The 114,216-nt window shown below is 59.2% G+C and carries 109 protein-coding genes, 2 tRNA genes, 2 rRNA genes and 1 pseudogene (1 of these 114 only partly in view); 52 read left to right on the top strand and 62 right to left on the bottom strand.

Annotated elements, in window-relative coordinates; all coding sequences use genetic code 11:
- From PspS34_RS00575 to PspS34_RS00545, 6 genes are all read right to left on the bottom strand, one after another.
- A 23S ribosomal RNA gene (locus tag PspS34_RS00575) occupies positions 1–2,650 on the bottom strand; it reaches 244 nt to the left of the window's first position.
- A 247-nt stretch (positions 2,651–2,897) separates the two neighbouring features.
- Positions 2,898–2,973: transfer RNA gene (locus PspS34_RS00570), tRNA-Ala, on the bottom strand.
- A gap of 30 nt (positions 2,974–3,003) precedes the next feature.
- Positions 3,004–3,080 (bottom strand) — tRNA-Ile (locus PspS34_RS00565).
- A gap of 82 nt (positions 3,081–3,162) precedes the next feature.
- Positions 3,163–4,699: ribosomal RNA gene (locus tag PspS34_RS00560) — 16S ribosomal RNA — on the bottom strand.
- Together the 16S and 23S rRNA genes with 2 tRNA genes alongside form the textbook arrangement of a ribosomal RNA operon.
- Positions 4,700–5,282: 583 nt before the next feature.
- Positions 5,283–6,503, bottom strand: a complete 1,221-nt coding sequence (locus PspS34_RS00550) for a CaiB/BaiF CoA-transferase family protein (RefSeq protein WP_159389490.1) — start codon at positions 6,501–6,503, stop codon at positions 5,283–5,285.
- 11 nt (positions 6,504–6,514) lie between these two features.
- Positions 6,515–7,696: an acyl-CoA dehydrogenase gene (locus PspS34_RS00545; RefSeq protein ID WP_008053124.1), complete on the bottom strand. Its 1,182-nt coding sequence runs from the start codon at positions 7,694–7,696 to the stop codon at positions 6,515–6,517.
- Between the two features lie 157 nt (positions 7,697–7,853).
- Here PspS34_RS00545 and PspS34_RS00540 point away from each other — a divergent pair, with 157 nt between their 5' ends.
- The 11 genes from PspS34_RS00540 (at position 7,854) to PspS34_RS00490 (ending at position 18,014) form a co-directional block, all read left to right on the top strand.
- The gene (locus tag PspS34_RS00540) at positions 7,854–8,753 is read left to right on the top strand and encodes a LysR family transcriptional regulator (RefSeq protein WP_057712567.1); all 900 of its coding nucleotides are present in this window, start codon (positions 7,854–7,856) and stop codon (positions 8,751–8,753) included.
- Between the two features lie 435 nt (positions 8,754–9,188).
- The gene (locus tag PspS34_RS00535) at positions 9,189–10,310 is read left to right on the top strand and encodes a Re/Si-specific NAD(P)(+) transhydrogenase subunit alpha (RefSeq protein WP_102685615.1); all 1,122 of its coding nucleotides are present in this window, start codon (positions 9,189–9,191) and stop codon (positions 10,308–10,310) included.
- An 11-nt stretch (positions 10,311–10,321) separates the two neighbouring features.
- Complete coding sequence (locus PspS34_RS00530) at positions 10,322–10,675, top strand: NAD(P) transhydrogenase subunit alpha (protein ID WP_057712569.1); 354 nt, start codon at positions 10,322–10,324, stop codon at positions 10,673–10,675.
- Positions 10,672–12,108 (top strand): NAD(P)(+) transhydrogenase (Re/Si-specific) subunit beta, encoded by a 1,437-nt coding sequence (locus PspS34_RS00525; protein ID WP_159389489.1) that lies wholly within the window; start codon positions 10,672–10,674, stop codon positions 12,106–12,108. Before PspS34_RS00530 ends, PspS34_RS00525 begins: the two co-directional genes overlap by 4 nt.
- A 213-nt stretch (positions 12,109–12,321) precedes the next feature.
- Positions 12,322–13,815 carry an acetyl-CoA hydrolase/transferase family protein gene (locus PspS34_RS00520; RefSeq protein ID WP_154860821.1) on the top strand — a complete coding sequence of 498 codons (1,494 nt, stop codon included), beginning with the start codon at positions 12,322–12,324 and terminating at the stop codon, positions 13,813–13,815.
- Positions 13,816–14,134: 319 nt separating this feature from the next.
- Entirely contained in the window at positions 14,135–14,350 is a 216-nt protein-coding gene (locus tag PspS34_RS00515; protein ID WP_008018491.1) for a DUF1127 domain-containing protein, read from the top strand.
- 257 nt (positions 14,351–14,607) lie between these two features.
- Positions 14,608–14,817 (top strand): DUF1127 domain-containing protein, encoded by a 210-nt coding sequence (locus PspS34_RS00510; RefSeq protein ID WP_150812630.1) that lies wholly within the window; start codon positions 14,608–14,610, stop codon positions 14,815–14,817.
- 142 nt (positions 14,818–14,959) lie between these two features.
- The gene (locus tag PspS34_RS00505) at positions 14,960–15,280 is read left to right on the top strand and encodes a DUF2388 domain-containing protein (RefSeq protein WP_057712572.1); all 321 of its coding nucleotides are present in this window, start codon (positions 14,960–14,962) and stop codon (positions 15,278–15,280) included.
- Between the two features lie 109 nt (positions 15,281–15,389).
- Positions 15,390–15,707, top strand: coding sequence for a DUF2388 domain-containing protein (locus PspS34_RS00500; protein ID WP_154860822.1), 318 nt, complete (start codon positions 15,390–15,392; stop codon positions 15,705–15,707).
- Between the two features lie 28 nt (positions 15,708–15,735).
- The gene (locus tag PspS34_RS00495; RefSeq protein ID WP_057712574.1) at positions 15,736–16,056 is read left to right on the top strand and encodes a DUF2388 domain-containing protein; all 321 of its coding nucleotides are present in this window, start codon (positions 15,736–15,738) and stop codon (positions 16,054–16,056) included.
- Positions 16,053–18,014 carry a DUF4105 domain-containing protein gene (locus PspS34_RS00490; RefSeq protein WP_154860823.1) on the top strand — a complete coding sequence of 654 codons (1,962 nt, stop codon included), beginning with the start codon at positions 16,053–16,055 and terminating at the stop codon, positions 18,012–18,014. Before PspS34_RS00495 ends, PspS34_RS00490 begins: the two co-directional genes overlap by 4 nt.
- A 152-nt stretch (positions 18,015–18,166) precedes the next feature.
- On the opposite strand, the gene trpA is transcribed toward PspS34_RS00490, so the two are convergent.
- Complete coding sequence (gene trpA, locus PspS34_RS00485) at positions 18,167–18,979, bottom strand: tryptophan synthase subunit alpha (RefSeq protein WP_015092933.1); 813 nt, start codon at positions 18,977–18,979, stop codon at positions 18,167–18,169.
- Complete coding sequence (gene trpB / locus PspS34_RS00480; protein WP_008002146.1) at positions 18,979–20,199, bottom strand: tryptophan synthase subunit beta; 1,221 nt, start codon at positions 20,197–20,199, stop codon at positions 18,979–18,981. The genes trpA and trpB overlap by 1 nt, the downstream gene beginning before the upstream one ends.
- Before the next feature lie 124 nt (positions 20,200–20,323).
- Between trpB and PspS34_RS00475 the strand changes: the two genes are divergently transcribed.
- Entirely contained in the window at positions 20,324–21,217 is an 894-nt protein-coding gene (locus PspS34_RS00475) for a LysR family transcriptional regulator (RefSeq protein ID WP_102669545.1), read from the top strand.
- Here PspS34_RS00475 and PspS34_RS00470 read toward each other — a convergent pair.
- Complete coding sequence (locus PspS34_RS00470; RefSeq protein WP_057712578.1) at positions 21,214–21,537, bottom strand: DUF883 family protein; 324 nt, start codon at positions 21,535–21,537, stop codon at positions 21,214–21,216. The two genes, PspS34_RS00475 and PspS34_RS00470, sit on opposite strands and share 4 nt — an antisense overlap.
- A gap of 157 nt (positions 21,538–21,694) precedes the next feature.
- Here PspS34_RS00470 and PspS34_RS00465 point away from each other — a divergent pair, with 157 nt between their 5' ends.
- Complete coding sequence (locus tag PspS34_RS00465; protein WP_057712579.1) at positions 21,695–21,910, top strand: dodecin; 216 nt, start codon at positions 21,695–21,697, stop codon at positions 21,908–21,910.
- 121 nt (positions 21,911–22,031) lie between these two features.
- Complete coding sequence (locus PspS34_RS00460; RefSeq protein ID WP_008045869.1) at positions 22,032–22,253, top strand: DUF1161 domain-containing protein; 222 nt, start codon at positions 22,032–22,034, stop codon at positions 22,251–22,253.
- Positions 22,254–22,319: 66 nt separating this feature from the next.
- Here PspS34_RS00460 and PspS34_RS00455 read toward each other — a convergent pair whose 3' ends face one another.
- Positions 22,320–23,321 carry an LLM class flavin-dependent oxidoreductase gene (locus PspS34_RS00455; protein ID WP_150812635.1) on the bottom strand — a complete coding sequence of 334 codons (1,002 nt, stop codon included), beginning with the start codon at positions 23,319–23,321 and terminating at the stop codon, positions 22,320–22,322.
- A 239-nt stretch (positions 23,322–23,560) separates the two neighbouring features.
- Here PspS34_RS00455 and PspS34_RS00450 point away from each other — a divergent pair, with 239 nt between their 5' ends.
- Both PspS34_RS00450 and PspS34_RS00445 read left to right on the top strand, forming a co-directional pair.
- On the top strand, positions 23,561–23,992 hold the full coding sequence (locus tag PspS34_RS00450; RefSeq protein WP_090452349.1) for an OsmC family protein: 432 nt from the start codon (positions 23,561–23,563) through the stop codon (positions 23,990–23,992).
- A gap of 179 nt (positions 23,993–24,171) precedes the next feature.
- Positions 24,172–24,405 (top strand): DUF1161 domain-containing protein, encoded by a 234-nt coding sequence (locus PspS34_RS00445; RefSeq protein WP_057712581.1) that lies wholly within the window; start codon positions 24,172–24,174, stop codon positions 24,403–24,405.
- A 4-nt stretch (positions 24,406–24,409) separates the two neighbouring features.
- On the opposite strand, the gene PspS34_RS00440 is transcribed toward PspS34_RS00445, so the two are convergent.
- On the bottom strand, positions 24,410–24,829 hold the full coding sequence (locus PspS34_RS00440) for a hypothetical protein (protein WP_057712582.1): 420 nt from the start codon (positions 24,827–24,829) through the stop codon (positions 24,410–24,412).
- A 40-nt stretch (positions 24,830–24,869) separates the two neighbouring features.
- Positions 24,870–25,292 (bottom strand): hypothetical protein, encoded by a 423-nt coding sequence (locus PspS34_RS00435; protein WP_090452343.1) that lies wholly within the window; start codon positions 25,290–25,292, stop codon positions 24,870–24,872.
- Between the two features lie 59 nt (positions 25,293–25,351).
- On the opposite strand from PspS34_RS00435, the gene PspS34_RS00430 reads away from it, so the two are divergent.
- On the top strand, positions 25,352–26,449 hold the full coding sequence (locus PspS34_RS00430; RefSeq protein ID WP_150812636.1) for an aminopeptidase: 1,098 nt from the start codon (positions 25,352–25,354) through the stop codon (positions 26,447–26,449).
- Here PspS34_RS00430 and PspS34_RS00425 read toward each other — a convergent pair.
- From PspS34_RS00425 to PspS34_RS00410, 4 genes are all read right to left on the bottom strand, one after another.
- Positions 26,431–27,660 carry a spore maturation protein gene (locus PspS34_RS00425; RefSeq protein ID WP_057712585.1) on the bottom strand — a complete coding sequence of 410 codons (1,230 nt, stop codon included), beginning with the start codon at positions 27,658–27,660 and terminating at the stop codon, positions 26,431–26,433. The two genes, PspS34_RS00430 and PspS34_RS00425, sit on opposite strands and share 19 nt — an antisense overlap.
- A 189-nt stretch (positions 27,661–27,849) precedes the next feature.
- The gene (gltP, locus tag PspS34_RS00420; RefSeq protein ID WP_154860824.1) at positions 27,850–29,181 is read right to left on the bottom strand and encodes a glutamate/aspartate:proton symporter GltP; all 1,332 of its coding nucleotides are present in this window, start codon (positions 29,179–29,181) and stop codon (positions 27,850–27,852) included.
- Positions 29,182–30,017: 836 nt separating this feature from the next.
- A complete protein-coding gene (locus tag PspS34_RS00415) occupies positions 30,018–30,182 on the bottom strand; it encodes a DUF1328 domain-containing protein (RefSeq protein WP_003177151.1) in 165 nt (54 codons plus the stop codon).
- A gap of 72 nt (positions 30,183–30,254) precedes the next feature.
- Positions 30,255–30,542, bottom strand: a complete 288-nt coding sequence (locus PspS34_RS00410) for a hypothetical protein (protein WP_102669537.1) — start codon at positions 30,540–30,542, stop codon at positions 30,255–30,257.
- A 438-nt stretch (positions 30,543–30,980) separates the two neighbouring features.
- Between PspS34_RS00410 and algB the strand changes: the two genes are divergently transcribed.
- Both algB and PspS34_RS00400 read left to right on the top strand, forming a co-directional pair.
- Entirely contained in the window at positions 30,981–32,327 is a 1,347-nt protein-coding gene (gene algB, locus PspS34_RS00405) for a sigma-54-dependent response regulator transcription factor AlgB (RefSeq protein WP_057712588.1), read from the top strand.
- 10 nt (positions 32,328–32,337) lie between these two features.
- Positions 32,338–34,128: a KinB sensor domain-containing domain gene (locus PspS34_RS00400; RefSeq protein WP_154860825.1), complete on the top strand. Its 1,791-nt coding sequence runs from the start codon at positions 32,338–32,340 to the stop codon at positions 34,126–34,128.
- Positions 34,129–34,135: 7 nt separating this feature from the next.
- Here PspS34_RS00400 and PspS34_RS00395 read toward each other — a convergent pair whose 3' ends face one another.
- The 7 genes from PspS34_RS00395 to PspS34_RS00365 form a co-directional block, all read right to left on the bottom strand.
- Positions 34,136–35,749: an EAL domain-containing protein gene (locus PspS34_RS00395; protein WP_057712590.1), complete on the bottom strand. Its 1,614-nt coding sequence runs from the start codon at positions 35,747–35,749 to the stop codon at positions 34,136–34,138.
- A gap of 76 nt (positions 35,750–35,825) precedes the next feature.
- Positions 35,826–36,605, bottom strand: coding sequence for an N-acetylmuramoyl-L-alanine amidase (locus tag PspS34_RS00390; RefSeq protein ID WP_057716533.1), 780 nt, complete (start codon positions 36,603–36,605; stop codon positions 35,826–35,828).
- A gap of 103 nt (positions 36,606–36,708) precedes the next feature.
- Entirely contained in the window at positions 36,709–38,667 is a 1,959-nt protein-coding gene (locus PspS34_RS00385; protein ID WP_159389488.1) for a GGDEF domain-containing protein, read from the bottom strand.
- A complete protein-coding gene (locus tag PspS34_RS00380; protein ID WP_057712592.1) occupies positions 38,664–39,542 on the bottom strand; it encodes an endonuclease/exonuclease/phosphatase family protein in 879 nt (292 codons plus the stop codon). Before PspS34_RS00380 ends, PspS34_RS00385 begins: the two co-directional genes overlap by 4 nt.
- A gap of 14 nt (positions 39,543–39,556) precedes the next feature.
- A complete protein-coding gene (dsbA, locus tag PspS34_RS00375) occupies positions 39,557–40,198 on the bottom strand; it encodes a thiol:disulfide interchange protein DsbA (protein WP_090452332.1) in 642 nt (213 codons plus the stop codon).
- 199 nt (positions 40,199–40,397) lie between these two features.
- Positions 40,398–41,027, bottom strand: coding sequence for a cytochrome c4 (locus tag PspS34_RS00370; RefSeq protein WP_056726709.1), 630 nt, complete (start codon positions 41,025–41,027; stop codon positions 40,398–40,400).
- Positions 41,028–41,072: 45 nt separating this feature from the next.
- Complete coding sequence (locus PspS34_RS00365) at positions 41,073–41,363, bottom strand: c-type cytochrome (RefSeq protein ID WP_008002190.1); 291 nt, start codon at positions 41,361–41,363, stop codon at positions 41,073–41,075.
- 191 nt (positions 41,364–41,554) lie between these two features.
- Here PspS34_RS00365 and yihA point away from each other — a divergent pair, with 191 nt between their 5' ends.
- Positions 41,555–42,199 carry a ribosome biogenesis GTP-binding protein YihA/YsxC gene (gene yihA, locus PspS34_RS00360; protein ID WP_057712595.1) on the top strand — a complete coding sequence of 215 codons (645 nt, stop codon included), beginning with the start codon at positions 41,555–41,557 and terminating at the stop codon, positions 42,197–42,199.
- Between the two features lie 502 nt (positions 42,200–42,701).
- Here yihA and polA read toward each other — a convergent pair.
- On the bottom strand, positions 42,702–45,506 hold the full coding sequence (gene polA / locus PspS34_RS00355; RefSeq protein ID WP_154860827.1) for a DNA polymerase I: 2,805 nt from the start codon (positions 45,504–45,506) through the stop codon (positions 42,702–42,704).
- A gap of 74 nt (positions 45,507–45,580) precedes the next feature.
- Here polA and PspS34_RS00350 point away from each other — a divergent pair, with 74 nt between their 5' ends.
- Both PspS34_RS00350 and PspS34_RS00345 read left to right on the top strand, forming a co-directional pair.
- Positions 45,581–45,868 (top strand): DUF2782 domain-containing protein, encoded by a 288-nt coding sequence (locus PspS34_RS00350; RefSeq protein ID WP_057712597.1) that lies wholly within the window; start codon positions 45,581–45,583, stop codon positions 45,866–45,868.
- 60 nt (positions 45,869–45,928) lie between these two features.
- Positions 45,929–46,879, top strand: a complete 951-nt coding sequence (locus PspS34_RS00345; protein WP_154860828.1) for a homoserine kinase — start codon at positions 45,929–45,931, stop codon at positions 46,877–46,879.
- Positions 46,880–46,988: 109 nt separating this feature from the next.
- Here PspS34_RS00345 and znuA read toward each other — a convergent pair whose 3' ends face one another.
- Entirely contained in the window at positions 46,989–47,909 is a 921-nt protein-coding gene (znuA, locus tag PspS34_RS00340) for a zinc ABC transporter substrate-binding protein ZnuA (protein WP_174245497.1), read from the bottom strand.
- Between the two features lie 66 nt (positions 47,910–47,975).
- On the opposite strand from znuA, the gene zur reads away from it, so the two are divergent.
- From zur to PspS34_RS00305, 7 genes are all read left to right on the top strand, one after another.
- Positions 47,976–48,458, top strand: a complete 483-nt coding sequence (gene zur, locus PspS34_RS00335; protein WP_008045818.1) for a zinc uptake transcriptional repressor Zur — start codon at positions 47,976–47,978, stop codon at positions 48,456–48,458.
- Positions 48,458–49,243 (top strand): zinc ABC transporter ATP-binding protein ZnuC, encoded by a 786-nt coding sequence (gene znuC, locus PspS34_RS00330; RefSeq protein ID WP_154860830.1) that lies wholly within the window; start codon positions 48,458–48,460, stop codon positions 49,241–49,243. The genes zur and znuC overlap by 1 nt, the downstream gene beginning before the upstream one ends.
- Entirely contained in the window at positions 49,236–50,024 is a 789-nt protein-coding gene (gene znuB / locus PspS34_RS00325) for a zinc ABC transporter permease subunit ZnuB (RefSeq protein ID WP_057712600.1), read from the top strand. Before znuC ends, znuB begins: the two co-directional genes overlap by 8 nt.
- A gap of 37 nt (positions 50,025–50,061) precedes the next feature.
- Positions 50,062–50,778: a PA5502 family lipoprotein gene (locus tag PspS34_RS00320; protein ID WP_057712601.1), complete on the top strand. Its 717-nt coding sequence runs from the start codon at positions 50,062–50,064 to the stop codon at positions 50,776–50,778.
- A 367-nt stretch (positions 50,779–51,145) separates the two neighbouring features.
- Positions 51,146–52,153, top strand: coding sequence for a methionine ABC transporter ATP-binding protein (locus PspS34_RS00315; RefSeq protein WP_057712602.1), 1,008 nt, complete (start codon positions 51,146–51,148; stop codon positions 52,151–52,153).
- Positions 52,153–52,827, top strand: coding sequence for a methionine ABC transporter permease (locus PspS34_RS00310; RefSeq protein ID WP_057712603.1), 675 nt, complete (start codon positions 52,153–52,155; stop codon positions 52,825–52,827). The genes PspS34_RS00315 and PspS34_RS00310 overlap by 1 nt, the downstream gene beginning before the upstream one ends.
- A 60-nt stretch (positions 52,828–52,887) precedes the next feature.
- Positions 52,888–53,658, top strand: a complete 771-nt coding sequence (locus PspS34_RS00305; protein WP_102669524.1) for a MetQ/NlpA family ABC transporter substrate-binding protein — start codon at positions 52,888–52,890, stop codon at positions 53,656–53,658.
- A gap of 174 nt (positions 53,659–53,832) precedes the next feature.
- Here PspS34_RS00305 and PspS34_RS00300 read toward each other — a convergent pair whose 3' ends face one another.
- The 5 genes from PspS34_RS00300 to PspS34_RS00280 are packed head-to-tail and all read right to left on the bottom strand — an operon-like array spanning position 53,833 to position 57,732.
- Entirely contained in the window at positions 53,833–54,468 is a 636-nt protein-coding gene (locus tag PspS34_RS00300) for an SCO family protein (RefSeq protein WP_057712605.1), read from the bottom strand.
- On the bottom strand, positions 54,465–55,364 hold the full coding sequence (gene cyoE / locus PspS34_RS00295) for a heme o synthase (RefSeq protein WP_008045805.1): 900 nt from the start codon (positions 55,362–55,364) through the stop codon (positions 54,465–54,467). Before cyoE ends, PspS34_RS00300 begins: the two co-directional genes overlap by 4 nt.
- Complete coding sequence (locus tag PspS34_RS00290) at positions 55,352–56,422, bottom strand: COX15/CtaA family protein (RefSeq protein ID WP_150812643.1); 1,071 nt, start codon at positions 56,420–56,422, stop codon at positions 55,352–55,354. The genes cyoE and PspS34_RS00290 overlap by 13 nt, the downstream gene beginning before the upstream one ends.
- A 10-nt stretch (positions 56,423–56,432) precedes the next feature.
- Positions 56,433–57,026, bottom strand: a complete 594-nt coding sequence (locus PspS34_RS00285; protein WP_154860831.1) for a hypothetical protein — start codon at positions 57,024–57,026, stop codon at positions 56,433–56,435.
- Positions 56,992–57,732: an SURF1 family protein gene (locus PspS34_RS00280; protein ID WP_150812644.1), complete on the bottom strand. Its 741-nt coding sequence runs from the start codon at positions 57,730–57,732 to the stop codon at positions 56,992–56,994. The genes PspS34_RS00285 and PspS34_RS00280 overlap by 35 nt, the downstream gene beginning before the upstream one ends.
- Before the next feature lie 71 nt (positions 57,733–57,803).
- On the opposite strand from PspS34_RS00280, the gene PspS34_RS00275 reads away from it, so the two are divergent.
- Positions 57,804–58,007, top strand: a complete 204-nt coding sequence (locus PspS34_RS00275) for a twin transmembrane helix small protein (protein ID WP_057712609.1) — start codon at positions 57,804–57,806, stop codon at positions 58,005–58,007.
- 19 nt (positions 58,008–58,026) lie between these two features.
- Here the strand turns inward: PspS34_RS00275 and PspS34_RS00270 are convergent, their stop codons facing one another.
- The 4 genes from PspS34_RS00270 to coxB all read right to left on the bottom strand — a co-directional run bounded on the left by PspS34_RS00270 (position 58,027) and on the right by coxB (position 62,423).
- Positions 58,027–58,914, bottom strand: coding sequence for a cytochrome c oxidase subunit 3 (locus PspS34_RS00270; protein ID WP_090452324.1), 888 nt, complete (start codon positions 58,912–58,914; stop codon positions 58,027–58,029).
- A gap of 25 nt (positions 58,915–58,939) precedes the next feature.
- On the bottom strand, positions 58,940–59,491 hold the full coding sequence (locus PspS34_RS00265) for a cytochrome c oxidase assembly protein (protein ID WP_056726726.1): 552 nt from the start codon (positions 59,489–59,491) through the stop codon (positions 58,940–58,942).
- 129 nt (positions 59,492–59,620) lie between these two features.
- A complete protein-coding gene (gene ctaD, locus PspS34_RS00260; protein WP_057712611.1) occupies positions 59,621–61,213 on the bottom strand; it encodes a cytochrome c oxidase subunit I in 1,593 nt (530 codons plus the stop codon).
- Positions 61,214–61,295: 82 nt separating this feature from the next.
- A complete protein-coding gene (gene coxB / locus PspS34_RS00255) occupies positions 61,296–62,423 on the bottom strand; it encodes a cytochrome c oxidase subunit II (protein ID WP_090452322.1) in 1,128 nt (375 codons plus the stop codon).
- Between the two features lie 369 nt (positions 62,424–62,792).
- Between coxB and PspS34_RS00250 the strand changes: the two genes are divergently transcribed.
- On the top strand, positions 62,793–63,443 hold the full coding sequence (locus tag PspS34_RS00250; RefSeq protein WP_057712613.1) for a hypothetical protein: 651 nt from the start codon (positions 62,793–62,795) through the stop codon (positions 63,441–63,443).
- A gap of 119 nt (positions 63,444–63,562) precedes the next feature.
- On the opposite strand, the gene PspS34_RS00245 is transcribed toward PspS34_RS00250, so the two are convergent.
- The 3 genes from PspS34_RS00245 to PspS34_RS00235 all read right to left on the bottom strand — a co-directional run bounded on the left by PspS34_RS00245 (position 63,563) and on the right by PspS34_RS00235 (position 67,215).
- Entirely contained in the window at positions 63,563–65,089 is a 1,527-nt protein-coding gene (locus PspS34_RS00245; protein WP_150812645.1) for a SulP family inorganic anion transporter, read from the bottom strand.
- A 91-nt stretch (positions 65,090–65,180) separates the two neighbouring features.
- Entirely contained in the window at positions 65,181–65,912 is a 732-nt protein-coding gene (locus PspS34_RS00240; protein ID WP_008045785.1) for a carbonic anhydrase, read from the bottom strand.
- A 244-nt stretch (positions 65,913–66,156) separates the two neighbouring features.
- A complete protein-coding gene (locus PspS34_RS00235) occupies positions 66,157–67,215 on the bottom strand; it encodes a PA0069 family radical SAM protein (RefSeq protein WP_150812646.1) in 1,059 nt (352 codons plus the stop codon).
- 224 nt (positions 67,216–67,439) lie between these two features.
- Between PspS34_RS00235 and PspS34_RS00230 the strand changes: the two genes are divergently transcribed.
- From PspS34_RS00230 to PspS34_RS00220, 3 genes are all read left to right on the top strand, one after another.
- The gene (locus PspS34_RS00230) at positions 67,440–67,742 is read left to right on the top strand and encodes a hypothetical protein (protein WP_150812647.1); all 303 of its coding nucleotides are present in this window, start codon (positions 67,440–67,442) and stop codon (positions 67,740–67,742) included.
- Positions 67,743–67,827: 85 nt separating this feature from the next.
- Positions 67,828–68,376 (top strand): hypothetical protein, encoded by a 549-nt coding sequence (locus PspS34_RS00225; protein ID WP_150812648.1) that lies wholly within the window; start codon positions 67,828–67,830, stop codon positions 68,374–68,376.
- A gap of 109 nt (positions 68,377–68,485) precedes the next feature.
- Positions 68,486–69,130, top strand: coding sequence for a tyrosine-protein phosphatase (locus tag PspS34_RS00220; protein WP_202982165.1), 645 nt, complete (start codon positions 68,486–68,488; stop codon positions 69,128–69,130).
- A gap of 41 nt (positions 69,131–69,171) precedes the next feature.
- Here the strand turns inward: PspS34_RS00220 and PspS34_RS00215 are convergent, their stop codons facing one another.
- Positions 69,172–69,459, bottom strand: a complete 288-nt coding sequence (locus PspS34_RS00215) for a YheV family putative zinc ribbon protein (RefSeq protein WP_057712619.1) — start codon at positions 69,457–69,459, stop codon at positions 69,172–69,174.
- A complete protein-coding gene (gene prlC, locus PspS34_RS00210) occupies positions 69,456–71,507 on the bottom strand; it encodes an oligopeptidase A (RefSeq protein ID WP_150812650.1) in 2,052 nt (683 codons plus the stop codon). The genes PspS34_RS00215 and prlC overlap by 4 nt, the downstream gene beginning before the upstream one ends.
- 88 nt (positions 71,508–71,595) lie before the next feature.
- Here prlC and PspS34_RS00205 point away from each other — a divergent pair, with 88 nt between their 5' ends.
- Both PspS34_RS00205 and PspS34_RS00200 read left to right on the top strand, forming a co-directional pair.
- On the top strand, positions 71,596–72,141 hold the full coding sequence (locus tag PspS34_RS00205) for a gamma carbonic anhydrase family protein (RefSeq protein ID WP_150812651.1): 546 nt from the start codon (positions 71,596–71,598) through the stop codon (positions 72,139–72,141).
- A 25-nt stretch (positions 72,142–72,166) separates the two neighbouring features.
- A complete protein-coding gene (locus PspS34_RS00200; RefSeq protein WP_150812652.1) occupies positions 72,167–72,817 on the top strand; it encodes an HAD family hydrolase in 651 nt (216 codons plus the stop codon).
- Positions 72,818–72,944: 127 nt separating this feature from the next.
- Here the strand turns inward: PspS34_RS00200 and PspS34_RS00195 are convergent, their stop codons facing one another.
- From PspS34_RS00195 to PspS34_RS00155, 9 genes are all read right to left on the bottom strand, one after another.
- Positions 72,945–73,568, bottom strand: a complete 624-nt coding sequence (locus tag PspS34_RS00195) for an ABC-type transport auxiliary lipoprotein family protein (protein WP_154860833.1) — start codon at positions 73,566–73,568, stop codon at positions 72,945–72,947.
- On the bottom strand, positions 73,565–74,503 hold the full coding sequence (locus PspS34_RS00190) for an MlaD family protein (RefSeq protein ID WP_090452304.1): 939 nt from the start codon (positions 74,501–74,503) through the stop codon (positions 73,565–73,567). Before PspS34_RS00190 ends, PspS34_RS00195 begins: the two co-directional genes overlap by 4 nt.
- A gap of 1 nt (position 74,504) precedes the next feature.
- Positions 74,505–75,308, bottom strand: coding sequence for an ATP-binding cassette domain-containing protein (locus tag PspS34_RS00185; protein WP_057712625.1), 804 nt, complete (start codon positions 75,306–75,308; stop codon positions 74,505–74,507).
- Positions 75,305–76,453, bottom strand: a complete 1,149-nt coding sequence (locus PspS34_RS00180; protein WP_150812654.1) for an ABC transporter permease — start codon at positions 76,451–76,453, stop codon at positions 75,305–75,307. The genes PspS34_RS00185 and PspS34_RS00180 overlap by 4 nt, the downstream gene beginning before the upstream one ends.
- 54 nt (positions 76,454–76,507) lie before the next feature.
- Positions 76,508–77,536: a DUF5924 family protein gene (locus PspS34_RS00175; RefSeq protein ID WP_102669507.1), complete on the bottom strand. Its 1,029-nt coding sequence runs from the start codon at positions 77,534–77,536 to the stop codon at positions 76,508–76,510.
- A 186-nt stretch (positions 77,537–77,722) separates the two neighbouring features.
- Complete coding sequence (locus PspS34_RS00170; RefSeq protein WP_154860834.1) at positions 77,723–79,099, bottom strand: insulinase family protein; 1,377 nt, start codon at positions 79,097–79,099, stop codon at positions 77,723–77,725.
- 56 nt (positions 79,100–79,155) lie between these two features.
- Positions 79,156–80,814, bottom strand: coding sequence for a Na/Pi cotransporter family protein (locus tag PspS34_RS00165; RefSeq protein WP_150812656.1), 1,659 nt, complete (start codon positions 80,812–80,814; stop codon positions 79,156–79,158).
- Between the two features lie 286 nt (positions 80,815–81,100).
- Positions 81,101–81,868 carry a TerC family protein gene (locus PspS34_RS00160; RefSeq protein ID WP_150812657.1) on the bottom strand — a complete coding sequence of 256 codons (768 nt, stop codon included), beginning with the start codon at positions 81,866–81,868 and terminating at the stop codon, positions 81,101–81,103.
- Positions 81,869–81,953: 85 nt separating this feature from the next.
- Positions 81,954–83,261 carry a CitMHS family transporter gene (locus PspS34_RS00155; RefSeq protein WP_008045759.1) on the bottom strand — a complete coding sequence of 436 codons (1,308 nt, stop codon included), beginning with the start codon at positions 83,259–83,261 and terminating at the stop codon, positions 81,954–81,956.
- A gap of 418 nt (positions 83,262–83,679) precedes the next feature.
- Between PspS34_RS00155 and PspS34_RS00150 the strand changes: the two genes are divergently transcribed.
- Positions 83,680–84,081, top strand: coding sequence for a GFA family protein (locus PspS34_RS00150; RefSeq protein ID WP_150812658.1), 402 nt, complete (start codon positions 83,680–83,682; stop codon positions 84,079–84,081).
- On the opposite strand, the gene PspS34_RS00145 is transcribed toward PspS34_RS00150, so the two are convergent.
- Entirely contained in the window at positions 84,082–84,408 is a 327-nt protein-coding gene (locus tag PspS34_RS00145) for a DOPA 4,5-dioxygenase family protein (protein WP_154860835.1), read from the bottom strand.
- Positions 84,409–84,494: 86 nt separating this feature from the next.
- On the opposite strand from PspS34_RS00145, the gene PspS34_RS00140 reads away from it, so the two are divergent.
- Positions 84,495–85,157 carry an NAD(P)H-binding protein gene (locus PspS34_RS00140; RefSeq protein WP_154860836.1) on the top strand — a complete coding sequence of 221 codons (663 nt, stop codon included), beginning with the start codon at positions 84,495–84,497 and terminating at the stop codon, positions 85,155–85,157.
- On the opposite strand, the gene PspS34_RS00135 is transcribed toward PspS34_RS00140, so the two are convergent.
- Positions 85,154–86,104 (bottom strand): LysR family transcriptional regulator, encoded by a 951-nt coding sequence (locus tag PspS34_RS00135; RefSeq protein WP_150812660.1) that lies wholly within the window; start codon positions 86,102–86,104, stop codon positions 85,154–85,156. The genes PspS34_RS00140 and PspS34_RS00135 overlap by 4 nt on opposite strands.
- A 114-nt stretch (positions 86,105–86,218) precedes the next feature.
- On the opposite strand from PspS34_RS00135, the gene betC reads away from it, so the two are divergent.
- From betC to PspS34_RS00120, 3 genes are all read left to right on the top strand, one after another.
- Positions 86,219–87,733: a choline-sulfatase gene (gene betC, locus PspS34_RS00130; protein ID WP_057712635.1), complete on the top strand. Its 1,515-nt coding sequence runs from the start codon at positions 86,219–86,221 to the stop codon at positions 87,731–87,733.
- A gap of 16 nt (positions 87,734–87,749) precedes the next feature.
- Positions 87,750–88,670 carry a choline ABC transporter substrate-binding protein gene (gene choX, locus PspS34_RS00125; RefSeq protein WP_154860837.1) on the top strand — a complete coding sequence of 307 codons (921 nt, stop codon included), beginning with the start codon at positions 87,750–87,752 and terminating at the stop codon, positions 88,668–88,670.
- A gap of 220 nt (positions 88,671–88,890) precedes the next feature.
- Positions 88,891–90,459 (top strand): SulP family inorganic anion transporter, encoded by a 1,569-nt coding sequence (locus PspS34_RS00120; protein ID WP_057712637.1) that lies wholly within the window; start codon positions 88,891–88,893, stop codon positions 90,457–90,459.
- 107 nt (positions 90,460–90,566) lie between these two features.
- On the opposite strand, the gene aroE is transcribed toward PspS34_RS00120, so the two are convergent.
- Positions 90,567–91,388 (bottom strand): shikimate dehydrogenase, encoded by an 822-nt coding sequence (gene aroE / locus PspS34_RS00115; RefSeq protein WP_090452288.1) that lies wholly within the window; start codon positions 91,386–91,388, stop codon positions 90,567–90,569.
- Between the two features lie 13 nt (positions 91,389–91,401).
- The gene (gene hemF / locus PspS34_RS00110; RefSeq protein WP_057716534.1) at positions 91,402–92,316 is read right to left on the bottom strand and encodes an oxygen-dependent coproporphyrinogen oxidase; all 915 of its coding nucleotides are present in this window, start codon (positions 92,314–92,316) and stop codon (positions 91,402–91,404) included.
- A 163-nt stretch (positions 92,317–92,479) separates the two neighbouring features.
- Here hemF and PspS34_RS00105 point away from each other — a divergent pair, with 163 nt between their 5' ends.
- The gene (locus PspS34_RS00105; RefSeq protein ID WP_154860838.1) at positions 92,480–93,457 is read left to right on the top strand and encodes an NADPH:quinone reductase; all 978 of its coding nucleotides are present in this window, start codon (positions 92,480–92,482) and stop codon (positions 93,455–93,457) included.
- A 98-nt stretch (positions 93,458–93,555) separates the two neighbouring features.
- Here PspS34_RS00105 and PspS34_RS00100 read toward each other — a convergent pair whose 3' ends face one another.
- The 3 genes from PspS34_RS00100 to PspS34_RS00090 all read right to left on the bottom strand — a co-directional run bounded on the left by PspS34_RS00100 (position 93,556) and on the right by PspS34_RS00090 (position 96,180).
- Complete coding sequence (locus tag PspS34_RS00100; RefSeq protein WP_057712640.1) at positions 93,556–94,113, bottom strand: L-threonylcarbamoyladenylate synthase; 558 nt, start codon at positions 94,111–94,113, stop codon at positions 93,556–93,558.
- A 54-nt stretch (positions 94,114–94,167) separates the two neighbouring features.
- On the bottom strand, positions 94,168–95,274 hold the full coding sequence (gene dprA, locus PspS34_RS00095; RefSeq protein WP_154860839.1) for a DNA-processing protein DprA: 1,107 nt from the start codon (positions 95,272–95,274) through the stop codon (positions 94,168–94,170).
- Positions 95,275–95,355: 81 nt separating this feature from the next.
- Entirely contained in the window at positions 95,356–96,180 is an 825-nt protein-coding gene (locus tag PspS34_RS00090) for a peptidoglycan-binding protein (protein ID WP_150812664.1), read from the bottom strand.
- Between the two features lie 170 nt (positions 96,181–96,350).
- Between PspS34_RS00090 and def the strand changes: the two genes are divergently transcribed.
- From def to PspS34_RS00065, 5 genes are all read left to right on the top strand, one after another.
- Positions 96,351–96,857 carry a peptide deformylase gene (gene def / locus PspS34_RS00085; RefSeq protein ID WP_150812665.1) on the top strand — a complete coding sequence of 169 codons (507 nt, stop codon included), beginning with the start codon at positions 96,351–96,353 and terminating at the stop codon, positions 96,855–96,857.
- Positions 96,858–96,926: 69 nt separating this feature from the next.
- Positions 96,927–97,886, top strand: a complete 960-nt coding sequence (gene fmt / locus PspS34_RS00080) for a methionyl-tRNA formyltransferase (RefSeq protein WP_154860840.1) — start codon at positions 96,927–96,929, stop codon at positions 97,884–97,886.
- Positions 97,883–99,193, top strand: coding sequence for a 16S rRNA (cytosine(967)-C(5))-methyltransferase RsmB (gene rsmB, locus PspS34_RS00075; RefSeq protein WP_090452281.1), 1,311 nt, complete (start codon positions 97,883–97,885; stop codon positions 99,191–99,193). Before fmt ends, rsmB begins: the two co-directional genes overlap by 4 nt.
- A gap of 22 nt (positions 99,194–99,215) precedes the next feature.
- Complete coding sequence (gene trkA / locus PspS34_RS00070; RefSeq protein ID WP_057712646.1) at positions 99,216–100,592, top strand: Trk system potassium transporter TrkA; 1,377 nt, start codon at positions 99,216–99,218, stop codon at positions 100,590–100,592.
- 157 nt (positions 100,593–100,749) lie between these two features.
- Entirely contained in the window at positions 100,750–101,064 is a 315-nt protein-coding gene (locus tag PspS34_RS00065; protein WP_154860841.1) for a tetratricopeptide repeat protein, read from the top strand.
- Between the two features lies 1 nt (position 101,065).
- Here PspS34_RS00065 and PspS34_RS00060 read toward each other — a convergent pair whose 3' ends face one another.
- From PspS34_RS00060 to tag, 3 genes are all read right to left on the bottom strand, one after another.
- Complete coding sequence (locus PspS34_RS00060; protein WP_154860842.1) at positions 101,066–101,305, bottom strand: PilZ domain-containing protein; 240 nt, start codon at positions 101,303–101,305, stop codon at positions 101,066–101,068.
- Between the two features lie 161 nt (positions 101,306–101,466).
- A complete protein-coding gene (locus PspS34_RS00055; protein ID WP_057712648.1) occupies positions 101,467–102,354 on the bottom strand; it encodes a lysophospholipid acyltransferase in 888 nt (295 codons plus the stop codon).
- Positions 102,355–102,394: 40 nt separating this feature from the next.
- Positions 102,395–102,952 (bottom strand): DNA-3-methyladenine glycosylase I, encoded by a 558-nt coding sequence (gene tag, locus PspS34_RS00050; RefSeq protein ID WP_057712649.1) that lies wholly within the window; start codon positions 102,950–102,952, stop codon positions 102,395–102,397.
- Between the two features lie 81 nt (positions 102,953–103,033).
- On the opposite strand from tag, the gene glyQ reads away from it, so the two are divergent.
- From glyQ to PspS34_RS00025, 5 genes and pseudogenes are all read left to right on the top strand, one after another.
- Positions 103,034–103,987, top strand: coding sequence for a glycine--tRNA ligase subunit alpha (gene glyQ / locus PspS34_RS00045; protein ID WP_003187265.1), 954 nt, complete (start codon positions 103,034–103,036; stop codon positions 103,985–103,987).
- Positions 103,984–106,038 carry a glycine--tRNA ligase subunit beta gene (glyS, locus tag PspS34_RS00040; RefSeq protein ID WP_057712650.1) on the top strand — a complete coding sequence of 685 codons (2,055 nt, stop codon included), beginning with the start codon at positions 103,984–103,986 and terminating at the stop codon, positions 106,036–106,038. Before glyQ ends, glyS begins: the two co-directional genes overlap by 4 nt.
- A 4-nt stretch (positions 106,039–106,042) precedes the next feature.
- Entirely contained in the window at positions 106,043–106,582 is a 540-nt protein-coding gene (gmhB, locus tag PspS34_RS00035) for a D-glycero-beta-D-manno-heptose 1,7-bisphosphate 7-phosphatase (protein ID WP_167362881.1), read from the top strand.
- An 83-nt stretch (positions 106,583–106,665) separates the two neighbouring features.
- On the top strand, positions 106,666–107,445 hold the full coding sequence (locus tag PspS34_RS00030) for a lysophospholipid acyltransferase family protein (protein WP_057712652.1): 780 nt from the start codon (positions 106,666–106,668) through the stop codon (positions 107,443–107,445).
- 258 nt (positions 107,446–107,703) lie between these two features.
- A pseudogene (locus tag PspS34_RS00025) lies at positions 107,704–107,945 on the top strand (helix-turn-helix domain-containing protein); the annotation flags it as partial.
- Between the two features lie 60 nt (positions 107,946–108,005).
- Here the strand turns inward: PspS34_RS00025 and gyrB are convergent.
- Genes gyrB through dnaA form a run of 4 tightly spaced genes read right to left on the bottom strand, consistent with a single transcriptional unit; the run spans position 108,006 to position 114,216 of the window.
- Positions 108,006–110,423, bottom strand: coding sequence for a DNA topoisomerase (ATP-hydrolyzing) subunit B (gene gyrB / locus PspS34_RS00020; protein WP_102669486.1), 2,418 nt, complete (start codon positions 110,421–110,423; stop codon positions 108,006–108,008).
- Positions 110,424–110,428: 5 nt separating this feature from the next.
- Positions 110,429–111,532 (bottom strand): DNA replication/repair protein RecF, encoded by a 1,104-nt coding sequence (gene recF, locus PspS34_RS00015; protein WP_007969883.1) that lies wholly within the window; start codon positions 111,530–111,532, stop codon positions 110,429–110,431.
- Positions 111,533–111,552: 20 nt separating this feature from the next.
- A complete protein-coding gene (gene dnaN, locus PspS34_RS00010) occupies positions 111,553–112,656 on the bottom strand; it encodes a DNA polymerase III subunit beta (protein WP_154860843.1) in 1,104 nt (367 codons plus the stop codon).
- A gap of 39 nt (positions 112,657–112,695) precedes the next feature.
- The gene (gene dnaA, locus PspS34_RS00005; RefSeq protein ID WP_057712654.1) at positions 112,696–114,216 is read right to left on the bottom strand and encodes a chromosomal replication initiator protein DnaA; all 1,521 of its coding nucleotides are present in this window, start codon (positions 114,214–114,216) and stop codon (positions 112,696–112,698) included.

Here is a 114,216-nt window from a genome sequence, read left to right as displayed (position 1 = left end):
TCGTACTAGGAGCAGCCCCTCTCAAATCTCAAACGTCCACGGCAGATAGGGACCGAACTGTCTCACGACGTTCTAAACCCAGCTCGCGTACCACTTTAAATGGCGAACAGCCATACCCTTGGGACCGGCTTCAGCCCCAGGATGTGATGAGCCGACATCGAGGTGCCAAACACCGCCGTCGATATGAACTCTTGGGCGGTATCAGCCTGTTATCCCCGGAGTACCTTTTATCCGTTGAGCGATGGCCCTTCCATACAGAACCACCGGATCACTAAGACCTACTTTCGTACCTGCTCGACGTGTCTGTCTCGCAGTCAAGCGCGCTTTTGCCTTTATACTCTACGACCGATTTCCGACCGGTCTGAGCGCACCTTCGTACTCCTCCGTTACTCTTTAGGAGGAGACCGCCCCAGTCAAACTACCCACCATACACTGTCCTCGATCCGGATAACGGACCTGAGTTAGAACCTCAAAGTTGCCAGGGTGGTATTTCAAGGATGGCTCCACGCGAACTGGCGTCCACGCTTCAAAGCCTCCCACCTATCCTACACAAGCAAATTCAAAGTCCAGTGCAAAGCTATAGTAAAGGTTCACGGGGTCTTTCCGTCTAGCCGCGGATACACTGCATCTTCACAGCGATTTCAATTTCACTGAGTCTCGGGTGGAGACAGCGCCGCCATCGTTACGCCATTCGTGCAGGTCGGAACTTACCCGACAAGGAATTTCGCTACCTTAGGACCGTTATAGTTACGGCCGCCGTTTACCGGGGCTTCGATCAAGAGCTTCGCGTTAGCTAACCCCATCAATTAACCTTCCGGCACCGGGCAGGCGTCACACCCTATACGTCCACTTTCGTGTTTGCAGAGTGCTGTGTTTTTAATAAACAGTCGCAGCGGCCTGGTATCTTCGACCGGCGTGGGCTTACGCAGTAAATGCTTCACCCTCACCGGCGCACCTTCTCCCGAAGTTACGGTGCCATTTTGCCTAGTTCCTTCACCCGAGTTCTCTCAAGCGCCTTGGTATTCTCTACCCAACCACCTGTGTCGGTTTGGGGTACGGTTCCTGGTTACCTGAAGCTTAGAAGCTTTTCTTGGAAGCATGGCATCAACCACTTCGTGTTCTAAAAGAACACTCGTCATCAGCTCTCGGCCTTAGAATCCCGGATTTACCTAAGATTCCAGCCTACCACCTTAAACTTGGACAACCAACGCCAAGCTGGCCTAGCCTTCTCCGTCCCTCCATCGCAATAACCAGAAGTACAGGAATATTAACCTGTTTTCCATCGACTACGCTTTTCAGCCTCGCCTTAGGGACCGACTAACCCTGCGTCGATTAACGTTGCGCAGGAAACCTTGGTCTTTCGGCGTGGGTGTTTTTCACACCCATTGTCGTTACTCATGTCAGCATTCGCACTTCTGATACCTCCAGCAAGCTTCTCAACTCACCTTCACAGGCTTACAGAACGCTCCTCTACCGCATCATCCGAAGATGATACCCGTAGCTTCGGTGTATGGTTTGAGCCCCGTTACATCTTCCGCGCAGGCCGACTCGACTAGTGAGCTATTACGCTTTCTTTAAAGGGTGGCTGCTTCTAAGCCAACCTCCTAGCTGTCTAAGCCTTCCCACATCGTTTCCCACTTAACCATAACTTTGGGACCTTAGCTGACGGTCTGGGTTGTTTCCCTTTTCACGACGGACGTTAGCACCCGCCGTGTGTCTCCCATGCTCGGCACTTGTAGGTATTCGGAGTTTGCATCGGTTTGGTAAGTCGGGATGACCCCCTAGCCGAAACAGTGCTCTACCCCCTACAGTGATACATGAGGCGCTACCTAAATAGCTTTCGAGGAGAACCAGCTATCTCCGAGCTTGATTAGCCTTTCACTCCGATCCACAGGTCATCCGCTAACTTTTCAACGGTAGTCGGTTCGGTCCTCCAGTCAGTGTTACCTAACCTTCAACCTGCCCATGGATAGATCGCCCGGTTTCGGGTCTATTCCCAGCGACTAGACGCCCTATTAAGACTCGCTTTCGCTACGCCTCCCCTACTCGGTTAAGCTCGCCACTGAAAATAAGTCGCTGACCCATTATACAAAAGGTACGCAGTCACCCAACAAAGTGGGCTCCCACTGCTTGTACGCATACGGTTTCAGGATCTATTTCACTCCCCTCTCCGGGGTTCTTTTCGCCTTTCCCTCACGGTACTAGTTCACTATCGGTCAGTCAGTAGTATTTAGCCTTGGAGGATGGTCCCCCCATATTCAGACAAAGTTTCTCGTGCTCCGTCCTACTCGATTTCATGACTAAGAGATTTTCGCGTACAGGGCTATCACCCACTATGGCCGCACTTTCCAGAGCGTTCCGCTAATCTCAAAGCCACTTAAGGGCTAGTCCCCGTTCGCTCGCCACTACTAAGGGAATCTCGGTTGATTTCTTTTCCTCAGGGTACTTAGATGTTTCAGTTCCCCTGGTTCGCCTCTTGCACCTATGTATTCAGTACAAGATAACCATCTTATGATGGCTGGGTTCCCCCATTCAGACATCTCCGGATCAAAGTCTGTTTGCCGACTCCCCGAAGCTTTTCGCAGGCTACCACGTCTTTCATCGCCTCTGACTGCCAAGGCATCCACCGTATGCGCTTCTTCACTTGACCATATAACCCCAAGCAATCTGGTTATACTATGAAGACGACATTCGCCGAAAATTCGAATTTCTCAACTAAGAGAACTCACAAATTTTACCTTAGCCTGATCCGTTACCAGTGAAAGTAACGTTCAGTCTATCTTTCTATCACATACCCAAATTTTTAAAGAACGAACTAGTCAAAGACTAGAAATCAACATTCACCATCGAACCGATGGAATGCTCATTTCTAAGCTTTATACAATCAGAAGCAGTAGTGGTGGAGCCAAACGGGATCGAACCGTTGACCTCCTGCGTGCAAGGCAGGCGCTCTCCCAGCTGAGCTATGGCCCCGTATTTCTACAGGCGTTTCCCACACAAAATTGGTGGGTCTGGGCAGATTCGAACTGCCGACCTCACCCTTATCAGGGGTGCGCTCTAACCAACTGAGCTACAGACCCAATTTCGGGCTGCTTCTATATCGTCTTCTTCAATGAATCAAGCAATTCGTGTGGGAACTTATGGAGCAGCTGAGTCGTCGATTAAGGAGGTGATCCAGCCGCAGGTTCCCCTACGGCTACCTTGTTACGACTTCACCCCAGTCATGAATCACACCGTGGTAACCGTCCTCCCGAAGGTTAGACTAGCTACTTCTGGTGCAACCCACTCCCATGGTGTGACGGGCGGTGTGTACAAGGCCCGGGAACGTATTCACCGCGACATTCTGATTCGCGATTACTAGCGATTCCGACTTCACGCAGTCGAGTTGCAGACTGCGATCCGGACTACGATCGGTTTTGTGGGATTAGCTCCACCTCGCGGCTTGGCAACCCTCTGTACCGACCATTGTAGCACGTGTGTAGCCCAGGCCGTAAGGGCCATGATGACTTGACGTCATCCCCACCTTCCTCCGGTTTGTCACCGGCAGTCTCCTTAGAGTGCCCACCATTACGTGCTGGTAACTAAGGACAAGGGTTGCGCTCGTTACGGGACTTAACCCAACATCTCACGACACGAGCTGACGACAGCCATGCAGCACCTGTCTCAATGTTCCCGAAGGCACCAATCCATCTCTGGAAAGTTCATTGGATGTCAAGGCCTGGTAAGGTTCTTCGCGTTGCTTCGAATTAAACCACATGCTCCACCGCTTGTGCGGGCCCCCGTCAATTCATTTGAGTTTTAACCTTGCGGCCGTACTCCCCAGGCGGTCAACTTAATGCGTTAGCTGCGCCACTAAGAGCTCAAGGCTCCCAACGGCTAGTTGACATCGTTTACGGCGTGGACTACCAGGGTATCTAATCCTGTTTGCTCCCCACGCTTTCGCACCTCAGTGTCAGTATCAGTCCAGGTGGTCGCCTTCGCCACTGGTGTTCCTTCCTATATCTACGCATTTCACCGCTACACAGGAAATTCCACCACCCTCTACCATACTCTAGCTTGTCAGTTTTGAATGCAGTTCCCAGGTTGAGCCCGGGGCTTTCACATCCAACTTAACAAACCACCTACGCGCGCTTTACGCCCAGTAATTCCGATTAACGCTTGCACCCTCTGTATTACCGCGGCTGCTGGCACAGAGTTAGCCGGTGCTTATTCTGTCGGTAACGTCAAAACAGCAACGTATTAAGTTACTGCCCTTCCTCCCAACTTAAAGTGCTTTACAATCCGAAGACCTTCTTCACACACGCGGCATGGCTGGATCAGGCTTTCGCCCATTGTCCAATATTCCCCACTGCTGCCTCCCGTAGGAGTCTGGACCGTGTCTCAGTTCCAGTGTGACTGATCATCCTCTCAGACCAGTTACGGATCGTCGCCTTGGTGAGCCATTACCTCACCAACTAGCTAATCCGACCTAGGCTCATCTGATAGCGCAAGGCCCGAAGGTCCCCTGCTTTCTCCCGTAGGACGTATGCGGTATTAGCGTTCCTTTCGAAACGTTGTCCCCCACTACCAGGCAGATTCCTAGGCATTACTCACCCGTCCGCCGCTGAATTCAGGAGCAAGCTCCTGTCATCCGCTCGACTTGCATGTGTTAGGCCTGCCGCCAGCGTTCAATCTGAGCCATGATCAAACTCTTCAGTTCAAACATCTTTGGGTTTTGAGAAAACCCTAAACTTGGCTCAGCAATCGTTGGTTACATCTTTGATTTCTCGCGAAGTAACTTGCGATGCTGATAATCTGTTGACTAGCAGTCTGACTCCACAAGCACCCACACGAATTGCTTGATTCAGTTGTTAAAGAGCGGTTGGCTAAGATCTTTCGTCTCAACCGAGGCGCGCATTCTACAGCAGCCTCATTTGCTGTCAAGTGATTATTTTCAGAAGCTTTCAAAGTTTCCTTTGTAACTTCAACCACTTGCGCTTCAGATCTCTCGTCAGCGGGAGGCGAATTCTACAGCGTTACACGCTGCTGTCAACACCTCTTTTTCAACTCCCTTTCGGCTTCGATGAACTGAAGCAACCTGCTGTCGAAAACTGCGTAACTCTTTGTTTACCAAGGAGTTTTCCGTTTCGACTGCGCCGGAAGTGGGGCGAATTATAGACACCTGGAATCTGCCGTCAAGCACTGATTTAGGTTTTCTATCAATAAGCTGCGGAAAGCAGCAAAACACCCCAAAGGGTGCCTATATAGAGGAGCCGAAACTCCCTCTATATAGAAGAGACCTATCAGAGAACGCCAGAAGCCTTGAATGCGGACACCGCTCCGGCATCCAGACCCAACACACGCTGCAAAACTTCAAGCGTGTGCTCACCCAGCAGAGGAGGTGCAAAACGATACTCAACCGGCGTCTCCGACAATCGAATCGGGCTCGCCACTTGAGGCACCATCCCGGCCAGCGCATGCGGCAGTTCGATAGCCAACCCACGCGCCTTGACCTGAGGATCGGCAAACATCTGGGCCACGTCATTGATAGGCCCGCATGGCACGCCAGCCTGTTCCAGTTGCGCCACCCATTCAGCGGTAGTCTTGAACACCGTCGCCTGGCGGATCAGCGGAATCAGTATTGCCCTGTTTGCCACCCGCAGCTTGTTAGTGGCAAAACGCGGATCGTCCGCCCACTGCGGCTGCCCGGCCACTTCCGCAAACTTGCGGAACTGACCATCGTTCCCGACGGTAAGGATGAAATCGCCATCCGCCGTAGGAAAATCCTGATAAGGCACGATGTTCGGGTGAGCATTACCCAAGCGCTTAGGCGCGTTGCCTGTAGTCAGGTAGTTCATTGCCTGATTGGCCAGACAAGCCACCTGTACGTCCAACAGTGCCATATCGATATGCTGACCACCGCCGTCGTGATCCCGATGCACAAGCGCAGCCAGGATCGCGACAGTCGAATACAGCCCGGTGAGGATGTCCGTCAGCGCCACGCCAACCTTCACTGGCCCCGCACCCTCTTCGCCCTCAGGTCGCCCCGTCAGACTCATGAGGCCGCCGAGCCCCTGGATCATGAAGTCATAACCCGCACGCTTGGCATAAGGACCAGTCTGGCCGAACCCGGTGATCGAGCAATAGATCAGATCCGGATTGATCGTCTTCAGCGTTTCATAGTCCAGGCCATAAGCCGCCAGACCGCCGACCTTGAAGTTCTCGATCAGGATGTCCGACTTGGCCGCCAGTTCACGCACCAGCTTCTGCCCTTCAGGGCGAGTGAAGTCGATGGTGACAGATTGCTTGTTGCGATTGGCCGACAAGTAATAAGCAGCCTCGCTGGTATTCTCGCCATAAGCGTCTTTAAGGAACGGCGGTCCCCAGGCGCGCGTGTCATCGCCGTTACCCGGACGCTCGACCTTGATCACTTCAGCGCCAAGGTCGGCCAGGATCTGCCCGGCCCAAGGCCCGGCCAGCACCCGCGATAAATCCAGTACCCGTAGATGCGATAGCGCGCCCATGGACGTTCTCCTTAATAGAACGCCTGGAGGCCGGTTTGCGCACGACCGAGGATCAGTGCATGGACGTCGTGAGTACCTTCATAGGTGTTCACCACTTCCAGGTTGACCAGGTGACGCGCCACACCGAATTCATCGGAGATGCCGTTGCCGCCCAACATATCGCGAGCCATGCGCGCGATGTCCAGGGACTTGCCGCAAGAGTTGCGCTTCATCATCGAGGTAATTTCGACCGCCGCGGTACCTTCGTCCTTCATACGACCCAGACGCAGGCAGCCTTGCAGCGCCATGGTGATTTCAGTCTGCATGTCGGCCAGCTTCTTCTGGATCAACTGGGTAGCGGCCAGTGGGCGACCGAACTGTTGACGATCCAGGGTGTACTGGCGAGCGGTGTGCCAGCAGAACTCGGCTGCACCCAGCGCACCCCAGGAGATGCCGTAACGTGCCGAGTTGAGGCAAGTGAAAGGACCTTTCAGACCACGGACGTCCGGGAAGATGTTCTCTTCCGGAACGAACACATTGTCCATCACGATTTCACCGGTGATCGATGCCCGCAGGCCCACCTTGCCGTGAATTGCCGGAGCGCTCAGACCTTTCCAGCCTTTCTCCAGAACGAAGCCACGAATGTCACCGGCATCGTCCTTGGCCCAGACCACGAACACATCGGCGATCGGGCTGTTGGTGATCCACATCTTGCTGCCGGTAAGGCTGTAGCCGCCTTCCACTTTGCGCGCACGACTGATCATCGCGCCCGGGTCAGAGCCGTGGTTAGGCTCGGTCAGGCCGAAGCAGCCGATCCACTCGCCCGACGCCAGTTTCGGCAGGTACTTCTGCTTCTGCGCTTCGGTACCGAATTCATTGATTGGCACCATCACCAGCGAGGACTGCACGCTCATCATCGAGCGATAGCCGGAGTCGATGCGCTCGACTTCACGGGCGATCAGGCCATAGCTGACATAGTTCAGGCCGCTGCCACCGTATTGCTCGGGGATGGTTGCGCCCAACAGGCCGACTTCGCCCATTTCGCGGAAGATCGCCGGATCGGTCTTCTCATGACGGAAAGCTTCGAGGATGCGCGGCGCAAGGCTTTGCTGAGCGAATTGCGCAGCCGTGTCGCGAATCATTCGTTCTTCTTCAGTGAGCTGTTGATCCAGCAGCAGGGGATCGATCCAGTTGAAGCTAGCTTTACCGCCCATGAGTGTGTCCTCTCGAATCGGGTCAAATAACGTAGGCTGATCCTAGGCCCGGATCGGCGCGACGGCAAACGAGGATTTTGCATACTGTTGTGCTAATTTCTCACTCCGAAACGTCGCAAAAGAGCTTTTATGCGATGTATTAGTGAGGTTGACGTACATGCGCAGAAAGATACCCAGCACCACCGCCCTGATCAGCTTCGAGGCCGCGGCGCGCCACGAGAGCTTCACCAAGGCCGCCCAGGAGCTTTCGCTGACCCAGGGAGCGATTTGCCGACAGATTGCCAGCCTTGAAGAGTTCCTCAGTGTGGAACTGTTCCGACGCTCGCGGCGCGGGGTCAAGCTGACGGAAGCCGGACTCTCCTACAGCCGTCGGGTGGCCACTCAGCTCGATGCCGTTGAGCGCGACACCTTGTCCGTGATGGGCCAGCAGGGCACCAACGTGATCGAACTGGCCGTAGTTCCGACCTTCGGCACCCAATGGCTGCTGCCGCGACTCAAGGATTTCCAGCAGAAACACCCGGAAGTGACGGTCAACCTGACCAACCGCACGCGGCCGTTCCTGTTCGCCGACACGGATTTTGATGCCGCCATCTACTTCGGCGACGCGGATTGGTCGGGTACGGAATCCCACAGGCTGATGGGTGAAAATCCGATGCCCGTTTGCAGCCCCAACCTGCTCGGAAACAAGACCAGTCTGACGCCCGGGGAAATCGCCGACTTGCCTCTTCTGCAACAAACCACTCGCCCCTATGCCTGGCGCCAATGGTTCGACTCCCAACACCTGAATGTCCCGCGAGACATGACGGGCCCCCGCTACGAGCTATTCTCCATGCTCGCCCAGGCAGCCATGCACGACATGGGCATTGCCCTGATTCCGCCGTTCCTGATTCAAAGGGAGCTGAAAGAGAAACGCCTGGTGATCGCCAACCCCCAAGCACTGTCCAGTATCAAGGCTTACTACCTGATGATTCCTGAGCGAAAGGTCGAATCCGCGTCTTTAAGGGCATTTCGTGACTGGCTGGTAAATCAGGCGTATAGCTACAGCCTAGAGGGATAAAGGCTCTACAAGGTTACTTGACCCCGTAGTCAGCAAAACAAAAGCCCTACAGATGTACGTATTTGTCGCATAGCAGCAAACTGTATCGACAAGTCGTACAAACGTCCCACAAGCGCCTGATAACGCGGCTTTGCGCCACTATTTCGAGGCAATGCCGCATCATTCATACGGCCGATGTGTAAATTCTTCAATTTCGGCCAGAATCCTTGAAAAGCACGGTCTGCAAGGGATTGAGCCGGTTGGTTGCGACATTCGGTCACGGGGTGACTTGTAGTTAATTTTCCGTCACCCGTCATAATCCCTTGAAGGGCACAAAGTTCGCCTGCAAAATGCCGCGCCCCGCCCTGATTTGGCGGGATCGTGCTGATCGGCCGCCCCAGCCGCACCATCCGTAGTGCATGGGTTTACTCAATAAGATCACGCAGGAGATTTGACGTGCACATTGGTGTTCCTCTCGAAACCCAGACCGGTGAAACACGGGTTGCTGCAACCCCGGAAACCATCAAGAAGCTGATCGGCCAGGGCCATAAGGTCACTGTACAAAGCGGCGCCGGCATTAATGCCAGCGTTGTCGACAGTGCCTATGAAGCGGCAGGCGCAAGCATTGGCAGCGCCAACGATGCGTTTGCTGCCGAGCTGATTCTCAAAGTCGTCGCCCCCAGCGACAGCGAGCTCGCCCTGATCAAGAGCGGCACCGTAGTGGTGGGCATGCTCAATCCGTTCAGCAATGAAACCATCGCCAAAATGGCCGAATGCGGCATTACCGCCTTTGCCCTGGAAGCCGCGCCGCGCACCTCCCGCGCCCAGAGCCTGGACGTACTGTCGTCGCAAGCCAACATCGCCGGCTACAAGGCTGTGTTGCTGGCCGCGCACTACTACCCGCGTTTCATGCCGATGCTGATGACCGCTGCGGGCACCGTGAAAGCGGCGCGCGTGCTGATTCTGGGTGCCGGTGTGGCCGGTTTGCAGGCCATCGCTACCGCCAAGCGCCTGGGGGCGGTGATCGAAGCGTCTGACGTGCGTCCGGCGGTAAAAGAGCAGATCGAATCCCTCGGCGCCAAGTTCGTCGACGTGCCCTACGAGACCGATGAAGAGCGCGAATGCGCCGTCGGTGTCGGCGGTTACGCCCGCCCGATGCCGGCCAGCTGGATGCAGCGCCAGGCCGCGGCCGTGCACGAACGCGCCAAGCAGGCGGACATCGTTATCACCACCGCGCTGATTCCGGGCCGCAAGGCACCGACGCTGCTCAGCGCGCAAACCGTGGCCCAGATGAAACCGGGTTCGGTGGTCATCGATCTCGCGGCCGCCCAGGGCGGCAACTGCCCGCTGACCGTGGCCGACCAGGTGGTCGTCGAAAACGGCGTGACCATCGTGGGCCCGACCAACCTGGCCAGCGCCGTGGCGGCTGATGCTTCGGCGCTGTACGCCCGCAACCTGCTGGACTTCATGAAACTGTTGTTCGATAAAGAAGGACAACTGGTGATCAACCTTGAAGACGATATCGTCGCCGCGTGCCTGATGTGCCGCGACGGCCAGATCGTGCGCAAGAACGGCTGAGGATAAAAACAATGGAAGACATGCTGATCTCTGACGGTATCTACAACCTGATCATCTTCGTGCTGGCGATCTATGTCGGTTACCACGTGGTCTGGAACGTCACGCCTGCGCTGCACACCCCGTTGATGGCGGTGACCAACGCGATCTCGGCGATCGTGATCGTCGGTGCCATGCTGGCAGCGGCTTTGACCGTGACGCCACTGGGCAAGACCATGGGCACCCTGGCCGTGGCCCTGGCCGCGGTCAACGTATTCGGTGGCTTTTTGGTCACCCGCCGCATGCTGGAAATGTTCAAGAAGAAAGCGCCGGCAAAAGCTCCGGCCGCCAAGGCTGAAGCAGTCAAGGCTGAGGTGCAGCAAGCATGAGCATGAACCTGGTTACTTCCCTGTATTTGATCGCCTCGGTCTGCTTCATCCAGGCGCTCAAGGGCCTCTCGCACCCCACCACGTCGCGCCGTGGCAACCTGTTCGGCATGCTCGGCATGGGCCTGGCGATCCTCACCACGGTCGGCTTGATCTATAAGCTCGGTGCCGAACTGGCTCAAGACGGTATCGTCTACGTGATCGTCGGCCTGCTGATCGGCGGCACTGCCGGTTCGATCATGGCCAAACGCGTTGAAATGACCAAGATGCCGGAGCTGGTCGCCTTCATGCACAGCATGATCGGCCTGGCCGCGGTGTTCATCGCCGTGGCTGCCGTGGTCGAGCCGCAGTCGCTGGGCATCGTCAAGCAACTCGGGGACGCGATCCCGGCCGGTAACCGCCTGGAACTGTTCCTCGGTGCCGCCATCGGTGCAATCACCTTCTCCGGTTCGGTGATCGCCTTCGGCAAGCTGTCCGGCAAGTACAAGTTCCGCCTGTTCCAGGGTGCACCGGTACAGTTCAGTGGCCAGCACAAGCTGAACCTGCTGCTGGGCCTGGCCACACTGGGCCTGGGCGTGACGTTCATACTCACCGGCGACTACACCGCTTTCGGCGTGATGCTGGCGTTGGCCTTCGTGCTCGGCGTGCTGATCATCATCCCGATCGGCGGCGCGGACATGCCCGTGGTCGTGTCGATGCTCAACAGCTACTCCGGCTGGGCAGCGGCGGGCATCGGCTTCTCGCTGAACAACTCGATGCTGATCATCGCCGGCTCGCTGGTAGGTTCGTCCGGTGCAATCCTCTCGTACATCATGTGCAAGGCGATGAACCGCTCCTTCTTTAATGTGCTGCTCGGGGGCTTCGGCAATACGGCGGACGCGGCCGGCCCGGCGGGTTCGAAGGAAGCCCGTCCGGTGAAGTCCGGTTCGGCCGACGACGCGACCTTCCTGCTGACCAACGCCGACACCGTGATCATCGTGCCGGGCTACGGTCTGGCGGTGGCACGTGCGCAGCACGCGCTGAAAGAGCTGACCGAGAAGCTGACCCATCGCGGCGTGACCGTGAAGTATGCGATCCACCCGGTTGCCGGTCGTATGCCCGGCCACATGAACGTGTTGCTGGCCGAGGCCGAAGTGCCTTACGACCAGGTGTTCGAGATGGACGACATCAACTCCGAGTTCGGCCAGGCCGACGTGGTACTGGTGTTGGGCGCCAACGACGTGGTCAACCCGGCCGCGAAGAACGATCCGAAATCGCCGATTGCCGGCATGCCGATCCTCGAAGCGTTCAAGGCCAAGACCATCATCGTCAACAAGCGCTCGATGGCCAGCGGCTACGCCGGCCTGGACAACGAACTGTTCTACCTGGACAAGACCATGATGGTGTTCGGCGACGCTAAAAAGGTCATCGAAGACATGGTTAAAGCCGTCGAGTAACCCTCTGCGGCACACGGAACGCCCCGACTCGTCGGGGCGTTTTTGTTTGCGCAAATCGTCGGACAAACTATCCTTTTGTTACCGATCCGGTAACGGTGTTTTGCTTGAAAGGCCCGGAATAGACGCCTTGATTGCGACCTTGGTAGCGGGACAGAAGCCGGCACAATTCACTAGACTGCACGTCCTGCTACCTGTTGCCCGAGATAACAATCCATGTACCGTGACCGTATTCGCCTGCCTTCGTTGTTGGACAAAGTGATGAGCGCTGCCGACGCTGCCGCTCTGATTGAGGACGGCATGACCGTCGGCATGAGTGGCTTTACTCGCGCAGGTGAAGCCAAGGCCGTCCCCCAGGCGCTGGCCGAGCGTGCCAAGGTCGCGCCGCTCAAGATCAGCCTGATGACCGGCGCAAGCCTGGGCAACGACCTCGACAAGCAGTTGACCGAAGCTGGCGTGCTGTCGCGACGCATGCCGTTTCAGGTCGACAGCACTCTGCGCAAGGCGATCAATGCCGGCGAAGTCATGTTCATCGACCAGCACTTGTCGGAAACCGTGGAGCAATTGCGCAACCAGCAATTGAAGCTGCCGGACATTGCCGTGATTGAAGCCGTGGCGATCACCGAGCACGGGCATATCGTGCCAACCACCTCGGTCGGCAACTCGGCCAGCTTCGCGATTTTCGCCAAGCACGTGATCGTCGAAATCAACATGGCGCACAACCCGAATCTCGAAGGTCTGCACGACATCTACATTCCGACCTACCGTCCGACCCGTACACCGATTCCGCTGGTCAAGGTCGACGATCGCATTGGCAGCACCGCCATCCCGATTCCACCGGAAAAAATCGTCGCCATCGTGGTCACCAACCAGGCTGACTCGTCCTCCACTGTGCTGGCGCCGGACGTCGAGACCCAAGCCATTGCCGACCACCTGATCGACTTCTTCAAACAGGAAGTGGCAGCCGGGCGCATGACCAACAAGCTCGGCCCGCTACAAGCCGGTATCGGCACCATCGCCAACTCGGTGATGTGTGGCCTGATCGACTCGCCGTTCGAAGACCTGACAATGTATTCCGAGGTGCTGCAGGACTCGACCTTCGACCTGATCGACGCGGGCAAGCTGAGTTTTGCCTCGGGCAGTTCGATCACCCTGTCGAGCCGGCGCAATGCCGACGTGTTCGGCAATCTGGAGCGCTACAAGGACAAACTGGTTCTGCGTCCGCAGGAGATCTCCAACCACCCTGAAGTCGTGCGCCGCCTTGGCATCATCGGCATCAACACGGCACTGGAGTTCGACATCTATGGCAACGTCAACTCCACTCACGTCTGCGGCACGCGGATGATGAACGGCATCGGCGGCTCGGGCGACTTCGCGCGCAACGCACACCTGTCCGTGTTCGTGACCAAGTCGATCGCCAAGGGCGGTGCGATCTCCAGCGTGGTGCCGATGGTCAGCCATGTTGACCACACCGAACATGACGTCGACATCCTCGTGACCGAAGTGGGCCTGGCAGACTTGCGAGGCCTGGCGCCTCGGGAGCGTGCCCGGGTCATCATCGACAAGTGCGTGCACCCGGATTACCGCCAGGCGCTGAATGATTACTTCACCACCGCGTGCGCCATCGGCGGGCACACCCCGCACATCCTGCGTGATGCCCTGAGCTGGCACATCAACCTGGAAGAAACCGGGCAAATGCTGAACAAGTAATTGGTACAGATAGCAGCTGACGCAAACACAGTTTCGTCAGCTTGCTCCTGCTGCTTCACATTATGGAAAAAACTGTACTACTGTACCGGTCATTTCCTAAGGAAAACTCCTACCTCGTCGAGTCAAAACAGCAGATTTGCACCTTAACAGTGCAGACAGGTACAGTTGCCTCAAATTCGACCAGTACACCCCCTATAAACAGTTAACTGAGCTCGCACAATACAGGTGAACTGTATCTACAGAGACTAGGCAAACGAGAGGATCATGGGCACCAGTTAAGCCACTACCTAATCCCGCCATAAGCGGAAGGATGAAAACCATGGAACGTACACTCAGTTCCGAACTGTTCTTCGAAGACACCGCTGCAAAAACCCAGGCTTCCCTGCCTCTGCGCGTTATCGCCAACTTGATGCTGTGGCAGCGCCGCATCACCAGCCGCCATCAACTGGCTCGTCTGGATTCGCGTCTGCTGGCTGATGCCGGGATTAGCGAAGCACAACGCTACGAAGAGCTGAGCAAGCCGTTCTGGCGCTAAGTTAGCGTCGCTGGCTCTGACCTTAAGGTCCACCGCCAGCAACCCGAATTGAAAAAACAAAACCCGTCGTGGGAAGCCACGACGGGTTTTGTCGTTTTGGCCTGTCAAATCCACTTTTACAGTAGGGAACCCTGAGAACCAGTACAGTTTGCAAAAACTACAAACTGGATGAGTACAATATCGTCGCAGTGTGTCTGCAATGGATATTCGACCGGTGTCAGCATGGAACCTCCACTTATCAGGACAGGGAACGCGCCATGAGTTCTTTACAGGATGTTTCGACCCCATCAATTCGATCAAGACCTTTCTTGCACTGGGTCAGAGATCTGCTGACTGGATTCTTCGCTAGCCTGGAAAGGGCGAGAACACGACGTTTACTGGCTCAACTCGATGATCGTCAGCTATCGGATCTTGGCATCAGCCACGCTGAGCGCATCAATGAATTGGATAAACCGTTCTGGCGCTGACTGCCTGTTTGCATGACGGGCTGTTCGAACTGACACACTCAGGCCTAATATCAAGTCAGAACGTGGCGAGCGCCAAGCGCCTGGCGTCTGACTTTGCAGACACTGCGCCATTTTTCAACTGGTTTACCCAAAGGAGTTACCCATGTCCCGTCTCCGCCTGCTCAGCGCTGCAGCCCTGTTTGCCGTGGCAGCCAATGCCAGCGCAACCAGCTTCATCGTGACCACCGACGCTGTAGTTAACGCGCTCAAAGCCACATCCGATGCGACCTCCGACGTCATATCGTCGTCCTTCAAGGATGACAAGATCGTCCTCGCGGCCCGTGATGACGCCGCCAGCTTCGTCGCCAGCGAAGGTTCCATTCGCGGAGTGAAACTGGAAAGCGCCATCGACCACATTCACCGCCAGGCGCCACAGCTGAACGCAACCGACGCACAACTGGCGCAGGCGATCCTGACGATCTAAACGACTGCACAAGACATGGGGGCACGCCCGACGTGCCCCAATGTTTCGGCGCTGGCTCTAGAACGGGCCTTGCGCTAGCCTTGGGACTCACTTTCAACTGTCGAGTCTCATGCGTTTTCCTTCAAGTTTCTTGATCGCTCCAGCCTTTCTTTCCCTTGGTTACTGCGGATCGGCCCACGCTTATGACGCCTTCAACCTGTCCACCCAAGGCATCGTCGCCAGCGGTTACGCCACAAGTTTGGTGACCTCCGCCCCCTTCGACCATAAACTGCTGCTCGCTGCCCATGATGACGCCGCGGCATTCTTTGCCAGTGACGGCCAACTGAGAGGCGCACGACTGGAGTCGGCCTTGCGGTATCTGCGTCGAACCCAGGCAAAACTTCATGCCAACGACCTTGAACTGGCACAAGCAATTCTCGTCCAATAGTTATCCCTGTTTTTTCTGGAGTCATTCCATGCGTAACCCGCTGATTGCTGCCACCTTAGGTCTGCTGCTGTTGGCCGATGTGGCCCAGGCACATACTCTGGTTGCCACCAGTAATATTCTGATCCGTGCTACCCAGCGCACCCTCGATTTCACCTCCGACACCACCACGTCCATTCGCGATTCGAAAATCGTGCGCGAAGCCCAGGACGATGCCGCCAGTTTCGTTGCCAGCAATGGCGACATTCGTGGCGCTCACCTGGAATCCGCCTTCGATTTACTGCGTACCCGTGTGCCGGAAGCTCGTGACGCCAGTGACCAGGATCTCGCCGAAGCCATCCTCGCACTGTGAAGCGTCAAGGTGCCTGGCTGCTGGCCGGGGCCATGTTGCTGCTCGGCAACATGGCCCACGCTGGCCTTCAATTACAGCTCAAGACCGAAGGTCTGACTCCCGCGCAACAGCAAGCCAGCCAGGCGTTGCTCGATGAAGCCATGCAGGCACTGCCGCCACGCTTTATCGAGCAACTCGATCGACGGATCGACGTCGACTGGACGGATGACATGCCGGACAACGCCTACGGTCAGGCGTCACTGGTGTCCGAACTCGATCTGAACCGCAACCTGCTGGCCAGCCTCACCGATGGCAGCGCCGCGACCAAGAAAACCCTTCGCCCCCATGGCACCGTGCGCCGGGAAATGCTGGCCACGGTGGTGCACGAGCTGACTCACATCTACGATCGCTCGCGCCTGTGGCCGGATGCCGAACGCAAGCTGATTCAGCGCTGCACCCAGCGCAACAACAGCTCAGGGCTGGTTGGCATTCCCGACCAATGCCGGGGCCAGTCCGATCGGCGTTTTACCCTCAGTGACGATCCGCGTCTGCTCGACCTCGCCGGCTGGCAGCAATACGTAGGCCGTCGCGGTGAACGCGAACAGCACAATCGCCAGATTGCCCGCAGCCCGGACATCTACGAGACCAGCAGTCCAAAGGAGTTCGTCGCGGTCAACATGGAGTATTTCCTCCTCGACCCGAGCTACGCCTGCCGCCGTCCCTCGCTGTATCGCTACTACCAGGAACATTTCGGCTGGGCGCCTGCCGCCAAAGACACCTGTAGCAAGACCTTCGCGTTCCTCAATGCCGGCAGCGACTTCGCCAAGACACCTTTGGGCCAGGTCGATCCGGAGCGAGTCTATGCCGTTGACTATCTGCTGGCCGAGGCCAACCAGAACCTGTTCAGCCGCTGGGGTCACAGCATGTTGCGCCTGGTGATCTGCGCGCCAGGCCGACCACGCGGACCGGATTGCCGATTGGATCTGGACCAGCATCTGGTGCTGTCTTACCGCGCCTTCGTCGGCGACGTGCAGCTGTCGAGCTGGGATGGCCTGGTCGGTAAATACCCGTCGCGACTGTTTATCCTGCCGCTATCCCAGGTCATCGACGAATACACCAAGACCGAATTGCGCAGCCTGGCCTCCGTGCCCCTGAACCTGTCGCGCAGAGAGATTGAAGACGTGGTCGGACGTGCCGCCGAGATGCACTGGAGCTACGACGGCAACTACTTCTTCCTGTCGAACAACTGCGCGGTAGAAGAGCTGAAGTTACTGCGTGGCGGCACCAATAACCCGCAATTGGTGGGACTCGACAACATCATGCCCAACGGTTTGCTCGAAGTGCTGAAGGGCCGCGGACTGGCGGACGCCAGTGTGCTGGACGACCCACGAGAAGCCTTGCGCCTGGGTTATCGTTTCGACTCCTTCCGCGAGCGTTATCAGGCGATGTTCGAGATCCTGAAAAAGCACTTGCCGATCAAACAGGAAACCGTCGAAGACTGGCTCGAATTGAAAGCGGCAGAGCGTCGGCAATGGTTCGAGCAGGCCGATTTGCGCACCAGCGCGGCGTTGCTGCTATTGGAACAGGCCAGCTTCCGTCAGCAGTTGCTGCTGGCCCAGGATGAAGTGAAGCAGCGCTATCTGGGCGCCCGAGAACTAAAGAATGGCGGCATGGACAAGGCCAACGAGACGCTCAAGGACATTCTGGCCAACAGTGGTTTCCTCAGTCGGCCGGCAGAACTGCTGGGCACCAAGGGTTATGGCCTGCCGCAACCGAGCGAGTGGGAGCATCTGGAATCGGAAAGCAGCCAGCGCCAGAAGCAGCTCCTGGCGCTGTCCGGGGATCTGGACAAGGAAGTGAGGGCATTGCTTGAACCGGGCCGCGCCGCCGAAATGGCCGCCAACGAGGCCAACGTGAAGCAGATTGGTGAACACCTGCGCAAACTGCACAAGGCATCAGGCGGGATAGAGTTGCCTTGATACCGCAACCTGTGGGAACGAGCTCGCTCCCACAAGATTCACAGCGTTTAGCCACACATAGCAAAAGGGCTTCAGAACTCAGTCCTGAAGCCCTTTTTGCTGTTCAGCCTGTGCCGCGCGGCTCTAATTCCACTGTCTCAGGCACTTTACCCTCAGCTGACGCGGGCCTTACGCACGCCTTCGGCCAACGCAGAGCACAGGCTCAGCACGCCATCCACGGCTTGTTCCGGGGAGGTGGCATTGGCGATGTGATCGATCAATGCCGAGCCCACCACAACACCGTCGGCCAGACGCGCGATGGACGCCGCCTGTTCCGGAGTCCGGATACCGAAACCGATGCTGATCGGCAGGTCGGTATGGCGACGCAGACGGGCGACCGCTTCCTCGACGTGTTCCAGCGTGGCAGCGCCGGCGCCGGTCACACCGGCCACCGATACGTAGTAGACGAAGCCGGAGCTGCCGTTGAGAACGGTCGGCAGGCGCACATCGTCGGTGGTTGGCGTGGTCAGGCGAATGAAGTCCAGGCCCGCGGCCTGCGCCGGGTCGCACAGTTCGCCGTTATGCTCTGGCGGCAGGTCGACCACGATCAGGCCGTCAACGCCGGCTTCCTTGGCTTCGGCGATGAAGCGCGGTACGCCGTACATGTGGATCGGGTTGAAGTACCCCATCAGCACCAGCGGTGTTTCGTTGTTGTCCTGGCGGAACTCGCGAACCATTTGCAGAGTTTTCGCCAGATTCTGCTTGGCACCCAACGCACGGATGTTGGCGAGCTGGATTGCCGGGCCGTCAGCCATCGGATCGGTGAAGGGCATGCCCAGTTCGATCACATCGGCGCCAGCCGCCGGCAAGCCCTTGAGGATAGCCAGGGACGTGTCATAGCCCGGGTCGCCGGCTGTCACGAAGGTCACCAGAGCGGCACGGTTCTGTTCCTTGAGTTCGGCAAAACGCGTTTGCAGGCGGCTCATCAGTGTTTCTCCTGCTTTGATTGTTCCATGTGGTGCATCACGGTCTGCATGTCTTTATCGCCACGGCCGGACAGGTTGACCACCATCAGGTGATCCTTTGGCAGGGTCGGGGCGCGCTTGAATACTTCAGCCAGGGCATGGGCGCTTTCCAGGGCAGGGATGATCCCTTCCAGGCGGCAGCACTGGTGGAACGCAGCGAGGGCTTCGTCGTCGGTCACCGAGGTGTACTGAACTCGGCCGATGTCATGCAACCAGGCGTGTTCCGGGCCGATGCCCGGGTAGTCCAGGCCGGCGGAGATCGAGTGGGCATCGATGATCTGGCCATCGTCGTCCTGCAGCAGGAAGGTGCGGTTGCCGTGCAACACACCGGGTACGCCGCCGTTCAAACTGGCCGCATGCTTGCCGGTCTCGATGCCATAGCCGGCGGCTTCAACGCCGATGATCTCGACACTCTTGTCGTCGAGGAACGGGTGGAACAGGCCCATGGCGTTGGAACCACCGCCGATGCACGCCACCAGGCTGTCCGGCAGGCGACCTTCCTGGGCTTGCAGCTGCTCGCGGGTTTCCTTGCCGATCACGGCCTGGAAGTCGCGAACCATCGCCGGGTAAGGATGTGGACCGGCCACGGTACCGATCAGGTAGAAGGTGCTGTCGACGTTGGTCACCCAGTCACGCAGGGCTTCGTTCATCGCGTCTTTCAGCGTGCCGGTACCGGCAACCACCGGGATCACTTCGGCACCCAGCAGCTTCATGCGGAACACGTTGGCCTGCTGACGCTCGATGTCAGTGGTGCCCATGTAGATCACGCAATCCAGACCGAAACGCGCAGCAACAGTGGCCGTGGCCACACCATGCATGCCGGCGCCAGTCTCGGCGATGATGCGCTTCTTGCCCATGCGCCGCGCCAACAGGATCTGGCCGATGCAGTTGTTGATCTTGTGCGCGCCGGTGTGGTTCAGCTCTTCACGCTTGAGGTAGATCTTCGCGCCGCCGCAGAACTCGGTCAGACGCTCGGCGAAGTACAGCGGGCTTGGACGTCCGACGTAGTCGCGCTGGAAGTAGGCCAGTTCTTCCTTGAATGCAGGATCTTCCTTGGCCAACTCATATTCGCGGGCCAGGTCGAGGATCAACGGCATCAGGGTTTCGGCAACGTAGCGGCCGCCGAACGCGCCAAACAGGCCGTTGGCATCAGGGCCGTTGCGCAGATTAGTCTGGGTCATGGGGCGCTCCAGTTGAATGCATGAAGTGATGCATAAAGAGATAGTGGGCTTCACTCTACCCCTGACGCCTCGGCCTGAAAACCGATAAGATCGCCACAACCCGTCAGGAAAACTCACAGATTAAATGAGCCATGACCTTCCTCCGCTGAACGCGCTTCGCGCCTTCGAAGCCACCGCCCGCTTGAACAGCGTCAGTCAGGCGGCCGAACAGCTGCACGTCACCCACGGCGCAGTCAGTCGGCAACTCAAGTTACTTGAAGAACACCTCGGCGTAAGCCTGTTCATCAAGGACGGTCGCGGCTTGAAACTCACAGATGCCGGGTTGCGCCTGCGTGACGCCAGCAGCGAAGCCTTCGAGCGCCTGCGCAGCGTTTGCGCCGAACTCACACAAAGCTCCGCCGATGCGCCATTCGTGCTCGGTTGCTCTGGAAGTCTGCTGGCGCGCTGGTTTATCCCAAGACTGGGGAGACTCAATGCCGACCTGCCGGACTTGCGCTTGCACCTGTCGGCCGGAGAAGGCGATCTGGATCCGCGAAGACCGGGGCTGGATGCCTTGCTCGTATTTGCCGAGCCACCCTGGCCGGCGGACATGCAGGTTTTTGAGCTGGCCAGCGAACGTATCGGCCCGGTCATGAGCCCGCGGTTCGCCGGCTATGAACGGCTCAAGCAGGCGCCGGAAACTGCACTGCTGAACGAACCCTTGCTGCACACCACGTCACGCCCGCAAGCCTGGCCGAACTGGGCGCAACCACGCGGGCTCGACGCCAGGGCGCTGAAGTACGGCCAGGGATTTGAACATTTGTATTACTTGCTGGAAGCCGCCGTCGCAGGTCTGGGCGTAGCAATTGCCCCCGAACCCTTGGTGACGGAGGACTTGAAGGCCGGCCGCCTGGTTGCGCCTTGGGGCTTCAGTGAAACCCCGGCGCAACTGGCGTTGTGGCTACCCAAGCGCGCCGCGGACGGGCGCGCCCGGCAACTGGCGCAGTGGCTCAAGAACGAGCTGCGTCGCGCGGATTAATCACGCTTGCACAACAGATAAGCGGCCAGCAAGCCTAATGCACCCACGGCGACACCAGCTGTTGTCCAAGGATGTTCCTGGGCGTAGTCCCGGGTGGCAATCCCGGTTTCACGGGTTTTGACCTTGACCTCTTCATAGGCATCGCCAAGCAAATGGCGCGAGTGTTTCAACGCATTCTCGGCGTTGCTTTTCAGGGTCTTGAGGGTTTTACGCGACTCGTCCGAGGCGTCGTCCTTCAGGCTTTCCAAAGACTTGAGCAGACTCTCGATCTCGGCTTCCATGCTTTGCAATGAGGCTTTGCGTAACGAGGTGTTGGCCATGGTGGCTCTCCTGCATTGGTGATGAGTGGCGTGTGTTGGTTGGGACTTCATGGGTTCGAGAAAGTGCAGAAAATCTGAACTTCACCCTCAGAACGACCAACAGAAGAAATAGGAAAAATCACTGCTAGTCTGTAATTCACACGCCGAGGAGAACGCCATGTCTGACCATCACACCTACAAGAAAATCGAGCTGATCGGCTCGTCCACCAGCAGTATCGAAGATGCGATCAACAACGCGCTGGCCGAAGCCAGCAAAAGCATCAAGTACATGGAATGGTTTGAAGTGACCGAGACCCGTGGGCACATAAGGGACGGCAAGGCTGCGCACTTTCAAGTGACCTTGAAAGTCGGGTTCCGGATTGCCAGCAGCTGACTTTGGGCTAGTCTTCTGAACTTGCACGCCGGTCGAATGCCATAGGGAATGGCAAAGCACTACATGAGTGCGTCCGGCTGACGGCTGGTTACCCCTATGATCCGACCAGGGAATGCAACCGATGAAGAAGTTTATGTTGGCAGTAGGTTTGTTGAGCCTTGCGGGGAGCGCGTTGGCGGGCGGCAAGCCATGCGAAGAACTGAAAGCCGAAATCGCAGCGAAACTTGATGCCAAGGGCGTTTCCGGTTACTCGCTGGAGATTGTCGACAAAGGTGCCGCTGCCGGCGGGAAAGTTGTTGGCAAATGCGAAGCGGGTGCCAAAGTGATCGTCTATAAAAAGTAGGCAGAATTCCGCCTGAAAAAAAGCCGACACCACGGTGTCGGCTTTTTTACGCCTGCCGTTTGAGTATCAGCCTCGCATGACCTGCGCCAGCAACTCGTAGGAATGCACGCGATCCGAATGTTCGTACAGGTCACAGGTGAAAATCAGCTCGTCAGCCTGGGTCTGTTCGATCAGGACCTCGAGTTTGGCGCGGATTTTCTGCGGGCTGCCGATCATCGCCAGGCCAAGGAAGTCGTGCACGGCATCTTTCTCATGGGGCAGCCACAGGCCGTCCATGGTCTTCACCGGTGGACGCTGTACCAGGCTTTGGCCACGCATCAGGGCGAGAATCCGCTGAAACACCGAGGTCGCCAGGAAATCGGCCTGCTCGTCGGTATCGGCTGCCACCAATGGCACGCCGAGCATCACGTAGGGCTTGTCCAAAACGGCTGACGGCTTGAAGTGATTGCGGTAGACCCGAATCGCTTCATGCATGTAGCGCGGTGCGAAATGCGATGCGAAGGCGTAGGGCAAACCGCGCTCACCGGCCAGTTGCGCACTGAACAGGCTCGATCCCAACAACCAGACCGGCACATTGGTCCCGGTCCCCGGCATGGCGATGATGCGTTGGTCCGGGGTACGTGGCCCAAGGTAGCGCACCAGTTCCGCCACGTCTTCCGGGAAATCGTCGGCGCTGCCGGAGCGTTCGCGGCGCAGCGCACGTGCGGTCATCTGGTCGGAACCGGGGGCACGCCCCAGGCCCAGATCGATCCGGCCCGGATAAAGGCTTTCCAGGGTGCCGAACTGTTCGGCGATCACCAACGGTGCGTGGTTGGGCAACATTACCCCGCCCGAACCGACTCGAATGGTCGACGTGCCACCGGCCAGGTACCCAAGTAGCACCGAAGTCGCGGAACTGGCGATGCCATCCATGTTGTGGTGCTCAGCCACCCAGAAGCGGTTGTAACCGAACTTCTCGACATGCTGCGCCAGGTCCAGCGAGTTGCGCAGCGATTGGGCCGCGCTGCCGTTCTCGCGCACGGGCACCAGATCGAGGGTCGAGAACTTGATATCGGACAGTCGTTTCATAAACCTGCTTCTCCAATTGAGGGCGCAGGTTTGTTCTTGCGAACGCAAACCTGCCGAATCCAAAAGCGTATTCATGCAATGTGGGCATATACCCGAGTTTCAATAGCCCGGTAAAAAATCCCGCGAAAAAAGCAGATTGATCGGACGTGATGAACTTTGCGCCACTGTCTATCCTCACAACCCTGGCAAGTGAAAACCACGAAGGCGCGACGTTTCGCGCCAATCTTGAGGTGACAGGCATGGCTATCGTTAAGAAAGCATCGGCCCATTGGGAAGGTGATCTGAAAACCGGCATCGGCTCGATTTCCACAGAAACCGGCGTGCTCCGGGAAGCTCCCTATGGCTTCAAGGCGCGCTTCGAGGGCGGCCGGGGCACCAACCCGGAAGAGTTGATCGGCGCGGCCCACGCCGGCTGTTTCTCCATGGCGTTTTCCATGATTCTCGGTGATGCCGGCCTGAAGGCCGATAGCATCGACACCCAGGCAGAAGTCACTCTGGATCAAGTGGACGGCGGTTTTGCGATCACCGCAGTGAAATTGATTCTGAAAGCGAAAATCCCCGGGGCGACGCAGGCGCAGTTCGAAGAACTCAGCAACAAGGCCAAAGAGGGTTGCCCGGTATCCAAAGTGTTGAATGCGAAGATCAGCCTGGAGGCAACATTGGTCGGCTAGATTTTAATTGAAACGAAAAGATCGCAGCCTTGCGCAACCTGCCGGGATTATTTGGCAAAAGGTGCTCAAGGCTGCGATCTTTTTTGCGTCGCGACAGACTCGCCCGCTAAAACTGTGGTCGAATAAATGACAGCAGCGAAAACCACGATTGTGCGTGCTGCCTCAAAGGAGCTTCAACCATGAAACGTTTTGCCTTGGCGGTTATCTGTTGCGCACTGGCCACTTCGGCCTTGGCGGCACCGAAACCCTGCGAAGAGCTCAAGGCCGAGATCGAAGCCAAGATCCAGGCCAGCGGCGTATCCTCCTACACGCTTGAAATCGTCACCAACGACGAGGTCCATGACCAGAACATGGTTGTGGGCTCGTGCGAAAACGGCACCAAGAAAATCATCTACCAGAAAAACGACCGCTGACGGCTCACATCAGGCAGTAGGATTCCCGGTCTTCAGCAACGATTTCGCGCTTGGCATTGTACAGCCGGGCACCGGGGGTAAAGGCGATGGAGCGGCCTTCGAGCACATAACGCTGACCGGCTTCGAAATGATCGTAATTGATGGTCAGGTAGCACAGCCGTTCCGAGGGGCCTCCCATCATCCCCAATCCGCCACCGGGTACTTCAAAGTCGAAACGCACGATCAGTTCATGGCTTCCCGGCGTGACCTCGAAAAAACGCCCGTCGCGCAGGCGTTGTTTATCCAGTCGTTCGGCCATCAACAACTTGTCGTTAGGGAAGGGCGTCGAGAATTCGACCCAGGCCATCTGTGGATTGGGTGTCGGCATCGGGCTTTGGCAGCCCGCGACAACACCGACGGCGAGTAACAGCATCAACCTGCGCATGATGGATGTCCCAAGGGATATGCATCCAGCATAACGCCGATCAGGTGTGTTGACAGCCTGCCGGTGTGCCTTGGCCAATCACTTTGCGCTGTTGATCGTAGAGTTTCGCCCAAGGCCGAAAACCGATGTTCCCCGCCTGTAGTTGATAACGCTCACCCGCGTTGAAGTCGCTGAATTTCACGCTCAACTGACAATCGCGCCACAACGGCTCGGCGTCCGGGCCGATATTGGTGGGCTGGACTGCGAATTGGTAGCGGACCGTCAACTCATGGCTACCGGGATGAACCTGGAAATAGCGTTTATCGTCAGTGATTTTGTCATCGACCTCCAGCGCCTGCAGCGCCGTATCTTCCTGCTTCGAATCAAGGTCGATCCAGGCTTGCGCAGGATCATGGCGGGGTATTCCGAAACCAGCACAGCCGGCCAGCATCAGCAGGCCTCCTGACAGTATCAACATGCGCATAGCGGAGCTCCAGTCTGGCGGGATAGTCTTGTGGAAAGACTCTCCAAGGAAGAATTATTGTGATCAGGCCGCTTCCTAGCCTTGGGTTACTTGATCGCGTTTTTCGCGTTTTGTTTCCGAGCCTGCTGTTTTTGTTGCTCAACGGCTGCACCAGCACCAGCTATTACAGCCAACTGGCCAGCGGCCAACTGCAGTTGCTGCGGGCGAGGGAGCCTGTTTCCAGCGTGATTGCCGACCCGGCGCGCGATCAAAAACTGCGTACACACCTGGAGCAATCGCAAAAGGCCCGAACCTTCGCCAGCCAGCAATTGCACCTGCCGGACAACCAGAGCTACCGCCTGTACGCGGACATTGGGCGCCCCTTCGTCGTCTGGAATGTCTTCGCCACACCGGAATTTTCCCTCAAGCCCGTAAACCACTGCTTCCCCATCGCCGGTTGTGTGGCTTATCGCGGTTACTACAGCCAGAGCGCAGCCCGCGGCGAAGCGGCCTTGCAACGCTTGCAAGGCATGGACGTGTCGATTGGCGGCGTCGAGGCCTATTCGACACTTGGCTGGTTCAACGACCCGATCATCAGTTCGATGATGGGCTGGGGGGATGAGCGACTGGCCACGCTGATCTTTCACGAGCTCGCCCATCAGCGTTTCTATGTGAAGGACGACACGGAGTTCAACGAATCCTTCGCCACCTTCGTCGAGCAGGAAGGTACTCGCCAATGGCGCGCCTACCGCCACATGCCACCGGATAACAATGCGCAGGCACGTCAGCGCGACCAGTTCACTGAGCTGGTACTCAAGACCCGCACCCGACTGGAAAAGCTCTACACCTTGCCGTTGCCAACCGAACAGATGCGCCAGCGCAAGGCGGCCGAGTTCGAACGCTTGCGCAGCGAATACCGGCAGTTGCGTGACAGTCAGTGGGCCGCAGACAAACGCTACGACGCGTGGATTCATGCCCCCATGAACAACGCCCGGTTATTGCCGTTTGGTTTGTACGACCAATGGGTGCCGGCTTTTGCCGCGCTGTTCCATCAGGAGGGTGGCGACTGGCTCAGATTTTACACCGCCGTGGAAAAGCTCGGCGCCTTGCCGACGGGCGAGCGCAAGGCCGCGCTGAAAGTGTTGGCTGGCGGGGCCGATCAACCAAAGAACCAGTAGCAAACCCCGATAGCACCCAGCACCCCGGCAAGCTCTGCCAGCAATGCGCAGCCAACCGCATGGCGTGCGCGCTGGATGCCCACGGCACCGAAGTACACCGCCAGCACATAGAACGTCGTTTCGGTACTGCCCTGGATTGTTGCTGCCACCAGCGCCGGGAAGCTGTCCACGCCCGAGGTCTTCATGGTTTCAATCAGCATCGCCCGGGCGGCGCTTCCCGAGAAGGGTTTGACCATCGCCGTCGGCAGCGCATCGACGAAACGCGTGTCCCAACCGGCCCATTCCACCAGATGACGGATCCCGTCCAGACCGAAGTCCAGTGCCCCGGATGCCCGCAGGACACCCACCGCGCAGAGCATCGCCACCAGGTAGGGCAGCAAGTTTTTGGCGACATCGAAACCCTCTTTGGCACCTTCAACGAAGGCCTCGTAGACCTTCACTTGGCGCAGCGCGCCGATCACTAAAAACAGCATGATCAGGCCAAACAGCGTCAAGTTGCCGAGGATCGATGACAGGCCGGCCAGAGCGGTCGCCGAAAGGGTCGCCAGCAACGCCATGAAGCCACCGAGGGCGAGGGCGCCGGGGATCAGGTAGGCCAGCACCACGGGGTCCCAGACGCGCAGGCGCTGCATGAACGCCACCGACAGGAAGCCGACAATGGTCGAGCAACTGGTCGCCAGCAGGATCGGCAGGAACACTAGCGTCGGGTCCGGCGCACCTTGCTGGGCGCGATACATGAAGATGGTCACCGGCAGCAGGGTCAGCGAGGAGGCGTTGAGCACCAGGAACAGGATCTGTGCATTGCTGGCGACGGTAGCGCTGGGATTGAGCTCCTGCAGTGCCTTCATGGCCTTGAGGCCGATCGGTGTGGCGGCGTTGTCCAGGCCCAGGCCGTTGGCCGCGAAGTTAAGGGTGATCAGGCCGATGGCTGGATGACCCGGCGGGACTTCAGGCATCAGGCGCAAAAACAGTGGCCCCAGGGCCCTTGCCAGCCATTCGACGATCCCGGCTTTCTCGGCAATGCGCAGAAAACCCAGCCAGAGGGTCAGGGTGCCGAACAGCAGCACCATGACTTCGACCGACAGCTTGGCCATGGCAAAAATGCTTTCCACCATCGCCGCGAATATCCCGGCGTTGCCACCGATCAGCCACTGGGCCAGCGCCGATACAGCTGCCACGATGAAGAAGCCAAGCCACAGGCCATTGAGCATCAGTCAAATCCCCCCAAAAGATCCGCGAATGATAGCGGGGTAGCCAGAAACGACAAACCCCGGATTTCTCCGGGGTTTGTTGTAGGAGCGAGCTTGCTCGCGATGGACGTCAATGATGATGCGGGCATTCTGGATAAGCCCGGTGCTCCTGCCACCATCGCGAGCAAGCTCGCTCCCACAGGTTTTGCATCAATTGCTGGAGGTTTCACCCGCCGGCAGTTTTTCCTTGCTGCGCCAGTGCGGCAGGGAGTTCCAGTAGCGCAGGCCCTTGGCGTCGTCGTACATGCCTTCCCAACGAGCGATAACCAGAACGGCCAGGGCGTTGCCGATCACGTTCAGTGCGGTACGAGCCATGTCCATGACGCGGTCGACACCAGCGATGAACGCCAGGCCTTCCAGTGGAATACCGACGCTGCCCAGGGTGGCCAGCAGTACCACGAAGGACACGCCCGGTACGCCGGCGATGCCTTTGGAGGTGACCATCAACGTCAGTACCAGCAGCAGTTGCTGGCTGATCGACAGGTCGATGCCATACAGCTGGGCAATGAAGATCGCCGCGATGCTTTGGTACAGGGTCGAACCGTCGAGGTTGAACGAATAACCGGTCGGCACCACGAAACTGCAAATGGCTTTCGGCGCGCCGTAGGCTTCCATCTTCTCAATCACGCGCGGCAGCACGGTTTCGGAGCTCGCGGTGGAGTAGGCCAGTACCAGCTCATCCTTGAAGATGCGCATCAGCTTGATCACCGAGAAGCCGAACAGGCGAGCGATCAGGCCCAGGATCACGAAAGCGAAGAAGGCGATGGCGACGTAAACCAGGATCACCAGTTTGGCCAGCGGTATCAGCGACGCGAAGCCGAAGTTGGCAACGGTCACCGCGATCAGTGCGAACACGCCGATCGGGGCGTAGTTCATGATCATGTGAGTGACCTTGAACATGCTTTCCGATACGCCCTGGAACATCTTCACCAGCGGCTCGCGAAGGTCCGCCTGCAGGCTCGACAAACCGAGACCGAACAATACAGAGAAGAAGATGATCGGCAGCATTTCGCCGCGAACCATGGCCGCAAAGATGTTCGACGGGATCAGGTTGAGGATGGTTTCGATGAACGCATGTTCATGCTGAACCTCGGCCGCCGTGGCCTGGTACTTGGAAATGTCCACAGTGCCCAGGGTGCTCATGTCGATGCCGGCACCCGGATGGAACAGGTTGGCCAGCAGCAGACCGACCACGATGGCGATGGTGGTGACGATTTCGAAGTAGATGATGGTCTTGAAGCCGATGCGCCCCAGCTTCTTGGCGTCACCGACGCCGGCAATGCCGACGATCAAAGAGGAAATGACGATCGGGATCACGATCATCTTGATCAGACGGATAAAGATATCGCCTGCCGGTTGCAGGACGTTGCTGATCCACCAGGCTTTTTCGGCACTGAAATGGTTGAGCAGCGCACCGATTGCAATCCCCAATACCAGACCGATGAGGATCTGCCAGGCGAGGCTAAGCTTTGCCTTCTTCATATCTTTACCCTTACTTGTTGTTTGACTCAGGGAGATGCGCGAACTGGAACGCTTGTGGCGAAAAAGTCCAGTGCATCTGCCCCCCGTATAAGGTGCCCCGGAACGCGTGTTTACGGCTCTCTGGCAGGCGAAAAAAGGCGCAACTATTCCGATGCAAGGAAGCGCCGTCTAATGCCGTAAACGCCTACCCTATGCCGAATCGGCATGAGGTTTTTTTACCGAAACGCGCGTCCCAACCGGTTCGAATACGACATTTCGGCAGGTATAAGTGCCGTGAACCGGCCATCACAGAGCAGATTGAGTATTTTTCGAGCAGTGGCCGAGCGTTGATTTTTCAGCAAAATCGCGCAGGACGAAGGGAAAAATCGCGGCCAAAGAAAGGTGATTTTTCTCGATATACGGTCGCAGATGAAACACCGGGAAAAGTATTTTCCGACGTAACACGGACAAGGACGGGATAACACTGATGAAATCGAGACGAGCGCTCTATTTCAATGTGTTGCTTGATCAAGCCCTTGGCAAGTCCGTCGAGCCTTGGCGGTCCGACGAACTTGCGCAGCAGCTTTTCCTGACCCGGCCCTTGCGCAGGTACTCCCTGTACCCGTAGGTCACTCCGCCCCTGAAACAGGCAGAACGTCCCGACCCCTTGGTCATGCGCCGGCCTTCCTCAGGTGGCGCAGGTAGAAAGAGGCGCTGGCCTCCTTCGTGTACAAATTCTGTTCTATCGGCAGGCCCTGAATGGGCCTCAGGCATGTCGGGAAAACGCCAGCCCGCATGCCATGGCACTACCGCCCAACAGCAGGGCGGCTGCCAGTGTCTTGAACAACGCTCTCATATCAGCCTCGACCGCGACGGCCAAAGAAGAAGGAGGCAATGAACATCACCAGGAACACGACAAACAGAATCTTGGCGATACCCGTGGCGGTGCCCGCGATACCACCGAAGCCCAGTACCGCGGCGATGATGGCAATGATCAGGAATGTGATTGCCCAGCTCAACATGGTGATTCTCCTTACGCTTGTGTTTAGAGGTGCTGCGTTTTCCCGGCGCATGGGGTGCGGCGGAAGTTTTGCCTAGAACACCCAACGCTCTTGATGACGTATCTCACCCACAGGCCCGGCCTGGTCGACATCCATCATGCGCATCGGTGGGCTATCGGCCTGACTGCTGCTGACAGCGCTGAAATGGGTTTGGACCGGATGCGGAATCGACAGGAATGGCACTTCCGGCTGCCGGCTCTGCTCCCAGCGCAGAAACTGCTGGCCGCCGATCAGGGTGATCAACAGCGCCAGAACCGCAAACAGTCCTTGCTGGATATACACAGGCGAGAGGTGCAGGTTGGCGACACGTTGACGGTTCATCCTGGATCTCCTGCCACTGGGGGCGGTATTCGATAGCGGGCGCTTGTTTTTGAATGCCTTGGTTAACCAGAAGATTGCAGAGCGCATGCCAGCTTTGATTAGAACTAATTTCCTTTAATATCAATATGTTATTAACTACAAAGAAACCACTTCGCGCGCATCCTGCACGATGTCCCTTGTGCAATCGTGCGTATTGCACGACTGGTTTGAGGGAAGGCGTAAATTTTTTGAATTGAGAGGAGGGTGCGCAGGTCAGAAATTCACGCTGGCCGCTGTCAGAAACCGGGTATCTATTAAAGGACCCGCAAAATCAGGTGGCTAACCAATGCATTGGATGAGAGCTACCCTGCCATGACAGGAATGGCTCAGAATCAATCATGCAACTTGCCCGATTTCTCCGGGACTAAATTAAGATCATTCATTAAGGAGCGTAGGAAAATGGAATCCGCCACTGAGCATCAAGGCCGCATTCTGCTGGTGGATGACGAATCCGCCATCCTGCGTACTTTCCGTTATTGCCTTGAAGACGAAGGCTACAGCGTGGCCACCGCCACCAGCGCCGCGCAGGCAGAAGCCCTGTTGCAACGACAGGTCTTCGACCTGTGCTTCCTCGACTTGCGCCTGGGTGAAGACAACGGCCTCGATGTGCTGGCCCAGATGCGTATCCAGGCGCCCTGGATGCGGGTGGTGATCGTCACTGCGCACTCTGCCGTCGACACGGCGGTGGATGCGATTCAGGCTGGCGCCGCCGACTATCTGGTCAAACCGTGCAGCCCTGATCAATTGCGGCTGGCAACCGCCAAGCAACTGGAAGTGCGGCAATTGTCGGCGCGACTGGAAGCCCTGGAAGGCGAGGTACGCAAGCCCATGGATGGTCTGGACTCCCACAGCCCGGCCATGAAAGTGGTACTCGAAACCGCCCGCCAGGTTGCCACGACCGATGCCAATATCCTGATTCTGGGTGAATCCGGTACCGGCAAGGGCGAACTGTCCCAAGCCATTCACGGCTGGAGCAAACGCGCGAAGAAATCCTGCGTCACGATCAACTGCCCGTCGCTGACCGCCGAGCTCATGGAAAGCGAACTCTTCGGCCACAGCCGCGGCGCCTTCACCGGCGCCAGCGAAAGCACCTTGGGCCGAGTCAACCAAGCTGACGGCGGAACGCTGTTTCTCGACGAGATCGGCGACTTTCCCCTGACATTGCAGCCGAAGTTGCTGCGTTTTATTCAGGACAAGGAATATGAGCGCGTCGGTGATCCGGTGACCCGCCGTGCCGATGTGCGCATCCTTGCGGCCACCAACCTCAACCTTGAGGACATGGTGCGCGACGGTCGTTTCCGTGAAGACCTGCTCTATCGCCTGAATGTCATTACCTTGCACCTGCCACCGCTACGCGAACGCCGCGAAGATATTCTCAACCTGGCCGACCGTTTCCTGGCGCGCTTCGTCAAGGAGTACGCCCGTCCCGCGCGCGTCTTCAGCGACGAGGCCCGGGAAGCACTGCTGGGCTATCGCTGGCCGGGCAACATCCGTGAACTGCGCAACGTGATCGAACGGGCGAGCATCATCTGTCCGCAGGAGCGGGTCGAGATCAGTCATCTGGGCATGGCTGAAACCCCGGTCAACAATGCACCGCGCATCGGCGCGGCACTGAGCCTGGATGAGCTGGAGAAGGCCCACATCGGCGCGGTCCTCGCCACCGCCGATACCCTGGATCAAGCGGCGAAAACCCTGGGCATCGATGCCTCGACGCTGTACCGCAAACGCAAGCAGTACAACTTGTGAGCAATCGCCGATGAAACTGGCGATGAAATTGCGGACCCGGCTTTTCCTGAGCATCTCCGCACTGATCACCGTCGCGTTGCTCGGGCTCTTGCTCGGGCTGGTCAGCGTGATGCAGATGGCCGGCAGCCAGGAAGCACTGATTCGCAGTAACTTCATCACCCTGGACCTGGGGCTCAAGCTGCGTCAGACCCTGGGTGATCAACTGATCATCATGCTCAGCGAGAAGCCTGACTCCGCCGCTTTCGCTGCCTCGAAGCAGCGTTACTTCGAACTGCTGGAGGAGGGCATCGCCCAGGAACCGGAGGAAACCGCAAGCGAGCACGGTTTCAGAAAAGCCAAGGCCGACTACGAGCGTTTTATCCAGGCTTATGAAGCGTCCCCGGACCCGTCGAAGGTGCTCAGCAGCCACGACAACCTGACGGAAAAATTCAATGCGCTACGCAATGGCCTGATTGCCGAGCACAAGCGCGCGCTTGATAACATCAGCGATACCGAGCGCCAGGCCCGGGAGCAGGCGCTGCTGTTTGCCGGGTTGCTTGGCCTGGTGGGGCTGGCGGTGCTGATCATCGGCTTCGTGACCGCACAAGCCATCGCCCGGCGTTTCGGGGAGCCCATCGAGGCCTTGGCCAAGGCGGCGGACAATATCGGCCAAGGCAATTTCGATGTCACCCTGCCGATTTCTTCGGCGGTGGAACTGAACCAGCTGACCCGGCGTTTCGGGATCATGGCCCAGGCGCTGCGTGAACATCAGGCCACCAACGTAGATGAGCTGCTGGCCGGTCAGCAGCGCTTGCAGGCCGTGCTCGACAGCATCGACGACGGACTGCTGATGATCGACCGTCAGGGCCATCTGGAACACCTTAACCCTGTAGCCCAGCGTCAGTTGGGCTGGGAGTCCGATCGTCTGGGTCAGGGGCTGGGTACGGCGCTGGAGCGCCCCGAGCTCGATGAGCAGCTGCAACTGGTGCTGCGCGGCGGCACGCTGGAGCGGGCGCCGGAAGACTTGAGTGTCGAAGTCGATGGCGAGTCGAGACTGCTGACCTACAGCCTGACCCCGGTCAGCCATACCCAGGGCCATATTCTGGGTGCCGTGATGGTGCTGCATGACGTCACGGAGCAACGAGCGTTCGAACGGGTACGCAGCGAATTCGTATTGCGAGCCTCCCATGAATTGCGCACACCGGTCACCGGCATGCACATGGCCTTCGGATTGTTCCGTGAGCGCGCTCACTTTGCCCCGGATTCCCGGGAAACCGACCTGCTCGATACCGTTAACGAAGAGATGCAGCGGCTGATGCAGTTGATCAATGACCTGCTGAATTTCTCCCGTTACCAGAACGGTTTGCAGAAACTCACCCTGACGCCGTGTTCCATCGAGGCGTTGCTGGAACAGGCTCGGTCACGTTTTGCCACATCGGCCGAAGAGAAGGAAATCAATCTGCTGGTGGAAGTGCAGGGGCCTTTGCCGCGGTTGCAGGCCGACCAGCCACAACTGGAGCGGGTACTCGACAATTTGCTCGACAACGCCTTGCGTCACACTGGCTCCGGCGGGCGGATACGCTTGCAGGCCCGGCGTCACGGTGACCGGGTCATCATCAGTGTCGAGGACAACGGCGAAGGTATTGCCTACGGTCAGCAGGGGCGGATCTTCGAGCCCTTCGTGCAGGTTGGACGCAAGAAGGGCGGGGCCGGGCTCGGCTTGGCCTTGTGCAAGGAAATCGTGCAATTGCATGGCGGACGGATGGGTGTCTATTCACGGCCGGGGCAAGGTACTCAGTTCTACATGACGCTGACCGTTTAGGTCACCCTCACGCTTCGTCATCCAGGCGCCGGCCGGCCCGACGCCGTCCCCGGGTAATCAATTCAGTGAACTGCACTGCGCTCAACGCACGGGCGAACAGCCAGCCCTGGCCGAACTTCACGCCTTCACTGCACAGGAACGCGGCCTGGGCCTCATGTTCGATGCCCTCGGCAATCACCTTCAGATGCAGCGACTGGGCCATGTGAATGATATGCGGGGCCACGCCGCTGCTGGCGGCGTCATGGCCCAGCGCATCAATGAACGCCTTGTCGATTTTCAGGCAATCGACCGGCAGGGTTTGCAAATAGGCGAGGCTGCAATAGCCGGTGCCAAAATCATCGATCAACACCTGATGCCCGACATCCCGTAGCGCTTGCAGGTTTTCCCGAGCCACCACCACATCGACCAGCCCGCGCTCGGTGACTTCAAAAGCAATTTGCCGTGCAGCGACGCGATGCAGGGTCAGCAGCCGCGCCATCACCTGGCCAATCCGCGGAACCATCACATCACACGCAGCGAGATTGACCGAGATGTACAGCTGCGGGTTCGCACGCAGCAACTGGCCGAGTTGCTCGAGCAGGCGCTGCAAGACGAAGTCCGTCATCTGGCGAATCTGCCCGGTGTTCTCCGCCATCGGAATGAACAGGTCGGGACTGGTCAGGGTACCGTCCGGCCTGCGCCAGCGCAGCAGTGCTTCTGCCCCGACACAGTTGCGGCTATCAAGGTCGAAGATCGGTTGGTACAGCACCTGCAACTCGCCACGGCGAATCGCGCCGGCCAGCTCGGCGTCCAGCGACTGCCGTTGGCGCACCAGCAAAAACACCAGGAACCCAACGCATATGCCCAGCGCAAGGCTGGCCGGCAGCAACCACCACCAGACCGCCGGGATATGCATGCCGGTGCGCGGGCTGATCAACACCAATTGATATTCCGGGTTGTCGGTGGGCATCCGGTATATCAGGCGTGCCTGGGTGATCTGCAGCGCATCACGGTTTTTCGGTGGCCAGGCCTCGGCCGGCGGCCAGACCTGAGAAGCGCCCAGCACCGGAATCGCGCGCGCGCCATGGTCCAGAACTACCAGCAGGCTGCTGCCCGGCGACAGGTCGACCATATCGGTCAAATGCCCGCGAGAGGTCGCCACCCGGAAATTCCCGCGCCCGAGCATCAGCGCGGCACGGTTTTCATCGGGTTCAGTGGTGGTGTTGAGCCAATAGCTGTAAGTCGGGCCTTTGATGTCTGGCGATCGACTCAGCGACAGCCCTTCCTGACGAGGGCGATTGGAGCAGATTCGTGAAGAGTCCATGTAGGCGGCTTCGTAGACGAAGCGATAATTGAACGTAACCTGTTGCAAGGTCGCGATCATTTCAGCATCGCAGCCGCGCAACGGTTGCGCTTCAAGGTCATCAAGGCTTTCACGCAGCTGCCCGAAGAGCTGTTCGAGGCGGGCGAGGAAGCGTTCGCCCTGAGCATTCATTTCTTCGCTTTCGCTTTGCTCGACCTGGTGTATGGCGACGAACAGGCTGCCGGCCATCAATAATGTTGCGCTCAAGACAGTAGACATCAGCCCCAGGAACCAGGGGCGATGGAACCAACTACGGAAGGTCTCTCGAGCAGCAGTCATTGTGCAATATCCGATGTATTACCAATGAGTTATAGCTGCTGATTGGAAAAAAGCCCTGACCGTCGGGCGGGCGTCATTATTTTGTCTGGTTCAACACCCACAGTAGCGCGGCGGTTTGCGCATCCGGAGTGCCATCGAAACGCGCCGGACGGAAATGCATCTGAAATGCCGCTATCACATGTCGTGTCGCGACATCGAGCTCGCCGGTCTGTGGCGAGGCATAACCCAGGCGGGCCAACTGCGCCTGAAACCAACTGATGCTCGGCAACTGCTCGGCGAACAACATTTGCTGGCGCGCCACCGACTGTTCATTCGGCCAGATGCCCAAGCCTTCGGCGGCCAGACGCTTCCAGGGGAACAGCGGCCCCGGGTCCAGCTTGCGCAAGGGAGCAATATCACTATGGCCAATGATCTCGCGAGGTTTTATGCCGTGACGTTTGCTAATGTCCTTGAGCAACACGATCAGCGACTGGACCTGGTCTTCGGTGTAGGGATACCACACGCGTCCGGTCGGGGTGTCCTCGAAGCCCGGGTTGACGATTTCGATACCGATGGAACTGGAGTTCAGCCAGGTGCGGCCATTCCACTCACTCTCCCCGGCGTGCCAGGCCCGCACATTTTCATCCATCAGCTTGTAGATGGTGGCGCCCTTGTCGTCGCCGATCAGGTAATGGCTGCTGACCTCACCGTGGGTCAGCAATTGCAACGAACGCTCCAGCGAAGCATTGGTGTAATGCACCACCACAAATTGCACGCGGCTGTCGTAATTGGCCGAAGAGTGGCTGGTGTTGAAACGGGGACCGCTGGCACAGCCGGCAAGCACAATCAGCGATAAGATCAGAGCAAAATATTTCATGGCGAAAGGCAGTACACGCAAGACAATAATGCAACAGTGTAACGTAATGCCTTGCGGGCGGACGGCAATCCCATCGAATTAAACAAAATGGAACAGATCACCGTCAGCTCGGTTCCACTCGGTTGCGACCGGCATTTTTTGCGCGATACAGCGCCTGATCGGCTCTTTTAAGTACCTGATCGCTATGTTCACCCGGCCTGAACGCCGTCATTCCGATAGACACGGTGATGGTCACCGGCTCTCCCTTGAAGTGGAACGGACAGGCTTCAATGGAGGCCCGCAAGCTTTCCAGCATCTTCAGCCCCGCCGCCGGCACCGTGGATGGCATTAACAGCACAAACTCCTCGCCGCCGAACCGGGCAATGAAATCCGTTCCGCGCAGCCGCTTGCGCAACACGCTGGCGATGATTTTCAGCACTTTGTCACCGGCCAGATGCCCGTAGTTGTCATTGATGCGCTTGAAATGATCGAGGTCGAGCATGGCCAGCAACAGCGTGTTGCCATGTTGTTGCCATTGTGTGACTTCATGACCCAGGCGCTCGCTCCAGGCCGCGCGGTTGGGCAGCCCGGTCAACGGGTCGACCAATGCCTTCTGTCGTTGCTCTTCAAGGTGTTCGCGGTAACCCTGGGCCTCCTGCTCCATATGGGCGACCCGCTCGGCCAGGCTGTGCAGGCGCGCAGCGACCTCCTGCTCGCGCTCATCGCGCTGTTTCTGGTGCTGGTCCATGGTGCCCAGCAAGCCTTCGAGATGGTTTTCCAGTACGTGCTTGAGATCTTCCAGGTCCGCGGCTTCCTGCATGCTGCTTTGCAGGCCATCGACCTGTTCGCGGATCTGCGTGTCCATCTGTCGCGCAGCCGAACGGTTGTCGGCGTGTCCCGCGGTGGCGGCCTGCAAGTTGCTCTGGAACGATTCGAGACGCTCGTTCAGTCGTTGCAGATAGGCTTCGAACTCATGCTGGCCGCTGTCGGTAATGGCCAGCATCAATGTGGCGAAGTCGTCGAGTATCGGCAGCAATTCGTACCAGTTCAGACCGTTTTTCAGACGATCGCGCATGGATTCGGCTTGTGGACGATGACGCTCGGGCAGTGTCAGATCGTCGAGCAGCCCCAGCAACGTGTCTTCGATGTGGCTGGCCACCGAGCTGTAGGAGGGCTCGGGGGAATCCGGAAGTGCGTAGAGAATGTCGTGTTCGGATGGCGTCTGATGGACGACGGCCACGTCCTGCATCGGAATCGGAGGTAAGGGCAAGCTATCGGGCGATGCTTGCGCGGTCAGCTCGTCGGGGTTCGCTTGCGACTCAGGAGATGTCGCGATGGTTTCCGGGATCGGTTTCTCGGCCGATTCGATTTCCGCCGCGGCTGCACTGGGTGGTTGAGGCTCCGCAGCCGGAGGTGCAAAAGCCACGGCTGGCTCGGTTGGCGCGAACTCGTCCTCGACTCGCTCAACAGCGGGTACCTCGCAGCTTGCCGCAGGGCTCTCGGCTACAGGGGCAGCCAGCGCAGGAGCAGCGGCCGTCGATGCCTCCGTCTCCTGCGCTTCACGACCGCCGAACAACCGCTGCAGCAAGCCCGGTCGGCCGTTCTCCGCTGGGGTCTCCAGCTGGCTCAGGGCCTTGCCCTGCAAGCCACTCAGCTCGCTGAGCAGCAAGGGCATCTCGCGCGCCTGACTGACCCGCGCATCCAGGTGCTTGGCGAAATTCTTGAGTGGCCGACTCACATCCCGTGGCAATGGCAATGTTTGCAGTTGCGTGACCAGCGCAGTCAAGGCGGCACTGGTCTGGTTGACTCGGGTTTCCCGACGCTGTTCGGAGTCGAGCACGGCTTTTTCCAGGCGTGGAATCAGCGAAGCCAGGCCGGCGTCCATGTCATCGGTACGCACGACTTCGCGCATTTCCTTCATGCATTGGTCAACGGCGCGGTCCGTACCTTCCGCTGCCAGGGTGCTGCGCACCAGCCCGCGACGCAGCAAGTCGAGCCGCGCGTCCCAACGACGTTCGAGCTTTTCCTGTTGTTCGATGCTTTTGAGGTATTTCTCTTTCCAGCGCTGTGCTTCGTCGCTCATTCATGGGATCCGCGAGGGGCAGGACTCAACGCGGGCAATGCATCGGCCGTGAGCGAACCCGGCAAACGAATCTCTACCGCGACCGGCAGGTGATCGGAAATGGGCTGTGCCAGCACCTCAACCTTTTCCAGGGTCAGGCTCGGGCTCAGCAGGATATGGTCCAGACAGCGTTGTGGGCGCCAGCTGGGAAACGTCGCTTCCAGTTGCGGCGCGAGCAGGCCGAGATCGCGCAACGGGGAATGTTGCAGCAGGTCACTGGCATGGGTGTTCATGTCGCCCATCAGTACCTGATGCTTGTAGTCGCCGATCAACTCGCGGATGTAGGCCAATTGCAGACTGCGTGCCCGGGCGCCCAACGCCAGGTGCATCATGACCACCACCAGCGCTTCCGGGCCTTCGCCGAACCGTACCAGAATGGCTCCGCGACCCTTTGGTCCCGGCAACGGATGATCCTCAATTGCCCACGGACGCAATCGGCTGAGCACACCATTGCTGTGCTGGGCCAGGCGACCGAGATTACGATTGAGTTGTTGATACCAGTAGGGAAAGGCGCCGAGCTGGGCCAGGTGTTCGACCTGATTGACGTAGCCTGACCGCAGGCTGCCGCCATCGGCCTCTTGCAAGGCGACCAGATCGAAGTCGCCCAGCAGATTGCCGATTTTCTGCAGGTTATCGGCACGCCCCGTATGCGGCAGCAGGTGCTGCCAGCCCCGGGTCAGGTAATGCCGATAGCGCTCGGTACTGATGCCGACCTGGATATTGAAACTGAGCAAGCGCAGACGACTGTCTGCGGGCAGGCCCGTGGACTCCAGATGATGCTCGTTGACCCGCGGATCATGCAGGCCAACGATGCGTTCAGTACCCCATCGGCGCATGGCAGTGACTGCCCTTAGTTGGCGGCAGCCTTGTTAGCCGCTCGCTCTTTGTCGATCAGTTTGTCGGCCAGTTGCAGGGCCTGTTCGGCACCGCCGGCAGAACCCACGTCGAAGCGATACTTGCCGTTGACGACCAGGGTTGGAACGCCGGAGATTTCATACTTCTTGGCCAGTTCACGGGCTTGAACAACCTGGCCCTTGATAGCAAAGGAGTCGAAGGTGGCCAGGAATTTATCCTTGTCTACGCCCTGGGTAGCCAGGAAGTCAGCCATGTCATTCTTGTCGATCAGCTTCATTTTTTTGTTCTGGATCGCGTCGAATACCGCGGCATGAACCTTATGCTCAACACCCATGGACTCAAGGGTCAAGAACATTTGGCCATGAGCATCCCAAGCTCCGCCGAACATGGCTGGAATACGCTTGAAATTCACATCGGATGGCAGCTTTTCAGCCCAAGGATTGATTGTCGGTTCAAAATGATAGCAATGCGGGCAGCCGTACCAGAACAGCTCCACCACTTCGATCTTGCCAGGCACGGCAACCGGAACCGGATTGGTCAGCTCGACATAAGGGGCGGCTGGGGCGTCGGCGGCCTGGGCAGTCATGCCAAACAGGCTGGCAGCGGCAAAAACGGCACTGATGATCAGATTACGCATGCTTTACTCCTGGACAAATTTTTTCGCCGCGCGCGATTGTTTTCAGACAAATCCTGGCGGGCTTGAGTTCTGTAGTGTAACGGCAGCGGCCACAAAAAAGGGCGGCCAAAGCCACCCTTTTTATACTTGCCGAGACGGATTAATCGAGCGTTAACGTTGCAGGCGATCAGCACGCCGTTCAACGCCCGATCCACCGGCCTTAGTGCAGGCCTTGAATGTAGCTGGACACCGCGGCGATGTCTTCGTCGCTCAGCTTCTTGGCAATGCTCTGCATCGGTTTGGTATCGCCGTCGTTGGTGCGGCCACCTTCTTCCTTGCGGAAATCGACCAGTTGCTTGCCGACGTATTGAGCGTGCTGGCCACCCAGGTGCGGGAAACCGGCAGCCGCGTTACCTGCGCCATTTGGCGAGTGGCAACCGGTGCAGGCTGGCAGGCCCTTGGCCAGGTCACCACCACGGAACAGGGCCTCACCGCGAGCGACGATCTTCGGATCGGCGGCACCGACGCTGCCTTTCTGGCTGGCGAAGTAGGCGGCGATGTCTGCCAGGTCCTGATCGCTCAGGTTGGTCAGCAGGCCGGTCATTTCCAGAACGGTGCGCTTGCCCGACTTGATGTCGTGCAATTGCTTGGTCAGGTAGCGTTCACCCTGACCTGCCAGTTTCGGAAAGTTTGGCGCCATGCTGTTGCCATCCGGGCCGTGGCAGGCGCCACAGACGGCGGCTTTGGCCTGGCCGGCTTTTGCATCACCCGGTTGTACTGCCTCACCTGCAGCATGGGCCATGCCGGAGATGCCCACGGTCAACAGCAGACTCACGATCAATTTCTTCATCAGCTAATCCAACTACGGCTAAGGGTTAAGAGTTATGGACCGGGCTTACTCGCTCATCCAAAGGATGATGGCTTGGTAATCCTCGGCACTGCAGTCCATGCACAAACCACGCGGCGGCATCGCCTTGAAACCCTGGGTCACGTGTTGCACCAGCGTCTCCATACCTTTCGCCAACCTCGGCGTCCAAGCTTCCTGATCGCCTTTTTTCGGCGCCATGGGGAGTTGGCCGGAATGACAGGCACCACAAACACGGTTGTACACAGCTTCCGGATCCTGTGTAGCCTGAGCGCTGTAAAGCGGCATCAATACACCGGCAGCTAGCAGCCATTTCGTCATAAAACGACCTTTTCAGGGTTGAGAGCGAGCTGCGTTCTAGTGCGCAATCAAGGTCTGTCGCTCTCGTGAACTTCGTCCTACGCTGGGACAAAGCGCACACAAAATCTGCGGCATTATATACTGGCGTCACTGAAACGGAAGCGACACTGCTTGCCGCACCCATTCCTGGCGCCGCCCACATCGGAAATCCCATGCAACTCAAGAATCCCATCCTCGGTCTGTGCCAACAGTCCACCTTCATGCTCAGCGCCGCCAAAGTCGATCAATGTCCAGATGACGAGGGCTTCGAAGTCGCCTTCGCCGGGCGTTCCAACGCCGGCAAGTCGAGTGCCTTGAACACCCTGACCCACGCCAGCCTGGCGCGCACCTCGAAAACCCCGGGACGCACGCAGCTGTTGAACTTCTTCAAGCTAGACGATGAACGCCGTCTGGTCGACCTGCCGGGCTACGGTTATGCAAAAGTACCGATCCCGCTCAAGCAACACTGGCAGCGTCACCTGGAGGCATATCTGGGTGGTCGCGAGAGTTTGAAGGGTCTGATCCTGATGATGGACATCCGCCATCCAATGACCGATTTCGACCTGCTGATGCTCGACTGGGCCGTGGCTGCAGGCATGCCGATGCACATTCTGCTGACCAAAGCGGACAAGCTGACCTATGGCGCGGCCAAGAACACCCTGCTCAAGGTTCAGGCGGAAATCCGCAAGGGTTGGGGCGATCTGGTGACAATCCAGCTGTTTTCGGCCCCCAAACGCATGGGCCTGGAAGATGCCTACACCGTACTGGCTGGCTGGATGGAGCTGGCGGACAAGGGTGCCGAAGCAGAGATTCAATAAATATCAAAAACTGTTTGTGGTGCGCTCAGGCAAGGCAAAAGCGCGGCTCGAAAGCGGAGTTTAGGGGCCTAAATGAGCATTTCGAGCCGCGCTTTTAACGCAGCCTGAGCGCATCACAGACAGTTTTTCTCGGGGCAAAAAAAACCCCGGGCTTCATATGGGGAGGGAGAAGTTCCGGGGTTGAAGCTCTAGACCGCTAGGGCGGGGTCCAGATATCTGCCAACACTTAACACAACATAGGAGCATCGAAGGGCTTCACCAGCCATTCAGTAACTCTGAGTGGTGGTGCGCAAGATTAGTTCAGATTTTTTTCAGATAGCTTTGAAATTACTCTGATAGCCCTCCGGACCAAGCTGTTTTTTTTGCGCCCTTCTACCGCGGCACTATGCCGCAGCAGAACTCGACAATTTTCTGTAGGAGCGAGCTTGCTCACGATGGAATTTCAGTCGAAATCGATGTGTCTGACACTCCATCGCGAGCAAGCTCGCTTCTACAAGAAGGCTCAGTGAGCCTCATCCCAGTTATTTCCAACACCCACTTCGACCAGCAACGGCACATCCAGCTTCGCCGCCTCGCTCATGTGTACGCGAATTTCATCGCGAACCTGGTCGACCAGGTCTTCACGCACCTCGAGCACCAGTTCATCGTGCACCTGCAAGATGACTTTGGCGTCGAGGCCCGACGCGGTCAGCCAGTTATCCACCGCGACCATGGCTTTCTTGATGATGTCCGCAGCGGTGCCTTGCATCGGTGCGTTGATTGCCGTGCGTTCGGCAGCGGCGCGCTCTTGCGGCTTGTTGGAGTTGATGTCCGGCAGGTACAGGCGACGGCCGAAGAACGTCTCGACATAACCTTGCTCGGCGGCCTGGGCACGCGTGCGGTCCATGTACTGGCGAACACCGGGGTACCGGGCGAAGTAGGTATCGATGTAGGCCTTGGCGGTCTTGGTGTCCACGCCGATGTCCTTGCCGAGCTTCTGCGCGCCCATGCCGTAGATCAGGCCGAAGTTGATCGCCTTGGCGCTGCGGCGCTGGTTGGAGGTCACTTCGGCCAGTTCGACCTTGAACACTTCGGCGGCGGTCGCGGTGTGTACGTCCAGATTGTGGCGGAAGGCGTTCATCAGCCCTTCATCCCGGGACAGGTGCGCCATGATCCGCAGTTCGATCTGCGAATAGTCCGCCGCCAGCAGCTTGTAACCGACCGGGGCCACGAAGGCCTGGCGGATGCGACGCCCTTCGGCGGTGCGCACCGGGATGTTCTGCAGGTTCGGATCGCTGGAGGACAGCCGCCCGGTGGACGCCACCGCCTGGTGATACGAGGTATGGATCCGCCCGGTACGCGGGTTGATCTGCTCCGGCAGACGGTCGGTATAGGTGCTTTTCAGCTTGCTCATGGAGCGATATTCCATGAGCACTTTCGGCAATCGATAGTCGTCTTCTGCCAGTTTGGCCAGCACTTCTTCGGCGGTCGATGGCTGGCCCTTGGCGGTTTTCTTCAGTACCGGCAGGCCGAGCTTCTCGTAAAGGATCACGCCAAGTTGCTTGGGCGAACCGAGGTTGAATTCCTCGCCGGCAATCTCGAAGGCTTCACGCTCCAGCGCCACCATCTTGTCGCCCAGTTCGATGCTTTGCACGCCCAGCAAGGCGGCGTCGACCAATGCGCCCTGGCGCTCGATACGCGCCAATACCGGCACCAGCGGGATTTCGATGTCGGTCAGTACGCTGGCCAGGCTCGGAATAGCCGAGAGTTTTTCGAACAGGGCATGGTGCAGACGCAAGGTGATATCTGCATCTTCGGCGGCGTAAGGCCCGGCCTGCTCCAGGGCGATCTGGTCGAACGTCAGCTGTTTCACGCCTTTGCCGGCGATGTCCTGGAAACTTACCGTGGTGTGGTCCAGATACTTCTGCGCCAGGCTGTCCATGTCATGGCGGGTGGCCGTGGAGTTGAGCACGTAGGACTCAAGCATGGTGTCGAAGGCGATGCCACGCACGGTAATGCCGTTGTCCTGATCGCCGCCGATGGCGCAGTTGGCCAGGATGTTCATGTCGAACTTGGCGTGTTGGCCGACCTTGAGCTTGTGCGGATCTTCCAGAATCGGCTTGAGCGCACGCAGGACCGTGTCACGATCCAGCTGCTGCGGCACACCGATGTAGGAATGAGTCAACGGGATGTAGGCCGCTTCGTTAGCCTGAACCGCGAACGACAGACCCACCAGTTGCGCCTGCTGCGCATCGATGCCGGTGGTTTCGGTGTCGAAGGCAAACAGTTTGGCGTTGTTCAGTTTTTCCAGCCAAGCATCGAACCGCGCTTGATCGAGGATGGTTTCATAGGCGGCTTCAGCAGCGACGGCCGGTGCTTCGGCCTCTGGTTCGCTGAACAGATCGACGGCCGGTGCTGGCTCGGCGGCAGCGCTCAGTTCCAGGCGTTTGGCGTCGCGATCAAGGTCGTTCAGCCAGCTCTTGAACTCCAGCAGGGAGTACAACTCGTAGAGTTTCGCAGGATCTTCCGCGCCCATTTTCAGGTCGTCGAGGCCAACGTCCAGTGGCACGTCAACCTTGATGGTCGCCAGCTGATAGGACAGGAAGGCCATTTCCTTGTGCTCTTCGAGCTTGGCCGGCAGGGTCTTGGCGCCGCGAATCGGCAGGGTCGGTACGATGTCGAGTTGCGCATAGAGCTCGGTCAGACCGCCGTTCACACCGACCAGCAGACCGGAAGCCGTCTTCGGACCGATGCCTGGAACACCCGGAATGTTGTCGGAAGAATCGCCCATGAGCGCCAGATAATCGATGATCTGCTCCGGAGCGACGCCGAATTTCTCCTTCACGCCCTCCACGTCCATGCTGCTACCGGTCATGGTATTGACCAAGGTAATGTGACCGTCGACCAGTTGCGCCATGTCCTTGTCACCGGTGGAGATGATCACCGGACGGTCCGCCGCCGCGCTGCTGCGGGCCAGGGTGCCGATCACGTCATCGGCCTCGACGCCTTCGACGCACAGCAGCGGGAAGCCCAGGGCGATCACGCTCTGGTGCAGCGGCTCGATCTGCACGCGCATATCGTCGGGCATGCTCGGACGGTTGGCCTTGTACTCGGCGAACATCTCATCGCGAAAAGTCCCACCCTTGGCGTCGAACACCACGGCGAACGGACTGTCCGGATATTGCTTGCGCAGGCTCTTGAGCATGTTGAGCACGCCCTTGACCGCGCCGGTCGGCAGGCCTTTGGACGTGGTCAGCGGTGGCAGCGCGTGAAAGGCGCGGTACAGGTAAGAAGAACCGTCCACCAGGACGAGGGGGGCTTGGCTCATGAGCAGGATCAACCTTTTCGGCGGGTCCGGCGCTAGAATAGCGGGACCGTTGACGACAAAGGGACAAGGTTATCATGCGCACACTAAATCGCCTGTTGCTGGCTGGCTTGTTTGCAATCGCACCATCGGCCGTGATGGCGGCGGACGATGCGCCATCGGCGGACCCGGATGTCACCATTCGCACGGAAGGCGATAAACTCATTCAGGAATACCGGCAAAACGGCTTTTTGTACGCCATCAAGGTCACCCCAAAGGTTGGCAAACCGTATTTCCTGGTGCGCGCGGATGGCTCGGAGGGAAACTTCGTCCGCTCCGACTACCCGGATATGCTGATTCCGGCGTGGGAAATTTTTAAGTGGTAAGTCGTCCTTAACTTTAATCGGCGCCGGCTCAACAGCGGCGCCCGTACTGGCAGTTTAAACATGTCTGTGTTCACCCCCCTGGCTCGGCCCGAGCTGGAAGCTTTTCTCGCCCCTTATGGCCTCGGCCGCCTGCTTGATTTCCAGGGGATTGCCGCCGGTAGCGAAAACACCAATTTCTTTATCAGCCTGGAGCAGGGCGAATTTGTCCTGACCCTAGTCGAGCGCGGCCCGGTTCAGGAAATGCCATTCTTCATCGAACTGCTCGACGTATTGCACGGCGCCGACCTGCCGGTGCCTTACGCCTTGCGCACCACAGACGGCGTGGCCTTGCGCGAACTGGCGGGCAAACCTGCGTTGCTGCAACCGCGCCTGGCCGGCAAGCACATCAAGCAAGCCAACGCGCAACATTGCGCGCAGGTGGGTGAATTGCTCGGCCATCTGCACCTGGCAACCCAGGCCAATATGATCAAGCGCAAAACCGATCGCGGCCTGGACTGGATGCTGGAGGAGGGCACGCAGTTTTTGTCGCACCTCGATGCCGAACAGAAAGACCTGCTGCAACGGGCGCTGGAAGAAATCACCCGGCAGAAAGAAAAAATCCTGGCACTGCCGCGGGCGAATATTCACGCCGACCTGTTCCGCGACAACGCGATGTTCGAAGGCACGCACCTGACCGGGCTGATCGACTTCTACAACGCCTGCTCCGGGCCGATGCTCTACGACGTGGCGATTGCCTTGAACGACTGGTGCTCGGACGACGATGGCGTAATCGATGGACCGCGAGCGCGGGCCTTGCTGGGCGCTTACGCGGCCTTGCGAGCGTTCACCGCCGCTGAAGCCGAGTTGTGGCCGACCATGCTGCGGGTGGCTTGCGTACGGTTCTGGTTGTCACGCCTGATCGCGGCGGAGTCGTTTGCCGGACAGGATGTGTTGATTCACGATCCGATGGAATTTCAATTGCGATTGGCACAGCGACAGACAGTCAACACGCCTTTGCCTTTCGCCCTTTAAAAAGCTTCGCGAGCAAGCCCGCTCCCACATTAGACCGAGTTCTTCCATTTGGAATGCCGTCGAATGTGGGAGCGGGCTTGCTCGCGAATGGGGCACCGCAAATGTTGAGTTACAGTGACTCCAGGCACCCCGCCAGATCATTCCCCAATTTCTCCAACACCTGCTCATAGCCCTGGCCAGTCGCCGGCGTGTACCCGCCCAGCGCATCCAGTTCAGCCAGTTTCACCGGCAAACCCGCCACCAGTGTTTCCGCCAGACGGGGCCGCAGCGGCGGTTCGCTGAACACGCAGGTCTTGCCGACTTCCTGCAATCGCGCGCGCATCGCCGCGACATGCTGGGCACCGGGTTGCACTTCGGCCGCGACGCTGAACACACCCACGTGCTTGAGGCCGTAGGCGTCTTCGAAGTAGTCGAAGGCTTCGTGGAAAACGAAGTAGGGCTTGCCCTGAACATCGGCCAGGCGTTTCTTCAGGCGCGCATCCAGTGCATCGAGACGCTCGTCGAAGGCTTTCAGGTTGCTCTGATAGCGCGCGGCATTTGCAGGATCGGCGGCACTCAGGTCAGCCGCCATTTTCGTGGCGATGACCCGGGCGTTGACCGGCGACAGCCACAAGTGCGCATCCAGGCTGCCCGGACGGTGATCGTGGTCGTGTTCGTCGGCTTCTTCAGCGTGGGAGTGGTTATCTTCGGCAAAGTGACGCAGTTTCATGCCCGGCAAATCCTGCACGGCGACGTTGGGCAACGTACGACCATTGAGCACCCGTGGCAGGAAGCCCTCCATGTCCGGGCCGATCCAGTACAGCAGATCCACCGATTGCACCTTGCGTACGTCGGAAGGGCGCAACGCATAGTTATGCGGTGAGGCACCCGGTGGCAGCAAAACCTCGGGGATCGCCACGCCATCCTGCACCGCCGCGGCGATCAGTTGCAGAGGCTTGATGCTGGTAAGGACCTTGACCTCGGCCTGCGCCGAACCGATCAGCAGAAAACTTGCGATAAATGCGACAAAAACAGAAAAAAGTCGGGACACGATGACCACTCGAAGAGGCGAGAACGGGTAACATAATAACGTCTCTCACAAACCTCGTCGCCGCTCATGCTAAAAACACCGATCGCCAGCCGTCCCCACGACCACTCACATTGCGTTCACAGCGCTTTGTCCGAGGCCGATGCCCTGTGCGCACGTCAAGGTCTGCGCCTGACCGCGTTGCGCCGGCGAGTGCTGGAGCTGGTGTGGCAAAGCCACAAGCCTTTGGGTGCCTACGACATTCTCGCGGTCCTCAGCGAACAGGACGGTCGTCGCGCCGCACCGCCGACGGTGTACCGCGCGCTGGATTTCCTGCTGGAAAACGGCCTGGTCCATCGGATTTCCTCGCTCAACGCCTTCATCGGCTGCAATCACCCGGAACATGCTCACCAGGGGCAGTTCCTGATCTGCCGTGTGTGCCACGCCGCGATCGAACTTGAGCAAAAATCCATCAGCGACGCGATCATCGCCAGCGCCAGGGATGTCGGGTTTGTCGTCGAAGGCCAGACCGTTGAAGTGGTCGGTCTCTGCTCCGGTTGCCAGGGGGCTTGATGAGCAACGCGCTGATCCGTCTTGAGCAGGTTGCCGTCACGTTCGCCGGGCAATCGGTGCTGGACAACATCGAACTGAGCGTCGAGCCGAGGCAGATCGTTACCCTGATCGGCCCCAACGGCGCAGGCAAAACCACCCTGGTGCGTGCCGTGCTCGGCCTGTTGAAACCGGACAGCGGCAGCGTCTGGCGCAAGCCGAAACTGCGGGTCGGTTACATGCCGCAAAAACTCCATGTCGATCCGACCCTCCCGCTGTCGGTCCTGCGTTTCCTGCGCCTTGTACCGGGGGTGGACCGTGCGATGGCCTTGGCTGCACTCAAGGAAGTCGGCGCCGAACAGGTGATCGACAGCCCGGTGCAAAGCGTTTCCGGTGGCGAAATGCAACGTGTGTTGCTGGCCCGTGCCTTGTTGCGCGAACCGGAACTGCTGGTACTCGACGAACCGGTACAGGGCGTCGACGTGGCCGGCCAGGCCGAGTTGTACAGCCTGATCACCCGCCTGCGTGACCGTCATGGTTGCGGTGTGCTGATGGTCTCCCACGATTTGCATCTGGTGATGAGCACCACGGACCAGGTGGTTTGCCTCAATCGTCACGTATGCTGTTCCGGCCATCCCGAGCAGGTCAGCGGCGATCCGGCTTTCGTCGAGCTGTTCGGAAAGAACGCACAAAGCCTGGCGATTTATCACCACCATCACGACCACGCCCACGACTTGCATGGCTCGGTGGTCAAGGCGCCCGCGTCGGGCCAACCCCATGTTCACGGAGATAGCTGCAAGCATGGCTGATTTTCTGCTCTACGCCCTGCTTGCAGGCCTGGCCCTGGCCGTCGTCGCAGGCCCGCTGGGGTCTTTCGTGGTCTGGCGGCGCATGGCCTATTTCGGCGACACCCTGTCCCACGCGGCATTGCTCGGCGTGGCCCTGGGTTTTCTGCTGGATGTCAGCCCGACCGTTGCCGTCACTGTTGGCTGCTTGCTGTTGGCTGTGATGCTGGTGACGTTGCAACAACGCCAGCCGCTGGCATCCGACACACTTTTGGGAATTCTCGCACCCAGCACGCTCTCTCTGGGCCTGGTGGTACTAAGCTTCATGCACGAAGTGCGGATCGACCTGATGGCCTATCTGTTCGGTGACCTGCTGGCGATCAGCCCGACCGATCTGGCCTGGATTCTTGGCGGCAGCGCGGCGGTACTGGTCTTGCTGGTTACGTTGTGGCGCCCATTGCTGGCGATCACGGTGCATGAAGAACTGGCCAGGGTCGAAGGTTTGCCCGTGGCGGGATTGCGCCTGGCGTTAATGCTGTTGATCGCCGTGGTAATTGCCGTGGCGATGAAAATCGTCGGCGTGTTGCTGATCACTTCGTTGCTGATCATCCCGGCGGCGGCGGCACAACGTCATGCTCGCTCGCCGGAACAGATGGCACTGGGCGCGAGCCTGCTGGGCATACTCGCCGTGTGTGGCGGGCTGGCGCTGTCCTGGTTCAAGGACACCCCGGCCGGCCCGTCGATTGTGGTGACGGCCGCCGCGCTATTTCTGCTGAGTTTTGTTCTGCCCCGTCGAGGGGTGTAGACTTGCTCGTTTTTTGCGCAAATAGAGAGTCGCAGGAATGAAGTCGTTCGCCTCCCGTTATCTGCTCCTTGTCGCATTTTCTTTGCTGCTGGGCGCCTGCCAAAGCACGCCACCGGCGGCCACCGAGGCCGCCGATGCGCGGGCCGCGGCCATCGTACAGCTGGAACAAAACATCGCCAGCGATGAACTGGCCATCGCCGAAGACCAATTGGCAGCCTTGCAGGCCGAATCGCCCAACGATGCTTCCCTTGAGCAATACCAGCGGCAGCTGGCCGAAGCCTATCTGCGCCGCAGCCAGATCGTGCTGCAAAAGGGTGACGTGGATGCCGCAGCAACTGCCCTGAGCCGTGCCCGCGCGTTGATGCCCAAGGCTCCGGCACTGACCGGCGGAGTCAACGGCTCGATTGCCCAGGCGCGCAAGGCCGAACTGGAAAGAGCCGAAGCCGCCCTCAAGGCTGCCGAAGCCAAGCCAAAAGCCAAGGTTATCGACCTGACGGCTGAAAGCACCACGGTCGTGCTCAATATCAACGATATGGGCAAACTGCGTCGCCAACTGGATGCCATTGCCGCCGATGTGGTGAATTTTCAGTGCGACGTGAGCATTCAGGCTCCACGCACCAATGATTACCCTTGGCTGGCCAACTTGCTGACCAAACGGGTGAAGAAACTCGATCCTGAGTTTGATCTGAAGCTGGAGCGGCAGATTTTGCGCAGTGTCCCGGCACAGATGGTTCTAACGCCTCGTAAATCTTAAAAGCATCGCGAGCACGCTCGCTCCCACAGGGTTTCGGGTTGCCCACACATTTTGTGACCAACACATCTCTACTGTAGGAGCGAGCTTGCTCGCGATGGCGGTCTCCCTGGCTCCGCAGATCTTCAGGCCGGAATCGCCTTGGCCTTCGCCTCCCTGTCCCAAACCCGATGCTGCCCACCATGTCGAAGTTGCCTTCGGCCTTGGGTGAGTTTCTTCAGCCGTTCCTTTTTTCTGACCTTTGATCGCGTTATTGCCAAATGACAGGACAAATACGAAATAAATGCTAAGAACCTCTATACGGACAGGCTAAAATGCGCGCCCGGCTAACCGCTGATCCTTTTCTAACGCGCCCCACAAGGTTCGCTACGTGATCGAGTTTCAAAACGTCCATAAAACCTACCGCGTCGCCGGTAAGGAAATCCCCGCCCTGCATCCGACCAGTCTGACGATTGAGAACGGGCAGGTTTACGGCTTGATCGGTCATTCCGGCGCAGGAAAAAGTACCCTGCTGCGTCTGATCAATCGCCTGGAAAACGCCAGTGGCGGCAAAATCACCGTCGACGGTGAAGAAGTCACTGCACTCGACGCCAACGGCCTGCGCCGCTTCCGTCAGCAGGTCGGGATGATTTTCCAGCACTTCAACCTGCTGGCCTCCAAGACTGTCGCCGACAACGTCGCGCTGCCTCTGACCCTGGCCGGCGAATTGTCGCGCAGCGAGATCGATTCGCGCGTGGCCGAGTTGCTGGCGCGGGTCGGCTTGTCCGACCACGCGAAAAAGTACCCGGCGCAATTGTCCGGCGGGCAGAAGCAGCGTGTCGGCATTGCCCGTGCGCTGGCGACCAAGCCAAAAATCCTGCTGTGCGACGAAGCCACCAGCGCCCTCGACCCGCAAACCACCGCATCGGTCCTGCAATTGCTGGCCGAGATCAATCGCGAGCTGAAACTGACCATCGTGTTGATCACCCACGAGATGGACGTGATCCGCCGGGTCTGCGACCAGGTGGCCGTGATGGACGCCGGCGTGATCGTCGAGCAAGGCTCGGTGGCCGAAGTGTTCCTGCATCCGAAGCACCCGACCACCAAGCGCTTCGTGCAGGAAGACGAGCAGATCGACGAAAGCGAACAGCGTGACGACTTCGCTCACGTGCCAGGCCGCATCGTGCGTCTGACCTTTCAGGGCGACGCGACCTACGCGCCGTTGCTGGGCACCGTCGCCCGAGAAACCGGTGTGGACTACAGCATCCTGGCCGGTCGCATCGACCGCATCAAAGACATCCCCTACGGGCAACTGACCCTGGCCGTGACCGGCGGTGACATGGAAGCAGCCTTCGCCCGCTTCACCGCAGCCGACGTCCACATGGAGGTGCTGCGCTAATGGAAGCCCTGACAAGTTTCTTCGCCAATATCGACTGGTTCGAAATCTGGCTGGCCACCGGTGATACCTTGCTGATGCTGGGTGGTTCGCTGTTGTTCACCGTACTGCTTGGCCTGCCGCTGGGTGTGCTGCTGTTCCTGTGCAGCCCGCGCCAGTTGCTGGAAGCCAAAGGCATCTACGCGATGTTGTCGCTGGTGGTGAACATCCTGCGCTCGCTGCCGTTCATCATCCTGCTGATCGTGATGATTCCGTTCACCGTGTTGATCACCGGTACCTCCCTTGGTGTCGCCGGTGCAATTCCGCCGCTGGTAGTGGGTGCCACGCCGTTTTTCGCGCGCCTGGTGGAAACCGCCCTGCGTGAAGTGGATCGCGGCATCATCGAAGCGACCCAGGCCATGGGCGCGACTACACGACAGATCATCACCAATGCCTTGCTGCCTGAGGCTCGTCCGGGCATCTTCGCGGCGATTACGGTGACCGCCATTACACTGGTGTCCTACACGGCGATGGCCGGTGTCGTTGGCGCTGGTGGTCTGGGTGACCTGGCGATCCGTTTCGGTTACCAGCGTTTCCAGACCGATGTGATGGTGGTGACAGTGGTGTTGCTGCTGGTACTGGTCCAGGTACTGCAAACCGTTGGCGACAAATTGGTCGTCCACTTTTCCCGTAAGTAAGACATGAGCCGGCCATTCGCTGGCAGGCGCCAAACGGGCGCCTCACATGGAGTTAGCTGAATGAAAAAACTACTCGTGGCCTTCGCGGCCGTTGCGGCATTCTCTGCCCACGCTGAAACCCTGACCGTCGCGGCCACTCCGGTTCCGCACGCCGAGATCCTCGAATTCGTGAAGCCGGCCCTGGCCAAAGAAGGCGTGGACCTGAAGGTCAAGGTATTTACCGACTACATCCAGCCAAACGTGCAGGTCGCGGAAAAACGCCTGGACGCCAACTTCTTCCAGCACCAGCCGTACCTGGATGAGTTCAACAAGGCCAAAGGCACCCATCTGGTTTCTGTGGCTGGCGTGCATCTGGAGCCCCTGGGCGCTTACTCCAGCAAGTACAAGACCCTCGCTGAACTGCCTGGCGGTGCCAACGTGGTCATCCCGAACGACGCTACCAACGGCGGCCGTGCGCTGTTGCTGATGGCCAAGGCCGGCCTGATCAAGTTGAAGGATTCGAACAACATCCTGTCGACCGTCAAGGACATCACCGAGAACACCAAGGATCTGAAAATCCGCGAACTGGAAGCCGCGACCATCCCGCGCGTGCTGACTCAGGTCGACCTGGCGCTGATCAACACCAACTACGCGCTGGAAGCCAAGCTCGATCCGGCCAAGGATGCGCTGGTGATCGAAGGCAGCGACTCGCCTTACGTGAACATTCTGGTGGCTCGCCCGGACGACAAGGACAGCGATGCGATGAAGAAGCTGGTTACCGCGCTGCACAGCCCGGAAGTGAAAGCCTTCATCCTCGAGAAGTACAAAGGCGCGGTGGTGCCGGCGTTCTGATCGAACTGCTGCAACGCAAAAGGGGCGCATTCGAATGCGCCCCTTTTTTTGCCTGAAATACAGGCCCCCATGTGGGAGCGGGCTTGCTCGCGAAGACGGTGTGTCAGCCACTATGAATATCGGCTGAACCACCGCTTTCGCGAGCAAGCCCGCTCCCACAATGTTTTGTGTCAGTTAGTTGCGCTTGAGCATCACCGGCAACTGCGCCACCAGCTTCGCATTGTTCAACGGCGCGCGGATGAAGCCGCGCTGGGTGCCGTCCGGCCCGATCACCGCGAGGTTGCCGCTGTGATCAACGGTGTAGTTCGGCTTGCTCGTGTCCGCCGGAATGAACGGAATGCTCACCGCGTTGGCGATCGTTTGCAGTTCATCGGTCGACGCCGGGGTCAGGCCGATGAACTGCGGGTCGAAGTAGCCCAGGTACTGCTTGAGCTGCTTGGGCGTATCGCGGTTCGGGTCGACGCTGACCAGCACAATCTGCAATTTATCCACAGCCTCGGGTGGCAATTCGCTCTTGATCTGCCGCAACTGGGCGAGGGTGGTCGGGCAGATGTCCGGGCAGAAGGTGTAGCCGAAGAACAGCAGGCTCCACTTGCCTTTCAATTCATTGATCGCGACCGGCTGGCCGTCCTGATTGGTCATCATCACGTCCGGCAGATTACGGCTCTGCGGTAGCAAGATGATGCCGGCGTCGATCAGCGCCGTCGGATCGCCCTGGTTTTTCCCGGACAGCACCTTGTTGACGGTCAGGCCCAGGATCAGTGCGACCAGGGCGACAAGTATGAAGACGGTTTTCTGGGTTCGAGTCATAGGTTCAACAATAGGTAGTGGTCTACGAGCAGGGCGATAAACAGCAGGAACAAGTAGTAAATAGAGTACTTGAACGTGTTGATCGCCGCGTGCGGCCGAGTGCCACGGTACAGCACCACGGCCCATTGCAGAAACCGCGCGCCCAGCCCGAGCGCGCAGACCAGGTAGAGCGTGCCGCTCATATGGATCACATAAGGCATCAGGCTGACGGCAAGCAATGCGAAGGTATAAAGCAGGATGTGAATCTTGGTGTAGTGCTCGCCATGGGTGACCGGCAACATCGGGATGTCGGCCTTGGCGTATTCCTCCTTGCGATGGATCGCCAGCGCCCAGAAGTGCGGCGGGGTCCAGGCGAAGATGATCAGCACCAGCAGCAGCGGTTCGGCGCTGACGTGACCGGTGGCGGCGGTCCAGCCGAGCAATGGCGGCGCGGCACCGGCCAGACCACCGATGACGATGTTCTGCGGGGTCGCGCGCTTGAGGAATCCGGTGTAGACCACCGCGTAGCCGAGCAACGAGGCGAGGGTCAGCCACGCGGTCAGCGGGTTGGTGAACGCCAGCAGCATGGCTTGCCCGAGGACCGCCAATACCAGCGCGAACGTCAGCGCGGCGGTCGGCGAAACCCGGCCTTCGGCAAGCGGCCGTTTGTGGGTGCGCGCCATCACTGCGTCGATGCGCCGGTCCACCACATGATTGACCGCCGCCGCGCCACCGGCACACAGGGCGATGCCCAGGTTGCCGAAAATCAGCACCGTCCACGGCACCCCGGCGCGGGTCGCGAGGAACATCCCCACCAGCGAAGTGATGAGCATCAGCACCACGACTTTGGGCTTGGTCAGTTCCAGGTAGTCACGCCAGATCGCCTGACTGGGACGTTCGCCGATCAGAATCGCCATGGCATTTCTCCTTTTATTGTTATGGGCCCGGCTGAGTGTTTACGCGGGCTGAAGTGCCAGCGCGCTTGCTTGACCCGGACCAGACTGGTTCGGGCGTGGTAATTGACCAGCACCATGGTCAGCAACAGCGCCGCGCCGCCCGCGTTATGCGCGACGGCCACCGGCAGCGGCAGATGGAACAGCACGTTGCTGATGCCCAAGGTGATTTGTGCGCCGAGGGCGATCAGCACCAGGCCTGCCAGGCGCGTCATGCCAACCGCCTTCAGTTGCCAGGCCAGACCGAGCAATACCAGAGTGACCAGTAACGCGCCGATGCGATGAGTCAGGTGAATGGCCGTACGGGCATCGCTGTCCAGTTGCCCGCCGAGGTAGTTCGGGCCGATGTGCTGGGTCAGGTGAAAGCCGTTGGCGAAGTCCGCCGCTGGCAACCACTGGCCGTGGCAGGTCGGAAAGTCGATGCAGGCCACGGCGGCGTAATTGGAACTGACCCAGCCCCCGAGGGCGATTTGCCCGATCACCAGCAACAGCCCTGCCGTCGCCCAGTGCTGCAAACGTCGTGGCACGGTCAGCGCCGGCAGTACGCCGGACAGGCGCAAGGTCAGCAGAAACAACAGGCTCAAGGTCGCGAAGCCGCCCAGCAAATGCCCGGTGACCACCTGCGGCCAGAGCTTGAGCGTTACCGTCCACATGCCGAACGCGGCCTGGCCAAAAACCACCGCCAACAGGAACAACGGCAGCTTCACCGGCTGTCCAGGATGGCGGCGATGCACCCACGCACGACCCGCCAATACCGCGATCAACAGCCCCAGCGTGCCGGCGGAGTAGCGGTGGATCATCTCGTTCCAGCCCTTGTGGGCCTCGACCGGAGCGTCCGGGAAATGCAATTCGGCATGGGCCAGCTGGGCTTCGCTTTTCGGCACGCTGATGAAGCCATAGCAGCCGGGCCAGTCCGGGCAGCCGAGGCCGGCGTGGGTCAGGCGGGTGTAGGCGCCGAGCAACACCACAATCAGTGCCAGCAAGGTGGCAAACAACGCGAGGCGAAATCCAGGCTTGGCCATGACGATGCCCTTATCCGATGTTCGACAGTTTCAGCAGGTGGCGCAGATCGTTGAGCAAGTCCTTGCCCTTCACCGACGGGTCGTAGCGCAGAACCAGATTGCCGTGGGGGTCGATGATCCACAGGTGCGGCACGTCATTGCTCTGAGCGCCTTTTGTGTAGGCAGGCAAGTCCAGTGAATAACGTTGCAACTGCGGGTACTCGCGTTGAAGTTTAGTCTCGTAATCACTGTTCAGCGTCTGCGCGGTGGCCAATGCATGGATGGCGCGGGACGCATCGCGGCCCAGGCCGATCTGGATTTGCCGCGCCAGATACACCAGTTGCTGGCAGTCCACCGCGCAATCCTTGGGCGCGGTCACCAGTATCTGCCAACGCTCTTCCTGGGCCTGCACGCCGATGTCCGCCCGGCTCTGACCGTTGCCGATCAGTTCGCCGTGATAACTGCGGCCCTCGGGCACCCAGAAATTCAGCTTGTACATGCCGGTGGCAAGGATCATCGGACCGATCACCCCGAGCAGGATCAGCAGCAGTTGCATACGGCCCTTGCGCCGGTTCACCAACGGTTTCGCCTCAGACATGCTGGGTGGATTCATGGCCGCTCCCATGGTGTTTCTCCTTTGCGTTGTGCCAGCCGAGATAGAGATAAAGACCGAACAGGACGATCGCCATGGCGAACCACTGCACGGCATAAGCGATGTGTTTTTCCGGGCCCATGGCGACTACGGGCCAGTCGGCCTGATAGGTGGCGGGGCCGGTTTCGGCACGTAGTTCGTAGGCAAAGCCTTCGCGATTCAGTGCTGTCCAGAGCTTGTCTGGCTCAACGGCCGTAATCAGCTTCGGCCATGTCAACGTTGTGGGATCTGCGTGCAATTGGAACGTCGCCCCAGGGGAGACGTAGACCCACGCGTCAAGGCTTACCGCCTCGGTGGGTGTCTTGAATTGCGGTGGTGTGCGGCGCTCCGGCCAAGGCAACCAGCCGCGATTGACCAGCAGCCAAAGCCCGGTGGCCTGATCGTGAAAGGGTTGCAACAGCTCGACGCCAACCCTGCCGTTGCGTTGACTGTTATCCAGCAGCAGGCTGTGTTCGGCATCGAACCGGCCATACAGGTGAACCCGACGGAAGGCCGGGTCTGTCGTGTGTTGCAGTTCGGTGCTGGCCATCGGCTCGGCGGCCCGCCGCTCGGTGTAGCTTTGCAGCAGCACGCTTTTCTCTGCGCCCCGGCTCAACTGCCAGAGCCCCAGGGACACCAGTAGCGGCAGCAACAACGCCACCACCAGCGTTGGCACGATACCTGGCCGAAAGCAGTTCATGGCATTGCCAGAAAATCGGTCATCGCGATAGCTATACTCAAGTACATCGCTTGCCCCCCCGGAGTCTCACCATGCTCAAAGCAGCCATCGTCCTGATGCTGATTGCCACGGTTGTCAGCCTGTTCAGCGGCCTGTTTTTTCTGGTCAAGGACGACAGCCGCTCAAACCGCCTCGTCATTGCCTTGAGTGTTCGTGTGACCCTGGCCGCCCTTACCCTTGGCTTGATTGCCTGGGGCTTTTTCAGCGGCCAGTTGGTTTCCAATGCCCCTTGGTAACACGCTCCTACAAGCGGCTTTAAAGCACATAGACGAAAACAAACAGCCCGATCCACACCACATCCACGAAGTGCCAGTACCAGGTCGCCGCTTCGAAACCGAACTGGTGCTCGTTGTCGAAATGCCCGCGCATGATCCGCACCAGCATCACGAACAGGATGATGGTGCCGATGGTGACGTGGGCGCCATGGAACCCGGTGAGCATGAAGAAGGTCGCGCCGTAGATGCCCGAGCCCAGGGTCAGGCCCAGTTCGCGGTAGGCGTGCATGTACTCTTCGGCCTGGAAGATGAGGAACGCACTGCCGAGCAATACAGTGAGCGCCAGCCAGAGTTTCAGTGCGCCGCGATGGCCCTTTTTCAAGGCATGGTGGGCGATGGTCACGGTCACGCTGGAACTGACCAGCAACACGGTATTGAGTAGCGGCAGGCCCCAGGGGCTAATGACTTCCTTGGGCGGCGGAAACAGTTTCGAGTCGGGGTTGCTCAGCAACGGCCAGGTGAACTGGAAGTTCGGCCACAGCATGTGCGCCATGCCTTTGGCACCCTCACCACCGAGCGCCGGTCCGGAGATTTGACGCACATAAAACAGCGCGCCAAAAAAGGCGATGAAGAACATCACCTCCGAGAAGATGAACCAGCTCATGCCCCAGCGGAACGAGCGATCCATCTGTGCGCTGTACAAGCCGCCGCGACTTTCCTTGATCACCGTGCCGAACCAGCCAAACAGCATGTAGGCCAGCAACAGGCCACCGACGAAAAAGATCAGCGGCCCGTGGGATTCCGGACGCGCTGCTTTCAGATCATTGAACCAGGTGGCCAGGCCAAACACCGTGACGAACATCCCGACCGTGGCGATGATCGGCCATTTGCTCTGGGCCGGGACGTAATAATGTTCATGAGTTGCCATTTATTGTTCTCCTTATCGGGCACGCTCAGCCGCCAGTGTTTACAGCTACCGGTGGATGTCGGGCGGTGATATCGAACAGCGTGTAGGACAGCGTCAGGTGCTTCACATCCTTGGGCATGTCACGATCAACGATGAAACGTACCGGCATTTCGATCCGCTGACCGGGCTGCAGCACTTGCTGGGTAAAGCAGAAACATTCGGTCTTGTGGAAGTACGCCGCCGCATTGCTGGGCGCGATGCTCGGCACGGCTTGGGCGCTCATCGGCTTATCGGTGGGGTTGTGGGCGATGAAGATCATCTCGTTCACCGCCCCCGGGTTCGCGGTCAATTCGTCATGTTTGGGGTAAAAGTCCCACGGCATGTCGGCGGTGTTGGTCGACAGAAACTGCACGCGTACCTGCCGCGAGGTGTCGACCGTTTGCTCACCCTCGTACTGCCCGCCGGTCTTGCCATTAATGCCGAAGGCCTTGCACATCACGTCGTAGATCGGCACCAGGGCAAAGCCGAACACAAACATTGCCACCACCACGGTCAGCAGGCGCGTGACCAGTTTCTTCATCGAAATCGAGTCAGCCATGATTTCCGCACACCCCTGCAGGAGCGAGCTTGCTCGCGAAAAACTTGAGAGCGCCGTGGTGTGTCAGGCTTCCAGCGTCATCGTTGACGACCATCGCGAGCGAGCTCGCTCCTACAAAGGGCCAGGCGTTCATTTCACTTCCGGCGGCGTGGTGAAGGTGTGATACGGCGCCGGCGACGGGATGCTCCACTCCAGACCTTCAGCCCCATCCCACGGCTTGGCCGGTGCCGGCGCGCCGCCGCGAATGGTCTTGATCACGATGAACAGGAAGAAGATCTGCGTGGCGCCGAACATGAATGCGCCGATCGACGACACCATGTTGAAGTCGGCGAACTGCAGGTTGTAGTCCGGAATCCGTCGTGGCATGCCCGCCAGCCCCACAAAGTGCATCGGGAAGAAGGCCAGGTTCATGCCGATGAACGACAGCCAGAAATGCAGCTTGCCGAGGGTTTCGTCGTACATGTGGCCGGTCCATTTCGGCAGCCAGTAGTAGGCCGAGGCGAAGATCCCGAAGATCGCCCCCGGCACCAGCACGTAATGGAAGTGCGCGACCACGAAGTAGGTGTCCTGGTACTGGAAGTCCGCCGGGGCGATGGCCAGCATCAACCCGGAGAAACCGCCGATGGAGAACAGGATCACGAACGCCACGGCAAACAGCATCGGCGTCTCGAACGTCAACGAGCCCTGCCACATGGTGCTGGCCCAGTTGAACACCTTCACGCCCGTCGGCACCGCAATCAGCAACGTGGCGTACATGAAGAACAACTCGCCCACCAGCGGAATGCCGACCACGAACATGTGGTGCGCCCAGACGATGAACGACAGGAACGCGATACTCGCCGTGGCGTAGACCATCGAGGTGTAGCCGAACAATGGCTTGCGCGAAAAGGCCGGAATGATCGAGCTGACGGCGCCGAACGCCGGCAGGATCATGATGTACACCTCGGGGTGACCGAAGAACCAGAACACATGCTGGAACAGCACCGGGTCTCCGCCACCGGCGGCACTGAAGAAACTGGTGCCGAAGTGGATGTCCATCAGCATCATCGTCACGCAACCGGCCAGTACCGGCATCACCGCAATCAGCAGGAACGCGGTGATCAGCCAGGTCCAGACGAACAACGGCATTTTCATCAGCGTCATGCCGGGGGCGCGCAGGTTGAGGATGGTGGCGATCACGTTGATCGCGCCCATGATCGAACTGATCCCCATCAAGTGGATGGCGAAAATGAAGAAGGTCACGCTTTCCGGCGCGTAGGTCGTCGACAGCGGCGCATAGAACGTCCAGCCGAAGTTCGGCCCGCCACCGGCAGTGAACAGGGTCGACACCAGCATCAGGAACGCTGCCGGCAAGAGCCAGAAGCTGAAGTTGTTCATGCGCGGCAGGGCCATGTCCGGCGCGCCGATCATCAGCGGGATCATCCAGTTGGCGAGGCCGACGAAGGCCGGCATCACCGCACCGAAGACCATCACCAGACCGTGCATGGTGGTCATCTGGTTGAAAAATTCCGGCTGGACGATCTGCAGCCCCGGCTGGAACAGCTCGGCGCGAATCACCATCGCGAACGAACCGCCAAGCAGGAACATGGAGAACGCAAACCACAGGTACAACGTACCGATGTCCTTGTGGTTAGTGGTCAGCACCCAGCGCATCAGGCCTTTTGCGGGGCCATGGGCGTGGTCGGTGGCGGTATGAACATGTTCATCGATTACAGCAGTCATGTCCTGTCTCCTGCAAACAGATGGACTGGGCGGGCCGGGGTGCGTAGCCCCGACTGGTTCCTTACGTGCGCAATAGACCGGGTCATTTGCTTTCCGCCTGTTTCAGCTCCAGCACTTCTTTAGGCGTGACCATGTCGCCCTTGTTGTTGCCCCAGGCGTTACGTTCATAGGTCACGACCGCCGCGATATCGACCTCCGAGAGTTGCTTGCCGAATGCGGCCATGGAAGTGCCAGGCTTGCCGTGGAAGACAATGCCCAGGTGAGCGTCTTTCGGTCCGGTGGCGATTTTCGAGCCCTTGAGTGCCGGGAACATCGGCGGCAGACCCTGGCCTTCGGCCTGGTGACAGGCCACGCAGGTGGTGTGATAGACCTTGTCGCCGCGTTCCTTGAGCTCCTCGAGCGTCCATTCCTTGCTGGTCAGCTCTTTGAGCTGCGCGGCCTCGGCCTTGCGATCGGCCAGCCATTTTTCGTAATCGGCCTTTTCCTTGACCTCGACCACGGTCGGCATGAAGCCGTGATCCTTGCCGCACAACTCGGCGCACTGGCCACGGTAGATGCCGGGCTTGTCGATACGGGTCCAGGCTTCATTGACGAACCCGGGAATCGCATCGCGCTTGACCGCGAAAGCCGGCACCCACCAGGAGTGGATCACGTCGGCGGAGGTCACAAGGAAGCGCACCTTGGCACCGACCGGCAGCACCAATGGCTTGTCGACTTCGAGCAGATAGTGCTCGCCCTTGGTTTCCTTGTTGTGGATCTGATCCTGGGGGGTGGTCAGGTTGCTGAAGAACTCGACGTCCTGGCCCAGGTATTTGTAGTGCCACTTCCACTGGTAACCGGTGATCTGGATGTCGATTTCCGGCTCACTGGCGTCGTACATCTTGATCAGGGTCGCGGTAGCGGGAACCGCCATGGCCACCAGGATCAGGAAGGGCACGATGGTCCAGAGAATTTCGACGGTGGTGCTTTCATGAAATTTGGCGGCCACCTGCCCGGTCGAGCGGCGGTGGAGAATCATCGACCAGAACATGGCACCAAATACGATGATGCCGATCACCACACAGATCCAGAAAATGATCATGTGCAGGTCGAATACTGCGTGACTGATTTCAGTCGCTCCAGGCGCCATATTCACAGTCCAGGCCGCTTGCGCCTGACTGAAAATCGACCACAACAGGAGGCCCATCCAGACATGTGGATGTCGCATCATTGCGGGTTCCCCTTATCGTTCTTGTTATCCCGCCGGCTTTCACCTGCGGCAAGGGAGCGGCTGCATCAGACTACGAACTTGAGCACCGGGCCTTGCTGCATATGCAGTCGGGCGTCATCAGCTAACTCCATTCCACCCCGAGTATAGACAGCGACTCTCACCTCGCAATGCGAAGGCGTAAATGATCTGAAACAGCATTAACTTGCGTTGCAGGGCACGAATGGAGAAGGATGCAGACGAGTGGTGGCAAATCGATATAACGGGACCGTCTCAAGGATGAAATAATTATGACAAATGCGTCTTAGCATTTTTCGTAAGCCAGCTAAGTTATGTCTTCCCTATTTCATTGCCTTGTTTCCTGGAGTTTTCATGAACACCGCCGCATTGCGCGAGCAGATCCAAACAGCCCAACAACACGAAGCCGAGACCGGTCTGCTGACGCGTCAACTGGAAAGCAAACTGGCTCATCTGCACCCGGCGATCCAATTGCCGGAGGCCGATACCAAAGGCGTACTGACGCGATTTGTCGCCGCCTACATCGAAGAAGTGCCTGATCTGCTGGATGCAGCCAATGAAGTCGCCAGGGAAGCGGGCATTGAGTCACAGATCAAACCGGTGCTGAAAATCGCCGAGCAATACTTCCTCCAGCCGCCAGCCATCATGGCCGGCCATGCCGGGCTCGACAGTCTGCTGGATGAAGCCTATCTGGCGCACCGGTTTGTCGAAGAGGTCAACGACCTGTACATCAAGCATCTTGGCCAGCCACTGATCCCCTTGGACATGACTGTCGCCAACCTGATTGCTCACCAATTGATCGGTGAGACGTTCGCCAACCAACTGGACGAAGTGGTGCATCACGCCATCGACGAGATGCTCAACGACGAAACCTTCGCACTGGAGTCCGTGGAAGCCTACCGCGAGAAGCTCAACAGCCCGGACACCGGCGCCGCGTGGAAACGCTGGCCGTGCATGTCCCGCCGTTTGGGCGTAGGCCTGGAACTGGATCAGCCGGCGGCTTGATCCACCGGTAAACACAATCCCCTGTGGGAGCGGGCTTGCTCGCGAATGCGGTTAACCATTCAGCAAATATATTGGCTGATCCACCGCCTTCGCGAGCAAGCCCACTCCCACACTGTTATCTACCCGGCCGCCCCTATGCCGGTATTCGTTCGCACCCGCCCCTCGAGTCTGCGCTTCAATCCCCGCGATTCAATCAACAGCTTCGAACCCTTGGCCGCATTCGCCCGGCCCCACTCCTCCAGAAGCTCCAGACACGAGTGATCGATGTAGCTCAGGTTGTTAAGCGGCACATGCACCGTCGCGCCTGGTGGAATACCACCCAGCACCTGGGTCAGCGCCGGCACTTTGAGGAAGGTCGCCGCACCCACCAGGCGCAATTCCATTTCCCCTTCCTGAGGCAGGTCGATCAGGCTGATTTTCAACCGCGAAGCTTTCAGCGCCAGCTTCACCAGCGTCAGGCCGAAGCCAATCAATACGCCAGTCAGCAGGTCCGTGAAAACGATGGCGAGCGCGGTTGCCGCATAGGTGAACATCGGCGCCCGACCATACCGGCCCAAACCACGGAATACCTTGAGATCCACCAGCTTGAAACCGGTGTACACCAGCACGCCCGCCAGGCTCGCCACCGGAATGCTTTGCAGCACGCTGGATAGCAACAGTACGAACGCCAACAACCACAGGCCGTGGAAAATGGTCGAAAACCGCGTGGTTGCGCCAGCCTGAACATTCGCCGAACTGCGTACGATAACGCCGGTCATCGGCAACGCTCCAAGCAGGCCACACAGCATGTTGCCGATACCTTGCGCCGACAATTCCCGGTCGAAGTCCGAGCGCTGACCACTGTGCATACGATCAACCGCGGCGGCTGAAAGCAACGTTTCGGCGCTCGCGATGAAAGCCACGGCAAACGCCGCGATCAGCAAGGTCGGATCAGCCAGGTTGAGCAGATCCGCTGGCTTCAGCCAGTCGATGGCCTCCGTCAGGTTGGCCGGAACCTCAACCCGTTTGACCTGCAACGCCAGCATCAGGCTGGCAAGCGTGGCCAGACCGACGCCAAGTAGCGCGCCAGGAACGAAGCGCAGGGATTGCGGACGGAATTTATCCCACAGCCACATGACGGCGATTGTCGACAAACCAAGCAACCCGGCTTGCCAGCCAAACGTGGGCAACGCCAGAGACAGCGCCGCTGGGAAGGCTGCCAGGTTATCCAGACCCGAAGGTTTGGGCACGGCATCCAGCATCACATGCACCTGAGACAGGATGATCAGCACGCCAATCCCGGCCAGCATGCCGTACACCACCGCGGGTGCCGTCACTCGAAACCAGCAGCCCAGCTTCAATCGGCCAGCCACCAGTTGCAGCAAACCCGCCAACAACAGTATCGGCCCGAGCATGGCGATGCCGTGCTGGCGGACCAACTCGAATACCAGAACGGCCAGGCCCGCCGCCGGGCCGCTGACTTGCAGTGGCGAACCGGCCAACCAGCCGACCACCAGACCACCGATGATGCCGGTGATCAGGCCTTTGGCCGGCGGCAGCCCCGAAGCAATCGCGATGCCCATGCACAGAGGCAGGGCGACCAGAAACACAACCACCGAAGCCAGCAGCTCCCGTGGCAGAACAGCTTTGAGTCGAGCAGCACGCATGGTGAGTCTCCCGAAATTTTTCTTCAGGCATGGCAAAGCCAGGCTGCCTGAACGGCAGCCTCGGCTGAACCACACAACGATTTAGGAGGATTTAGAAGCGCGCTTTGGGCGTCGCCACGGGAATTGGCAGGCTGCCATTGAGCGGCAGGAAACAGCCTTGATCAGCGTCGTACGCTTTGATTTCGCTGGTTTCGATGTTGTAGACCCAGCCGTGAATAAATAGCTGACCGTTGGCCATGCGCGAAGCCACCGACGGATGGGTGCGCAGATGCTGCAACTGGGCGATCACATTCTCTTCAGTGAGGATGTGCATGCTTTCGCTTTCGCTAGAGCAGTTGCAGTTCTCTTGCACCATGGTTTTGGCCACTTCGGCATGACGCAGCCAGGCTTTGACCGTGGGCATTTTTTCCAGACTGTCCGGGTTGAGCACCGCACGCATGGCGCCGCAGTCGGAATGCCCGCAAATGATGATGTGATGCACCCCCAGAGCCAGTACGGCGTACTCGATGGCCGTGGAAACACCACCGTTCATTTGCCCGTAAGGCGGCACGACGTTGCCGACGTTACGGGTCACGAACAGGTCGCCGGGGGAGCTCTGGGTAATCAACTCGGGAACGATGCGCGAATCGGCGCAGGCGATGAACATCGCTCGTGGCCGCTGGGCCGTGGCGAGTTTCTTGAAGAGTTCTTCCTGTTGAGGAAAGATCTCATGATGAAAATGCAAAAAGCCGTCAACGATATGCTGCAACGCTGCATCGGCGGTTTCGGCCTCGGGTTGGGCTGAAGCCGACGCAGCCAACGGCTGTTTATCCTTGTCACTCATCAATTCATCCTCATTGGCGGGCTCAGGGAGTCATCCCGTGTGGTCCGGTGTGAAGCCAGTGGCTGGTTAAAAAACATCCAGGCCAAACATCTCGACCCATCAGTCACTCGATGAACAAGGTAGCGGCCGAATCTTAATTGAAACTGAATAAAACGCTCTAGAATGCGTGTTACAGGTCACAAAAAACGTGACCAGCCTAAGACGCGAGCGCGATCTTCAGTACTCAACCATAGGCCAATTGTCCTCAAATCAACGACATTTGGCGACCAGGCGGACAAAAGGCATTGCAGTCCAGGTCAAAGCCTTCCCGGCGATTGAGCCCCAGGCGCTTGATGGCTTTGGCAAAACGCTGTGCCAGCAGGTCGGCGAAAGGACCTTCGCCGCGCATTCGAGCACCAAAGCGGCTGTCGTAGAGTTCACCGCCACGGCTCTGGCGAATCAGGCTCAGCACATGCGCCGCCCGTTGCGGATAGTGGGCGCCCAGCCATTCTTCGAACAGCGGCGCCACTTCCAGCGGCAGACGCAGCATCATGTAGGCGGCGCTTTGTGCTCCGGCGCCGTGAGCCTCGGCGAGCAGGCTTTCGAGTTCGCTGTCGTTGATCATCGGAATCATCGGTGAACACAGGACGCCCACCGGAATGCCCGCCTCGCGCATGACCCTGATCGCCCGCAACCGGGCCTTGGGCGCCGCGGCGCGGGGTTCAAGTATGCGTTTGAGTTCGTCGTCCAGGGTGGTCAGGCTGATCATCACCGCCACCAGGTTTTGCTGTGCAAGTTCGGTCAGCAGGTCCAAATCGCGAAGGATCAGCGAGCCTTTGGTGACGATGGTCACGGGATGACGATATCGCAGCAGTACTTCGAGGGTTTGCCGGGTGATCCTGTATTCACGCTCGATCGGCTGATAGGGGTCGGTGTTGGAGCCGAGGTTGATCGGCGCACATTGATAGCCGCGTTTGGACAGTTGTTGCTCCAACACATCCACTGCGTTGGTCTTGGCGATCAGCTTTGTCTCGAAATCCAGCCCGGGCGACATGTCCCAATAGGCATGGCTTGGCCGCGCGTAGCAGTAGATGCAGCCATGCTCGCAACCGCGATAGGGATTGATCGATCGATCGAAGGGCAAGTCCGGCGACGTGTTGCGGGTAATGATGGTTTTCGCCGTTTCAATGCTCACCTCGGTACCCTGGGTGAGCGGTACTTCCTGATACCAGCCGTCGTCCTCAACCACCGAATGGCTGGGGGCAAAGCGGTTCTGCGGGTTGGTTGCGGTGCCGCGGCCGCGGGGAGGCAGAGAGCTGACCATCGGCGGACTCCTTGATCTGTATATCCATACAGTAACCGACCCACTGCCTGTCGACCAGTACCGCTCAGCCCCTCATCTGACAAAGGGGCATCATGATGCTTACTTGTTCATTGATAATCAGAAAACTCAGGAAACATATAGTCAGTGGTTGGATTCAATACCCAACCGTATATTCAACCCAACAGGCAATACCCTCAACAGCAATCAAATAAAAGGATTTATTAATGTCTTTCTTTAATCAGCGCGGTATTTTCCTTCAACTCATGCGACCAAATCCTTCGGAACCCAACACCTTGGTTTCTTTGCAACTGGCTCGCAAAGAGTTGAGTTGGGATGCGGAAAATGAAATGCAAATTGAGAAGCTGGTCGACTCAACTTACTACACAGCCACTTCCACCGACCTTGGCAACTCTTTCAGCATCCGGACCGTGGGCAAGGATGTCGATGGAGACGGGACCATCGATGCCGACGACAAAGCCAAGTTACAGGCGCTGGCAAAGGCTTATGCCAGTATCGTCAATCCCTGAGCCCTGACTTTCCGATCACTGGAAAGTGCTATTGCCGAATGTATGCGGGCTCCCGCATGCATTCCAGACAGCCTGGAGGATAAAAATGTCAATGCTCATAAAAACCGGTGTTTATCTACAACAAAAAGAAACGACGAAAGGTGTGCAGGTAATTATCAAGCTAATAAGGGCAGGCGAGTATCCGAACAAAACAATGGAGCAATTCGCTGATATTCTCGCAAGCGCTCCCTCAGTGACACTCCATATAAAAGACGAAGGCAAGACTTCAAAGCTCGATTTTGATCCTTGGTCCGATATCAATGTCACTCCAGACAATAGCATCGACGAAAAGGACATTGCCGCCCTTACACAACTTGCACTCGCTTTTTATCATCAACAAATAATTGCTCCAGAGGGCATAGCGTACCTTTATCGTCTTCCCGCTGAATCACCCGAGCTTCGAGTAGACGTTGAGGAATTTGAAATTGACGAAGATGATCATCAACTGTATAGCCTCGGTGTGTACGAGACTAAATCTACGAATGCCGGCTCGTCTTTTGAAGGTCGCAAGCGCAACCCTTTAACTGGACAGGTGTTTAACTATGGGCTCGGACTGAACGAGCTGCTCAAATCCTTCATCAAACTGAAACTATAACCTGAGCACGGACTTCACGATTCTTTGACAGTCAGCTCACGGGCCTTTGACCGTGCATGGCTGATCCTTGCCACCATCTTCCCGTCCCTTTCTGAACGGTCGCTCAAGCATGCTTTTTCCACGTTTTTTATCTGCAATATGCTTGTCGCTGGTTGTGCTCGCTAACCTGACACCGGCACTTGCTGACGACAGTGTGATGCAGCGTCCAGCAAACTGGGCTCAACAGATAGAGAAGCAATACAACCTCTTCCAGATGTCGCCGACGCTCTATCGCAGCGCCTTGCCGGACAAGGGCGCGGTGCCGCTGCTGGAGAAACTCAAGGTAGGCACTGTGATCAATTTCCTGCCCGAAGCAGACTCCAGTTGGTTGTCCGCGCCAGGCATCACGCAAGTACAACTGCCTTATCGCACCAACCATGTGGATGACGCCGATGTGCTCAAGGCCTTGCGCGCCATTCGGTCCGCCGAAGCCAAAGGCCCGGTGCTGATGCACTGCAAACACGGTTCCGACCGTACCGGCCTGATGGCCGCCATGTACCGGGCTGTCATCCAGGGCTGGACCAAGGAGGAGGCCCTGAACGAAATGACCCAGGGCGGCTTTGGCGACAGCACCCACTTCAAGGACGGAATTCGCTACATGATGCAGGCCGACGTGGAAAAACTGCGCACGGCCCTGGCCAATGGCGATTGCAGCACCAGCCCATTCGCTGCGTGTTCAATGAAGAGCTGGTTCAAGTCCGCTCACATCGAATAAAAAAAGCCCCCGCTGCATTGCGCAACGGGGGCTTTTTTCACTCAATTTTGTTCGTCAGGCTTTTTCTTCAGCTTCGGATTCGGGAAGAACTGAACCGGCTGAACCTTGGTGTCGGCAGGTTTTGGGGCGCTGGTGTTCACCCGCGTACCCAACTCCTTGGGCACCGACAGCCCTTGCTCATTGAGTGTGTCGGAGTAACCGCAGGCCACGCACTCTCGGTGCGGGACCTGGTCTTCATTCCACATCATCAATTTGTCCGGCTCGCTGCATGCCGGGCAGACCGCCCCGGCGATAAAGCGTTTTTTCGTAATCACAGGTCCCTCACTCATGCTGCCGCGCCCTCACTCAGGCCGCTGTGGCGCAAGAGTGCGTCAATTGATGGCTCACGACCACGGAAGTCGACGAACAGCACCATCGGCTCCTGGGAGCCGCCACGGGCCAGGATTGCTTCGCGGAACGCACGACCGGTGTCGGCGTTGAGCACGCCTTCTTCTTCGAACTTCGAGAACGCATCGGCCGACAGCACTTCAGCCCACTTATAGCTGTAGTAACCCGCGGCGTAACCGCCAGCGAAGATGTGCGCAAAGCTGTTGGGGAAGCGGTTGTAGGCCGGCGGACGCATCACCGAAACCTCGTCACGCACGCCTTCAAGCACTTGCAGCACGCTGCGGCCGTCGCCGTGGGTAGCGTGCAGTTCGAAGTCGAACAGCGAGAACTCCAGTTGGCGCACCATCATCAGGCCGGACTGGAAGTTTTTCGCCGCAAGCATCTTTCCGAGCAGGTCCTGAGGCAGCGGTTCGCCGGTTTCATAATGACCGGAAATCAGCGCCAGGCCTTCCGGCTCCCAGCACCAGTTTTCCATGAACTGGCTCGGCAGCTCGACCGCATCCCAAGCCACGCCGTTGATGCCGGACACGCCAGCATGCTCGACGCGGGTCAGCAGGTGATGCAGGCCGTGACCGAACTCATGGAACAGGGTGGTGACTTCGTCGTGGGTCAGCAGTGCTGGCTTGCCGCTGTCGGCCGGGGTGAAGTTGCACACCAGGTTGGCTACCGGGCTTTGCAATACACCACCAGCGGTGCGACGACGGTCGCGGGCGCCATCCATCCAGGCGCCGCCACGCTTGTTGGCGCGAGCATAGAGGTCGAAGAAGAAGCGGCCGACGTGCTGGCCGTTTTCCTTGATTTCAAACAGGCGGACATCCGGGTGCCAGGTGTCGAAGCCTTTCTGCTCGGCAATCTCGATGCCGTACAGGCGCTGGACGATGGCGAACAGACCGCTGAGTACCTTGTCGATCGGGAAGTAGGCGCGCAGGGCTTCCTGGGCGACGCTGTAACGCTGTTCACGGAGTTTTTCGCCGTAGAAACCGCTGTCCCAGCTTTGCAGATCCGGGCAGCCCTGTTCGGCGGCATAAGCCTTGAGCTGTTCCAGATCCTGGGCAGCGAACGGTTTGCTGCGCTTGGCCAGGTCGCGCAGGAAACTCAGCACCTGATCGCTGGACTCGGCCATTTTGGTCGCCAGGCTCAACTCGGAGAAACTGCTGAACCCCAAGAGTTTTGCCAGTTCCTGACGCAGGTCGAGGATTTCTTCCATGACCGGGCCGTTGTCGTTCTGGCCGGCATTCGGCCCCTGGTCCGACGCCCGGGTGCAGTACGCGGCATAGACTTCTTCACGCAGCGCGCGGTCCTGGGCGTAGGTCATCACCGCGTAATAGCTCGGGAATTCCAGGGTGATCAGCCAGCCGTCCAGATCCTTGGCCTGAGCCGCGGCGGCCATTTGCGCTTTGGCCGAATCGGTCAGGCCGGCGAGGGCGGCCTCATCGGTGATGTGCTTGGTCCAGGCCTGAGTGGCATCGAGCAACTGGTTGGAAAAACGGCTGCCCAATTCGGACAGCTTGCTCTGCACTTCGGCGTAACGCTTTTGTTCGGCTTCCGGCAGGTCGATACCCGACAGACGGAAGTCACGCAGGGAGTGTTCCAGGATAGTTTTCTGCGCCACGTCGAAACCGGCGGCCTCCGGGCTGCTGGCCAGGGCTTCGAAAGCCTGGAACAGTTCGCGGTTCTGACCCATTTCAGTGGAATAGGCGCTCAAGGCCGGCAGGCACGACTCGTAGGCTTCACGCAATTCGGCGCTGTTGCACACCGCATTGAGGTGGCTGACCGGGCTCCAGGCGGCGCCCAGACGGTCGTTGAGTTCGTCCATCGCCAGCACCAGGCCAGCCCACGTTGGCTGTTCGGCCTGGGTCTTGAGGATCTCGACGATAGCGGCACGGTTGTCAGCCAGGATCTGTTCAATGGCCGGTTGTACGTGTTCGGCGCGGATGGCGGAGAACGGCGGCAGGTCATAGGACTGCAAAAGAGGGTTGTTCACGCTCACGGTTGATACCTTGGCTGGAGAAACATGCAGCCATCTTAATTACAATCGACGTTCACCGCAGCTATCAGCAATAGAGAGAAACCCTATCGTGAACCTTCGCAAGTATCAGAACCACACGCCGCTGCTGGGTAAAGGCGCTTTTGTCGACGGCTCGGCGGTGGTGATCGGCGACGTTGAAATCGGCGAAGACAGTTCGGTCTGGCCGCTGACAGTGATCCGTGGCGACATGCACCGAATCCGCATCGGCGCGCGCACCAGCGTGCAGGATGGCTGCGTGTTGCACATCACCCACGCCGGGCCGTTCAACCCGGACGGCTTTCCGTTGCTGATCGGCGATGACGTGACCATCGCCCACAAGGTCATGCTGCATGGCTGTTCGGTGGGCAGCCGGGTGTTGATCGGCATGGGCAGCATCGTCATGGACGGTGCGGTGGTCGACGATGAGGTGATCATCGGTGCCGGCAGCCTGGTGCCGCCGGGCAAGCATCTGCAAAGCGGCTTCCTGTATGTGGGCAGCCCGGTGAAGCAGATCCGCCCGCTGACTGACAAGGAACGCGCGTTTTTCACCTACAGCGCGGCGAACTACGTGAAGCTCAAGGACCTGCATCTGGCCGAAGGCTACGACCAGCTTTGACCCGGCCCCTTATTCAGGATTCGACATGCATTACCAAACCGTTTTGTTCGACCTCGATGGCACCCTGACCGACCCACGTGAGGGCATTACTCGTTCGATCCAGTTCGCCCTGAGCAAACTGGGTATCGATGAGCCGGACCTGGCCAGACTCGAACACTTCATCGGCCCGCCGTTGTTGCAGGCATTCATGCAGTTCTACGACTTCGATGAAGCCAGGGCCTGGGAAGCGGTGAATTTCTACCGCGAGCGCTTCAAGGTCACCGGCCTCTACGAAAACCGGGTGTTCGATGGTGTCACGCCACTACTGGAAGCCCTGAGCGGGCAAGGCCGACAGCTGTACATCGCAACCTCTAAACCGTGGGTGTTCGCCCGGGAAATCGCCCGGCATTTCGATTTTGCCAAACACTTCAAGGTGATTTACGGCAGCGAACTGGACGGCACCCGGACCAACAAGGTAGAGCTGATCGCTCACCTGATGGCCGAAGAAAACCTGGACCCGGCCAACACTTTGATGATCGGCGACCGCAAGCACGACCTGATCGGCGCGCGCAGCAATGGCCTGGACGCGGCGGCGGTAGGTTACGGGTTCGGCAGCCATGAAGAGTTGAGCGCCGAAGCGCCGACGTATCACTTTGAGACGCTGGAAGAGTTGCATCAGGCGTTTTTACAGCGTTGACAGGATCGACACAAATCAACTGTGGGAGCGGGCTTGCTCGCGAAGGCGGTGTATCAGGCAACATTGTTGTCGACTGACACTCCCTCTTCGCGAGCAAGCCCGCTCCCACAGGGGACGGTGTACTTCCTCAAGGTCTGGGCGGCGGGGCGAGTTTCTGTCCTTGCTCAACCGCCCAGCTCACCACCTGCACGGTCAACTGATCGCTCGCCTGACCGAACCCGGCCACCACCGCCGGGACTTGCACATTGCTCAACGGCTGGCGCACTTCAAAGCGGCGGCTGGCGAGGATGCGCTGGTCGTAACTGCGCACCAGCAATGCATCCAGACGCACGACCGCGCTGGCATTCGTGCCCTGGTATTCAGTCTGGAACGCCTGCAGGCTGCCGCCCAATTCAAGATCGGTCTGGAAAATGCTGTCATCGGTGCTCAGCAGCGGCACCCGCCCGTCATGCTGGAAACCTTCCAGCAGGCGATTGCGCACCAGCACCGGCGCCGGGTCGCTCCAGCGTGAACCCTTGTAGTGGCTGATCACATCGCCCTGGGGAATTACGGCAATGTTCGGACTGTTCAACGCTTCGCTGGACTGGAGTTTGCTCAGGCGCAGCGACCAGCGCTGCGGCGTGCCATGGCTGGCCGATGCGCTCTGGGCCGACGGCAATCGATAGACCTCGAAGGGCTCGGGCTTGGGCAGGATCGAGCACGAACTGATCAATGTGAAGCCAGCGAGGAGGGCAATCCGAATCAGCTTCATGGCGTAAATTCCTTGGTCTTGTCACTGCCCAGCAGGTAACCGCTGGGGTTGGCTTCCAGGCGTGTGGTGATGGTGCGCAACGAACTCAGGGTTTCGCGCATCTCACGGACCGCCGGGCCCAGGCCATTAAGGCCTTGCATGCCGCTGTTGAGCGAATCCTGATTGGCGGTGATCAGTTTGTTGAGGGTGGCGCTGCTCTCCTGCAGCGACTTCATCGCCTGCTCGGCGCTGCCCAGCGCTTCCTTGCCATGCTCGTTGAGCAGCCCGTTGGCATTGCGCATCAACGCCGTCGTCTGCTCCAGCATGGTGTTGGCCTGCTTACCCACCGAGGCCAGTTGCTGCATGGTCTGGCGGATATCGCCGCGCTGATCGGCAATGGCCCCGGTGGTTTGCTCCAGGTGCTCCAGGGTGTTGCTGATGCGCTCGATGTTTTCCGTGGAGAACATCAGATTGGCGTTATGCATCAGCGTACTCACCCCGGCCATCAGGTCTTCGCTGTCATTGAGCAGCCGGGCGATGGGCGAGGGCGAGGCGACGATGGTCGGCAGGTTACCGTCCTTGCCCTTGAGCGTCGGACTCTGTGGTGTGCCGCCGCTGAGTTGGATGATCGAAGTCCCGGTGACGCCGGTCAGGGCCAGTTTGGCCTGGGTGTCCTCCTTGACCGGGGTATCGCCGGCCAAGCGAATTCGCGCCAGCACCCGGCGCGGGTCTTTCGGGTCCAGGCGCAGCGAGATCACGTCGCCGACCTTGATCCCGCTGTACTGTACCGAGCTACCTTGGGACAAACCGCTGACCGCCTCGTTGAACACGACTTCGTAGTCCTTGAACTCGGTGTCGACACTGGACTTGGCCAGCCACAGGCCGAACAGCAGCGCGGCCGTCACCACAATCACGGTGAACAGGCCGATCAATACATGATGGGCTCGGGTTTCCATGTCAGACCTCGTTGAGCTGTTGGGCGGCCGTCAATGCCGCGCGGCCACGAGGGCCATGGAAGTATTCGTGAATCCACGCATCGTTGGTTTCCGAAACCTTGTCGATGGCGTCCGCCACCAGCACTTTTTTCTGCGCCAGCACCGCCACCCGGTCAGTGATGGTGTAGAGCGTGTCGAGATCGTGGGTCACCAGAAAGACACTCAGGCCCAAAGCATCGCGCAGGGTCAGGATCAATTGGTCGAACGCGGCGGCGCCGATCGGGTCGAGACCGGCGGTGGGTTCGTCGAGAAACAGGATGTCCGGGTCCAGTGCCAATGCCCGGGCCAGCGCGGCGCGCTTGATCATGCCGCCGGACAGCGACGAGGGGTACTTCTCTGCGGCCGACAGCGGTAACCCGGCCAAGGCCATTTTCACCGCCGCCAGGTGCTCGGCGTCGTTGCGGCTCAAGCCGGCGTGTTCGATCAGCGGCAGGGCGACGTTCTCGGTCACCGTCAGTGAAGAGAACAGCGCGCCTTTCTGGAACAGCACGCCGAATCGCCGCTCCACCAGCGAACGCTCGTGCTCGGACAAGGTCGGCAGGTTTTTCCCGAAAACTTTCACCACGCCTTCGCTGGGCTGGCGCAACCCGACAATGCTGCGCAGCAGCACCGACTTGCCGCTGCCGGAGCCGCCGACCACGGCGAGGATCTCGCCCTTGTACAAGTCCAGGTCGAGGTTCTCGTGCACGCTCTGGCTTCCAAAACGGTTGCACAACCCACGGACTTCGATCACCGCCTCGGAGGGCGCTCTGGGGATACGACTCACCAACCCATCTCCATGAAAAACATCGCGGCGATCGCATCCATCACGATCACCACGAAAATCGACTGCACCACACTCGACGTGGTGTGCGCGCCCACAGACTCAGCGCTGCCACTGACCTTGAAGCCTTCGAGGCAACCGATGGCGGCGATGAGGAAGGCGAACACCGGCGCTTTGACGATCCCCACCAGAAAGTGCTGAACGCCGATGTCCGTTTGCAGCAGCGACAGGAACATCGCTGGCGAGATATCCAGCGCCACCGCGCAGACCACGGCACCGCCGATAATCCCTGACAGCATCGCCAGGAAGGTCAGCATCGGAAGGGCGATCAGCAACGCCAGGACCCGCGGCACCACCAGCAACTCCACGGGATCGAGGCCCAGGGTGCGGATGGCGTCGATTTCTTCGTTGGCCTTCATCGAACCGATTTGCGCCGTGAACGCACTGGCGGTGCGCCCGGCCATCAGGATCGCGGTCAGCAGCACACCGAATTCGCGCAGGAAGGCAAACCCCACCAGGTCCACGGTGAAGACGGTGGCGCCGAAAGTGGCCAGCACCGTCGACCCGAGAAACGCCACCACGGCGCCCACCAGAAAAGTCAGCAACGCAACGATGGGGGCGGCGTCGAGACCGGTCTGTTCGATATGGGCGATCATCGGCGTGACGCGCCAGCGCTTGGGACGGAACAGGCCGCGGACGATGGTTTCGATGATCAGGCCGACGAAACCCAGCAGTTGCAGGGTGTCCTGCCAGACAGTGTCCACCGCGCGGCCAATGCGGGTCAGCAACTGAATGGAAACGCTGACTTCCGGTTCCTTGATCGGTACGCAGAAATCGGTCAACGAGCAGTAGACGGTTTGCAGCAACGCCCGATCCGCAGCAGAGAGTGTGCAATCAGGATGTTCGGCAGAACGACCGAGGCGCTCGGAGCCGAGCAGCTCGACCAACAGCGAGGCACCGGCGGTGTCGAGGGCGCCGAGACCATTGAGGTCGATGGGGGTGTTGGCGTCGTACTGGCCGTGGAGTTTTTCGCTCAACAGCTTGAGGTCAGCGTAATGGGCAAGCGTCCAGTCGCCCGTCACCCGCAACCGCGCAGGGGTAATCGAGGAGTCCAATCGGGCGTTGCCGGCCATCGTGCTGCTGATCATAAGCTCCGTGCTTGTTCAGTGATTACGCAGCTCTACGTAATAGCACGAACCGGACTACTTTTCTTTGATCGCTGTGCTGTCCGTGACCTTGAAGCGAAGCACGCCAATGACCTGGCCATCTTCGGTCAGGACCCGAACCTGCCATTTACCGGCCGGGTTGCCCGGGAAGTTCTGCTTGTGGGTCCAGGCCCGGTAACCTTCCTTGCGCCCGCCACGAATATCCAGGGGAATGCGGTCGACCTCTTTACCGTTGAACTTCCAGACGTGATAAATCCGTTCGTCCAGGCCACGCGGGGCGTTGATCGCGGTGTACGCGTAAAGCCCGCCATTACGGATCTGTTCGGCGCTGACTTCGTCGAGGCTGGCACCGGGTGTGCGATCCTGCATTTGCGTACTGATGGCCACGTCGGTCATCCACAGCGTCGCCGGCGGCACCCACGAGCGCAGCTCCCAACCAACGGCGCCGATGCCCAGGGTGATACTCAAGATCGCCAGCGCATTGCGCAGGGTACGAATCGGGAAGATCGACGCCAGGCTCGGGAACGACAGCAGCACCGAGATACCCAGTGCCCATTTGAAACTTTGCGCGGTGGTCAGGTGCATGATCACCGGCAATGCGGTGAGCAGCGCGGCGAACAGGGTCAGGGTGTGCAGGGCCAGAAACGCCCAGCGCCGTGGAGCCAGCCACTTGTAGTAAAGCGGGTCGACGATCGAAATCAGCGCCGCCACGCCCAGCAACCCGGTGAAAAACAACTGGCCGCTGTTCCACGTCGTGGTGATGAAGAAGAACGGCAGGACAAAGAACAGGCTTTCCTGATGGATCATCTGCGTTGCGTAACGCAACAACGGTTCCGGTATTTCGCGCTTGAAGATGCGCGTGAACAGCTTGGTCAGGCTGTTTTCCAGCATCAGCCAGATCCAGCTGATCAGCATGATGGTGGTGATCCAGCTCGCCAGGCCTTGCTGGCGATCGACCAGAATGAAACTGCCCACCCCGGAGATGAAACCAAAGAGCGCAATGACCCCAGGGTACCGCTTCATCAAATCAAGGATGCGCTGTACGAAAAGGGATAGGTTTTGCATTCGTTGGTTTCACAGTCGTCGTAGGAAAAAACCTCGACAGGGTACCGCTGGTGCGGCGCTGTGGCGAGGGTTCGCGATGAGGCCGGCACATCCAACATTTTCGGCGGCTGACAATCCGCTATCGCGAGCAAGCTCGCTCCCACAGGGAACCGGCAAGGCCTCTCAGTCCGTTGTCACATGGAATGGTTACTTCCTGCGGTGCAAACGCCAGCCCACCAACATCAACACGATCAAGCCCACCCCACCGACCACCAGCCACATCAACTGGTCATAACTGAACAAAGGCTTCTCGATCCGCAAATACCCTGGTTGCAGGAGCAATTCGCGCACGGCCTTGTTCGCTTCTTCCAGGGTCACCCCTTGCAGCTCCCGGGCCGGGTTGGTGAAGTGACCGTCCTCGTAGTTACCGATCGCGCTCCAGTAGTAGTCGGCCAACGCGCTGTTGCCTTGTACGGCCCAGGCCTGGCGGGCAATCGCGGCCTGCTTGAGGCGGTTGAAGGTGTCGGCATTGAGGCCGTCCTTGAGCAGGCCGGCCTTCAGGTCCTCGAGTACTTGTTCGGCATCGGCCACGGCGTCGCGCTCAAGGTCGGCGTTGAGGCTCATGAAACCTACGCCGCCGAACACCTCGCGCTCCGCCCACGGGCCGTAGGACAAACCGTGAGCCAGGCGTAACTGGCGATAAAGCGCCCAATCCAGATAGTCCTTGAGCAAATCGAAGGTTTCATCGTGCCCATCCTCCAGTACCGGCTCCGGCACCAGCCAGTGCAACTTGGCGCCGTTGCCGACCAGACTGTGGGTCAAGGTGCGCTCATGGGTGGCGCTGGCCTGGATTTGCGGCAGCGGCGGATGCTCGCCAGGGGTGATCGCTTCCAGCGCGCCATACGCCCGCTCCAGATAGGATGGCAGCAACTTGTCGAGGTCGCCGACCACGATCAGGGTCATGTTGTTCGGCGCATACCAGTCCTTGCGCACCTGCTCCAGTTGTTCACGGGTCAGGTCATCGACTTGCGCACGCTCCGGGCATTTGAGGCCCAATTCCACGGCCAGTTGTTTGCTGGCCGTGTGGCCGAGGTCCTGACGATCGAGCCAGCGTTGCAGGTGCGAGTAATGGCCGCCGTCTTCACGCTCGACCACTTGCTTGGCCGCGTTGATGGCACTGTCGTCGAAGCGGGTCTGGGTCAGCAGCGCCAGCAACAGGTCGAGAACCTTGCGCTGGTTTTTCGCCGGGGCTTCGATGACGAAAGTCGTATCGGCATTACTGGTGAACGCGTTCCACTCGCCGCCCAGAGCCTGCATGCTTTCTTCCAGGCCGCCTTCGCCGCTGGCGTCGATACCGCTGAACAACAAGTGTTCCAGCAGATGCGGCAACTCCTTTTCTTCGCACTTGAAATCGTCCAGGCCAACGCCGACCACCAGCCGGATCGCCACATGCCCGTGGTCAGTGCCGGGCTTGAGCAGCAACTGCAAACCGTTGCGCAGGGTGTAGCCCTCGACCTGGAAGCGATCCAGGGCGAATGACGGGAATGAACCAAGCAACAGGCAGGCGAACAACAGACAACGCATAACGAGCTTCCGTACGGCTAGCGTAAGTTCAACAGACTTCAGGCAACTGTGGACGTTCAGGGTGAATGAGTGATGTCACTCAAATCGTCGACCACCAGCGCACCTGTGTCCGATGTTTCCAGCACCACGTAGGCACTGCTGCAAAACAGCGAATTAAGACGCTTCATGTCGGCGATCAGCTCCAGGTGCAACGAACTGGTTTCGATACTTTGCACGATTTTACGTTGCAAGCGGCTGACATGAGCGTGAGCCAGGCGCCGTTCCTGTGCGCGGAAACGACGTTTTTCACGCACCAGCTGGCGGGCACTTTCCGGGTCGCCACTGAGAAACACCGACATCCCGAGCCGCAGGTTGGAAATCAACTGAGTTTGCAGCCCGGTCAATTCGTCCAGCCCCACTTCGGAAAACGACCGGCGCTGCGAGGTTTTCTGCTGCTGGACCTTGCGCAGCATGCGTTCGATCAAGTCGCTGGCCAGTTTCAGGTTGATCGCCAGTTCGATGATTTCCGCCCAACGCCGGCTGTCCTGATCGCTGAGATCTTCCCGGGGCATTTGCGCCAGATACAACTTGATCGCGCTGTAGAGCGCTTCGACATCATCGGTCAGGCGCCGCATTTCCTGGGTGACGGCGGTTTGCTTTCCGCGCAACACGTCGAGCATGGCTTCGAGCATGTTGTCGATCAGGTCGCCCATGCGCAGGGTTTCCCGGGCTGCGTTGGCCAGCGCCAAACCGGGGGTGACCAACGCCGTGGGGTCAAGGTGTCGGGGCTTGGCCGTACCGTTGACTAGCGGGCGCTCCGGCAGCACCCAGGCACAAAACCTGGCCATCGGCCCAACACTGGGCAGCAAGATCAGGCAACGCGCGATGTTGTAGAGCAGGTGAAAGCCAATGACCATTTCCTGAGGGCTGAAATCCAGGCCATCGAGCCAGTGCACCAGCGGATCGAGCACTGGAATGATCAGTAAAAGACCAATCAGTTTGTACAGCAGGCTGCCCAGCGCCACTTGGCGCCCGGCGGCGTTCTGCATGCTGGTGCTGAGGAACGCGAGTATGCCGCTGCCGATATTGGCGCCGATCACGAGCCCGATGGCCACCGGCAGGCTGATCACGTTGGCGCCCGCCAGGGTCGCGGTGAGCAATACAGCGGCCAGGCTGGAATAGGAAAGCATCGCGAACAGCGCGCCGACCAGGGCGTCGAGCAGGATATCGCCGGTGAGCGAGGCGAAAATCACCTTCACCCCTTTGGCATGGGTAATCGGGTGCGCGGCTTCAACAATCAGTTGCAGCGCCAGAATGATCAACCCCAAGCCAATGGCGACACGGCCCATCTGTCCGAGTCGGGTCTGCTTGCGCGACAGAAAGAAGATCACCCCGGCAAAAATCAGCAACGGCGACAACCACGACAGATCGAACGTCAGCACCCGCGCCATCAGGGCCGTACCGACATCGGCACCGAGCATGGTGACCAACGCTGGCGTAAGCGCCATCAGGCCCTGGCCGACAAAGGAGGTGACCAGCATGGCGGTGGCGTTGCTGCTCTGGACCATCGCCGTCACGGCGATCCCGGAGAGGAAAGCCAGCCAGCGGTTGGACATGTTATGGCTGATGACATGGCGCAAGTTGGTGCCGTAGACCCGCAGGATGCCGGTTCGGACGATGTGCGTGCCCCAGATCAGCAGGGCCACGGCAGAAAGCAAATTGAGCAGGGTGAGCATAATGACCCCCTGTGGTGTAGCGCCCCAAAGGAGCAAGTTGACGGTACCGCGCGACGTTCTACGTTCTGTACTTAAGCTGTAGTTGGCTAACGGTCTGCGCGCCAGCATCGCATAGCCAAAGACGCGATTGAAACAAAACTGTCATGAAATCCGGTTTAAGCAACCCGCAAAAACAAAGTGGGAGCGGGCTTGCTCGCGAAGGCGTCGTGTCAGTCGACATTAATGTTGTCTGACACACCGCTTTCGCGAGCAAGCCCGCTCCCACAGGGTGTTGCGTACTACCGGGTTACTGGCCCGGGATGTCCTTGCGCAGCCTTACCGGATCCTGCTGTTTCTTCTTTTTCGCGATGGCAGTGCGCATCTTGATGTTGATCGCTTCCACCGCCAGCGAGAACGCCATGGCGAAGTAGACGTAGCCTTTTGGCACGTGCACGTCCAGGGATTCGGCAATCAGCACCGTACCGACGATCAGCAGGAACGACAGCGCCAGCATTTTCAGCGACGGGTGCTTGTCGATGAACTCACTGATGGTGCCAGATGCCCACATCATCACCAGTACGGCCACGATGATTGCCGCAACCATGACCGGTACGTGGGAGACCATGCCGACTGCGGTGATCACCGAGTCCAGGGAGAACACGATGTCGATGATCGCGATCTGGATGATGGTGTAGAGGAAGTTGCCGCCCTTGCCCGAAGGCTCTTCGTTGGTTTCGTCTTCACCTTCCAGCGCGTGGTACATCTCTTGCGAGCTCTTCCACAACAGGAACAGACCACCGAAGAACAGGATCAGGTCGCGTCCGGAAATACCCTGGTCGAATACTACGAACAGGTCCGCCGTCAGGCGCATGACCCAGGTGATCGACAGCAGAAGCAGGATTCGCGTGATCATGGCCAGCGCCAGACCGAAAATCCGGGTGCGCGCCTGCATGTGTTTGGGCATGCGGCTGACCAGGATCGAAATCATGATGATGTTATCGATACCCAGGACGATTTCCAGGGCGGTCAGGGTGAAGAAGGCAACCCAGATTTCAGGGTTGGTCAGCCATTCCATGTGTATTCCTTTGAGCGATTGTTAAACCAAAACGGGCCCGGGCTTCAAACAGCGAAGCCTGGACCCGAAGTGGTGAGTCTTGGGCTTATAGAGTGCTGAACACCGGGAAAGTCCCCAACAGCAGTGCAGCAATCAGTATGCAGATACAAACCAGCACTGCCCACTTGAGAGTGAAGCGCTGGTGGTCACCGAAGTCGATGCCAGCCAGGGCCACCAACAGGTAGGTCGATGGAACCAGCGGGCTCAACAGGTGGACGGGCTGACCGACGATCGAGGCACGTGCCATTTCCACTGCGGTTATACCGTAATGGCTGGCGGCTTCGGCAAGTACCGGTAACACGCCGTAATAAAATGCATCGTTCGACATGAAGAAAGTGAACGGCATGCTTACCAGTGCCGTGATCACTGCCAGGTACGGGCCGAGGAAATCCGGAATCACCGCCAACAGGCTCTTCGACATGGCGTCGACCATCCCGGTGCCGGTCAGGATACCGGTGAAGATACCGGCCGCAAAGATCAACCCGACCACCGCCAGTACGCTACCGGCGTGAGCCGCGACGCGATCCTTCTGCTGTTGCAGGCAAGGGTAGTTGACGATCATGGCGATACTGAACGCCACCATGAACAGTACCGGCAACGGCAGCAGGCCGGCGATCAGGGTGCACATCAGGGCCAGGGTCAGGGCGCCGTTGAACCAGATCAGCTTCGGACGACGGGCATCCGGGAACTGCGAAACGCTGATTTCACTGTGGTCGATTTCATCGCCCACCAGGTGCAGTTCACCCAGACGCGCACGTTCACGCTTGCCGTAGAAGTAGGCAATGACCAGGATCGCCACCACACCAGCCAGCATCGCAGGAATCATCGGTACGAAGATGTCGGACGGATCCACATGCAACGCACTGGCGGCGCGAGCGGTCGGGCCACCCCATGGGGTCATGTTCATCACGCCACCGGCGAGGATGATCAGGCCGGCCATGATTCGCGGGCTCATGCCGATACGGCTGTAGAGCGGCAGCATGGCGGCCACGCAGATCATATAAGTGGTCGCGCCGTCACCATCGAGGGAGACAACGAGCGCCAGAACGGCGGTGCCGACCGAAACTTTCAGCGGGTCGCCCTTGACCAGTTTGAGGATCTTGCGCACGGCCGGGTCGAACAGGCCGGAGTCGATCATCAGGGCGAAGTACAAGATAGCGAACATCAACATCACGCCGGTTGGCGCAAGCTTGGTAATGCCTTCGAGCATCATCGGACCGATCTTCGGCGAAAAACCGCCGAACAGGGCAAAGATGATTGGAATGATGATCAGGGCGATCAGCGCAGACAGGCGCTTGGTCATGATCAGGAACATGAACGTGATGACCATGGCGAAGCCAAGGAAAGTCAGCATGGGAATACTCCAGGCGTAGCGCGGCTAGGGAATGGGCGGATCAGGCGGGATCAGCGCAGAACGGGAAGCACGAGACGTACGGGCGGAGTTGCAGCGAAGCGGCGGATGGAAGAGGACATCAGAATCACCATTGTTGTTGTTAAATGGGCTGTGCGAGCGATAAAACGCTGGCATTGGCCAACCGGTCTGTTGCCGGTAGTGGGGGCGATCCTAATCGGGGAAGCTTTCAGCCAGCTTTCGGCGATGAACGCGTTGACCGGAAGTACAACCGGTCGTCGGACTGGGGCATGAAGGTGAACCGAGTTACGGCCTTCGCGAGCAAGCCCGCTCCCACACTGGATCTGTGTCGTACACAAAGCCAATGTGGGAGCGGGCTTGCTCGCGAAGGCGTCGGTAATTACGCATCGGGAGGAATGCCATGAACAAAATTCACACCGGCGGCTGCCATTGCGGGCAACTGCGCTATCAATTCAGCGGGCCGCTGCACGATATCGCCCACTGTCATTGTTCGATTTGCCGACGGGTCAGCGGCGGCATCGTGACTACCTGGATAACCGTGCCGGCATCCGCCTTTCAATGGCTGGCCGGGACGCCGTCGCGGTACGATTCTTCATCCACCTGTGCGCGATATTTCTGCGGCCACTGTGGGGCGCAACTGGCACTAGCGACGCAACTAAGCCCGGAAAGCATCGACTTGACCATCGCCACCCTCGACCATCCTGAGCAAGCACCAGCCGAGCGGCACATCTGGACCGACAGCCGCTTGCCGTGGCTGCATCTGGACGAACATTTGCCTGGCGAGGCTGAAGAAACACTCTGATCAAAAAACAGACAGGTTCAGCGGCCGAATCGCGCCCATCCAGATCGCGTGCTCGGTGTGGTCAAGCAAATCGTCGCCGGTGTCCGGGTGCAGGAACACCACCAGCCCCTTGCGGTTCAGCGCCAGCCACGGCAGAACGTCGCCCAGCACCTGCGGTTCGAACGCCAACTGGCAGCTCCAGTCCGGGTGTGGACCGACCGGGCGCTCGTGCACGCGGCCCATTTTCAATGGAAACAATTGCGCCGCCCGTTCACATAAGGCTCGCGCCTGCGAGATCGTGTTGGCATCGAAATAAACGTGGGCGTGGTAGCCCGTTATCTGCTGCATCTGAATCCCTCTGAAAGTTGTTCGAACCCTCGCCGTTTCCTGCGGGTCAAACGTTATACAGACGCTGGAAAACAGGAAGCCCAGCCATGAAAAATGCCGAAACCCCCGTCGTGAAAGTGGTGCTTTATGGTGCCATGAGTAGCCTGGGCAGTGCGCTGATGGCTGAAATGCTGCGACGCCAGCATGAAGTGATCGCGATTCTCGATGACCTGACGGCGCTGGCACCCCGCCCGGGGCTGCGCACCAAGACTGGCGACCTGTTCGACGCGCAACGGGTCAAGCAGAGTGTGGCCGGCAGTTCAGTGGTTATCTGCTTACTGGACGCACCAGGGTTACCGTTCAATAGCGAACACGTGGAAAAAACCATCGTGCCCGGCCCGGTCGAGCAGGTGCTGGCAGTGGATGCGCTCATCGATGGCATGCAGGCAGCAAACATCGCCCGATTGTTTCTGGTGGGTGATTTCGACGTGCTGGACGACCCGGAAACCGAGGATAGCTTGCAACGTCACGCCGCCGAGGAAATCCGCGAGGCACTGCAAAGCAGTCCTTTGAAGTGGACGCTGGTTAACGAACCGCGCGGGGTACCAGGGCTGACCATAGAACACTTTGCCAACATCGGTGGCAACCCCGAACCGGGGTTGGTTGAACCGCTCAAACGGCTGGCCCGCACTGCCGTGGGCATTGCCGATGAATTGCACCTGAACCTGCACATCGGCGAGCACGTCAACTTCATCGCAACCGACAGTTAAACCGCAATGGACGGCAGCGTCAGGCCGTTGAGCGATTGCGCACTGCTGGCCTGTTCCGCCATCAACCAATCCACAAACTGCTGGATCAATGCTCCGCGTCTTTTGCGCTGGGGCAGAACCACGTAGTAACCCAGCCTCGACATCACCGTTTCGCCGATCGGTCGACACAACAACCCTTGCGCCAGCAAGTTATCCACAAGGTGGCGCCAGCCGATGGCCACGCCCTGGCCGCCAATCGCCGCCTGAATCAGCAAGGTGTAATTATCGAAGCGCAACTGCCCGGGCGCCGGGGGCGAGGTGATGCCCAGCTCGCGGAACACACCACTCCAGTCGAACCAGTTACTGCTGTGTTCCCCACGCAGGTGCAACAAAGGGAACTCCAGCAATGCCTGGGCTGGCAAGGGCAGTGGACGCTCGCTCAACAGCTGCGGGCTGCACACCGGAAACACTTCCTCGCTGAACAGCCAATGGCTTTCACCCTGCTTGAAGCGGCCATCGCCGAACAGCACCGCCACATCGATATCGGTACGTAGCATGTTATGGCTGCGTTCACTGGTGACCAGGCTGACATCCACCTGCGGATTGGCCGCGTGAAAGCGGTGCAGACGCGGCATCAACCAATAGGCGGCGAAGGCAAAATCCGTGGCCACCTGCAGCACTTCATGCTGTTGCTGCGCGCTGATTGCGCTCAATCCTGCGTCGATATTCTGCAAACCGAGCTGAACCTGCTCAAATAGAATCTGCCCAGCCTCTGTCAGTTCGATTCCGCGATAAATGCGGTCGAACAGGCGTGTTGCCAGTTGTTGTTCCAGGCGCTTGATCTGCTGGCTGATGGCCGGTTGCGTGGTGCCCAGTTCAACCGCCGCCGCTGTGAAGCTGCGCTGACGGGCCGCCGCTTCGAAGGCGCGAAGCAGATCCAGTGACAGGTCACCAAGGGCGTCATACATAAGCTGTGCTTATCCTAGTCATTGCCGCGTATGGGCTTTACCGCAAGGTGCGAGGGTTTCATTCTCAACGCCAGCACTCTCGCATAAACATCCACTATGGAATGCCGCGATCACATGAAGCGCAAGAACATTCTTTTCATCATGGCCGATCAAATGGCCGCGCCAATGTTGCCGTTCTACGGCCCATCGCCCATCAAACTGCCCAATCTCAGTCGCCTCGCCGCACAAGGCGTGGTGTTTGACTCAGCCTATTGCAACAGCCCATTGTGCGCGCCATCGCGTTTCACACTGGTTAGCGGCCAGTTGCCGAGCAAGATCGGCGCCTACGACAACGCCGCCGATTTCCCCGCTGACGTACCGACCTACGCCCATTACCTGCGCCGTCTCGGATACCGCACCGCCCTGTCGGGCAAGATGCATTTCTGCGGGCCAGACCAGTTGCACGGCTACGAAGAACGCCTGACCAGTGACATTTACCCGGCCGACTATGGCTGGGCGGTAAACTGGGATGAACCGGACGTGCGCCCGACCTGGTATCACAACATGTCATCGGTGCTGCAAGCCGGCCCGTGCGTACGCACCAATCAACTGGATTTCGACGAAGAGGTGGTGTTCAAGGCCCAGCAGTACCTGTTCGACCATATCCGCGAGGATGGCGACCAGCCGTTCTGCCTGACCGTTTCGATGACTCACCCGCACGATCCGTACACCATTCCCAAAGCTTTCTGGGATTTGTACGACGATGCCGATATCCCGCTGCCTACAACCCCTGACCCGCATGACCTCGATCCGCATTCGCAACGTCTGCTCAAGGTCTACGACCTGTGGGACAAGCCGCTGCCTGTGGATAAGATCCGCGATGCCCGTCGCGCCTATTTCGGCGCGTGCAGCTATATCGACAGCAACGTCGGCAAACTCCTGCAAACCCTCGAAGATACCGGGCTGATCGATGACACCATCATCGTGTTTTCCGGTGACCACGGCGACATGCTCGGCGAGCGCGGCCTCTGGTACAAAATGCACTGGTATGAAATGGCCGCACGGGTGCCGCTGTTGGTCAGCGCACCGGGGCAGTTCGGCGCCGGCCGGGTCAGCGCCAGTGTTTCCACGGCGGACCTGTTGCCGACATTCGTCGAACTGGCCGGCGGCTCGCTGGAACCGGGCTTGCCGCTGGACGGCCGCTCGCTGGTTCCGCACCTGCAAGGGCAGGGCGGCCACGATGAAGTGTTCGGTGAATACATGGCCGAAGGCACCGTCAGCCCGTTGATGATGATCCGTCGCGGTGCCTACAAATTCATCTATAGCGAAGACGACCCTTGCCTACTCTTCGACGTACAGAATGACCCTCGCGAACTGGAAGAACTCAGTCATTCGCCGCAACATCGCCAGTTGTTCGACGATTTTCTCGCCGAAGCGCGGGCCAAATGGAACATTCCGGCGATTCACCAGCAGGTGCTCGCCAGCCAGCGGCGCCGACGCTTCGTGGCCGAGGCGCTGACCCTCGGCAAGCTCAAGAGCTGGGATCACCAGCCGCTGGTGGACGCCAGTCAGCAGTACATGCGTAACCACATCGACCTCGACGATCTGGAACGTAAAGCACGTTATCCACAACCCTGCCAAAACCAATAATGTTAAGGGGAAGTCCATGCAAAGGTTATCCACAGTACTGACGGTCGGGCTCCTGGCTCTGGGCAGTGCCTCGGCGTTTGCCGATCAGAGTTGCGAGACGGTGAAGATGGCCGACCCGGGCTGGAGCGACATCGCCGCGACCAACGCCATCACCGGGTTTCTGCTGGACGGCATGGGCTACAAGGCCAAGGTCGACACCCTCGCGGTGCCGATCACCTTTGGCGGGTTGAAGGACGGCCAGGTCGATGTGTTCCTGGGTAACTGGATGCCGGCGCAGCAGGGCTTCTACGACAAATTCGTCGCAAGCGGCGATGTCACACAACTGGCGAAGAACCTCGACGGCACCGAATTCACCCTCGCTGTCCCGGACTACGTGTGGGACGCGGGTGTGCATAACTTTGCCGACCTGAACAAGTACGCCGACAAGTTCGACCACAAGATCTATGGCATCGGCTCCGGTGCACCGGCGAATATCTCACTGCAAGAGATCATCAAGAAAAACGATTTCGACATGGGCCAGTGGAAACTGGTCGAGTCCAGCGAGCAGGCGATGCTGGCGGAAGTGTCCCGCGCGGTGAAAAAACAGAAATTCGTGACCTTCCTCGGCTGGACCCCGCACCCGATGAACGTGCAGCTGAAAATGCACTATCTGAAGGGTGGCGAGAAATACTTCGGTGACACCGGCAGCGTGCATACCCTGACCCGAAAAGGTTATGCACAGGCCTGCCCGAACGTCGGCAAACTGCTGACCAACCTGAGTTTCACTCAGGAGATGGAAAACAGCATCATGGCCGAGGTGGTGAACAAGAAGGTCAGCAATGCCGACGCGGCCAAGGCGTGGATCAAGGCCAACCCGGCCGTGCTGGATAAATGGCTCGATGGGGTGAAGACAGTGGATGGCAAGGATGCTTTGCCAGCGGTCAAAGCCAAACTCTAAACCAGAGGCGATATGGTCTTTGTGGCGAGGGGGCTTGTCGGACCGCCGCACCGCCCCGTTCGATTGCGAAGCGATCGTAAAACCATTGAATGCGGTCTACCTGATAAACCACATTCAATGGTTTTGGGACGGCTGCGCCGTCCAACGGGGGCGAGCCCCCTCGCCACAATGATCGCCTTGTCCTGCTACCCTTGCGCAAAATCCCCACCCGAGAGGACCCATGGCCCTTCCCAGCCGCCATTCACTCTTCCCTTTCCTCACCTGGCTACCCCGGCAAACCCGCGCCAGTGTCGGGCGCGACCTGATCGTCGGCCTCAGCGGCGCGATCCTCGCGTTGCCGCAATCCATTGCCTACGCACTGATCGCCGGCCTGCCACCGGAATACGGCCTGTACGCCGCAATCATCCCCGTTCTGATCGCCTGCCTCTGGGGTTCGTCGTGGCATTTGATCTGCGGTCCTACGGCCGCCATCTCCATTGTCCTGTATGCCAGTGTCAGTCCTCTGGCCGTTCCAGCGTCGCAGGACTACGTCATGCTGATCCTGTTGCTGACGTTTCTTGCCGGCATCTTTCAGTGGCTGCTGGGTTTGCTGCGGTTCGGCGCGCTGGTGAATTTCGTCTCGCACTCGGTGGTACTCGGCTTCACCCTGGGTGCTGCCGTTGTGATTGCCATCGGTCAATTGCCTAACCTGCTGGGGCTGGACTTGCCCAGCCAGGCCACCGCGCTGGATAGTTTCATCACGTTGTTGCGCCATCTCGGCGAAATGGACAAACCTTCGCTGGCGCTGGGTCTGGCGACCGTGGTGGTCGGCGTGATCCTCAAACTGCTGCTGCCACGCTGGCCGACGCTCTTGATCACCCTGATTCTCGGCGGCTTGCTGGTTTGGCTCTGGCCATCAATGTTCGGCCATGTGCAACTGGTAAGCGCCTTCACCGGCAAACTGCCGCCCTTCAGTCCGTTGCCCCTGGACCTTGATCTGATCCTGCGCCTGCTGCCCAGCGCGGTGGCGGTCGGTATGCTCGGGCTAGTAACCAGCCTGTCGATCGCCCGCTCGATCTCGGCACGTTCGCAGCAATTACTCGACGCGAATCAGGAAGTCCGCGCCCAGGGCTTGTCGAACATCGTCGGTGCGTTTTTTTCCGGATCGCTGTCGGCCGGCTCCTTCACTCGCTCAGGCCTGAGCTACGAAGCGGGGGCCTGTTCGCCGCTGGCCGGGATTTTTTCGGCATTGTGGGTGGCGCTGTTTGCGATATTCGGCGCTAGCCTGATCGCGCACATCCCGATTCCAGCCATGGCCGGCAGCATTCTGTTGATCGCCTGGGGACTGGTGGACCATCGCGGCATTCGCGCGTTGTTGCGGGTCAGCCGCGCCGAATTTGTGGTCATGGCGCTGACCTGCGTCGCCACGCTGCTGCTGGAGTTGCAGACGGCGATCTACGCCGGCGTGTTGGCCTCGCTTTTTTTCTACCTCAAACGCACATCGCAACCACGGGTGCAGCATGTGCGAGATGGCGAGGAAGACATTCTGCGGGTGGGGGGCTCGATTTTTTTCGGCGCCAGCCATTACCTGCAAGTACGCCTGCAACGCATGCACGGCGCGCGCGTGGTGATCGAGGCGCAGCAGATCAACTTCATCGATTACTCTGGGGTGGAAATGCTGCACCAGGAAGCGCGGCGGCTACTGCGTCAAGATCGCAGCCTCACCTTGCGCCGGGCCCGACCGCAGGTGGTGGAAGAGTTGAGGAAGCTGGAAGGGGCGGAGAAATGCCCGATCCGGTTTGAGGACTGAAATACCACTCACTGTAGGAGCGAGCTAGCTCGCGAAGGTCGTGAACGATTACGCGCAAAAACAGATGCCCTCAGGTTTTTCGCGAGCAAGCTCGCTCCTACAGTAGGTTACAAGGCCAACTGTCGACGCAACTCAGCCAGCACCGGCGCCGTATCCGGGCGCACGCCGCGCCACAGGAAGAATGCTTCCGCCGCTTGCTCGGCTAGCATGCCCAAACCATCCATCGACACCGCCGCCCCGTGTTCGCTGGCCCAGCGGCAGAACGAGGTCGGTTCCTTGCCGTACATCATGTCGTAGCACACCGTTTTGCCAGGCTCAATCAAACTGGGGGCAATAGGCGGCACATCACCGGTCAGGCTCGCCGAGGTCGCGTTGATGATCAAGTCCACCGACTCCTGCAACCAGTCGTAGCCGCTGGCCGAGATCGGCCCCAGATCGCAGAACAGTTCCGCCAGCAGCTCGGCCTTGTCCACCGTGCGGTTGGCGATGATCACCGATGCCGGTTGCTCGGCCAGCAATGGCTCCAAAGCACCGCGCACCGCACCGCCAGCACCGAGCAGCAGGATGCGTTTGCCCTTGAGGCTGAACCCGGCGTTGACCGTCAGGTCCCGCACCAGCCCGGCACCGTCGGTGTTGTCGCCCAGCAGACTGCCATCGGCCAGTTTGCTCAGGGTGTTCACCGCTCCGGCCCGTTGTGCCCGCGCCGTCAGGCTGTTCGCCAGCCGATAGGCTTCTTCCTTGAACGGCACCGTCACGTTGGCGCCGCGTCCTTCGAGGAAAAACCGCCGGGCACAGGTGGAAAAGTCGTCGAGTGGCGCCAGCAGCGTGTTGTAATCCAGTTTCTGCGCGGTCTGCTCGGCGAACAGCCGATGGATCAGCGGCGACTTGCTGTGGCCAATCGGGTTACCGAATACGACATAACGGTCCATCAGGATTCCTCGTTCAGGCTTCGGCCAACCAATCGCGGTCTTGCAGGAAGTACTCGGTCAGACGCGCTTCTTCACTGCCAGGCTCGGCTTTCCAGTCGTAGCCCCAGCGCACTTGCGGCGGCAGCGACATCAAGATCGACTCGGTACGCCCACCCGATTGCAGGCCGAACAACGTGCCACGGTCGTAGACCAGGTTGAATTCAACGTAGCGGCCACGGCGGAACTCCTGGAACTCACGCTGCTTGGCGGTGAACGCATCGTTCTTGCGGCGCTGCACGATGGGCAGGTAAGCGTCGATGTACGCGTCACCGATAGCACGCATGAAGGCGAAGCTGGTGTCGAAGTCCCACTCGTTCAGGTCGTCGAAAAACAGGCCGCCGATGCCACGCGGCTCGTGACGATGCTTGATGTGGAAGTAGCTGTCGCACCAGGCCTTGTAACGCGGGTAGACGTCCGGACCGAACGGCGCGCAGGCCTGCTCGGCCACGCGGTGCCAGTGGATGCAGTCTTCTTCGTTGCCGTAATACGGGGTCAGGTCGAAGCCGCCACCGAACCACCAGACCGGCTCTTCACCTTCTTTTTCGGCGATGAAAAAACGCACGTTGGCGTGGGAAGTCGGCACATGCGGGTTGTGCGGGTGGATGACCAGCGACACGCCGAGGGCTTCGAAGCCGCGGCCGGCCAGTTCCGGTCGATGGGCGCTGGCAGACGGTGGAAGACCACTGCCGAAGACATGGGAAAAGTTGACGCCACCCTTTTCAATCACCGCGCCGTTTTCTATCACACGGGTGCGACCGCCACCGCCCGCCGGCCTGGTCCAGGCGTCTTCGACGAATTGCGTGCCACCGTCTTCGGCTTCCAGGGCGGCGCAAATACGGTCTTGCAGGTCGAGCAGGTAGGCTTTTACGGCCTCGGTGCGGGTCGTCATGTCATCACCTTGAATCGGGCAAAACAACGCGGCGCTCCATTGGAGCTCAGCCTGCGCAAATGGGCGCGTAGCATACCATCGCAAGTCACCCCGCCGCAGTTGACGAAGATCAAGCTTAGGAGTCCGATAGGGAGCTTGGTAAAACGACCTATGGAGAGTTCTGATGGCAAAGCGTATCCAGTTCCGCGCCCATGGCGGCCCCGAAGTGCTCGAATATGTGGATTACCAACCCGCCGAGCCAGGTCCGAAGGAAGTACGCGTGACCAACAAGGCCATCGGCCTGAACTTCATCGACACCTACTACCGCAGCGGTTTGTATCCACCGCCGTCCCTGCCGTCGGGCGTCGGTTCAGAGGGTGCGGGCGTGGTCGAGGCAGTCGGCAGCGACGTGACCCGCTTCAAGATCGGCGATCGCGTGGCCTATGGCAGCGGGCCGCTGGGCGCCTACAGCGATATTCACGTCTTACCCGAAGCCAATCTGGTGAAACTGCCGGACGCCATCAGCTTCGAACAGGCCGCTGGCGTCATGCTCAAGGGCCTGACCGTGCAATACCTGCTGCGTCAGACTTATGAACTCAAGGGTGGCGAAACCATCCTGTTCCATGCCGCGGCCGGTGGGGTCGGTTCCCTGGCCTGCCAATGGGCCAAGGCCTTGGGCGTGAAGCTGATCGGCACTGTCAGCTCGGCGGAGAAAGCCGCGCTGGCCAAGGCCAACGGTGCCTGGGCGACCATCGATTACAGCCATGAAAATGTCGCGCAACGTGTGCTGGAATTGACCGACGGCAAAAAAGTCCCGGTGGTGTACGACGGCGTTGGCAAGGACACCTGGCTGACTTCACTCGACAGCGTCGCGCCGCGTGGGCTGGTAGTGAGTTTCGGCAATGCGTCCGGCGCGGTCGACGGCGTGAACCTGGGGATCCTGGCGGGGAAAGGCTCGCTGTACGTGACCCGGCCAACCCTGGGCACTTATGCGAACAACGCCGAAAACCTGCAACGCATGGCCGACGAGTTGTTCGAGATGATCATCGGCGGCAAGCTGACCGTGGACATCAGCCAGCGTTATCCACTGGCTGACGCGGCGAAGGCGCAGACCGAGTTGTCGGCGCGGCGCACGACAGGTTCGGTTGTCCTGTTGCCCTGACTGACGCCATCGCGAGCAAGCTCGCTCCCACAGGGTTTCTGTGTCGAATACAAATCCCCTGTGGGAGCGGGCTTGCTCGCGAAGGGGTCAACTCGGTCTCAATCGGGGCGCACAACCCTGCCGGTCGCCAGATCGCGAATCACGCTCGGGTTCTTGCGTCCGCCCAGGTTTCCGCCCAGCACCAGATCCACCTGGCCACGGAAATACTGTTCGACGCGAATCCGCGTACGTGCCGCCGGGCGCCCCTGCGGATTGGCCGACGTCGACACCAGCGGCCCGACCAGCGCGCACAAATCCCGCACCAGCGGGTGATCGCTGACCCGCAGCGCCACGGTTTCATGCACGCCGGTAATCCACTCCGGCAGCAGGTTCTGGTGCGGCACCAGCCAGGTGTTCGGACCAGGCCAGGTACTGGCCATGCGGTCCATCCACAACTCGGGGAAGTCTTCGAAGAGGAAATCGAACTGACGGATGTTGTCGGCGACCAGAATCAGCCCCTTTTCCACAGAGCGGCCCTTGATCAGCAGCAGACGCTCCACCGCATCGATGTCCCACGGGTCGCAACCCAGGCCCCAGACTGCTTCGGTTGGGTAGGCAATCACCGCCCCGGCGCGAATTGCTTGCGCGGCTTGTTGCACACGCCAACTGTTGACCATGAAAAACACTCCAGACTAAGGCTCTGCGCAGTTTACCGATCTTGTTTATAAAACCTAGCTCACCCGTGCAAACCAGCGCCCGTTTTCGCACACGGCGCGGCCATCCATTTCCAGTTCCGTCAACGCCGCCAGCACTTTCGGCAAGGCCCAGCCGCTTGCGTCGGCCAGCGCTTCACTGGTGTGAGGCGCGGCATGCAGCAGTTTCAGCAGTGGGTGAGTCGTCGCAGGGGGGCAGGTTTCTGTGGATAACGACAGTCGTTGCCAACCGCGCAAGGCTTCGAGGATATGTTCGATGGTTTCCACCAGCACCGCACCGTCCCGAATCAACTGATGACAGCCGCGGGCGCCGGGGTGATGGATCGACCCGGGCATCGCAAACACCTCGCGCCCCTGTTCCGCCGCCAGCCTCGCGGTGATCAGTGAACCGCTGGCGACACTGGCTTCTACCACCAGCACTCCGAGGGACAAACCACTGATAATGCGATTGCGCCGTGGGAAGTTACTGGCGCTGGGACCTGCATCCAGCGGAAACTCCGAAAGCACTGCGCTGCCCGAAGCGATCATGGCGTCCGCCAGGCGTCTATTTCGCTGTGGATAAAACTTCTCGAGCCCCGTGCCGAGCACACCGACCGTTTGCCCGCCGACGTCGAGCGCGGCCTGGTGCGCGGCGGCGTCAATACCCAGGGCCAGGCCGCTGGTAATGACAAAACCGGCACCCGCCAGGCTGCGGGAAAACGCGGCAGCGGTGTCCATTCCTGGCCGGGAAGCGCGACGGCTGCCGACCATCGCCAGTTGTGGTTTTTCCAGAATGCCCGGATCGCCCGCGACAAATAACAGCGGTGGTGCATCGCTGATTTGTGCCAGCAGTGCCGGGTAGTCCGGTTGGTCCCACATCAGTAAATGTTGGGCCGGGCGCTCCAGCCAGGCCAATGCATGACTGGCGCCGTCACGGATCTCAGTGCTACGCCTGGCCTCGGAACAGGCCAGTGGCAAACCCAGCGCGCGCCAGGCACTGGCTGGCGCGCTGATGGCTTTGGATGCCGAACCGAAGGCTTCGAGCAGTTTCTTGAAACGCGCAGGACCGAGTTCCGGCAAACGGTGCAGACGTAATCGAGCTTCCAGTTCCGCGGGGGAAACCGGTGTAACAGTAGGCATCGACATGGATCATCCTTGATCGTTATGAGCACCCGTACAAACGGGAATAAGCTGTGGATAACTCTGTTGGTAACTTGTGAAGCACTCTTACGGATTTCGTACCTTGTCCATCACCGACAGTGAGCGCGAGGCGCTGAGCACCAGCCCATAACTGAGCTTGTCGTAGGTACGGAAAACCATCAGCAAACCGGCGCGCTCATCGGGAATTTTCAACGGCTGGCCAGTGATCCGGTCCCTTACGGTTTCACCGGTTTTCATTACCGCCAGCAGATTGCCTTCGGCCAGACCGTCGCGCTGACCCTTGTTCAGCGTTACCACATCCAACTCGCCAATCTGCGTGACCCCACGCGGTACATCGATGATCAAACCGTTGATTTCGTGGCTCGGTGCGCTGGGCGTGAAGGTCGAGTTGATCGCGCGCTCTTCACCGCTGAACAAGCGATCGCCGAGGCGGACCTCCTGAGTCGTGCGCAGCAACTCCAGGGTGGCAACGTCACCTTCGATGGCCACGACATCGCCGCCGCCGATATCGTCGGCGTTGATCCCCAGAATTTCCTTGCTCTGCGGATCGGTGTAGACCTTGCCTTGGCGGAAGATACCGTACGCTGGTTGTGCCGGATCGAAATGGCCACGGGCAAAGATGCGGTCACCCGCGCCGCTGAGCACCCGTTCGGAATCACCAGCGACGATGTAAGGCGCCTTGTCGAATTCCTCGGCCTTGTCGACGATGCGGTTGCTCAGCAGAAAGCTGTTGATCGACTTCAGAGCAATGCTGGGGATAGCCTCGGTCACCGGGCTGCTGCGAACCTGAGGCGACAGCTTTATGGTGGGAATCTCTTCCCGAAGCTGCCCTTGCCCGTACGCCCAACCTGCCGAAGCCAGGAGCAGCAGGGCGAGTAGTGATTTCCTCATGCGGTGAATCCCTTTATTATGTGCATTCGCGTGAAACGCCAGAGCCGTCAGTGGCTCGCTCCCGGCTTGCTTGTCAACAAAAGGGAGCTACGTTTTACAACGGTAGCCTGCCTCTTCGGACCGCCAGGCCATCGACCCGACCTTACTTCACACGTGCACTTATCAAGCTTATGGCCATTTTAAACATCCTCGAATTCCCTGATCCGCGTCTGCGCACTATCGCCAAGCCAGTGGCCGTAGTGGACGACGAAGTGCGTCAGTTGGTCGACGACATGTTTGAAACAATGTATGAAGCGCCTGGCATCGGCCTCGCCGCTACCCAGGTCAACGTGCACAAACGTATCGTCGTGATGGACCTCTCCGAAGACCGCACCGAACCGCGAGTGTTCATCAACCCCGAGTTCGAACCCCTGACCGACGAGATGGAGCAATACCAGGAAGGCTGCCTTTCGGTACCCGGCTTCTATGAAAACGTCGATCGCCCGCAAAGGGTCAAGGTCAAGGCGCTGGACCGCGATGGCCAACCCTACGAACTGATCGCCGAAGGCCTGCTCGCGGTGTGCATCCAGCATGAATGCGACCACCTCAACGGCAAATTGTTCGTCGATTACCTGTCGACGCTCAAACGCGACCGCATCAAGAAGAAGCTGGAAAAACAGCATCGCCAAAACGCTTGATGCCCTCCTTCAAAGGCTTGCTGCGGCAAGCCTTTTTCTTTTCAAGATGCTTTGCAATAGAGAACACCCATGACTGAGCCACTGCGCATCGTCTTTGCCGGCACCCCGGAATTCGCCGCTGAACACCTCAAGGCCCTGCTGAGCAGCCCTTACGAGATCGTCGCGGTCTACACCCAACCGGATCGTCCGGCCGGTCGCGGGCAAAAACTGATGCCGAGCCCGGTCAAACAGCTTGCTCTGGAGAACAATATCCCGGTGCTGCAACCGCCCACTCTGCGCAACGAAGATGCTCAGACTGAACTGGCTGCACTGAAGCCGGACTTGATGGTGGTGGTCGCCTACGGCCTGATCCTGCCGCAAGTGGTGCTGGATATTCCGCGCCTGGGTTGCATCAACAGCCACGCCTCACTGCTGCCACGCTGGCGGGGCGCGGCACCGATCCAGCGCGCCGTGGAGGCGGGCGACGCCGAAAGTGGCGTCACCGTGATGCGCATGGAAGCCGGCCTCGACACCGGGCCGATGCTGCTCAAGGTCACCACGCCGATCAGCGCCGAAGATACCGGCGGCAGCCTGCACGATCGCCTGGCCGAAATGGGCCCGCCGGCTGTAGTCCAGGCGATTGCCGGCCTCGCCGCCGGAACCCTGGAGGGCGAAGTGCAGGACGACAGCCTCGCTACCTATGCGCACAAATTGAACAAGGACGAAGCACGCATCGACTGGAGTCGCCCGGCGGTTGAGCTGGAGCGTCTGGTCCGTGCCTTCAACCCGTGGCCGATTACCCACAGCACCTTGAACGGCGAAGCCCTGAAAGTACTGGCCGCAAACCTCGCCGAAGGCAAAGGCGCCCCGGGTGAAATCCTCGGCGCCAGCAAGGACGGTCTTATCGTCGCGTGCGGCGAGCAGGCCTTGTGCCTGACCCGTCTGCAATTGCCCGGCGGCAAGGCGCTGAACTTCAGCGATCTGTTCAACAGCCGTCGCGAGAAATTCGCCACCGGCACTGTCCTCGGCCAAGTGGCGGACGCTCAATGAATCCGCGTCTGGCCGCCGCCAAGGCACTCGCTGCCGTCCTGAACGGAAAAGCCTCGCTCAACAGTTCGCTGCCTACGCAGTTGGACAAGGTCGAGGACCGTGATCGCGGCTTTACCCAGGACCTGGCGTTCGGCACCGCGCGCTGGCAGCCACGTTTGTCGGCGTTGGCGGCCAAGCTGCTGCAGAAGCCGTTCAAGGCTGCCGACGCCGATGTCGAGGCGCTGTTGCTGGTCGGTCTCTATCAGTTGCTCTACACCCGTGTCCCGGCCCATGCCGCCATTGGTGAAACCGTCGGTTGCGCCGACAAGCTGAAAAAACCCTGGGCCAAAGCGCTGCTCAACGCTGTGCTGCGTAATGCTCAGCGCGAAAGCGAAACGATTTTCGCCGAGTTGGAACGTGATCCGGTGGTGCGCACCGCTCACCCACGCTGGCTGCAGAAATCTTTGAAAGCGTTCTGGCCAGATCAATGGGAAGCCATTTGTGCGGCGAACAATGCGCATCCGCCTATGATCCTGCGGGTCAACCGTCGCCATCACACCCGTGATGCCTACCTCGGTTTGCTGACTGACGCGGGAATTGCCGCCACGCCGTGTGTCTACAGCCGCGACGGCATCGTGCTTGACGCCGCCGCCGATGTGCGCAGCCTGCCGGGTTTCGCCGAGGGCTGGATCAGCGTGCAAGACGAAGCCGCGCAACTGGCTGCCGATCTGCTCGACCTCGCGCCGGGCCAACGGGTGCTCGACGCTTGCTGTGCACCAGGTGGCAAGACCTGCCACATCCTCGAAGCCGAGCCAAAACTGGCCGGCGTCGTGGCGGTAGACCTGGAAGCCAAGCGGCTGGTGCGGGTGCGGGAAAACCTCGAACGCCTGAAACTGAGCGCCGAACTGATTGCCGCCGACGGCCGCGACACTCAGGCGTGGTGGGACGGCAAGCCGTTCCAGCGCATCCTGCTGGACGCGCCATGTTCGGCCACCGGTGTGATTCGTCGTCACCCGGATATCAAACTGACCCGCCAACCCGACGACATCGTCGCGCTGGCGCTGCTGCAGGGCGAGTTGCTCGATGCCATGTGGAAAACCCTGGAGGTCGGCGGCATCCTGCTGTACGCCACCTGTTCCACGCTGCCGACCGAGAACACCGAGGTCATCGAAGCCTTCCTCGCCCGCACGCCGGGTGCCCGGGAACTGGACCTCGCCACGGCGGCTGGCATCAAGCAGCCCCATGGTCGCCAGTTGCTGGCCCAGGAAGGTGGCCACGATGGCTTCTACTACGCCAAGCTGATCAAGATCGCCGCCGCGCGCGGTTAAATGGATTCAATGGAGTGACTGGATGAAAATCATCATCCTCGGTGCAGGGCAAGTCGGCGGTTCGCTGGCGGAACACCTGGCCAGCGAAGCCAACGATATTACTGTGGTCGACACCGATGGCGAACGCCTGCGCGACCTTGGTGACCGCCTGGACATCCGCACGGTACAAGGTCGTGGCTCATTCCCGACCGTGTTGCGCCAGGCTGGAGCCGATGACGCCGACATGCTGGTCGCGGTGACCAACAGCGACGAAACCAACATGGTCGCCTGTCAGGTCGCCCATACCCTGTTCCACACCCCGACCAAGATCGCCCGGGTTCGCGAAGCCGCGTACCTGACCCGCGAAGAGCAGTTGTTCCAGAACGAAGCGATTCCGGTGGACGTGCTGATCAGCCCGGAACAAGTGGTCACCAACTACATCAAGCGCCTGATCCAGCACCCCGGTGCCTTGCAGGTGATCGACTTCGCCGAAGGCAAGGCGCAATTGGTGGCGGTGCGGGCGTACTACGGCGGGCCGCTGGTGGGCCAGCAACTGCGGCAGTTGCGTGAACACATGCCGAACGTGGAAACCCGCGTTGCGGCGATTTTCCGTCGTGACCGGCCGATCCTGCCCCAGGGCGACACGGTGATCGAGGCCGACGACGAAGTATTTTTTATCGCCGCCAAGGCGAACATTCGTGCGGTGATGAGCGAAATGCGCCGTCTCGACGAAACCTATAAACGCATCGTCATCGCCGGTGGCGGGCAGATTGGCGAGCGTCTGGCCGAGGCCATCGAAAGCCGTTATCAGGTGAAAATCATCGAGATGAACCCTGTACGCTGCCGTCATCTCTCCGACACACTGGACAGCACGGTGGTGTTGCAGGGCAGCGCTTCGGACCGCGACCTGCTGATGGAAGAGAACATCGCCGACGCTGACCTTTTCCTGGCCCTGACCAACGACGACGAAGCCAACATCATGTCGTCGTTGCTGGCCAAGCGCCTGGGCGCGAAGAAGGTGATGTCCATCATCAACAACCCGGCTTATGTCGATCTGATCCAGGGCGGCGACATCGACATCGCCATCAGCCCGCAACTGGCGACCATCGGCACATTGCTGGCCCACGTGCGCCGTGGCGACATCGTCAGCGTGCATTCACTGCGCCGGGGTGCGGCGGAGGCCATCGAGGCGATTGCCCATGGCGATGCGAAATCGAGCAAGGTGATCGGCAAGGCCATCGAGAACATTGGCCTGCCGCCAGGCACCACCATCGGTGCAATCATCCGCGACGAAGAAGTGATCATCGCCCATGACGACACCGTGATCGAAGCGGGCGACCATGTGATTCTGTTCCTTGTGGATAAAAAGCATATTCGCGATGTAGAGAAGTTGTTCCATGTGGGGCTGAGCTTCTTCTGATACGGGGCCTGCCTTTGCAGGAGCGGGCCCTGCTCGCGATGGTCGTCAACGATAATGCTGGAAACCAGACACCCCGCGTCGCTGTCAGGTTCATCGCGAGCAAGCTCGCGCCTACAGTAAATCAACCCATGACATGCCTCAGGCAAGGAATCCACCGATGATCGAATCCCTGGAAAAAATGCTCGCCAAGGGTGTGGATAACGCTTTGCTGCGCTTCGGCCTGGGCAAGGGCTATCTGGATCTGGGGGAAAACGCCAAGGCGGCGGAGCATTTCCAGCGCTGCGTCGAATTCGATCCGAAGTATTCGGCGGCGTGGAAACTACTGGGCAAGGCCCATCTGGCGCTGGCGGACTTTGCGGCCGCGCGGCAGGCTTGGGAGCAAGGCCTGGAAGCCGCTCGCGCCCATGGCGACAAGCAGGCCGAGAAGGAAATGACGGTGTTCCTGAAGAAGCTCGAGCGTCAGGCGCACTGACTCAGAGATAACGCAAACCGATGCCCTCGGCGTCCACCTGCACCACTTCCATGCGCACCCGCGGCGCGCCTGTGGGTAAGCCCTGCACCTGACCGTAAACCACCGCCCCCCGGGGCAGCGCCGACAGTTTCGGATGCTTGACGTAGACGCCGGTGGTCGACAGGTTGCGCGTCTGGCCCAGGCAATCGCCGATGCTTTCGTGGCTGATCTTGATGCGAAATGATTTGCGGTGTTCGGACATCTTTTTGCGCCCTTGATGAACGGTTGTGGATACGTGCAGGAGCGAGCTTGCTCGCGATGGATGCCAGGGTGCCGCGTTCAACCTGGCAGCCCACATCATCGTTAACGTCCATCGCGAGCAAGCTCGCTCCTACAGGTTATCCACAGAGCGTGCCAAGTCAGTCAGTACCAACGCTCTTCACCCGGTGGGCGCTTCTTGAAGCGCTTCATGCTCCACATGTACTGGCTCGGGTACGCCCGCACATAGCGCTCGACCACTTGGCTCATGGCCGCACAGGATTCTGCCGTATCGGTGCTGTACATGGCCTCTGGCGCGGCTTCAAGGATCACTTTGTAGCCCGAACCGTCCGGCAGGCGCAGGGCGTGCAGGAATACGCCAACTGCTTTGCCGCCAGCCAGCATGTTCGGTACGAACTTGCTGGTCAGTGCCTGAGTGGCGAAGAACGGCACGAAGATCCCGGCGGATTCGGACGGTTCCGGGTCAGCGGGAATGCCCACTGCACCACCTTTGCGCACTTCCTTGATGACACTGAGGATGCCTTCCTTGGTGGAAGCCGCGACCTTGTTACCCAATTGCACCCGCTGCTTTTGCAGCAACTCATCCACTGCCTTCAATTTCGGCGGGCGGTAGAAAATGATCGGTTTGCACTGGCTGCAATAGAAGTGATTGAGCACTTCCCAGTTGCCCAGGTGGCTGGTGATGCCGACCACGCCTTTGCCGGAGGCAAGGGCGTCCTTCAATACGTCGAGGCCTTCGACTTCGCGAACCAGGTCAATGGAGCGCTGGGCCGGCCAGATCCAGGCGCAGGCACTCTCGGTCAGGGACTTGCCGATGTCTTTCAGGCTCTGGCCCACCAGGCGTTCACGCTCGGCGGGGTCCATGTCCGGAAAGCACTTGGACAGATTGATCCGTACCACGTCGCGGGAACGGTTCGGGGTTTTCCACATAACCCAGCCAATCGCCGAGCCCACGGCCTGCACGGCCCACCACGGAAGCAGGGCAAACAGCCGCAGAGCGCCTACCAGCAAGGCGCCTTTAAACTTATCCACAGGTCACTCCTGATCTTGTGCTGTGCGCGAGGCGGCCATTCTAACCGCCGTTCGCCAGCTGCGCGTAGCGGTCGCAATCGCGGGTGTGATCCATGACCATGCCCGAGGCCTGCATCAGCGCGTAGCAGATGGTCGGCCCGACGAACGTGAAACCGGCCTTTTTCAAGCCTTTGCTCATTTCCACGGCAGTCGGCGTCACGGCCGGGACTTCGCTGCGATCCTTGAAATGATTGATCACAGGCGTGCCGCCGACGAATGACCATAGAAACGCCACCGGATCCTCCAGCGCCAGCCAGGCCTGGGCATTGCGCCGGGCCGCGTTGAGCTTGAGTCGGTTGCGGATGATGCCGGGATCGAGCATCAGCTCGTCGATTTCGGCATCGCTCATCTGCGCCACGCGCTGCACGTCGAAGCCGAACAAAACTTCGCGATAACGCTCGCGCTTGCGCAGCACGGTGATCCAGGAAAGCCCGGCCTGGAACCCTTCGAGCAAAAGCAACTCGAACAATCCCTGCGCATCCCGTAGCGGCGTGCCCCACTCCTGATCGTGATAAGCCATGTACAGCGGATCTTCGGAACACCAAAAGCAGCGTGGCATAAGGCTCCAGGGGGCGTGCGCAGCAATGAATCGGGTATACTCCCGCTCTTTAAATCGCAGCCCAAGAAACAGGTGAATTTCGTGAGCCAGCCTACGCCAGCCGTGCGTACCTTCCAAGACTTGATCCTCGCCCTCCAGCAATACTGGGCCGAGCAAGGTTGTGTGGTACTTCAGCCCTACGATATGGAAGTAGGCGCCGGCACTTTCCACACCGCAACATTCCTGCGCGCCATCGGCCCGGAAACCTGGAACGCCGCCTACGTGCAGCCAAGCCGCCGTCCGACTGACGGCCGTTACGGTGAAAACCCGAACCGTCTGCAGCACTACTACCAGTTCCAGGTGGTCCTGAAGCCGAACCCGGACAACTTCCAGGAACTGTACCTGGGCTCTCTCAAGCACGTTGGCCTGGACCCGCTGGTCCACGACATTCGCTTCGTCGAAGACAACTGGGAATCGCCGACCCTCGGCGCCTGGGGTCTGGGCTGGGAAGTCTGGCTCAACGGCATGGAAGTGACCCAGTTCACCTACTTCCAGCAAGCGGGCGGCATCGAGTGCTACCCGGTGACCGGCGAGATCACCTACGGCCTCGAACGTCTGGCCATGTACCTGCAAGGCGTGGACTCGGTCTACGACCTGGTGTGGGCTGACGGTCCGTTCGGCAAAGTGACCTACGGCGACGTGTTCCACCAGAACGAAGTGGAGCAGTCCACTTACAACTTCGAACACGCCAATGTCGACAAGCTGTTCGAACTGTTCGATTTCTACGAAAGCGAAGCCAAGCGCCTGATCGAACTCGACCAGCCGCTGCCGTTGCCGAGCTACGAAATGGTGTTGAAGGCTTCCCACACCTTCAACCTGCTGGATGCGCGCCGGGCGATCTCGGTGACCGCGCGTCAGCAATACATCCTGCGTGTACGCACCCTGGCGCGTTCCGTTGCGCAAGCCTACCTGCTGGCTCGCGCCAAGCTGGGCTTCCCGATGGCGACCCCGGACCTGCGTGATGAAGTACTGGCCAAGCTGGAGGCTGCACAATGAGTGCTCTGGATTTTCTGGTTGAACTGGGCACTGAAGAACTGCCACCCAAAGCCCTGAACACCCTGGCCGAGGCGTTCCTCGCCGGTATCGACAAGGGCCTGCAAGCTGCCGGCCTGAACTACGAGAGCAAAACCGTTTATGCCGCTCCGCGCCGCCTGGCCGTGCTGATCACCGCACTGGCCACCCAGCAGCCGGATCGCAGCATCAACCTCGACGGCCCGCCGCGTCAGGCCGCGTTCGATGCTGAAGGCAACCCGACCCAGGCAGCATTGGGCTTCGCCAAGAAGTGCGGCGTCGAGCTGAGCGAAATCGATCAGAGCGGCCCGAAACTGCGCTACAGCCAGAGCATCGCCGGCAAGGCGACTGCGAGCCTGCTGCCGACCATCGTCGAAGATTCGCTGAACGACCTGCCGATCCCGAAACGCATGCGTTGGGGCGCGCGCAAGGAAGAATTCGTTCGTCCGACCCAGTGGCTGGTGATGCTGCTCGGTGACCAGGTCATCGACTGCACCATCCTCGCCCAGAAGGCCGGCCGCGATTCCCGTGGCCACCGCTTCCATCACCCGGAAAACGTGCGCATCGGTTCGCCGTCCAGCTACCTGGCCGACCTGCGTGCCGCCTACGTTTTGGCCGACGCCAACGAGCGTCGCGAGATCATCAGCAAGCGCACCGAAGAGCTGGCCACCCGTCAGGAAGGCACGGCAATCGTTCCTCCAGCGCTGCTCGATGAAGTGACCGCGCTGGTCGAATGGCCGGTGCCGCTGGTGTGCTCGTTCGAGGAGCGCTTCCTCGACGTGCCGCAGGAAGCCCTGATCACCACCATGCAGGACAACCAGAAGTACTTCTGCCTGCTGGACGCCGACGGCAAGTTGCTGCCACGTTTCATTACCGTGGCCAACATCGAGAGCAAGGACCCACAGCAGATCATCGCCGGTAACGAGAAAGTGGTTCGCCCACGCCTGACCGACGCAGAGTTCTTCTTCAAGCAAGACAAGAAGCAAAAGCTCGAAGACTTCAACCTGCGCCTGCAAAACGTGGTGTTCCAGGAAAAACTCGGCAGCGTCTACGACAAGGCCGAACGCGTATCCAGGCTGGCCGCGTTCATCGCTCCACACATTGGTGGTAACGCTCAATGGGCGGCGCGTGCCGGCCTGCTGTCCAAGTGTGATCTGGCGACCGAGATGGTCGGTGAGTTCCCGGAGATGCAAGGTGTCGCCGGTTACTACTACGCCCTCAACGATGGCGAGCCGGAAGATGTCGCGCTGGCGCTGAATGAGCAATACATGCCGCGCGGTGCCGGCGCTGAACTGCCGACCACCCTGACCGGTGCGGCCGTGGCGATCGCCGACAAGCTCGACACCCTGGTCGGGATCTTCGGTGTCGGCATGCTGCCCACCGGTAGCAAAGACCCGTATGCTCTGCGCCGTGCCGCGCTCGGCGTGCTGCGGATCCTGATCGACAAGAAGCTCGACCTCGACCTGACCGACGCCGTGGCCTTCGCCGTCAACTCGTTCGGCAGCAAGGTCAAGGCTGCCGGCCTGGCTGATTCGGTGCTGGAGTTCATCTTCGACCGTCTGCGTGCCCGTTACGAAGACGAAGGCGTGGATGTTGCCACCTACCTGTCGGTACGTGCCCTGAAACCGGGTTCGGCCCTGGATTTCGATCAGCGCGTACAAGCGGTGGAAGCGTTCCGCAAATTGCCGGAAGCCGCTGCACTGGCCGCGGTGAACAAGCGCGTATCGAACTTGCTGAGCAAACTCGAAGGCAGCATGCCGACCACCGTCGAAGCCAAGTACTTCGACAACGCCGCCGAGTTCTCCCTGTACTCGGCGATCCAGCAAGCGGATCAAGCGGTGCAGCCAATGGCTGCGACCCGTCAGTACAGCGAATCGCTGGCACGCCTGGCGGCACTGCGCGAGCCGGTGGATGCGTTCTTCGAAGCCGTGATGGTCAATGCGGAGGACGCAAAGGTCCGCGCCAACCGTTATGCGTTGCTGGCACGTCTGCGTGGGTTGTTCCTCGGCGTCGCCGACATTTCGCTGCTGGGTTGAGGGACTGCTGTTGAAACTGCTGATTCTCGATCGGGACGGAGTGATCAATTACGACTCCGACGCTTACATCAAGTCGGTGGAGGAGTGGATTCCACTCCCCGGATCGATCGAAGCCATCGCGCAGTTGAGCAAGGCTGGCTGGACGGTAGCCGTCGCTACCAACCAGTCGGGCATCGCTCGCGGCTATTACGACCTTGCCACCCTCAATGCCATGCACGAGCGCTTGCGCGCGTTGGTGGCGGAGCAGGGTGGTGAAGTCGGCCTGATCGTCTACTGCCCGCATGGGCCGGACGAAGGCTGCGATTGCCGCAAGCCGAAACCCGGGATGTTGAAAACCATCGCCGCTCATTACAACGTGTCGCTGACCGATCTCTGGTTCGTCGGCGACAGCCTTGGTGACCTGGAAGCCGCCAAAGCCGTCGATTCACAGCCAGTTTTGGTAAAGACCGGGAAAGGCGAAAAGACTTTGGGCAAGACCCTTCCGGTTGGCACATTGATTTTTGACGATCTGGCGGCGATTGCCGCAGAACTTATCCACAATTAGAGTGCTTCTGAAATTCCTGATAAAGGACCCATCAGGAGTGCGCTTTATACAGGCGGGCAATTCCCGCAACGGTAAACGTCACCATGTCGATATTGCAGGCCATCAGAACCTTCCTCTTTTACCTGCTGCTGGGCACCAGCTCATTGCTGTGGTGCAGCCTGAGTTTTTTTATCGCGCCGTTTCTGCCCTTCAAGGCACGTTATCGCTTCATCAACGTGTATTGGTGCCGTTGTGCCCTGTGGCTGAGCAAAGTGTTCCTTGGTATTCGCTACGAAGTGAAGGGTGCCGAGAACGTACCTGAACGGCCGTGCGTGATTCAATCGAACCATCAGAGTACCTGGGAGACGTTTTTTCTCTCCGCCTACTTCTCACCGCTGAGCCAGGTGCTCAAACGTGAGTTGCTCTATGTGCCGTTCTTCGGTTGGGCCATGGCCATGCTGCGACCGATCGCCATCGATCGCGACAACCCGAAAGCAGCACTCAAGCATGTGGCTCAAAAAGGTGATGAGTTGCTCAAGGACAATGTCTGGGTGCTGATCTTCCCCGAAGGCACGCGCGTTCCTTTCGGCACCGTCGGAAAGTTCTCGCGCGGTGGCAGTGCCTTGGCGGTCAACGCCGAATTGCCGGTGCTGCCGATTGCGCACAACGCAGGCAAGTTCTGGCCGAAAACCGGTTGGGCGAAGAAGCAGGGCGTCATCACTGTGATCATTGGTGAGCCGATGTATGCCGCTGGCACCGGACCGCGAGCCATTGCTGAATTGAACGACCGGGTCCAGGCGTGGAACGAGCAGATGCAACGGGAAATGGGCTCACTGCCACCGGCTCCACAAGCGCCGGTTTCAAACGATCAGGTGGTTGTCTGAGATTCTGTGGATAACCTGTGTACCGTTTCATTGAAAAGCGTCGTTTTTTGTACGTAACATTATGATTTTTTTACATATTTCTTAGAATGATAAAAACCATAAAAACGTGCATAAGTTTTTTTTGGACGTAAAAAAACCGGCGGATATAGCCGGTTTTTTTATGCCCATCCACAACGGCTTTGACCATCGATAATCCCACCCCCCACGCCATCGATACCTTCGGTGGAAGAAAAGCGTCGGTATTGGCTGAACAGTTCGATCTTCAGCTGCGCGATGGGCAGCGCCTGGTCGCGGGATTACCTGTACGAACGATTCTGGCCCCATGAAGAAGTGTCCTCGTCCCGGCCGCTAGATACTCACATCTATCGCCTGCGCAACAAGCTTGGGCTGACCGCGGATCGCGGTTGGCAGTTGGCAGTTGGCAGTTGGCAGTTGGCAGTTGGCAGTTGCTGACGATTTATGGGTATCGGTTGGAGAGTGTGGCACCGGCGAGCGAGTAAAACGCGGGCAAAAAAAGGCCAATGCAAATGCATTGGCCTTTTCGTTGGGGTCGACCGGGATCAGAAGTCCAGGTTGGACACCGCCAGGGCATTGCTTTCGATGAAGTCACGACGTGGTTCGACCGCATCACCCATCAGGGTGTTGAAGATCTGGTCCGCGCCAATGGCGTCTTCGATAGTCACTTTCAGCATGCGACGCACGCTTGGGTCCATGGTGGTTTCCCACAGCTGGTCCGGGTTCATCTCGCCCAGACCTTTGTATCGCTGAATGGTGTGGCGCTTGGTGCTTTCGGCCATCAGCCAGTCCAGGGCTTCCTTGAACTCGGTGACCGACTTACGGCGTTCGCCACGCTGGATGTACGCGCCATCGTCGAGCAGGGTGCTCAGTTGAGCGCCCAGGGAAACGACGGTCTTGTAGTCGTTGCTGCCGAAGAAGTCGCGGTTGAAGGTGACGTAGTTCGACAGGCCGTGGGAGATCAGTTCAACCTCTGGCAGCCACACGCCACGCTCACGGTCTTCACGCAGGCTCGCCTTGTAGACCAGACCCGACTTCTCGACAGTACGCAGACGCACTTCGTACTGGGCCAGCCAGTCCTGCATCGCTGCATGATCGGACAACTGATCCATGCTGACAGCCGGCAGGTAGATGAAGTGCTCAGTCAGTTCCTGTGGGTACAGGCGCGACAGACGCTTGAGGGTCTTCATCACCAGACGGAAGTCATTCACCAGACGCTCGAGGGCTTCGCCGGAGATACCCGGTGCCTCCTCGTTCAGGTGCAGGCTCGCATCTTCCAGGGCCGACTGCGTCATGTACTCTTCCATGGCGTCGTCGTCTTTGATGTATTGCTCTTGCTTGCCTTTCTTCACTTTGTACAGCGGCGGCTGAGCGATGTAGATGTAGCCACGCTCGATCAGCTCCGGCAGCTGACGGAAGAAGAAGGTCAGCAGCAGGGTACGGATGTGCGAACCGTCGACGTCAGCATCGGTCATGATGATGATGTTGTGATAGCGCAACTTGTCGATGTTGTACTCTTCGCGACCGATGCCGCAGCCCAGCGCAGTAATCAAGGTGCCCACTTCCTGGGAAGAGATCATCTTGTCGAAGCGTGCCTTCTCGACGTTCAGGATTTTACCCTTGAGGGGCAGAATCGCCTGGGTCTTGCGGTTACGCCCCTGCTTGGCAGAGCCGCCCGCGGAGTCACCTTCCACGAGGTACAGTTCGGACAGGGCAGGGTCCTTTTCCTGGCAGTCGGCCAGTTTGCCCGGCAGGCCTGCGATGTCCAGCGCGCCTTTGCGGCGGGTCATCTCACGGGCTTTACGTGCCGCTTCACGGGCACGGGCCGCGTCGATCATCTTGCCGACGACCAGCTTGGCTTCGTTCGGGTTTTCCAGCAGGAAGTCGGAGAAGTACTTGCCCATTTCCTGTTCGACCGCGGTCTTCACTTCGGAAGACACCAACTTGTCTTTGGTCTGGGAGCTGAACTTCGGATCCGGCACTTTTACCGAAATGATCGCGGTCAGGCCTTCACGGGCATCGTCACCGGTAGTGGCGACTTTGTGCTTCTTCGCCAGGCCTTCTGCTTCGATGTAGGTGTTCAGGTTACGCGTCAGTGCGGAACGGAAACCCACCAGGTGAGTACCGCCATCGCGCTGTGGAATGTTGTTGGTGAAGCACAACAGGTTCTCGTTGAAGCTGTCGTTCCACTGCAGGGCAATTTCCACGCCGATGCCGTCTTCACGCTGGACGTTGAAGTGGAACACCTGGTTGACCGGGGTCTTGTTGGTGTTCAGGTATTCAACGAACGCACGCAGGCCGCCTTCGTATTTGAACAGTTCTTCCTTGCCGCTGCGCTCGTCCTTGAGGACGATACCGACACCGGAGTTGAGGAAGGACAGTTCACGAATCCGCTTGGCCAGGATGTCCCAGCTGAAGTGGATGTTCTTGAAGGTTTCGCTGGAAGCCTTGAAGTGGATCTGCGTACCGGTGGTTTCGCTGTCGCCAACGATTTTCATCGGCTCTTGCGGAACACCGTGGACGTAAGTCTGTTCCCAGATCTTGCCGCTACGGCGAACGGTCAGGACGAGCTCTTCCGACAGGGCGTTAACTACCGACACACCCACACCGTGCAGACCGCCGGAAACCTTGTAGGAGTTGTCGTCGAACTTACCGCCGGCGTGCAGTACGGTCATGATGACCTCGGCTGCCGAAACGCCTTCTTCCTTGTGTACGTCTACCGGGATGCCACGGCCGTTGTCGCGAACGGTGATGGACTCATCCGGGTGGATGATGATGCTGATGTCGTCGCAGTAGCCGGCGAGCGCTTCGTCGATCGAGTTGTCGACCACCTCGAACACCATGTGGTGCAGACCGCTGCCATCGTCGGTGTCGCCAATATACATACCGGGACGTTTGCGTACGGCATCCAGGCCTTTCAGCACTTTAATGCTCGTTGAGTCGTACGTATTTTCTTCGCTCAATGCCTTCACTCCCGATGGTCGTGGGTCTGGGTGATACGGCCCTGTTCCACGTGGAACAGAGCGACTGGCGTTTCCGTCTGCCAGCCTTCCCTCAATAATTCGTGATCTACACAGGTGATAAATACCTGGCAGCGTAAGTCTTCCAACAAGCGGCAAAGGGCGCGACGGTGGTGCTCGTCCAGTTCGGACGGCAAGTCATCCACCAGATAAATACACTGACCGCGTCGAGCCTGGCTGACCAAGTGCCCTTGGGCAATCCGTAATGCGCAAACCACCAACTTCTGCTGGCCTCGGGACAAGATGTCCGCGGCGTTGTGCGCACCCAGTCTGAGCCGCAAATCAGCGCGTTGTGGTCCGGCCTGGGTATGTCCCATTTGCTGGTCCCGCTGAAGAGACCCGGCGAGCACAGCACTCAGTTCACGGTCCTTGTCCCAGCCGCGGTAATAGCTGAGCGTCAAGCCTTCAAGCTCAACCAGTTCGCTCAAGGTTTGTTCAAAGACTGGTTTCAAGGCTTTGATATAAGCGCGGCGGTATTCATCGATTTCAGCGCTGGCCTGGCACAGTTCCCTGTCCCAAACCGCTTGCGAAACGGCGTCAAGTGTACCATGCCGCAGCCAAGAGTTTCTCTGGCGCAGGGCCTTCTGCAAGCGCTGCCAGGTTGACATGAAGCGCGGTTCCACGTGGAACACACCCCAGTCGAGAAACTGTCGGCGAATCTTCGGCGCGCCTTCCAGCAATCGAAAGCTATCCGGATTGATCAGTTGCAGTGGCAAGATCTCGGCCAGTTGCGCGGCGCTGCGAGCATTCTGCCCATCGATACGGATCTGGAATTCCCCTTGGCGATCCCGTGAGATGCCCAAGGCGCTATGCCCACCCTCCGCCAGTTCAACCTGGCCAAATACCGTACAGGCAAGCTGTTCGTATTGAATGACCGGCAACAGACGGGTGCTGCGAAACGAACGGGCAAGCCCCAGCAGATGGATGGCTTCCAGAACACTGGTTTTGCCGCTGCCGTTGGCGCCGTAAAGAATATTGATGCGGGGGGAGGGGGAGAAGGTCACCGGGTGCAGATTGCGCACCGCGGTGACCGAGACGCGACTTAAGGACATCTAGCTTCTGCTAAACATGATTACAGACGCATCGGCATGACAACGTAGGCCGAGTCGTCGTTATCCGATTCCTGCACCAGCGCGCTGCTGTTGGAGTCGGACAGGATCAGACGAACCTGCTCGGTGGTCATCACGCCCAGTACGTCGAGCAGGTAGCTCACGTTGAAGCCGATTTCCAGAGAGCCGCCGTTATATTCAACGCCCACTTCTTCTTCCGCTTCTTCCTGCTCCGGGTTGTTCGCCTGGATCTTCAGCTGACCGCTGGCCAGTTGCAGACGGATACCACGGTACTTCTCGTTGGACAGAATGGCGGTACGGCTGAACGCTTCGCGCAGAGCCTGACGATCACCAAGAACCAGCTTGTCGCCGCCTTTAGGCAGAACTCGCTCGTAGTCCGGGAATTTTCCGTCAACCAGCTTCGAGGTGAAGGTGAACTCACCGGTGGTGGCGCGGATGTGATGCTGACCCAGCACGATGCTGACATTGCCGTCCGGCTCGGTGAGCAGGCGAGCCAGTTCGAGGATACCTTTGCGCGGCACGATAACCTGATGACGATCCGGCAGGCCGATATCGGCCTGCATCGAGCACATGGCCAGACGGTGACCGTCGGTGGCTACCGCGCGGATGACGCCAGCAGAGACTTCCAACAGCATGCCGTTGAGGTAGTAACGCACGTCCTGCTGGGCCATGGCGAAGCTGGTGCGTTCGATCAGACGACGCAGCTTGCTTTGCTCCAGGCTGCAGGTCAGCGAACCCGGGCCTTCTTCCACGGTAGGGAAGTCGTTGGCCGGCAGTGTCGACAGGGTGAAGCGGCTACGGCCAGCCTTGACCACAAGCTTCTGCTCGTCGACCTTGATGTCGATCAGCGCATCGTTCGGCAGGCTTTTGCAGATGTCCATCAGCTTGCGCGCCGGCACGGTGATGGAACCCGGATCCGCCGGCTCTTCGAGTTGAACACGACCGACCAGCTCGACTTCCAGGTCGGTACCGGTCAGCGACAATTGCTGGCCTTCGACAACCAGCAGCACGTTGGAAAGTACCGGCAAGGTCTGTCGGCGTTCGACGACGCCTGCGACCAGTTGCAGGGGTTTCAACAGGGCTTCGCGTTGAATGGTGAAATGCATGGTCTAGTCCCTTGCCTTAATTAGCTGCGCTGGTGTTCATCAAGTGGTCAGTGTACGCAGCAGGTTCTTGTAGTCCTCGCGGATGTCCGCGTCGGATTCCTTAAGTTCGTTGATCTTGCGGCACGCGTGCAAGACCGTCGTATGGTCGCGGCCGCCAAACACATCGCCGATTTCCGGCAGGCTGTGGTTGGTCAGTTCCTTGGACAACGCCATGGCGACCTGACGCGGACGAGCGACCGAACGCGAACGGCGTTTGGACAGCAAGTCGGAGATCTTGATCTTGTAGTACTCGGCGACAGTGCGCTGAATGTTATCCACAGAGACCAGTTTATCCTGCAACGCCAACAAGTCCTTAAGGGATTCGCGAATCAGCTCGATGGTGATATCGCGGCCCATGAAGTGCGAGTGGGCGATCACGCGCTTGAGCGCGCCTTCCAGCTCACGGACGTTGGAGCGAATGCGTTGGGCAATGAAGAACGCGGCGTCGTGAGGCAACTCGACTTTGGCCTGATCGGCCTTCTTCATCAGGATCGCCACGCGGGTTTCCAGCTCCGGCGGCTCGACCGCTACGGTCAGGCCCCAGCCAAAACGGGATTTGAGGCGTTCTTCAAGGCCTTCGATTTCCTTCGGGTAGCGGTCACTGGTGAGAATGACCTGCTGCCCACCTTCGAGCAAGGCGTTGAAGGTGTGGAAAAACTCTTCCTGGGAACGCTCCTTGCGGGCGAAGAACTGAATGTCATCGATCAGCAACGCATCCACCGAACGGTAGAAGCGTTTGAACTCGTTGATCGCGTTCAATTGCAGGGCCTTGACCATGTCCGCCACGAAACGCTCGGAATGCAGGTACACCACCTTGGCATTCGGGTTCTTCTTTAATAGATGGTTACCCACAGCGTGCATCAAGTGGGTTTTACCCAGGCCGACGCCACCATAAAGGAAGAGTGGGTTGTAACCGTGCTTGGGGTTGTCTGCCACCTGCCAGGCAGCGGCGCGCGCCAGCTGGTTGGATTTACCTTCAACGAAATTCTCGAAGGTAAAGGTGCGGTTCAGGTAACTGGTGTGCTTGAGCGCGCCTTCGACCTGCACGGTACGTTGCTCGGCGCGCACAGGTGCCTGTTGCGAACTGGCTCCGGCCATCGGGTCAAAGCTGTCACGGGAAGGTTCTTCCTCGGAGACTTCAGCCACTTTTTGCGTCGCACGCTTGGTCGACACGGCGGCAGGTGCCGGCGGCGGACTGACGGGTGCTTGAGCAGCCTGGGCCTGGGAAGCCGCAGCAGCCAGGGGAGCGTTTGGCGCGGCACGGGGTGCCGAACTGCGTTTGCTGCCTATTAATAAGGAAAGCGCAGGCGCCATGCCATTGCCGTGCTCATCGAGCAATTCGAGAACACGCCCCAGGTACTTTTCGTTGACCCAGTCCAGAACAAAACGATTGGGTGCATACACACGCAACTCGTCGCCTTCGGCTTCGACCTGTAGTGGACGGATCCAAGTGTTGAATTGTTGGGCAGGCAGCTCATCGCGCAGAAGCTCCACGCACTGCTGCCAAAGTTCCACTGACAC

This window comes from Pseudomonas sp. S34 (assembly GCF_009866745.1).
Taxonomy (GTDB): domain Bacteria; phylum Pseudomonadota; class Gammaproteobacteria; order Pseudomonadales; family Pseudomonadaceae; genus Aquipseudomonas; species Aquipseudomonas jessenii.
The sequence above is the reverse complement of the archived record's forward strand: the minus strand, read 5'-3'. Positions and strand labels throughout refer to the sequence as shown.

Bases quoted from the DNA above. Each gene is read 5' to 3' on its own strand.
- PspS34_RS00510 (WP_150812630.1), top strand. From the start codon at position 14,608: ATGAGTTCTTTACAGGATGTTTCGACCCCATCAATTCGATCAAGACCT.
- PspS34_RS00090 (WP_150812664.1), bottom strand. From the start codon at position 96,180: ATGAGGAAATCACTACTCGCCCTGCTGCTCCTGGCTTCGGCAGGTTGG.
- PspS34_RS00515 (WP_008018491.1), top strand. From the start codon at position 14,135: ATGGAACGTACACTCAGTTCCGAACTGTTCTTCGAAGACACCGCTGCA.
- PspS34_RS00030 (WP_057712652.1), top strand. From the start codon at position 106,666: ATGTCGATATTGCAGGCCATCAGAACCTTCCTCTTTTACCTGCTGCTG.
- PspS34_RS00245 (WP_150812645.1), bottom strand. From the start codon at position 65,089: ATGCGTGCTGCTCGACTCAAAGCTGTTCTGCCACGGGAGCTGCTGGCT.
- PspS34_RS00240 (WP_008045785.1), bottom strand. From the start codon at position 65,912: ATGAGTGACAAGGATAAACAGCCGTTGGCTGCGTCGGCTTCAGCCCAA.
- PspS34_RS00165 (WP_150812656.1), bottom strand. From the start codon at position 80,814: ATGCTCACCCTGCTCAATTTGCTTTCTGCCGTGGCCCTGCTGATCTGG.
- PspS34_RS00280 (WP_150812644.1), bottom strand. From the start codon at position 57,732: ATGAACTGCTTTCGGCCAGGTATCGTGCCAACGCTGGTGGTGGCGTTG.
- recF (WP_007969883.1), bottom strand. From the start codon at position 111,532: ATGTCCTTAAGTCGCGTCTCGGTCACCGCGGTGCGCAATCTGCACCCG.
- PspS34_RS00345 (WP_154860828.1), top strand. From the start codon at position 45,929: ATGTCTGTGTTCACCCCCCTGGCTCGGCCCGAGCTGGAAGCTTTTCTC.
- PspS34_RS00450 (WP_090452349.1), top strand. From the start codon at position 23,561: ATGGCTATCGTTAAGAAAGCATCGGCCCATTGGGAAGGTGATCTGAAA.
- PspS34_RS00380 (WP_057712592.1), bottom strand. From the start codon at position 39,542: ATGCGCCGATGGGGTACTGAACGCATCGTTGGCCTGCATGATCCGCGG.
- PspS34_RS00545 (WP_008053124.1), bottom strand. From the start codon at position 7,696: ATGGGCGGTAAAGCTAGCTTCAACTGGATCGATCCCCTGCTGCTGGAT.
- algB (WP_057712588.1), top strand. From the start codon at position 30,981: ATGGAATCCGCCACTGAGCATCAAGGCCGCATTCTGCTGGTGGATGAC.
- trkA (WP_057712646.1), top strand. From the start codon at position 99,216: ATGAAAATCATCATCCTCGGTGCAGGGCAAGTCGGCGGTTCGCTGGCG.
- PspS34_RS00235 (WP_150812646.1), bottom strand. From the start codon at position 67,215: ATGGTCAGCTCTCTGCCTCCCCGCGGCCGCGGCACCGCAACCAACCCG.
- PspS34_RS00435 (WP_090452343.1), bottom strand. From the start codon at position 25,292: ATGCGCATGTTGATACTGTCAGGAGGCCTGCTGATGCTGGCCGGCTGT.
- PspS34_RS00290 (WP_150812643.1), bottom strand. From the start codon at position 56,422: ATGGCCAAGCCTGGATTTCGCCTCGCGTTGTTTGCCACCTTGCTGGCA.
- PspS34_RS00395 (WP_057712590.1), bottom strand. From the start codon at position 35,749: ATGACTGCTGCTCGAGAGACCTTCCGTAGTTGGTTCCATCGCCCCTGG.
- PspS34_RS00500 (WP_154860822.1), top strand. From the start codon at position 15,390: ATGCGTTTTCCTTCAAGTTTCTTGATCGCTCCAGCCTTTCTTTCCCTT.
- PspS34_RS00120 (WP_057712637.1), top strand. From the start codon at position 88,891: ATGGCCCTTCCCAGCCGCCATTCACTCTTCCCTTTCCTCACCTGGCTA.
- PspS34_RS00470 (WP_057712578.1), bottom strand. From the start codon at position 21,537: ATGGCCAACACCTCGTTACGCAAAGCCTCATTGCAAAGCATGGAAGCC.
- PspS34_RS00305 (WP_102669524.1), top strand. From the start codon at position 52,888: ATGAAAAAACTACTCGTGGCCTTCGCGGCCGTTGCGGCATTCTCTGCC.
- PspS34_RS00105 (WP_154860838.1), top strand. From the start codon at position 92,480: ATGGCAAAGCGTATCCAGTTCCGCGCCCATGGCGGCCCCGAAGTGCTC.
- rsmB (WP_090452281.1), top strand. From the start codon at position 97,883: ATGAATCCGCGTCTGGCCGCCGCCAAGGCACTCGCTGCCGTCCTGAAC.
- polA (WP_154860827.1), bottom strand. From the start codon at position 45,506: ATGAGCCAAGCCCCCCTCGTCCTGGTGGACGGTTCTTCTTACCTGTAC.
- PspS34_RS00475 (WP_102669545.1), top strand. From the start codon at position 20,324: ATGAGCCATGACCTTCCTCCGCTGAACGCGCTTCGCGCCTTCGAAGCC.
- trpB (WP_008002146.1), bottom strand. From the start codon at position 20,199: ATGACCCAGACTAATCTGCGCAACGGCCCTGATGCCAACGGCCTGTTT.
- PspS34_RS00310 (WP_057712603.1), top strand. From the start codon at position 52,153: ATGGAAGCCCTGACAAGTTTCTTCGCCAATATCGACTGGTTCGAAATC.
- PspS34_RS00540 (WP_057712567.1), top strand. From the start codon at position 7,854: ATGCGCAGAAAGATACCCAGCACCACCGCCCTGATCAGCTTCGAGGCC.
- PspS34_RS00160 (WP_150812657.1), bottom strand. From the start codon at position 81,868: ATGGAATGGCTGACCAACCCTGAAATCTGGGTTGCCTTCTTCACCCTG.
- PspS34_RS00215 (WP_057712619.1), bottom strand. From the start codon at position 69,459: ATGAGTGAGGGACCTGTGATTACGAAAAAACGCTTTATCGCCGGGGCG.
- PspS34_RS00445 (WP_057712581.1), top strand. From the start codon at position 24,172: ATGAAACGTTTTGCCTTGGCGGTTATCTGTTGCGCACTGGCCACTTCG.
- glyS (WP_057712650.1), top strand. From the start codon at position 103,984: ATGAGTGCTCTGGATTTTCTGGTTGAACTGGGCACTGAAGAACTGCCA.
- def (WP_150812665.1), top strand. From the start codon at position 96,351: ATGGCCATTTTAAACATCCTCGAATTCCCTGATCCGCGTCTGCGCACT.
- PspS34_RS00250 (WP_057712613.1), top strand. From the start codon at position 62,793: ATGAACACCGCCGCATTGCGCGAGCAGATCCAAACAGCCCAACAACAC.
- PspS34_RS00520 (WP_154860821.1), top strand. From the start codon at position 12,322: ATGTACCGTGACCGTATTCGCCTGCCTTCGTTGTTGGACAAAGTGATG.
- PspS34_RS00495 (WP_057712574.1), top strand. From the start codon at position 15,736: ATGCGTAACCCGCTGATTGCTGCCACCTTAGGTCTGCTGCTGTTGGCC.
- PspS34_RS00170 (WP_154860834.1), bottom strand. From the start codon at position 79,099: ATGCGTTGTCTGTTGTTCGCCTGCCTGTTGCTTGGTTCATTCCCGTCA.
- PspS34_RS00150 (WP_150812658.1), top strand. From the start codon at position 83,680: ATGAACAAAATTCACACCGGCGGCTGCCATTGCGGGCAACTGCGCTAT.
- zur (WP_008045818.1), top strand. From the start codon at position 47,976: ATGCTAAAAACACCGATCGCCAGCCGTCCCCACGACCACTCACATTGC.
- dprA (WP_154860839.1), bottom strand. From the start codon at position 95,274: ATGTCGATGCCTACTGTTACACCGGTTTCCCCCGCGGAACTGGAAGCT.
- PspS34_RS00350 (WP_057712597.1), top strand. From the start codon at position 45,581: ATGCGCACACTAAATCGCCTGTTGCTGGCTGGCTTGTTTGCAATCGCA.
- dnaN (WP_154860843.1), bottom strand. From the start codon at position 112,656: ATGCATTTCACCATTCAACGCGAAGCCCTGTTGAAACCCCTGCAACTG.
- PspS34_RS00155 (WP_008045759.1), bottom strand. From the start codon at position 83,261: ATGCTGACTTTCCTTGGCTTCGCCATGGTCATCACGTTCATGTTCCTG.
- choX (WP_154860837.1), top strand. From the start codon at position 87,750: ATGCAAAGGTTATCCACAGTACTGACGGTCGGGCTCCTGGCTCTGGGC.
- aroE (WP_090452288.1), bottom strand. From the start codon at position 91,388: ATGGACCGTTATGTCGTATTCGGTAACCCGATTGGCCACAGCAAGTCG.
- PspS34_RS00400 (WP_154860825.1), top strand. From the start codon at position 32,338: ATGAAACTGGCGATGAAATTGCGGACCCGGCTTTTCCTGAGCATCTCC.
- ctaD (WP_057712611.1), bottom strand. From the start codon at position 61,213: ATGACTGCTGTAATCGATGAACATGTTCATACCGCCACCGACCACGCC.
- PspS34_RS00065 (WP_154860841.1), top strand. From the start codon at position 100,750: ATGATCGAATCCCTGGAAAAAATGCTCGCCAAGGGTGTGGATAACGCT.
- PspS34_RS00270 (WP_090452324.1), bottom strand. From the start codon at position 58,914: ATGGCAACTCATGAACATTATTACGTCCCGGCCCAGAGCAAATGGCCG.
- PspS34_RS00275 (WP_057712609.1), top strand. From the start codon at position 57,804: ATGCTCAAAGCAGCCATCGTCCTGATGCTGATTGCCACGGTTGTCAGC.
- PspS34_RS00370 (WP_056726709.1), bottom strand. From the start codon at position 41,027: ATGAAGAAATTGATCGTGAGTCTGCTGTTGACCGTGGGCATCTCCGGC.
- PspS34_RS00200 (WP_150812652.1), top strand. From the start codon at position 72,167: ATGCATTACCAAACCGTTTTGTTCGACCTCGATGGCACCCTGACCGAC.
- PspS34_RS00505 (WP_057712572.1), top strand. From the start codon at position 14,960: ATGTCCCGTCTCCGCCTGCTCAGCGCTGCAGCCCTGTTTGCCGTGGCA.
- PspS34_RS00320 (WP_057712601.1), top strand. From the start codon at position 50,062: ATGAAGTCGTTCGCCTCCCGTTATCTGCTCCTTGTCGCATTTTCTTTG.
- PspS34_RS00285 (WP_154860831.1), bottom strand. From the start codon at position 57,026: ATGGGAGCGGCCATGAATCCACCCAGCATGTCTGAGGCGAAACCGTTG.
- PspS34_RS00220 (WP_202982165.1), top strand. From the start codon at position 68,486: ATGCTTTTTCCACGTTTTTTATCTGCAATATGCTTGTCGCTGGTTGTG.
- PspS34_RS00175 (WP_102669507.1), bottom strand. From the start codon at position 77,536: ATGCAAAACCTATCCCTTTTCGTACAGCGCATCCTTGATTTGATGAAG.
- PspS34_RS00465 (WP_057712579.1), top strand. From the start codon at position 21,695: ATGTCTGACCATCACACCTACAAGAAAATCGAGCTGATCGGCTCGTCC.
- fmt (WP_154860840.1), top strand. From the start codon at position 96,927: ATGACTGAGCCACTGCGCATCGTCTTTGCCGGCACCCCGGAATTCGCC.
- PspS34_RS00385 (WP_159389488.1), bottom strand. From the start codon at position 38,667: ATGAGCGACGAAGCACAGCGCTGGAAAGAGAAATACCTCAAAAGCATC.
- PspS34_RS00180 (WP_150812654.1), bottom strand. From the start codon at position 76,453: ATGATCAGCAGCACGATGGCCGGCAACGCCCGATTGGACTCCTCGATT.
- PspS34_RS00225 (WP_150812648.1), top strand. From the start codon at position 67,828: ATGTCAATGCTCATAAAAACCGGTGTTTATCTACAACAAAAAGAAACG.
- PspS34_RS00140 (WP_154860836.1), top strand. From the start codon at position 84,495: ATGAAAAATGCCGAAACCCCCGTCGTGAAAGTGGTGCTTTATGGTGCC.
- PspS34_RS00460 (WP_008045869.1), top strand. From the start codon at position 22,032: ATGAAGAAGTTTATGTTGGCAGTAGGTTTGTTGAGCCTTGCGGGGAGC.
- PspS34_RS00060 (WP_154860842.1), bottom strand. From the start codon at position 101,305: ATGTCCGAACACCGCAAATCATTTCGCATCAAGATCAGCCACGAAAGC.
- tag (WP_057712649.1), bottom strand. From the start codon at position 102,952: ATGCCACGCTGCTTTTGGTGTTCCGAAGATCCGCTGTACATGGCTTAT.
- PspS34_RS00455 (WP_150812635.1), bottom strand. From the start codon at position 23,321: ATGAAACGACTGTCCGATATCAAGTTCTCGACCCTCGATCTGGTGCCC.
- dsbA (WP_090452332.1), bottom strand. From the start codon at position 40,198: ATGCGTAATCTGATCATCAGTGCCGTTTTTGCCGCTGCCAGCCTGTTT.
- PspS34_RS00190 (WP_090452304.1), bottom strand. From the start codon at position 74,503: ATGGAAACCCGAGCCCATCATGTATTGATCGGCCTGTTCACCGTGATT.
- trpA (WP_015092933.1), bottom strand. From the start codon at position 18,979: ATGAGCCGCCTGCAAACGCGTTTTGCCGAACTCAAGGAACAGAACCGT.
- PspS34_RS00195 (WP_154860833.1), bottom strand. From the start codon at position 73,568: ATGAAGCTGATTCGGATTGCCCTCCTCGCTGGCTTCACATTGATCAGT.
- znuB (WP_057712600.1), top strand. From the start codon at position 49,236: ATGGCTGATTTTCTGCTCTACGCCCTGCTTGCAGGCCTGGCCCTGGCC.
- PspS34_RS00530 (WP_057712569.1), top strand. From the start codon at position 10,322: ATGGAAGACATGCTGATCTCTGACGGTATCTACAACCTGATCATCTTC.
- znuC (WP_154860830.1), top strand. From the start codon at position 48,458: ATGAGCAACGCGCTGATCCGTCTTGAGCAGGTTGCCGTCACGTTCGCC.
- yihA (WP_057712595.1), top strand. From the start codon at position 41,555: ATGCAACTCAAGAATCCCATCCTCGGTCTGTGCCAACAGTCCACCTTC.
- PspS34_RS00390 (WP_057716533.1), bottom strand. From the start codon at position 36,605: ATGAAATATTTTGCTCTGATCTTATCGCTGATTGTGCTTGCCGGCTGT.
- PspS34_RS00100 (WP_057712640.1), bottom strand. From the start codon at position 94,113: ATGGTCAACAGTTGGCGTGTGCAACAAGCCGCGCAAGCAATTCGCGCC.
- PspS34_RS00300 (WP_057712605.1), bottom strand. From the start codon at position 54,468: ATGACTCGAACCCAGAAAACCGTCTTCATACTTGTCGCCCTGGTCGCA.
- coxB (WP_090452322.1), bottom strand. From the start codon at position 62,423: ATGATGCGACATCCACATGTCTGGATGGGCCTCCTGTTGTGGTCGATT.
- PspS34_RS00230 (WP_150812647.1), top strand. From the start codon at position 67,440: ATGTCTTTCTTTAATCAGCGCGGTATTTTCCTTCAACTCATGCGACCA.
- PspS34_RS00525 (WP_159389489.1), top strand. From the start codon at position 10,672: ATGAGCATGAACCTGGTTACTTCCCTGTATTTGATCGCCTCGGTCTGC.
- PspS34_RS00135 (WP_150812660.1), bottom strand. From the start codon at position 86,104: ATGTATGACGCCCTTGGTGACCTGTCACTGGATCTGCTTCGCGCCTTC.
- PspS34_RS00425 (WP_057712585.1), bottom strand. From the start codon at position 27,660: ATGCTCAATGGCCTGTGGCTTGGCTTCTTCATCGTGGCAGCTGTATCG.
- PspS34_RS00440 (WP_057712582.1), bottom strand. From the start codon at position 24,829: ATGCGCAGGTTGATGCTGTTACTCGCCGTCGGTGTTGTCGCGGGCTGC.
- PspS34_RS00265 (WP_056726726.1), bottom strand. From the start codon at position 59,491: ATGGCTGACTCGATTTCGATGAAGAAACTGGTCACGCGCCTGCTGACC.
- hemF (WP_057716534.1), bottom strand. From the start codon at position 92,316: ATGACGACCCGCACCGAGGCCGTAAAAGCCTACCTGCTCGACCTGCAA.
- PspS34_RS00145 (WP_154860835.1), bottom strand. From the start codon at position 84,408: ATGCAGCAGATAACGGGCTACCACGCCCACGTTTATTTCGATGCCAAC.
- PspS34_RS00365 (WP_008002190.1), bottom strand. From the start codon at position 41,363: ATGACGAAATGGCTGCTAGCTGCCGGTGTATTGATGCCGCTTTACAGC.
- PspS34_RS00410 (WP_102669537.1), bottom strand. From the start codon at position 30,542: ATGAACCGTCAACGTGTCGCCAACCTGCACCTCTCGCCTGTGTATATC.
- gltP (WP_154860824.1), bottom strand. From the start codon at position 29,181: ATGAAGAAGGCAAAGCTTAGCCTCGCCTGGCAGATCCTCATCGGTCTG.
- cyoE (WP_008045805.1), bottom strand. From the start codon at position 55,364: ATGGCGATTCTGATCGGCGAACGTCCCAGTCAGGCGATCTGGCGTGAC.
- betC (WP_057712635.1), top strand. From the start codon at position 86,219: ATGAAGCGCAAGAACATTCTTTTCATCATGGCCGATCAAATGGCCGCG.
- PspS34_RS00550 (WP_159389490.1), bottom strand. From the start codon at position 6,503: ATGGGCGCGCTATCGCATCTACGGGTACTGGATTTATCGCGGGTGCTG.
- PspS34_RS00415 (WP_003177151.1), bottom strand. From the start codon at position 30,182: ATGTTGAGCTGGGCAATCACATTCCTGATCATTGCCATCATCGCCGCG.